106 protein-coding genes, 2 tRNA genes, 1 other RNA gene and 2 pseudogenes (2 of these 111 cut by a window edge) are annotated in these 113028 nt (G+C 64.5%); 47 read left to right on the plus strand and 64 right to left on the minus strand.

The features are described 5' to 3' along the window. Positions 1-2632 carry the 5' portion of a DNA polymerase III subunit gamma and tau gene (locus BLT92_RS04040; protein WP_092103390.1) on the minus strand. Its footprint begins 800 nt before the window's first position, so only the first 2632 of its 3432 coding nucleotides appear in the window; it begins with the start codon at positions 2630-2632; the stop codon falls past the left edge of the window. 164 nt (positions 2633-2796) lie between these two features. On the opposite strand from BLT92_RS04040, the gene BLT92_RS04045 reads away from it, so the two are divergent. The 8 genes from BLT92_RS04045 to BLT92_RS04080 all read left to right on the plus strand — a co-directional run bounded on the left by BLT92_RS04045 (position 2797) and on the right by BLT92_RS04080 (position 8401). After that, on the plus strand, positions 2797-3465 hold the full coding sequence (locus BLT92_RS04045) for a DUF1707 SHOCT-like domain-containing protein (RefSeq protein WP_092103392.1): 669 nt from the start codon (positions 2797-2799) through the stop codon (positions 3463-3465). Next, complete coding sequence (locus tag BLT92_RS04050) at positions 3462-3665, plus strand: hypothetical protein (RefSeq protein WP_092103394.1); 204 nt, start codon at positions 3462-3464, stop codon at positions 3663-3665. Before BLT92_RS04045 ends, BLT92_RS04050 begins: the two co-directional genes overlap by 4 nt. Positions 3666-3732: 67 nt before the next feature. Further along, the gene (locus tag BLT92_RS04055) at positions 3733-4743 is read left to right on the plus strand and encodes a GNAT family N-acetyltransferase (RefSeq protein WP_092103395.1); all 1011 of its coding nucleotides are present in this window, start codon (positions 3733-3735) and stop codon (positions 4741-4743) included. Positions 4744-4781: 38 nt separating this feature from the next. Continuing rightward, complete coding sequence (locus BLT92_RS04060; RefSeq protein ID WP_092108769.1) at positions 4782-5393, plus strand: DUF4178 domain-containing protein; 612 nt, start codon at positions 4782-4784, stop codon at positions 5391-5393. Next, a complete protein-coding gene (locus tag BLT92_RS04065) occupies positions 5393-5956 on the plus strand; it encodes a DUF2617 family protein (RefSeq protein ID WP_092103397.1) in 564 nt (187 codons plus the stop codon). Before BLT92_RS04060 ends, BLT92_RS04065 begins: the two co-directional genes overlap by 1 nt. Beyond that, positions 5953-6324: a hypothetical protein gene (locus tag BLT92_RS04070; RefSeq protein ID WP_092103399.1), complete on the plus strand. Its 372-nt coding sequence runs from the start codon at positions 5953-5955 to the stop codon at positions 6322-6324. The genes BLT92_RS04065 and BLT92_RS04070 overlap by 4 nt, the downstream gene beginning before the upstream one ends. Before the next feature lie 38 nt (positions 6325-6362). Continuing rightward, entirely contained in the window at positions 6363-6788 is a 426-nt protein-coding gene (locus BLT92_RS04075; RefSeq protein WP_092103401.1) for a DUF350 domain-containing protein, read from the plus strand. Next, positions 6785-8401: a polyamine aminopropyltransferase gene (locus BLT92_RS04080; RefSeq protein WP_092103402.1), complete on the plus strand. Its 1617-nt coding sequence runs from the start codon at positions 6785-6787 to the stop codon at positions 8399-8401. Before BLT92_RS04075 ends, BLT92_RS04080 begins: the two co-directional genes overlap by 4 nt. Positions 8402-8422: 21 nt before the next feature. On the opposite strand, the gene BLT92_RS04085 is transcribed toward BLT92_RS04080, so the two are convergent. The 3 genes from BLT92_RS04085 to BLT92_RS04095 all read right to left on the minus strand — a co-directional run bounded on the left by BLT92_RS04085 (position 8423) and on the right by BLT92_RS04095 (position 10464). After that, complete coding sequence (locus tag BLT92_RS04085) at positions 8423-8824, minus strand: DUF4190 domain-containing protein (RefSeq protein WP_092103404.1); 402 nt, start codon at positions 8822-8824, stop codon at positions 8423-8425. 126 nt (positions 8825-8950) lie between these two features. Beyond that, positions 8951-9538 (minus strand): TIGR03085 family metal-binding protein, encoded by a 588-nt coding sequence (locus BLT92_RS04090; protein ID WP_092103406.1) that lies wholly within the window; start codon positions 9536-9538, stop codon positions 8951-8953. Continuing rightward, the gene (locus BLT92_RS04095; protein WP_092103408.1) at positions 9535-10464 is read right to left on the minus strand and encodes a Sir2 family NAD-dependent protein deacetylase; all 930 of its coding nucleotides are present in this window, start codon (positions 10462-10464) and stop codon (positions 9535-9537) included. Before BLT92_RS04095 ends, BLT92_RS04090 begins: the two co-directional genes overlap by 4 nt. A gap of 42 nt (positions 10465-10506) precedes the next feature. Here BLT92_RS04095 and BLT92_RS04100 point away from each other — a divergent pair, with 42 nt between their 5' ends. The 4 genes from BLT92_RS04100 to BLT92_RS04115 all read left to right on the plus strand — a co-directional run bounded on the left by BLT92_RS04100 (position 10507) and on the right by BLT92_RS04115 (position 13374). Then, on the plus strand, positions 10507-10956 hold the full coding sequence (locus BLT92_RS04100) for a flavodoxin family protein (protein WP_092103410.1): 450 nt from the start codon (positions 10507-10509) through the stop codon (positions 10954-10956). Positions 10957-11113: 157 nt separating this feature from the next. Beyond that, positions 11114-11533, plus strand: a complete 420-nt coding sequence (locus BLT92_RS04105) for a hypothetical protein (protein WP_092103412.1) — start codon at positions 11114-11116, stop codon at positions 11531-11533. A 19-nt stretch (positions 11534-11552) separates the two neighbouring features. Then, positions 11553-11894, plus strand: coding sequence for a winged helix-turn-helix domain-containing protein (locus BLT92_RS04110; protein ID WP_092103414.1), 342 nt, complete (start codon positions 11553-11555; stop codon positions 11892-11894). 52 nt (positions 11895-11946) lie between these two features. Further along, on the plus strand, positions 11947-13374 hold the full coding sequence (locus tag BLT92_RS04115) for an amidase (protein ID WP_092103416.1): 1428 nt from the start codon (positions 11947-11949) through the stop codon (positions 13372-13374). A gap of 7 nt (positions 13375-13381) precedes the next feature. Here the strand turns inward: BLT92_RS04115 and BLT92_RS04120 are convergent, their stop codons facing one another. Genes BLT92_RS04120 through BLT92_RS04130 form a run of 3 tightly spaced genes read right to left on the minus strand, consistent with a single transcriptional unit; the run spans position 13382 to position 15638 of the window. After that, positions 13382-14053, minus strand: coding sequence for a DNA alkylation repair protein (locus BLT92_RS04120; protein WP_092103418.1), 672 nt, complete (start codon positions 14051-14053; stop codon positions 13382-13384). Between the two features lie 27 nt (positions 14054-14080). Continuing rightward, positions 14081-15220 (minus strand): RNA polymerase sigma factor, encoded by a 1140-nt coding sequence (locus tag BLT92_RS04125; RefSeq protein WP_092103420.1) that lies wholly within the window; start codon positions 15218-15220, stop codon positions 14081-14083. A gap of 10 nt (positions 15221-15230) precedes the next feature. Further along, positions 15231-15638, minus strand: coding sequence for a YciI family protein (locus BLT92_RS04130; RefSeq protein WP_092103422.1), 408 nt, complete (start codon positions 15636-15638; stop codon positions 15231-15233). Positions 15639-15882: 244 nt separating this feature from the next. Between BLT92_RS04130 and BLT92_RS04135 the strand changes: the two genes are divergently transcribed. The 3 genes from BLT92_RS04135 (at position 15883) to BLT92_RS04145 (ending at position 18259) form a co-directional block, all read left to right on the plus strand. Continuing rightward, positions 15883-16506 (plus strand): hypothetical protein, encoded by a 624-nt coding sequence (locus BLT92_RS04135; protein WP_092103424.1) that lies wholly within the window; start codon positions 15883-15885, stop codon positions 16504-16506. A 123-nt stretch (positions 16507-16629) separates the two neighbouring features. Then, positions 16630-17589, plus strand: a complete 960-nt coding sequence (locus BLT92_RS04140; RefSeq protein ID WP_092103426.1) for an NADP-dependent oxidoreductase — start codon at positions 16630-16632, stop codon at positions 17587-17589. A gap of 136 nt (positions 17590-17725) precedes the next feature. Further along, positions 17726-18259 (plus strand): type 1 glutamine amidotransferase domain-containing protein, encoded by a 534-nt coding sequence (locus BLT92_RS04145; protein ID WP_092103428.1) that lies wholly within the window; start codon positions 17726-17728, stop codon positions 18257-18259. 168 nt (positions 18260-18427) lie between these two features. Here BLT92_RS04145 and BLT92_RS04150 read toward each other — a convergent pair whose 3' ends face one another. The 3 genes from BLT92_RS04150 to BLT92_RS04160 all read right to left on the minus strand — a co-directional run bounded on the left by BLT92_RS04150 (position 18428) and on the right by BLT92_RS04160 (position 20297). After that, entirely contained in the window at positions 18428-19177 is a 750-nt protein-coding gene (locus BLT92_RS04150) for an IS3 family transposase (protein ID WP_157691315.1), read from the minus strand. 140 nt (positions 19178-19317) lie between these two features. Continuing rightward, positions 19318-19614, minus strand: coding sequence for a transposase (locus tag BLT92_RS04155; RefSeq protein ID WP_092103432.1), 297 nt, complete (start codon positions 19612-19614; stop codon positions 19318-19320). A gap of 598 nt (positions 19615-20212) precedes the next feature. Then, positions 20213-20297 (minus strand) — tRNA-Ser (locus BLT92_RS04160). Positions 20298-20548: 251 nt separating this feature from the next. Between BLT92_RS04160 and BLT92_RS04165 the strand changes: the two genes are divergently transcribed. Both BLT92_RS04165 and BLT92_RS21100 read left to right on the plus strand, forming a co-directional pair. Next, the gene (locus tag BLT92_RS04165; protein WP_092103434.1) at positions 20549-20974 is read left to right on the plus strand and encodes a YciI family protein; all 426 of its coding nucleotides are present in this window, start codon (positions 20549-20551) and stop codon (positions 20972-20974) included. Next, a pseudogene (locus BLT92_RS21100) lies at positions 20920-21168 on the plus strand (RNA polymerase subunit sigma-24); the annotation flags it as partial. The gene BLT92_RS04165 and the pseudogene BLT92_RS21100, both read left to right, overlap by 55 nt. Here BLT92_RS21100 and BLT92_RS21105 read toward each other — a convergent pair. Continuing rightward, complete coding sequence (locus BLT92_RS21105; RefSeq protein WP_331712253.1) at positions 21105-21347, minus strand: hypothetical protein; 243 nt, start codon at positions 21345-21347, stop codon at positions 21105-21107. The pseudogene BLT92_RS21100 and the gene BLT92_RS21105 sit on opposite strands and share 64 nt — an antisense overlap. Positions 21348-21464: 117 nt before the next feature. Here BLT92_RS21105 and BLT92_RS21110 point away from each other — a divergent pair, with 117 nt between their 5' ends. From BLT92_RS21110 to BLT92_RS04180, 3 genes are all read left to right on the plus strand, one after another. Then, positions 21465-22241 (plus strand): RNA polymerase sigma factor, encoded by a 777-nt coding sequence (locus BLT92_RS21110; protein WP_331712226.1) that lies wholly within the window; start codon positions 21465-21467, stop codon positions 22239-22241. Between the two features lie 112 nt (positions 22242-22353). Further along, positions 22354-22449, plus strand: an RNA gene (gene ffs, locus BLT92_RS04175) — signal recognition particle sRNA small type. 181 nt (positions 22450-22630) lie between these two features. Next, positions 22631-24163 carry an Ig-like domain-containing protein gene (locus BLT92_RS04180; protein WP_092103436.1) on the plus strand — a complete coding sequence of 511 codons (1533 nt, stop codon included), beginning with the start codon at positions 22631-22633 and terminating at the stop codon, positions 24161-24163. Between the two features lie 27 nt (positions 24164-24190). Here the strand turns inward: BLT92_RS04180 and BLT92_RS04185 are convergent, their stop codons facing one another. Continuing rightward, positions 24191-25216 (minus strand): iron-siderophore ABC transporter substrate-binding protein, encoded by a 1026-nt coding sequence (locus tag BLT92_RS04185; protein ID WP_092103438.1) that lies wholly within the window; start codon positions 25214-25216, stop codon positions 24191-24193. A 209-nt stretch (positions 25217-25425) separates the two neighbouring features. Between BLT92_RS04185 and BLT92_RS04190 the strand changes: the two genes are divergently transcribed. Beyond that, positions 25426-25764 (plus strand): helix-turn-helix domain-containing protein, encoded by a 339-nt coding sequence (locus BLT92_RS04190; RefSeq protein ID WP_092103440.1) that lies wholly within the window; start codon positions 25426-25428, stop codon positions 25762-25764. An 18-nt stretch (positions 25765-25782) separates the two neighbouring features. Here BLT92_RS04190 and BLT92_RS04195 read toward each other — a convergent pair whose 3' ends face one another. The 5 genes from BLT92_RS04195 to BLT92_RS04215 all read right to left on the minus strand — a co-directional run bounded on the left by BLT92_RS04195 (position 25783) and on the right by BLT92_RS04215 (position 29537). Beyond that, positions 25783-26070, minus strand: a complete 288-nt coding sequence (locus tag BLT92_RS04195; protein WP_092103441.1) for an SHOCT domain-containing protein — start codon at positions 26068-26070, stop codon at positions 25783-25785. A 118-nt stretch (positions 26071-26188) separates the two neighbouring features. After that, positions 26189-26863, minus strand: a complete 675-nt coding sequence (locus BLT92_RS04200; protein WP_092103443.1) for a response regulator — start codon at positions 26861-26863, stop codon at positions 26189-26191. Beyond that, positions 26860-28263 carry a sensor histidine kinase gene (locus BLT92_RS04205; protein WP_092103445.1) on the minus strand — a complete coding sequence of 468 codons (1404 nt, stop codon included), beginning with the start codon at positions 28261-28263 and terminating at the stop codon, positions 26860-26862. Before BLT92_RS04205 ends, BLT92_RS04200 begins: the two co-directional genes overlap by 4 nt. A 39-nt stretch (positions 28264-28302) precedes the next feature. Then, on the minus strand, positions 28303-28884 hold the full coding sequence (locus BLT92_RS04210; RefSeq protein WP_092103447.1) for a ClpP family protease: 582 nt from the start codon (positions 28882-28884) through the stop codon (positions 28303-28305). Beyond that, positions 28881-29537: a ClpP family protease gene (locus tag BLT92_RS04215; RefSeq protein ID WP_092103449.1), complete on the minus strand. Its 657-nt coding sequence runs from the start codon at positions 29535-29537 to the stop codon at positions 28881-28883. The genes BLT92_RS04210 and BLT92_RS04215 overlap by 4 nt, the downstream gene beginning before the upstream one ends. Before the next feature lie 146 nt (positions 29538-29683). Between BLT92_RS04215 and BLT92_RS04220 the strand changes: the two genes are divergently transcribed. The 3 genes from BLT92_RS04220 to BLT92_RS04230 all read left to right on the plus strand — a co-directional run bounded on the left by BLT92_RS04220 (position 29684) and on the right by BLT92_RS04230 (position 31706). Continuing rightward, positions 29684-30007 carry a hypothetical protein gene (locus BLT92_RS04220; protein ID WP_231939015.1) on the plus strand — a complete coding sequence of 108 codons (324 nt, stop codon included), beginning with the start codon at positions 29684-29686 and terminating at the stop codon, positions 30005-30007. Between the two features lie 183 nt (positions 30008-30190). Then, positions 30191-31018 (plus strand): YidC/Oxa1 family membrane protein insertase, encoded by an 828-nt coding sequence (locus tag BLT92_RS04225; protein WP_092108771.1) that lies wholly within the window; start codon positions 30191-30193, stop codon positions 31016-31018. Between the two features lie 40 nt (positions 31019-31058). Continuing rightward, complete coding sequence (locus BLT92_RS04230) at positions 31059-31706, plus strand: endonuclease (protein WP_092103453.1); 648 nt, start codon at positions 31059-31061, stop codon at positions 31704-31706. A gap of 106 nt (positions 31707-31812) precedes the next feature. Here the strand turns inward: BLT92_RS04230 and BLT92_RS04235 are convergent, their stop codons facing one another. From BLT92_RS04235 to BLT92_RS04250, 4 genes are all read right to left on the minus strand, one after another. After that, positions 31813-34407 (minus strand): ATP-dependent Clp protease ATP-binding subunit, encoded by a 2595-nt coding sequence (locus tag BLT92_RS04235; RefSeq protein ID WP_092103455.1) that lies wholly within the window; start codon positions 34405-34407, stop codon positions 31813-31815. 90 nt (positions 34408-34497) lie between these two features. Then, positions 34498-35328, minus strand: a complete 831-nt coding sequence (locus tag BLT92_RS04240; RefSeq protein WP_231939016.1) for a DUF3152 domain-containing protein — start codon at positions 35326-35328, stop codon at positions 34498-34500. A gap of 69 nt (positions 35329-35397) precedes the next feature. Next, on the minus strand, positions 35398-36066 hold the full coding sequence (locus BLT92_RS04245) for a VOC family protein (RefSeq protein WP_092103457.1): 669 nt from the start codon (positions 36064-36066) through the stop codon (positions 35398-35400). Then, positions 36054-36722 carry a VOC family protein gene (locus BLT92_RS04250; protein WP_092103459.1) on the minus strand — a complete coding sequence of 223 codons (669 nt, stop codon included), beginning with the start codon at positions 36720-36722 and terminating at the stop codon, positions 36054-36056. Before BLT92_RS04250 ends, BLT92_RS04245 begins: the two co-directional genes overlap by 13 nt. A gap of 82 nt (positions 36723-36804) precedes the next feature. Between BLT92_RS04250 and BLT92_RS21185 the strand changes: the two genes are divergently transcribed. The 7 genes from BLT92_RS21185 (at position 36805) to BLT92_RS04280 (ending at position 44643) form a co-directional block, all read left to right on the plus strand. After that, positions 36805-36861 carry a putative leader peptide gene (locus tag BLT92_RS21185; RefSeq protein ID WP_367618829.1) on the plus strand — a complete coding sequence of 19 codons (57 nt, stop codon included), beginning with the start codon at positions 36805-36807 and terminating at the stop codon, positions 36859-36861. Between the two features lie 73 nt (positions 36862-36934). Beyond that, entirely contained in the window at positions 36935-38644 is a 1710-nt protein-coding gene (locus tag BLT92_RS04255) for a TIGR04028 family ABC transporter substrate-binding protein (protein ID WP_092103461.1), read from the plus strand. Continuing rightward, positions 38641-39696 carry an ABC transporter permease gene (locus BLT92_RS04260; protein WP_092103462.1) on the plus strand — a complete coding sequence of 352 codons (1056 nt, stop codon included), beginning with the start codon at positions 38641-38643 and terminating at the stop codon, positions 39694-39696. Before BLT92_RS04255 ends, BLT92_RS04260 begins: the two co-directional genes overlap by 4 nt. Continuing rightward, complete coding sequence (locus BLT92_RS04265) at positions 39693-40568, plus strand: ABC transporter permease (RefSeq protein WP_092103464.1); 876 nt, start codon at positions 39693-39695, stop codon at positions 40566-40568. The genes BLT92_RS04260 and BLT92_RS04265 overlap by 4 nt, the downstream gene beginning before the upstream one ends. After that, positions 40565-42244 (plus strand): dipeptide ABC transporter ATP-binding protein, encoded by a 1680-nt coding sequence (locus tag BLT92_RS04270; RefSeq protein WP_092103466.1) that lies wholly within the window; start codon positions 40565-40567, stop codon positions 42242-42244. The genes BLT92_RS04265 and BLT92_RS04270 overlap by 4 nt, the downstream gene beginning before the upstream one ends. 10 nt (positions 42245-42254) lie before the next feature. Next, entirely contained in the window at positions 42255-43298 is a 1044-nt protein-coding gene (locus BLT92_RS04275) for a putative FMN-dependent luciferase-like monooxygenase (protein WP_092103467.1), read from the plus strand. Between the two features lies 1 nt (position 43299). After that, the gene (locus BLT92_RS04280; protein WP_092103469.1) at positions 43300-44643 is read left to right on the plus strand and encodes an alkylhydroperoxidase domain protein; all 1344 of its coding nucleotides are present in this window, start codon (positions 43300-43302) and stop codon (positions 44641-44643) included. Between the two features lie 6 nt (positions 44644-44649). On the opposite strand, the gene BLT92_RS04285 is transcribed toward BLT92_RS04280, so the two are convergent. After that, positions 44650-45270 (minus strand): class I SAM-dependent methyltransferase, encoded by a 621-nt coding sequence (locus tag BLT92_RS04285; protein WP_092103471.1) that lies wholly within the window; start codon positions 45268-45270, stop codon positions 44650-44652. Continuing rightward, positions 45270-46241 carry an NAD(P)/FAD-dependent oxidoreductase gene (locus BLT92_RS04290; protein WP_172802549.1) on the minus strand — a complete coding sequence of 324 codons (972 nt, stop codon included), beginning with the start codon at positions 46239-46241 and terminating at the stop codon, positions 45270-45272. The genes BLT92_RS04285 and BLT92_RS04290 overlap by 1 nt, the downstream gene beginning before the upstream one ends. Positions 46242-46355: 114 nt before the next feature. On the opposite strand from BLT92_RS04290, the gene BLT92_RS04295 reads away from it, so the two are divergent. Next, positions 46356-46955: a helix-turn-helix domain-containing protein gene (locus tag BLT92_RS04295; protein ID WP_092103472.1), complete on the plus strand. Its 600-nt coding sequence runs from the start codon at positions 46356-46358 to the stop codon at positions 46953-46955. Positions 46956-46962: 7 nt separating this feature from the next. Here BLT92_RS04295 and BLT92_RS04300 read toward each other — a convergent pair whose 3' ends face one another. Beyond that, on the minus strand, positions 46963-47382 hold the full coding sequence (locus BLT92_RS04300; protein ID WP_009883215.1) for a DUF779 domain-containing protein: 420 nt from the start codon (positions 47380-47382) through the stop codon (positions 46963-46965). Next, positions 47382-48905: an acetaldehyde dehydrogenase ExaC gene (gene exaC / locus BLT92_RS04305; RefSeq protein ID WP_092103474.1), complete on the minus strand. Its 1524-nt coding sequence runs from the start codon at positions 48903-48905 to the stop codon at positions 47382-47384. Before exaC ends, BLT92_RS04300 begins: the two co-directional genes overlap by 1 nt. A 281-nt stretch (positions 48906-49186) precedes the next feature. On the opposite strand from exaC, the gene BLT92_RS04310 reads away from it, so the two are divergent. After that, positions 49187-50209, plus strand: a complete 1023-nt coding sequence (locus BLT92_RS04310) for a BUD32 family EKC/KEOPS complex subunit (protein ID WP_157691316.1) — start codon at positions 49187-49189, stop codon at positions 50207-50209. A gap of 8 nt (positions 50210-50217) precedes the next feature. Here the strand turns inward: BLT92_RS04310 and BLT92_RS04315 are convergent, their stop codons facing one another. The 5 genes from BLT92_RS04315 to BLT92_RS04335 form a co-directional block, all read right to left on the minus strand. Then, complete coding sequence (locus tag BLT92_RS04315; protein ID WP_092103478.1) at positions 50218-50670, minus strand: SRPBCC family protein; 453 nt, start codon at positions 50668-50670, stop codon at positions 50218-50220. A gap of 85 nt (positions 50671-50755) precedes the next feature. Further along, the gene (locus BLT92_RS04320; RefSeq protein WP_331712227.1) at positions 50756-51430 is read right to left on the minus strand and encodes a M23 family metallopeptidase; all 675 of its coding nucleotides are present in this window, start codon (positions 51428-51430) and stop codon (positions 50756-50758) included. Beyond that, positions 51376-51936 carry a GNAT family N-acetyltransferase gene (locus BLT92_RS04325; protein ID WP_092103479.1) on the minus strand — a complete coding sequence of 187 codons (561 nt, stop codon included), beginning with the start codon at positions 51934-51936 and terminating at the stop codon, positions 51376-51378. Before BLT92_RS04325 ends, BLT92_RS04320 begins: the two co-directional genes overlap by 55 nt. Next, a complete protein-coding gene (gene aqpZ / locus BLT92_RS04330) occupies positions 51933-52691 on the minus strand; it encodes an aquaporin Z (protein ID WP_092103481.1) in 759 nt (252 codons plus the stop codon). Before aqpZ ends, BLT92_RS04325 begins: the two co-directional genes overlap by 4 nt. 120 nt (positions 52692-52811) lie before the next feature. Beyond that, positions 52812-53258 carry a GNAT family N-acetyltransferase gene (locus BLT92_RS04335; protein ID WP_231939017.1) on the minus strand — a complete coding sequence of 149 codons (447 nt, stop codon included), beginning with the start codon at positions 53256-53258 and terminating at the stop codon, positions 52812-52814. An 82-nt stretch (positions 53259-53340) separates the two neighbouring features. Between BLT92_RS04335 and BLT92_RS04340 the strand changes: the two genes are divergently transcribed. Continuing rightward, complete coding sequence (locus tag BLT92_RS04340) at positions 53341-53556, plus strand: hypothetical protein (RefSeq protein WP_092103484.1); 216 nt, start codon at positions 53341-53343, stop codon at positions 53554-53556. Positions 53557-53559: 3 nt separating this feature from the next. On the opposite strand, the gene BLT92_RS04345 is transcribed toward BLT92_RS04340, so the two are convergent. Beyond that, the gene (locus BLT92_RS04345) at positions 53560-54630 is read right to left on the minus strand and encodes an AI-2E family transporter (RefSeq protein WP_092103486.1); all 1071 of its coding nucleotides are present in this window, start codon (positions 54628-54630) and stop codon (positions 53560-53562) included. 107 nt (positions 54631-54737) lie between these two features. Here BLT92_RS04345 and BLT92_RS04350 point away from each other — a divergent pair, with 107 nt between their 5' ends. Together BLT92_RS04350 and BLT92_RS04355 are read left to right on the plus strand one after the other, a co-directional pair. Beyond that, a complete protein-coding gene (locus BLT92_RS04350; RefSeq protein WP_092103487.1) occupies positions 54738-57314 on the plus strand; it encodes a M3 family metallopeptidase in 2577 nt (858 codons plus the stop codon). Then, a complete protein-coding gene (locus tag BLT92_RS04355; protein WP_092103489.1) occupies positions 57289-58041 on the plus strand; it encodes a queuosine precursor transporter in 753 nt (250 codons plus the stop codon). Before BLT92_RS04350 ends, BLT92_RS04355 begins: the two co-directional genes overlap by 26 nt. Before the next feature lie 321 nt (positions 58042-58362). Here BLT92_RS04355 and tgt read toward each other — a convergent pair whose 3' ends face one another. After that, entirely contained in the window at positions 58363-59652 is a 1290-nt protein-coding gene (gene tgt, locus BLT92_RS04360) for a tRNA guanosine(34) transglycosylase Tgt (RefSeq protein WP_197679661.1), read from the minus strand. 21 nt (positions 59653-59673) lie between these two features. Between tgt and mmuM the strand changes: the two genes are divergently transcribed. Then, the gene (gene mmuM / locus BLT92_RS04365) at positions 59674-60627 is read left to right on the plus strand and encodes a homocysteine S-methyltransferase (protein WP_092103491.1); all 954 of its coding nucleotides are present in this window, start codon (positions 59674-59676) and stop codon (positions 60625-60627) included. 6 nt (positions 60628-60633) lie between these two features. Here mmuM and BLT92_RS04370 read toward each other — a convergent pair whose 3' ends face one another. Beyond that, positions 60634-62034, minus strand: a complete 1401-nt coding sequence (locus tag BLT92_RS04370) for an FAD-binding oxidoreductase (RefSeq protein WP_092103493.1) — start codon at positions 62032-62034, stop codon at positions 60634-60636. Beyond that, positions 62031-63116, minus strand: a complete 1086-nt coding sequence (locus BLT92_RS04375; protein WP_092103496.1) for a histidinol-phosphate transaminase — start codon at positions 63114-63116, stop codon at positions 62031-62033. Before BLT92_RS04375 ends, BLT92_RS04370 begins: the two co-directional genes overlap by 4 nt. 222 nt (positions 63117-63338) lie before the next feature. On the opposite strand from BLT92_RS04375, the gene BLT92_RS04380 reads away from it, so the two are divergent. Beyond that, a complete protein-coding gene (locus tag BLT92_RS04380; protein WP_092103498.1) occupies positions 63339-64814 on the plus strand; it encodes a malate:quinone oxidoreductase in 1476 nt (491 codons plus the stop codon). A gap of 156 nt (positions 64815-64970) precedes the next feature. Here the strand turns inward: BLT92_RS04380 and BLT92_RS04385 are convergent, their stop codons facing one another. The 3 genes from BLT92_RS04385 to BLT92_RS04395 all read right to left on the minus strand — a co-directional run bounded on the left by BLT92_RS04385 (position 64971) and on the right by BLT92_RS04395 (position 68660). Continuing rightward, complete coding sequence (locus BLT92_RS04385) at positions 64971-65795, minus strand: bifunctional allantoicase/(S)-ureidoglycine aminohydrolase (protein ID WP_092103500.1); 825 nt, start codon at positions 65793-65795, stop codon at positions 64971-64973. 72 nt (positions 65796-65867) lie between these two features. Then, complete coding sequence (locus BLT92_RS04390) at positions 65868-67175, minus strand: DUF6986 family protein (protein ID WP_092103502.1); 1308 nt, start codon at positions 67173-67175, stop codon at positions 65868-65870. Between the two features lie 105 nt (positions 67176-67280). Then, the gene (locus tag BLT92_RS04395) at positions 67281-68660 is read right to left on the minus strand and encodes an NAD-dependent malic enzyme (protein WP_092103504.1); all 1380 of its coding nucleotides are present in this window, start codon (positions 68658-68660) and stop codon (positions 67281-67283) included. Positions 68661-68887: 227 nt separating this feature from the next. Between BLT92_RS04395 and BLT92_RS04400 the strand changes: the two genes are divergently transcribed. Continuing rightward, positions 68888-69673, plus strand: a complete 786-nt coding sequence (locus BLT92_RS04400; protein ID WP_092103506.1) for an IclR family transcriptional regulator — start codon at positions 68888-68890, stop codon at positions 69671-69673. A gap of 774 nt (positions 69674-70447) precedes the next feature. Here BLT92_RS04400 and BLT92_RS04405 read toward each other — a convergent pair. From BLT92_RS04405 to uraD, 5 genes are all read right to left on the minus strand, one after another. Next, positions 70448-71773, minus strand: coding sequence for a dicarboxylate/amino acid:cation symporter (locus tag BLT92_RS04405; RefSeq protein ID WP_092103508.1), 1326 nt, complete (start codon positions 71771-71773; stop codon positions 70448-70450). A 118-nt stretch (positions 71774-71891) separates the two neighbouring features. Next, the gene (aceE, locus tag BLT92_RS04410; RefSeq protein ID WP_092103510.1) at positions 71892-74651 is read right to left on the minus strand and encodes a pyruvate dehydrogenase (acetyl-transferring), homodimeric type; all 2760 of its coding nucleotides are present in this window, start codon (positions 74649-74651) and stop codon (positions 71892-71894) included. 67 nt (positions 74652-74718) lie between these two features. Continuing rightward, positions 74719-75603 carry a factor-independent urate hydroxylase gene (pucL, locus tag BLT92_RS04415; protein WP_092108781.1) on the minus strand — a complete coding sequence of 295 codons (885 nt, stop codon included), beginning with the start codon at positions 75601-75603 and terminating at the stop codon, positions 74719-74721. Between the two features lie 188 nt (positions 75604-75791). Beyond that, a complete protein-coding gene (gene uraH / locus BLT92_RS04420) occupies positions 75792-76115 on the minus strand; it encodes a hydroxyisourate hydrolase (protein ID WP_092103512.1) in 324 nt (107 codons plus the stop codon). Next, positions 76112-76606, minus strand: coding sequence for a 2-oxo-4-hydroxy-4-carboxy-5-ureidoimidazoline decarboxylase (gene uraD, locus BLT92_RS04425; protein WP_092103514.1), 495 nt, complete (start codon positions 76604-76606; stop codon positions 76112-76114). Before uraD ends, uraH begins: the two co-directional genes overlap by 4 nt. 264 nt (positions 76607-76870) lie before the next feature. Between uraD and BLT92_RS04430 the strand changes: the two genes are divergently transcribed. Both BLT92_RS04430 and bcp read left to right on the plus strand, forming a co-directional pair. Continuing rightward, on the plus strand, positions 76871-78043 hold the full coding sequence (locus tag BLT92_RS04430; RefSeq protein WP_092108783.1) for a glycerate kinase: 1173 nt from the start codon (positions 76871-76873) through the stop codon (positions 78041-78043). Positions 78044-78086: 43 nt separating this feature from the next. Then, a complete protein-coding gene (bcp, locus tag BLT92_RS04435) occupies positions 78087-78554 on the plus strand; it encodes a thioredoxin-dependent thiol peroxidase (RefSeq protein ID WP_092103516.1) in 468 nt (155 codons plus the stop codon). Between the two features lie 80 nt (positions 78555-78634). Here bcp and BLT92_RS04440 read toward each other — a convergent pair whose 3' ends face one another. The 13 genes from BLT92_RS04440 to BLT92_RS04500 form a co-directional block, all read right to left on the minus strand. Further along, positions 78635-79636 carry a PDDEXK family nuclease gene (locus BLT92_RS04440; RefSeq protein ID WP_092103518.1) on the minus strand — a complete coding sequence of 334 codons (1002 nt, stop codon included), beginning with the start codon at positions 79634-79636 and terminating at the stop codon, positions 78635-78637. A 184-nt stretch (positions 79637-79820) separates the two neighbouring features. Next, positions 79821-81200 (minus strand): allantoinase AllB, encoded by a 1380-nt coding sequence (allB, locus tag BLT92_RS04445; RefSeq protein WP_092103520.1) that lies wholly within the window; start codon positions 81198-81200, stop codon positions 79821-79823. A gap of 143 nt (positions 81201-81343) precedes the next feature. Then, complete coding sequence (gene gcl / locus BLT92_RS04450; RefSeq protein WP_092103522.1) at positions 81344-83137, minus strand: glyoxylate carboligase; 1794 nt, start codon at positions 83135-83137, stop codon at positions 81344-81346. Between the two features lie 170 nt (positions 83138-83307). Next, complete coding sequence (locus BLT92_RS04455; RefSeq protein ID WP_092103524.1) at positions 83308-84195, minus strand: 2-hydroxy-3-oxopropionate reductase; 888 nt, start codon at positions 84193-84195, stop codon at positions 83308-83310. Positions 84196-84266: 71 nt separating this feature from the next. Next, on the minus strand, positions 84267-85079 hold the full coding sequence (locus tag BLT92_RS04460; RefSeq protein ID WP_092103526.1) for a hydroxypyruvate isomerase family protein: 813 nt from the start codon (positions 85077-85079) through the stop codon (positions 84267-84269). Positions 85080-85342: 263 nt separating this feature from the next. Next, positions 85343-86629: a guanine deaminase gene (gene guaD, locus BLT92_RS04465; RefSeq protein WP_092103527.1), complete on the minus strand. Its 1287-nt coding sequence runs from the start codon at positions 86627-86629 to the stop codon at positions 85343-85345. A gap of 61 nt (positions 86630-86690) precedes the next feature. Continuing rightward, a complete protein-coding gene (gene xdhC / locus BLT92_RS04470; RefSeq protein WP_172802550.1) occupies positions 86691-87479 on the minus strand; it encodes a xanthine dehydrogenase accessory protein XdhC in 789 nt (262 codons plus the stop codon). Continuing rightward, complete coding sequence (gene xdhB / locus BLT92_RS04475) at positions 87476-89908, minus strand: xanthine dehydrogenase molybdopterin binding subunit (RefSeq protein ID WP_092103531.1); 2433 nt, start codon at positions 89906-89908, stop codon at positions 87476-87478. The genes xdhC and xdhB overlap by 4 nt, the downstream gene beginning before the upstream one ends. Next, positions 89905-91365 carry a xanthine dehydrogenase small subunit gene (locus tag BLT92_RS04480; RefSeq protein WP_092103533.1) on the minus strand — a complete coding sequence of 487 codons (1461 nt, stop codon included), beginning with the start codon at positions 91363-91365 and terminating at the stop codon, positions 89905-89907. Before BLT92_RS04480 ends, xdhB begins: the two co-directional genes overlap by 4 nt. Positions 91366-91594: 229 nt before the next feature. Next, positions 91595-93070 (minus strand): NCS2 family permease, encoded by a 1476-nt coding sequence (locus BLT92_RS04485; RefSeq protein ID WP_092103535.1) that lies wholly within the window; start codon positions 93068-93070, stop codon positions 91595-91597. 399 nt (positions 93071-93469) lie between these two features. After that, a tRNA-Ser gene (locus tag BLT92_RS04490) sits at positions 93470-93557 on the minus strand. 89 nt (positions 93558-93646) lie between these two features. Continuing rightward, positions 93647-94093, minus strand: a complete 447-nt coding sequence (locus tag BLT92_RS04495) for a nucleoside deaminase (protein WP_092103538.1) — start codon at positions 94091-94093, stop codon at positions 93647-93649. A 59-nt stretch (positions 94094-94152) separates the two neighbouring features. Then, positions 94153-94704, minus strand: a complete 552-nt coding sequence (locus BLT92_RS04500) for a tRNA adenosine deaminase-associated protein (protein ID WP_092103540.1) — start codon at positions 94702-94704, stop codon at positions 94153-94155. 78 nt (positions 94705-94782) lie between these two features. Here BLT92_RS04500 and upp point away from each other — a divergent pair, with 78 nt between their 5' ends. The 3 genes from upp (at position 94783) to BLT92_RS04515 (ending at position 97563) form a co-directional block, all read left to right on the plus strand. After that, positions 94783-95421: a uracil phosphoribosyltransferase gene (gene upp, locus BLT92_RS04505; protein WP_092103542.1), complete on the plus strand. Its 639-nt coding sequence runs from the start codon at positions 94783-94785 to the stop codon at positions 95419-95421. A 273-nt stretch (positions 95422-95694) separates the two neighbouring features. Continuing rightward, positions 95695-96522 (plus strand): winged helix-turn-helix transcriptional regulator, encoded by an 828-nt coding sequence (locus BLT92_RS04510; protein ID WP_092103544.1) that lies wholly within the window; start codon positions 95695-95697, stop codon positions 96520-96522. A 99-nt stretch (positions 96523-96621) separates the two neighbouring features. Continuing rightward, entirely contained in the window at positions 96622-97563 is a 942-nt protein-coding gene (locus BLT92_RS04515) for an endonuclease/exonuclease/phosphatase family protein (RefSeq protein WP_092103546.1), read from the plus strand. 89 nt (positions 97564-97652) lie between these two features. On the opposite strand, the gene BLT92_RS04520 is transcribed toward BLT92_RS04515, so the two are convergent. Beyond that, entirely contained in the window at positions 97653-98840 is a 1188-nt protein-coding gene (locus BLT92_RS04520; protein WP_172802654.1) for a MarP family serine protease, read from the minus strand. A gap of 8 nt (positions 98841-98848) precedes the next feature. Next, positions 98849-100201, minus strand: coding sequence for a PrsW family intramembrane metalloprotease (locus BLT92_RS04525; RefSeq protein WP_231939141.1), 1353 nt, complete (start codon positions 100199-100201; stop codon positions 98849-98851). A gap of 687 nt (positions 100202-100888) precedes the next feature. Here BLT92_RS04525 and BLT92_RS04530 point away from each other — a divergent pair. Next, entirely contained in the window at positions 100889-102793 is a 1905-nt protein-coding gene (locus BLT92_RS04530; protein ID WP_092103552.1) for an LPXTG cell wall anchor domain-containing protein, read from the plus strand. A gap of 258 nt (positions 102794-103051) precedes the next feature. Here the strand turns inward: BLT92_RS04530 and BLT92_RS04535 are convergent. The 6 genes and pseudogenes from BLT92_RS04535 to BLT92_RS04560 form a co-directional block, all read right to left on the minus strand. Beyond that, positions 103052-103842: pseudogene (locus BLT92_RS04535) on the minus strand (HpcH/HpaI aldolase family protein). Further along, on the minus strand, positions 103827-104612 hold the full coding sequence (locus BLT92_RS04540) for a fumarylacetoacetate hydrolase family protein (protein WP_092103554.1): 786 nt from the start codon (positions 104610-104612) through the stop codon (positions 103827-103829). The pseudogene BLT92_RS04535 and the gene BLT92_RS04540 overlap by 16 nt, the downstream one beginning before the upstream one ends. A gap of 12 nt (positions 104613-104624) precedes the next feature. Continuing rightward, positions 104625-105737, minus strand: a complete 1113-nt coding sequence (hpaD, locus tag BLT92_RS04545; RefSeq protein ID WP_092103556.1) for a 3,4-dihydroxyphenylacetate 2,3-dioxygenase — start codon at positions 105735-105737, stop codon at positions 104625-104627. 11 nt (positions 105738-105748) lie between these two features. Continuing rightward, the gene (gene hpaE / locus BLT92_RS04550; protein WP_092103558.1) at positions 105749-107254 is read right to left on the minus strand and encodes a 5-carboxymethyl-2-hydroxymuconate semialdehyde dehydrogenase; all 1506 of its coding nucleotides are present in this window, start codon (positions 107252-107254) and stop codon (positions 105749-105751) included. Beyond that, complete coding sequence (locus BLT92_RS04555; protein ID WP_092103560.1) at positions 107251-107973, minus strand: GntR family transcriptional regulator; 723 nt, start codon at positions 107971-107973, stop codon at positions 107251-107253. Before BLT92_RS04555 ends, hpaE begins: the two co-directional genes overlap by 4 nt. Continuing rightward, positions 107970-109451 (minus strand): fumarylacetoacetate hydrolase family protein, encoded by a 1482-nt coding sequence (locus BLT92_RS04560; protein ID WP_092103562.1) that lies wholly within the window; start codon positions 109449-109451, stop codon positions 107970-107972. Before BLT92_RS04560 ends, BLT92_RS04555 begins: the two co-directional genes overlap by 4 nt. Before the next feature lie 155 nt (positions 109452-109606). Between BLT92_RS04560 and BLT92_RS04565 the strand changes: the two genes are divergently transcribed. Both BLT92_RS04565 and BLT92_RS04570 read left to right on the plus strand, forming a co-directional pair. Then, entirely contained in the window at positions 109607-110947 is a 1341-nt protein-coding gene (locus BLT92_RS04565; RefSeq protein WP_092103564.1) for an MFS transporter, read from the plus strand. Positions 110948-111026: 79 nt separating this feature from the next. Beyond that, a complete protein-coding gene (locus tag BLT92_RS04570; RefSeq protein ID WP_092103566.1) occupies positions 111027-112928 on the plus strand; it encodes an FAD-binding monooxygenase in 1902 nt (633 codons plus the stop codon). A gap of 80 nt (positions 112929-113008) precedes the next feature. On the opposite strand, the gene BLT92_RS04575 is transcribed toward BLT92_RS04570, so the two are convergent. Then, positions 113009-113028: the end of a hypothetical protein gene (locus tag BLT92_RS04575; RefSeq protein ID WP_157691318.1), read on the minus strand. 964 nt of this gene lie beyond the right edge of the window; only the last 20 of its 984 coding nucleotides appear in the window; the start codon falls outside the window, past its right edge; its stop codon occupies positions 113009-113011.

The raw sequence follows: 113028 nt of genomic DNA on the forward strand, positions 1-113028 counted from the left end.
TGTCCGCGTCAGCCGCGCCATCCTCCACTACCGGCGCTGGAGACGCTGGTGCGTCAACCGCCGGTGCTTCCGACACCGCTGACTCCTCTGCCACGTGCGAATGATCGGCCGACACAGGTGCGAGATCCGGCGCGGGCACGCGATCCGACACGGACTGCGCATTCGGAGCGAACTGCCCTCTCGAGGCAGGATCACTTGCCGGTTCAGTCTGGGTGTTCGGACTGTCGTCGGCGTCGCGGGATGCGTCGTATGATGGCTCGGGTTCAGTCGGTTGCTGTGGCGTTTCGTGTACCGCCGGCTGTTCTCCCTCCTCGTCGTCATCGGACCAGGGGCCCTGGGGAGAGCCACTCGGCTCCCAGAATTTCTCGTGATCGACTTGTGGTTTATCGACCTCGCGAGTCCCGACGACGGCGGCCACTTCCTGTGGACTGGGTCGTCTCTGGGAAGGGGCCGGCCCGCGGCTGCCGGTGGAGTCGTTCATCACCGGCGCCGAGGCGCCCTTGCCGCCGGAAGCACTACCGGAGTTGCCACCGGAATTGCCGCCTATGCGCCCGACATCGCCGATGTCGATGCGTGCCTGAATGCCGAGGACATCATTGATCGCCATCGCCAGCTTGGCCGCGTGGTCTCTCTGCTGGAAGCCCTGGACAGAACCGGCGTTGTTGAATCCGAGGTAGACAACCCCATCGGAGAACGATTGCGGGATCGCATTCGCAGCAATGATCGCCCGGGTCAGGCGGCTGCGTTTCTCGACCGCGGCCAGGATGCTCGGCCACGCCCGTCGAATCGCTTCGATTTCACCGCCGATATTGCCGGCACCTGCCACAGCGTCACCCTCCGGAGCATAATCAGCCTCGGAAGCTGTCTCCTGAGACGGCGCGTTCGCCGGCTCACCGTCATGGACCTGCGGCGCAGCAGTCTGCGGCGAGGGAGTCTGAGCGCCAGGAGCCTGTTGCTCTGGAGGCTGAGCATCTCGAGTCCGGTTATCTGGAGTCCGGACAGTCTGCTCTTGAGGTTCAGGTTCGCTCACTCGCTGTTCACGAGGTGCCGCTCCTGAGGGAGCCGTCGGCCCTGTGTCCTGCACTCCACGACCAGGCGTCTGCTCTCCGGCGGCTGCACTCGCACTCTGCGGAGTGACTGCCGACTGCGACGAGTCTTCCTGAGAACGATTTGCAGGAGCCGAGCGTGGCGGTTCGTTGAGCATGGATTCCGCGGCAACAGCCATTTCGGCCAGGTCATCGAAATCGTCACGGGGTGCCGCACTCGAGGTCTGCGTCACCGGCGCCTGCGCAGGCTGCGTCCGTTCCTGCGTCGGCGACGCGGAATCCGTCTGCGCAGCGCCGCCCTGCCCGCCTCCTTGCTGAGTGCTTCCGCTCGACTGAGTCACCCCGCCCGGCTGAGCGCTTCCGCCTGGGTGGACGGCTCCGTCCTGCTGAGCAGGTGGGATGTTCGCAGCCGTTCCCGATGCGGACATGCCGATTCGGCGTTCCATCCGTTCGACACGACTGAGCACGGCATCGCGACTGCGGCCCGAACCGGGCAGCAGGATACGGGCGCAGATCAGTTCAAGCTGCAGCCTCGGCGAGGTTGCTCCCGACATTTCGGTCAGGCCCTGGTTGAGAAGGTCCGCCGAACGGGAGAGCTCGCCCTGACCGAAGCCTCTGGCCTGCAGAGTCAATCGTTCGAGGCGGTCCGGAGGGACCTCCGGCAGGAAGGCATGGGCCGCCTCTGGTGCGGCGTTGATGACGATGAGGTCGCGCATCCGCTCGAGCAGATCCTCAACGAAGCGGCGCGGGTCCTGCCCGGACTCGATGACGCGTTCGACGGCACGATAGACCCCACCGCCGTCACCGGCCGAGAAAGCATCGACGATGTCGCTGAGCAGGGAGTCTGGCGTGTAGCCCAACAGGGCGATGGCTCCGGCGTAGTCCACACCGTCGGGCCCCGAACCGGCGATGAGTTGGTCGAGGACTGACAGGGTGTCGCGGACCGAGCCGCCGCCGGCGCGCACGACGAGCGGCAGCACTCCCTTGGCGACCTGCACGCCTTCGCGGCTGCACAGATCGTCCATATAGTTGCCCAGAGCCTCGGGCGGGACCAGCCTGAACGGGTAATGATGAGTCCGCGAACGAATCGTGCCGATGACCTTCTCGGGTTCGGTCGTCGCAAAGATGAACTTGATGTGAGGCGGCGGTTCCTCGACGATCTTGAGCAGGGCGTTGAATCCCTGCGAGGTCACCATATGAGCCTCATCGAGGATGAAGACCTTGTAGCGATCACGTGCCGGGGCATAGATCGCGCGCTCACGCAGGTCACGGGCATCGTCGACGCCGTTGTGGCTGGCCGCGTCGATCTCCACGACGTCGAGGGAACCCGGGCCCCCATTGGCCAGGTCCTGGCAACTGGGGCACTCACCGCAGGGCACGGGAGTCGGACCCTGCACACAGTTGAGGCACCTCGCCAGGATCCGTGCCGAGGTGGTCTTGCCGCAGCCCCGAGGGCCGGAGAACAGATAGGCATGGTTGATGCGGCCGCGTTCGATCGCGGCCTTGAGCGGATCGGTCACATGCTCTTGACCGATGACCTCATCGAAGGTCTCTGGGCGGTATCTTCTGTACAGTGCTGTGGACACATCCATAGCCTAATGCCAACGGCTGACACGACACACGCGCCCGCTCCTCGTCACCCGCGTGAGCCGCAGGCCGTCGCGGTCCCTCGTGAGCCACAGTCCGATGCGGCCCCTCGTGAGCCACAGTCCGTTGTGACCTGCAGTGTGAATCGGGCACGATAGAGACCATGAGCCACTCCACCCCCGATTCCCCCGGCAACGACCCCGCAGAGAACGACCCTGCGACGACCTTCCGCATCGGACATAAAGAACGCGATGAAGCAATCGAAGTCCTGCGCGAGGCCGTCGGCGACGGACGAATCACGGTCGAGGAGCTCGACGAGCGAATGGAGCAAGTCCAGGCTGCCCGCTTCCCGATCGACCTCGATGGGGTCCTCTCCGACCTCACCGTCAATCTGCCCTCCGATCGGTTCCGGCCCGGGGCCGCGCTCACAGGCTCGAATCCGGCGGGTCAGGACCTCGCAGGGAGTGAGCCGCTCGTCATCAAGGCCGGGTGGGAAACCGAGGTCCGCCGTGCCAAATGGCAGGTTCCTCCCTACATTCGCTGCGAACCGTCGATGTCGAACATCGAACTGAACTTCCTCGAGGTCGACACCGATCTCGGGGTCATCGATGTCGAAGTCGTCGCGGGCATGGGGTCTGTGGTCGTCGTCGTCCCTGCTGACTGGGCCGTCAACACCGACCGCCTGTCCAAATCCTGGGGTTCGGTGAAGTCGGTGGTCAACGCCGTCCCCGAGGGCCGCAAGCCGACCATCCGAGTCAGCGGCTCGATCGGCATGGGTTCCTTCCGTGCGCGATTCGCGAACTTCCTCGACCGGCGTCGAATGGCGAAATGATGGAACCTGGTCTCGGCGCCGTCATCTTCCTCACCCTGACCATCGTCGTGGTCTTCAGTGCAGGGGCTTTCCTCGTCTACCGGGTGATGAATCGCCCGGGTGCGCACATCGGCTCCCGCCTGCCCAAAACCGATCCCACCGCCGAGGCGGGGCCTGAGGATGACCCCGATCCGACGTCCGGACCGCGGCAGGACGAGTAGACACCGCCAGGACGAAGACACCGCCGGCATCCTTGAAATCCATGTCGGCCCATGGTCGACTCGTGTCATGGTCGATGTCCAGATCACACGGATCGAGCCCGACGATGTCGCTGGGCTTTCGCGGTGGCACGCACTCATGCGTGAGGCCTATACCGCCGACCGCACCGCCGCCTGGTGGCAGAGTCTCGAGTCCACCCTGACTCAGTTCGCCCATCCGCGATCCGACAAGCAGGACATCGCACTTCTGGCCCACCTCGGCGAGGAATGCATCGGCGGCGCCGAAATCAACATCGTCACCGATGCTCCGGCCGATGTCGAGGTGGGGGTTCTGCCGACCCACCGACGCCGAGGACACGGGACGTCGATCGCCGGAGTCGTCGAGGATCTGCTGCGGGGGCAGACCGAGATCGTGCAGACCGAGACCTACTGCCGGGAAGGCGTCGCCTTCGCCGAAGCCCAGGGTCTGAGCATCGGCAACCAGGAGGATCGTCTCCTGCTCGACCTGCCGACCTATCTGCGTGACGATGCGAACCGCTACAAGAGTCCCGACGCGAAGTCGAGGCTGAGCACAGCTCCCGACCCGGCCATGTCGATCACCTCGTGGATCGGCGGCTGCCCGGACGAGGCTGTCGAGGATTGGGCACGGCTGCGCCGGCAGATGGATGAGGACGTCCCCGTCGGCGACCTCACCCGAACTCTCAAGCATGTCGGTGCGAGCGCCATCCGCACCCATGAGGAGCGGATGGCGGATCAGGGCTGGATCCTCGTCAGTTCGATCGCCCACGTCAACGATGTCCCCGCCGGCTACACGGAGATCATGGTCTCCGGCCACGAACCCGACATCATCATCCAGGAGGACACCCTGGTTGAACGCGCATATCGCGGCCGCGGCATCGGGCGCGGACTCAAAGTTGCGAACATGCGCCAGCTCCACGGAATCCCGGACGCCGCCCAAGCCTCGTGGATCCAGACCTACACGGCCAAGAACAACGGTCCCATGTACGCACTCAACCAGGATCTCGGCTACTTCACCGCAGACACGATGACCGCACTCGAAGGACGTTTCGACTACAGTTGACGGTGACAGTTCCGGCTACCGAAGTGAAGCAGGCACCCGTGTCCAACATCCTAATCATCGCCCTGGTGTTCATCGTCGTCGTGCTCATCACGGTGATCATCGTCCGCAGGCGCGCGGCAAAAGCCCGCGAAGCTCAAGAGCACCAGGCTCCCGCCCAACCGCGGGACCCCTTCGCCCCGGAGCGAAACACCGGCGGAGACCCAGAGGCGATCAAGGCCGGGGACCTGCTCGAATTCGGCAATGAGAAATTCTTCGTCCGCGGCACCCTGCGCATCTCCGAGGGCGGCTACGACTGGGCCGAGCACTTCTTCCAGGCCGACCAGTCCGCCACCCGCCTGTGGCTGACCGTCGAAAAGGACCCCGACCTACAGGTCTCGCGCTGGAGTGACCGTCCCGAACTCGACATCGAACCAAAGTCCAAGACCATCACCATCGAGGGCACCGAGTACAAACTCGTCGAACACGGCACCGCCTCCTACCGCGCCGAGGGCACCACCGGTCTGAACGAGAAGGGCGGCGTCGACTACGTCGACTACGAGTCCGATGACGGCAAGTTGCTGGCCTTCGAACGCTTCGACCACGGCCGTTGGGAAGTGAGCACCGGCGAATCGATTCCAGTCGGTTCCTTCACCATCTATTCGGGCAGCTGATGACACTCACTCCCCCATTGACGCAGCCGGTGACAGCCGACGTGGTGTATACCGATACGTCTGCCCAGGAGCTGAGCTTCAGCCTCGACCACGGCCGCATCACCCCTCTGGCCTCGACGATCGTAGATCTGCCGGCACCGAACGGACAGGCTCGTACGTGTCTCGAACTCCACGTCATCGGCTCCTCCCACCAGGTGATCCTGAGCGAGAACGACACTGATGCGTTCATCGAAACCTTCGCCTGCCTCGGCGCGGATGAGCGTCCCGGTTGGGGCACGACCCGCACCACCGACGGAACCTGGCCAAGTTTCACCCGACATCGGTTCCGGTGTGAGCTGACAGACGTCGCGGGCAGCTTCACCGATGCCGCCGCCGAGGTGGTGCGAGCCTCCAGTGCTCATGATCATCATCTCGTCGTCGACTTCCCCGGCGAGCCGGGCGCGCTCACGGCACTGGCGCTGACCCGGAGCGATCCGGAACAGGTCTCCTGGCAGACCTGGCACTGCTATCCGCAGCACCGACAGATCGTGCACAGCCACAGTGAGCTGAGGAGGACTTCATGAGCCACGACCCCAACGTCTCCATGGGCGGAGGCTCCTTCAACTTCGATGCCGAGAACGGGAGAGGCGCCGGCGGAGGGCGCGGCCCCGGTGGCGGAGGGCGCGGTCCCGGTGGCGGCAATGACCCCTCGAACAATGGTCAGGGCTCCCAGAAGAGGGGCTGCGGCTGCGGCACCATCATCGCGCTGGTCGTCATCGTCTTGCTCCTCGGCGGCATCATGAATGGCTGCACGGACGATTCGGACGGCTCCGGCGGCGGGGGCGGCGGGTTCTTCTTCCTGCCCTTCTTCGGCGGCAGCTCCAGCAGCTCGGGCACGAACTACGGCGATGGCTCGGGATTCCGCGGCGGCGGACCCGGCACCGGCAAGTGACAGCACCCACGACACCAACAGCACTCTGAAAGGCAATCATGTTCGCAGACCTCATCCTCGAGATTGGGATCGTCCTCTCCTACGCTGTGAGCGGCCTCGCGCTCATGCTCATCGGCTACTTCGTCGTCGACCTCCTCACCCCCGGAAAGCTCCACGTCATCCTGTGGCAGGAGAAGTCGAAGAATGCCGCGATCCTCGTAGCCTCCGACCTCCTGGGTGTGGCGATCATCGTCATCGCCGCGATTCGGGCCAGCGCGGATGACTTCGTCTTCGGGATCATCTCCACACTCGTCTTCGGCATCGTCGGCATCATCCTCATGGCGCTGAGCTTCCTGCTCATCGACGCCTTCACACCCGGCAAGCTCGGCGACATGATCACACCCGATTCGTTCCACCCCGAAGTCTGGGTCAATGCCTCCGCTCACGTGGGCATCGCGGGCATCATGGCCGCAGCACTCCTTTGAGCCAACAGACCGACCCTGGTGACGCCCGTCCCCGGCCGATCACACTGCCGCTGAAGCCGGGGCCCGCACGGTTCTTCGTGCTCCTGGCCGTCTTCATCTGTGCCAGCTGCGGCATGGTCTACGAGCTCGCGCTCGTTGCGCTCGGCTCCTACCTCCTCGGCGACACGATCGTCCAGGCCTCCATCGTGCTCTCGGTGATGGTCTTCGCAATGGGCGTCGGTTCACTAGCCACGAAGCGCCTGACAAAGTTCGCCGCCGTCGCCTTCGCCCTCATCGAGGCCGCACTGGGCATCATCGGCGGGCTCTCGGTCATCCTGCTCTACCTGGCCTTCGCCTTCGCCGATGTCTACACGATCGCGATGGTCGTCCTCGCCTTCGTCATCGGGGTCCTCATCGGCGCGGAGATCCCTCTGCTCATGGAGCTCGTCCAGCGCATCCGCGCGCAGAAGGCCTCGAGCGCCGTCGCCGATCTCTTCGCCGCAGACTATGTCGGAGGGCTGGTCGGCGGTCTCGCCTTCCCCTTCATCCTGCTCCCCGTCTTCGGCCTGCCCCGCGGTGCCCTGGCAGTGGGCATCACGAACACCGTCGTGGGCATCCTCATCGTCCTCTGGCTCTTCCGCGCCGAGATCGGGACCCGGGCAAAGGTCATCCTGGCAGGACTGTTGGTCGTCATCGTCGGCGGCCTCACCGTGGTCTGGGTCTACACCGACGACATCGAGATGACCACCCGCCAGCGCCTCTACCGGGACCCGATCGTCTATTCTCAGCGCACGGACTATCAGGAGATCGTGCTCACCGAGTCACAGAAGACCGGGGACACGAGGCTCTACCTCAACGGGGACCTGCAGTTCGCCTCGGCGGACGAATACCGCTATCACGAGTCCCTCGTGCACCCGCTCATGAATGGACCGAAGAAGAACGTCCTCGTCCTCGGCGGCGGGGACGGTCTGGCGGTGCGTGAGATCCTCAAGTACCCCGACGTCGAATCGATCACGCTCGTCGACCTCGACCCGCGTGTCCTCGAGCTCGCGAAGAACTCTGAGCACTTCACTGACTTCAACGACGATGCGCTCGACGATCCTCGAGTCACGACTATCGCAGCCGATGCGTTCACCTGGCTGCGGGAGGCGAAGCACACCGCCTATGACGCCGTCATCGCCGACCTGCCCGACCCTGACGATGTGGCCACCTCGAAGCTCTACAGCATCGAGTTCTACGGCCTGATCAAGCAGGTGATGTCTCCCGAGGCCCGCCTCGTCGTTCAGGCCGGTTCCCCGTACTTCGCCCCGGAGGCATACTGGGGCATCGGGGAGGCCGTCGCCGAGGCCGGTCTGTCCACCACGCCCTATCACGTCGATGTCCCCAGCTTCGGTGACTGGGGCTACTTCCTCGCCGATGCCTCCGGACACGGCGGGGCCAGCGGACAGGGTCCGGACGTGACGATCCCTCGGGATGCTCCCGAGGGATTGAAATTCGCCACCGCCGAGGTGCTCGCCGCCTCCACGACTTTTCCTCCCGACCGTGATCGGGCCTCCGTGGGTGACGTCGAGGCCTCTACTCTGCTTCACCCCCGTGTGCTCAATCAGGAGCGCGGAGCCTGGGTCGGCTACTGAGTTCCTCAGCTCTTCTGACCCTCAGGCTCCGAGGAGTCCGGCGAGTCCGGCGAAGCCGGCAATCGACAGGCCGAGCAGGCCGCCGAGTGCCGCCAGCGAGATGAAGACGATGCCGAGGATGAAGCCCCACTTGCCCATCTCATTGTCGGCGAAGCCGGCACCCCGTGAGTTCTTGCGCGCCATGTGGCCGGTGATGATGCCGACGATGGGCCCGATGACGTTGAAGCCGAGGAACGTCGAGAGAGTCGCGACCAGGGAGATGATTCCCAGGACCTTGCCCGGATCCTCCTCGGCCCGCGCACGGTATGACTGCGGCGGCTGGGCTCCGGTGCTGTAACTCTGGTTCGGGTCGTAGTAGCCGGTGTTCGCGGTGTAGCCGTTGTTCGATGTGTATTCGGTGTTGGGTGTGTAGTTCGGGTCCATGATTCTGCCTCTGCTCGTCTCTGTGCTGTTGGTACCAGCCTAGGAACTCTGCGCGGCGGAGTGAATGATATAAACCGTTGCGCTCCTCGGGGGTTTTCCCCCGTTTCGCCTGTTGGAGCAGTCGTTTCACTTCACGTCGACGAGGGCACGCCGCTCGCGACCCATGAGGTAGAGCAGGATCTCCACGGGTTCACCGGTGACGGTGACTGTGCTGCCACTGCCTTGTCCACCCGCGCCGCGTTGTCCGAAACCGGGGCTGTTGATCTCCACACGTCCCTCGACCTTGGCCGCGAAGGGCAGGAGCGCGGTTCGGCACGCTGCCCACACCGCACGATTCTCGGCCTGGGAGAGGCGGCGTGGGATCCACTCGATCTCCGCGCGTCGGATGTCCTCATGGTGGACGAGATATTCGGCGGTGTTCATCACGGATTCGACACCGGGCCACCCACCCGGGGTCCACCTCGGCGGGGATGCCACCAGACCCAGCAGACGCGAATACGGCATCGAGGCATACGCCTGCTCCTGGTCCTCGCGCTTGCCCTCGAACTTCGGCACGAAGATGCCGAGGGCGGCAACCGGGTGACGTTCTCGGATGACGAGGTGCGTGGCCAGGTCACGTGTCGTCCAGCCTTCACACAGAGTCGGGGCATCTTCACCGGCTCTGCGTGCTGCATCGACGAGGCGGAGGCGTTCGGTTCGTGCAAGATTGGTCATGCCTGAAGCTTGTCATCATCGCCTTGGATTCCTCTGAGTGCCCAGTCCTGCACGAAATCGGCAACGCGGGAGATCGAGCGGTAGTCGGCGAGCTCATCGCCCCTGGTGGGACCGTCGGTGACGATGACGACCGGCTTCGACTCCTTCGCGGCCGCCCGGACGAATCGCAGCCCGGAAAGCACCGCGAGTGAGGATCCGAGCACGACGATTCCGCTCGCCTCATCGCAGATGCGATTCGCGTCCTGCAGCCGTGCCGGCGGCACGGAGTCACCGAAGTACACGACGTCTGGCTTGAGCAATCCGCCGCAGCGGGGGCAATCGGTCACGACGAAGTCCGCCGTCTCCTCCAGATCCACGTCACCGTCGGGCGCCGTCTCGACATCGATCGGGTCGATTCCCACGAGTTTCGCGAAGTCGGGGTTGAGCTCACTGAGTCTGGTCTGGACCCAGTCGCGGTCGAACATGTGCCCCTGGTCAAGGCAGATGACGCGATCAAGGCTGCCGTGCAGGTCGATGACCGGGCTGTCGCTGCCCATCTGCCTCGCCGCGGCCTGGTGGAGTCCGTCGACGTTCTGCGTGACGATTCCGGCAACGGGCAGCGCCGCGAGTCCCAGATGGCCCGCGTTCGGACGCGCTGAGCGCATGCGCGGCCAGCCCACCCAGGAGCGCGCCCAGTAGCGGGCCCGCTGATCGGGGTGGGACAGGAAGGTCTGGATCGTCATCGGCTGCCGTGGCACTGCGTCGGGCCCCCGATAGTCGGGAACTCCCGAGTCCGTGCTCATCCCGGCCCCGGTCAGCACCGCCCACCCGGAGGTGTCAACTCCCACGGTCCCGTCAGCGCCGGTGAGCACGTCGATGATCTCCTCATCACTGTGGCTGGCCGCGGGCCGCGTCCGGCCTCGAAGCGGATCAAAGATGACTGCCACGAATCCTCCCTCGTCGAACTGCTGCAGGGTTAGTCTGGTCCCATGGTCAGCATATTGCTCGTTCATCATTCTCCTTCACAGGCAACGACTGAAATCGCCGAGGCGGCGCTGTCCGGGCTGCGCATGCCGGAGCTGGGCGCCGTCGACGTGACGGTCCGTCCCGCGCTGGAGGCGACGTCCGCGGACGTGCTCGCCGCCGATGGATTCGTTCTCGGCACGACCGCGAACTTCGGCTACATCTCCGGTGCCCTCAAGCACTTCTTCGACACCACATACGACGAGGTCAGGGAGCCGACCGCCGGCCGCCCGTTCTCCTATTGGATTCACGGAGGCTATGACACCACCGGGGCGGAGACCGCGATGAAGCAGATCACCACGGGCCTCGGCTGGAAGCTCGCCTTCGACCCTCTCATCGTCACCGGTGAGGTCACCGAGGACCACCTCGCCAGTGCGACCGAACTCGCGGCCACCGTGGCGGCTGCGGCCATGTGAGCGCCGGGCACCACCGGCAGTCTCCGAGGTGCGCACGACGCTCATTGAGATGAACTTCGCGAAAGTACTTTCCAACATGGAAAGTACTTGCTAGTCTGTAATCACTTCCACTCGGAGGACACCGCATCTCGGTGAAGACAGCAACGAAGGAGTTGTCATGAGCACGCCCACTCCGCAGCAGGCAGAGGACCTTCTTTCGCAGGTCGAGTCACACCAGACTCGGGCCCGATCCGGCGATGCCTGGCCGCTGGTCACGATGCTCTTCGTCTACAGCGCAGCCGTCTCCGTGGGAATCCTCGCCGTGGGGATCATCGAGGACAATACGACTCAGCTGATCCTCCTCGGCGCAGGAGGCGCCTGGTTGGTGCCGGCCATCATCGTCTATGTCGTCAAAGCTCTGAGCTGGAGTCGTCGTTCGACCGTCCTCCTCTGCACCTGGCTGCCGCTGATCTTCGTCGCCTTCTTCATAGCGATCATCGTCGACTCGTTCACCCCCACTTCCTGGGTGCCGTTCGCTGCCGCCGGCTTCCTCTGGGTCCTCTCCCCCATCATGGCCCTCTTCGGTCTGCGCCGCTGAGAAGGGACGAGGCACCAGAATGAAGAACGAATCACACGAGACGATCCCCAACCTCGGCGGCTCCCTGGCTCGGATCGAATCAGATCTGGGCAATCCCACGCGACTCGGAATCGTGGCGAGCCTGAAGAATCGGGACAGGGCCGAATTCAAACTCCTGCGCGATTCTCTCGGAGTCTCAGACTCCGTGCTCTCCCGACATATCTCCGCTCTCGAGAAGGCAGGCATGATCGAGGTCAGCAAGGGCTACGTCGGCAAGCGGCCCCGCACCTGGGTGTCCATCACCTCAGGAGGCCGCGATCGTCTCGACGCTCACGTCCAAGCCCTGCGGGAACTCGCCGGTGGTGGATCTGACCAGCAGTGACCTTCCGGACTTTCCCCGATAGCATGAGGAAAACCGATGCAAGGAGGCGTCCATGGCCAGCAGCAGCACAACCTCGGCGAACAGCGGGCTCGAGTTCCGCGAACTGCACGAAGTATCGGAACTCATCAGGTCCGGGCGACTGAGCTCCAGAGACGCCACGCAGGCCATGTTCGATCGGATCGCCGAGCTCGACTCCCACCTTCTGTCCTTCGTCACCCTGATGCGGGAATCGGCACTGGCCGAGGCCGATGCCCTCGATGCGCGTCTGGCTCGCGGGGACTGGCTGGGACCGCTGCACGGCGTGCCGCTGGCGATCAAGGACCTGGCCTACACCCACGACGCGCCGACGGGCGCGGGCACCACGATCCACGCCGACTTCCAACCCGACTACGATGCCACCGTCGTCGCTCGCCTGCGGGCGGCCGGGGCGGTGATCCTCGGGAAGCTGCGTCTGACAGAGGGCGCCTTCACCGGGCATCATCCCGATCTGCCGACCCCGGTCAACCCCTGGGAGCCGAACACCTGGTCCGGGGTCTCCTCGAGCGGCTCGGGCGTCGCCACCGCCGCGGGCCTCTGCTACGGATCGCTGGGCTCGGACACGGGCGGATCGATCCGGCTGCCCTCCTCGGCGAATGGCGTCACCGGACTCAAACCCACCTGGGGCCGGGTCTCGCGCAACGGCATCTTTCCGCTCGCGCCGAGCCTCGACCACATCGGGCCGATGACGCGCAGCGCACGCGACGCCGCCATCATCCTCGAGGCCATTGCCGGCCATGACCCCAACGATCCGACCACGGCGCTCGAACCCGTCCCCAGCTACAGCCAGCAGCTCAGGCTCGAGCGCACACCGGTCGTCGGCTTCGACCGCGACCTGGCCGCCGAACATTTCGATGACGACACCAATGAGATGCTCGAATCCACCATTGAGGTGCTCGTCGACCTCGGCTGGCGCGTCCTCGACGTACGCACCCCCGGGTTTCCCGAGGCGGCGCAGGAATGGACTGCCCTGTGCGGGATCGAAACCGCCGGCGTTCACACGGAGAACTATCCGTCGAGGTCGGCCGAGTACGGACCCGACCTCGCTGGCCTCATCGAGGTGGGACGCGGACTGTCGGCCGTCGACTACCACGAGCTGCTCGAATCCAGGCGGGCATTCACCGGTCGCATGCGCGCACTCATGGCCGACATCGATCTGCTGCTGCTCCCGGGCATCGGAGCCGCCTCACCGACGATCACGCAGATGGAGAACCTCGGCTCGGACGCCGAGTTGTTTGCCGCGGTGACGGTCCCCACGGCGCCGATCGACAACTGCGGCATGCCCTCGATCACTCTGCCTGCGGGATTCTCCGATCGCGGCACCCCGCTGGCCGCTCAGTTCGTCGCCGGAGACTTCCAGGAGGGCTTGCTGCTGGCCGCAGGGCATACGTTCCAGCAGGCCACCGATTTCCACCGGCAGCACCCTCACATCGTGGCGGTCTAGGTCGGACTCATCCCGCTTGCTTGCGGTCCACGATCTCCGTGATCCAGGTCGGAGCGAAGGGCGAGGTGCAGTTCGGCGAGGTCGGATAGTCCTCGAGGACGCCGAGGCGGTTGCCGATGTCGATGGCACGTGGCCGCAGCTCTTCGTTCTCGATGCCGATATACGACAGGGTTTCGTTCATCGCCCACTGCAGGCTCTCTTCGGCGCCGAGCATCTGCGCTTCGATGATGTCGAGGAGACCTGGCTGGTCGAGGCCCTCGGGCGACTTGTTTACGCGTTCGCTGGTCAGCGCCCACCCGGCGGAGGCGATGACTGGGTCGGGGTCGTCCATCCAGGTCAGGCGCAGTGCCTCGGCATGCTTCGACTTCTTGACGATGTAGGTGACCAACCAGGCGTGGACCTTGGGTACGCGGGCCTCTCTCAACATGGCATCGAGCTGTGACGCATCGTAGCTGCGGGGACGCATGATGAGGATCGCGACGAGGCGGGCGGCGGTATCGCCGGTGTTCCACAACTCGAGTGCGAGCTCGTCGTTCCTCTTCAGTTCCTTGGTCACGGACCGCAGCTTCGTCAGATTCACCCCGTGATCGTCCCCGTGCCTCTCATTGATCGCACGAGCCTTGGGATCGTCCATCGCCGCCAATGTCTCCATGACGCTGTCCACGTTCGCTTCAACCATGGACTCAGATTACCGCGTGTGCAGTGGTCAGTGCTCGGAGTTCAGCCTGGCCGCCTGACGCACGAGGTGGTCACGTTCGGCCAGGTTGCTCGCCTTGGCCGCGGCCTTGGCGTAGAGCTTCGCCGCCACATCGTCGTCTCCTGCCCGTTCTCGCAGGTGCGCTTCGACCGCGAAGTACCGGGGCAGGGAGTCATCGAGCCTGCGCAGTTCGGCCAGTCCGGCCGCCGGCCCGTCGGCTTCCCCGATCGCGACGGCACGGTTGAGGGACGCGATCGGGCTGTCGTGCAGCCTGAGCAGTTCGTCATACCATTCGACGATCTGGGGCCAGTCGGTGTCCTCGACTCGCTGTGCATCGGCGTGCAGAGCAGCAATGGCCGCCTGGACCTGGAATTCGTCGAGTTCCTCGCGGGCGAGCGCGGTCTGCAGAATGCCGATGCCCTCGGCGATCAGGTGAGAGTCCCACCGGGACCGGTCCTGCTCGCCCAGGGTGATCAGTCCACCATCGGCGCTGAATCGGGCTTCGCGGCGGGCATGGTGGATGAGCATGAGCGCCAGCAGACCGGAGACCTCGGGATGGTCGATCGATGCTGCGAGTACCCGAGTGAGGCGGATGGCCTCTGCCGCGAGGTCGACATCTCCCGAGTAGCCCTCGTTGAAGACGAGATAGAGGACCGTGAGGACGGCGGAGATGTTTCCCGGCCGGTTGAGCCGGCGCCCGGCCAGCGTGCGCTTGGCCCGGGAGATGCGCTGAGCCATCGTCGCCTCGGGCACCAGGTAGGCCTCGGCGATCTGACGGGTCGTCAGCCCGCCGACGGCCCGCAGGGTCAGCGCCACCGCCGAGGCTGGGCTGAGGTCAGGATGGGCGCACAGGAAGTAAAGGTCGACCGTGTCATCCGCCGAGGTGGTCGCTGCGTCGGTGGTCAATGCGAAGGAATGCTCCTCCCGCGCTGACCGAGAGGACTCCGCCCGGACTCGGTCGAGGAACTTGCGCCAGGCGACTGTGATCAGCCAGCCCTGCATATCGCGGGGTTCGTTGACCGGCCACGTGCGAAACGCCTCGATCAGGGCATCCTGGACGGCATCCTCGGCGGTGGAGAAGTCTGCTCCCCTCCGCTCGAGGATGCCGATCACGATGGGAACGGCGTTGCGCAGCTCATCGTCGTTCATGGTCACTCGTTCAGTCCGTCGTGTTCGGTGTGACTCCCATGAAGGGACGAAGTTCGAGCCATTCGCGGATCGGTTCGCCTCCGGCGCCCGGTGCCGCCGAGAGTTCGCCCGCCAGTTCGAGTGCACGGTCATAGGACTCGACGTCGATGATCATTCCTCCGGCGATGAGGTCCTTGGTCTCCGCGAATGGACCATCGGTGACCGGCGGCTTTCCCTCTCCGTCGTACCGGACGAACGTGCCCTCTGGGGACAGTGCCTCCGAGCCGATGTATTCGCCCGTCTCCTTCAGCCTGTCGACGAAAGCGTTCATGTAGTTCATGTGCGCGTCGACTTCGTCCGGCGTCCACTCCTCCATCGGGGTGTACTGCATGTACTCGGGGGCCATTGTGTAGTGCTTGAGCATCAGGTACTTGGCCATGATTGTCTCCTCTGATCAATTGCTCGTCGCGAACTTCGCTGACATCCCTGGGACGAAGCCACATGCGCATTCTCGACATCGGCGGCGAGATATCTTTCGATTCTTCCACGAATGGGCGGCAGATATGCGATGTAACCGACCTGGAACACGAGTCCCCGAATGCGAACACAGGAGGGCCCACCTCGGCGAATTCCGTTGACAGAGTTGTCGTATACACACCACCTCACGTCATCAGGAGTCCACCATGAAGACCACGAAGATCATTCGGTCCATCACCGTCGCCGGCGCCTTCGCCACAGCCCTGTCTCTTTCGGCCTGCGATATGAACATCTCCTTCGGTCCTCCCGATCAGGATCAGACCCAAGCGCAGCAGGGAGAGGACGGTTCGGCCGATCCTGATGATTCGCGAACAGACGAGACGCGAACCGAGCAGGCTCCCGATTCCTCCTCGAGTCAAGGCTCGAACGACGGCACGAGCTCTGGCTACGGCACCTCGTCCTCCGATTCTGGATCGTCGACCTCAACGGGCTCCTCGTCCTCGGGAACGTCCACCTCGGCGGGACAGGGATCATCGAGTTCAAGCGGTGAGAACACCGGCGCCGGCGAACCCGGGTTCGAAATCGACGAACACGGCAATGGTGAGATTCCCGCCGCCATGCTCGAGGAGGACATCCGGGATGCGTACTCGAAGCAGGGGACGACGGTCGACGAGGTCGAATGCCTCAACGACCTGATGATCATTTCGGAGCAGGGCTCCGCCTCGTGCAATGTCACCGCATACGGCGAGAAGCGCTACGGCACGGTCAAGGTTACATCGGTCACGGGCGCGAACGTCCGCTACAAACTCGACTTTCCGAGCTTCAGCTGAGCGACCGCGCCGACTCGACACCGGGTCGATACCGGGGAACATCTCGCGTCCGCCCAGCGTTATGGCAGGTAAACCCCTTCACCCGTCGTGCATCTGCCAAAGAGATCAGCGAGGAGCATTCCCATGACGCGCAGAGTCCAGTACACACAGAACGGCGATATCGACCAGCTTCATATCGCCGAGGCGGAATCCCCTGCCGTTGGCCCCGGTCAGGTCCGCATCGCAGTCCGCTATGCCGGACTCAACCCGGTCGATCTCGCCGTCGTCGGCGGTGCCTTCGGGGAAGCCACCGGCCCCAAAGGCAACGGTGCCGACTTCTCGGGCGTCGTCGACAGCGTCGGTGACGGTGTCACAGACTTCTCCCCCGGAGACCTGGTCTTCGGGGGACGGCCGCATCGCACGCAGACGACGCACCTGCTCATCCGGGACCCGGACGAACGCCTCGACACGATTCCTCCAGGCCTCAGCACCGAGGTCGCCGGAGGCCTGTACATCACAGGGCGCACCGCGGTCGCCGGCATTCGCGCCCTGTCCATCACCGAAGGTGAAACCGTCCTCGTCACCGGAGCCTCTGGCGGAGTCGGGATCATCGCCGCCCAGCTGGCAGCCAACCTCGGCGCGCGAGTCATCGGCACAGCCAGTGAGGCCAACCATGCCCTGCTGCGCAGTCTGGGCATCGAATCCATCACCTACGGAGAGGGTCTGGAAGCCCGCCTGCGCGAGGTCGCCCCAGAGGGCATCGATGCCGCGTTCACGACCCAGGGCGAAGACGAGCTCGCCCGCCTCCTGAACTTCGACATTCCGGCCGAGCGCATCAATTCGATCGGCGCGGGCCCGCAGGTCGCCGACACATACGGGGTACGCATCGACGGTGAAGCGGCAGCCGGCCGCGGTGACCTCGCCTGGCTGGCCAAAGCGATCGCCTACGGCCATGTGCATGTGCCCGTCGCACGGGTCTTTGCGCTCGACGAAGTCCAGAACGCCTACCGGTTCCTCCGAGACTCGCACCCTGCCGGCAAGGTCGTCCTCCGCCTCGACGCTGCTCCCCTCAACGAGGAGCAGCGCAGGTTCCTCGGCCACTGAGCCTCAGGAATATCGGGGCCGGGCGACGGGCGGTCAGGAATATCGGGACCGGGCTGATGCGTTCTCCGTTATGACACCGATGAACAGCACTCCGTGCTGACGAGTCGGATCCGACAACTGCTAAGGAGCAAGCATCATGGCTATTTCAGACAAGAGGGTCGCATTCCTCCTCACTCGCGGAGTCGAACAGGTCGAACTCACCAGCCCTCGCGGAGCACTCGATGAGGCCGGTGCCACGACGGTCATCGTCTCGCCATCCGAGGGAACGCTGCAGGCGATGAACGGCGACTGGGAACATGCCGACGAATTCACCGTCGACGTTCCCGTCTCGCAGGCCAAGGTCGAGGACTTCGATGCACTCGTGCTTCCAGGCGGAACGCTGAATGCGGACGCGCTGCGCCTCAATGAGGACGCGGTCGCACTCGTGAAGGCGTTCTTCGCCGCCGAGAAGCCGGTGGCCGCGATCTGCCACGCACCGTGGATCCTCGCCGAGTCTGGTGTGGCCAAGGGCCGAAAACTGACCTCGTTCGTCTCAACGAAGACGGACCTCGTCAATGCAGGGGCGTCGTGGGAGGATTCCGAGGTCGTCGTCGACGGCAATCTCATCACCTCACGCAACCCGGGAGACCTCAAGGCGTTCAACTCGGCCATCGCGAACGCGCTGGGCTGATGCGCCACTGAGAGTCCTGGCGTCCACCCAGCCATCGGGCGCCATCGGGACGAATGAAGCCGACGTCAAGCAGGTGGCGGTCACGAGGTCTCCAACGAGGTCTCGTGGCCGGACCGTGACCGTGTCTGCGCTCGTCAAGTTTTTGAGACAGTTTGTTGATTGTTTCTCTTACGCGGCCAGGTCGGCCGTGTCGGAATCGCGGTGCTCGCCCAGAGCCTGTACCGGAGTGAGGTGCCCAGCCCTGGCATTCGGGCGCGCCCGGTTGTACCAAGACTCGATGTAATCCATCACCGCAGTCCTGGCCGCCAGCCTCGTAGCGAAGCTGTGATGGTGATAGAACTCCGTCTTCAGATGCGAGAAGAAATTTTCCGCGACCGAGTTGTCCCAACACACCCCAACCGCACCCATCGACTGGGTGACATTATTAGCCGCACACCACTGCTGGAACTGGACAGACGTATACTGGGCGGATTCAATCGGTGGTTGCAACACCTTGAGAGAAAGGACGACTATGGGACGATCAGCAGGGTGGCTGAAGGGGCTGACAGGCAGGAACCCGATGATCATCCCGGTGCACAAATCGATGACCGTGGCCAGATACAACCAGCCCTCACCGGTCTTCAAATAGGTGATGTCGCCGCAGAGTCGGGTCCCGGGCACCGATGCAGAGAAGTCTCGATTGCCGTCGGCATCGAGCATGTGATTGACGATATGAGCAGTCCTGGCCTGCGGGTCCTGCACCGTCGTTGTCTTCCACGCGCGGACCCTGACCGCGCGCAGCCGGGTTTCACGCATGATCGCCCCGACCGTGGATTCCGACACGGCGATGCCGTCGGCACGCAGCATCCGTGTGAGCTGGTCGCGACCGGCCCGACCAGCACACTCGTCGTACTTCGTTGTGATTGCCTCAACGAGCATCGCGTGACGGCGCGCCCGCGGTGATGGCCCCGATGGCATCCGCCACCGGTAGAACGAGGCCCTCGAGACCTTGAGGACCCGACACATCATGGCAATGGAATAGGTGGCCTTCTTCGCTTCGATGAACTCGTAGACGTCGTCTACTGTTGCTTCGCGGCAAAGAAGGCGCTGACTTTTCCCAAAAACTCGATCTCGTGCTTGAGCTTCGCGTTCTCGGCCACGACCCTCTGATGCTCAGCCACGGACACCGTCTCCTGCTGCCCGGTATCGAACTTCTCTGGGTTGTCTTCTCGGTACTTCTTGATCCAGTTGCCCAGAGTCCCGGCCTTCACGCCGACGTTCGACGCGACGTGAGTGATCGGCAGATCAGAGGCGAGGAAGAGCTCGACGGCCTCGTCCTTGAACTTCTGGGTGTACTTCTTCCTGGTGGTGGCCATGTTTGTGAGTGCTCCTTAAAACCTGTCTCACAAAACCATACGGCCGCAAGTCCGAATCAGCAGTGGTGGTACACACACATCCGAACCCGCAGAGCATGGAAACTCCTCGCCAATCTCATCCGCGATGACGAACTCTTCACCTGGCTGAAACTCGCCGAAGACGGTGTGATCATCTCCCGCACGACGAACCCGCTGGAAGGTGGGCCGAACAAGGCGATCAAGGACTTCCTTCGGGCTCACAGAGGCCTGAGCGCGCCCCACGCCGTCACGGCGATCACGTGGTTGCTCTATCACCGCACCGAACATCCCAAAGACGCCTGGCAGTTCGTGAAGCCAGTTGATTGGGCTGAACCGAATAAACGTCGAATCCCGCCGAGGACAGATACTGGAAGGTCGGAGACGAATGCGCTTTACGGGACGTCATTCAGCGTCGAGGACGGGACTGGAATCCGGAAAGGGTGGGGCGGACGATCATGGTGAAATCCAGATCCAACACGCCGGCCCCATACACACATTCTTGCCGCTAACCCAGAACTGATGCCACTGACGAAGAAGGCTCCCACCCCGGTGATCCCGGGTGGGAGCCTTCTTCTCTCTGCGGAGGATAGGGGATTCGAACCCCTGAGGGCGTTAACCCAACCCGCGTTCCAGGCGAGCGCCATAGGCCACTAGGCGAATCCTCCGCGAGCCAGCCTATCCGAGTCGTGTCGACAATGCGAAATCAAGACGGCCGAGTGTGAACCATCACACTAAGTGCAGGTGAAAGTCCCGCCGTCTGCCCGCCTCGCCGCGTTCGTGCGGACACGGACCTGAGCGTGGGCCTGCTGGCGAAAACTCTTTCTCAGCTGTGTCGATCCGACATAAACTTGTTCGACGTAGTGCATGAGAGGGTCTTGACCGAGACCTTCCGAAATCAGTTGACAGAGGAGTCATCATGAAATTCATGCTCATCATGCGCGCAGTCGACCAGGCTGCCGTGGACGCGTTCGACAACACCGACTTCGACGAAATCATCGCCGCCATGGGCGCATACAACGAATCGATGATCAACGCCGGAGTCATGGCAGATGGCGCCGGCCTGTCCGACGCCGACGAAGGAGCAGTCGTCGACTTCAGCGACGAGGACCCCGTCGTCACAGACGGCCCCTACGGAGAACTCCGCGAGCTGTTCAACGGATTCTGGATGCTCGAGGTCTCGTCCAAAGAGGAGGCGATCGAATGGGCGAAGCGCGCCCCGTTGGGGGCCGGATCTCAGATCGAGGTCCGCCGGGTGACCGGTCCTGAGGACTTTCCCCAGGACAACGAATGGGTCCAGAAGGAACAGGATTGGATCGCCGAAGGGAAGCTGGCCGGCAGTTGATCGCCGTCTCCGCGAATGACGCTGAGACAGTTCGCCGGGCCCTCGAAGCGACGTGGCGGATCGAGGCAGCGAAGATCATCGCGACCTTGAGCCGCTACGTCGGCGGCTTCGGCCATGCCGAGGATCTCGCTCAGAAGGCAATGGCCGAAGCGCTGACCCAGTGGCCGGACTCCGGAGTCCCCGCCAATCCGGCAGCGTGGCTGACCACGGTCGCCAAACGGCGAGCCATCGACTCGTGGCGAAGACGGGAACGCTTCGACGAACGGATGGTGAAGCTCGCCGGCGAGATCGAGCGCAACGAGCACGAGAGCAGCGACACCCTGCCCTGGGATCCGGATTCGATCGACGATGATGTTCTGCGCCTGGTCTTCATCTCCTGCCATCCCGTGCTCGGTCGACGATCTCAGCTCGCTCTCACTCTGCGAGTCGCAGGTGGGCTCTCGACGCCCGAGCTTTCCTCATTCCCGTCGCGACGGTCCAGCAGCGCATCGTGCGTGCGAAGAAGACTCTGGCGGACGCGAACGTCCCTTTCGAACTACCTCCCGCGAACGAACGCCCGGAGCGGCTCAAAGCTGTGCTCGGGGTTCTGTTTCTCATGTTCTCCGAAGGGCATGTGGCGACCTCCGGCCCGGACTGGATGCGCCCCGAACTGGCGATGGAGGCACTGCGCCTGACTCGCGTGACCGCCGGGCTGCTGCCGAAGGATCCGGAGGTCCACGGCCTTGTGGCGCTCATGGCGTTCACCGCAGCCAGGTTCCCGTCCCGAATCAACGCGAACGGGGAACCGATACTGCTGGCTGATCAGGATCGGTCCGCATGGGACCGATCCCTCATCCGACTCGGCTCTCGCAGGCTGCAGACCGCCTGCTCTCTCCGCGAAGCTCGTGGCCCCTACACCCTGCAGGCCATGATCGCAGAGCGTCATACCGCAGCGAAGAGCGTTGCGACCACTGATTGGAAGCGAATCGCGCAACTGTACGGCGACCTCAACCGGGCGCTTCCCTCTCCCATCTCGGAGCTCAACCGGGCCATCGCGATCGCCGAGGCCGAGGGTCCAGCTCAGGGGCTCGCACTCGTGGACCAGCTCGCGTCGGCCGGGACACTCGCGAAGTTCCATCTCATCCCCAGTGTCCGCGGTGAGCTCCTGTCCCGTCTCGGCAGAACCCAGGAGGCACTGGCCGAATACGAGCGTGCGGTTGCGTTGGCCACGAACGACCGAGAGCGCGAGGTTCTCCGCGCCAAGGCTCGCAGGATCGAGGACGGTTAGGCCGAGGACACCGCCGACGAGGCGCAACCTATTGAACACCATTGACGAAGCGTCCGCTGAGATCATCCGAGGCTCGTTTTGTGCGCCGAGGACGCTCTCGACTAGACTGATCGACGGCTCCCCGTGCGGCGTCATCTTGTGAACTCCCCCAGGGCCGGAAGGCAGCAAGGGTAAGCGAGCTCTGGCGGGTGCACGGGGAGTCCTTCGTTTCTCAACGTTACAATTTCACAACTCCCCCTCCCCTATGTCAGTCCAGGTCAGAACCCGTATCAACGGCGAGAAATGGTCGTTTCACGACGATTTCAGTCCTTGCTTTAATACTTTCGTGATTTGGCTTCACTACCATGGTCTGCAGCTCTCATCCCTTTGCTCGAACGAGGATCCCTGTTTTGTCACCCACCAAGATTCACGGGGCGGTTGCTGCCCTATCGGCTATCGCTCTGCTCACGGCCTGCACACCCTCGGGCCCTGACCCCGATGCCACTCCAAATGATGCGAAGTCGGCCGAGGCCGCCGCCGAGCCCGTGTTCCGGGTCGGATCCGTCTCAGATGCCCAGGCGACCAAGTCGTCTGCACAGGAATCGTCATCGCGGGCCACCGACTCCACCGAATCGGCCGAGCCGACCAGCACCACAGCATCGACTCCCGAGCAGAGCGGCGAGGTCGTCGAAACCGGGACGGAGACCGAGGTCGAACCAGGTGAGCGCATCAGCCTCAGCGTCGAGAACGCGGTGCTCAGCGACATCTCGATCACCGAGTCCGACCATCCCCGTATCGATTCCGACCCAGGAGTCTTCTTCGACACCGCTGGTACCGCGCTCGAGGCAGCAGACCAGAGCAAGAAATCGGCAGATGAGACGTCTGCAGAGCCGACAGATGAGAGCACCGAAGACGCGAAGGCGGGCTCGTCGACGCCGAGCGAAAGCGCTTCGGCCGACGCCGCCGAGCCCACAGCGAAAAAGGACTCTGCCAAGGAAAAGCACGTCGTCACGGCTCCCGACGACGCTGCGGCGTGGGTCTCGGCCTACGACCTCGTCGCAGACAGCACCTACGACCTCTCGGCCACAGCCACCTCGGCGGATGGAGAGGAACACGACTTCACCTCCACTGTCACCGTCGCAGCCACCGACGCATCGCCGATGTCCGTGCGCACGGTTCTCGCCGATGACCAGACCGTGGGCGTCGGCGCTCCGATCGTGCTCAACTTCGACTCCACCGTGGCGAAGCAGTACCGTGACGACGTCGAACACCGTCTGTCCGTCAAAGTCACGGACAAGGACGGCAAAAAGCGCACGGTCGAAGGCTCCTGGGCGTGGCTGCCCGACAACCCGCAGTCGCGTCTGCATTTCCGCCCCAAGGAATTCTGGCCCGCGCACTCGAAGGTGTCCGTCGACGCTCCCCTGAAGAACGTCCCCACCACCGATGACACGGTTGGCCAGAACGATCTCACGCTCGATTTCGAGATCGGACGCAAGCAGATCGTCAAGGCCGACGCCAAGTCTCACCGCATGGTCGTCACCCGCGACGGCAAAGAGGTCATGGACTTCCCCGCCTCACTGGGTGCTGCGAAGTCTCCGTCCTACAACGGAACCCACGTGGTCATGTCGAAGGCGGCGGACTACACGATGACGTCCGAACAGTGGGACTACGAAACCGACGTGCGCTGGGCGGTGCGCATCCACAACAACGGAGAGTTCATCCATGCCGCACCCTGGTCGACCGGGGTGCAGGGATCGGCAAACGTCTCCCACGGCTGCATCAACCTGTCCACCGCGCGGGCCAAGCAGTACTACGACTCGGCGCTCTACGGCGATCCTGTCGAGATCACCGGTTCGAATGTCAGCCTGTCCACCTCGGCCAGCGACATCTCCGACTGGGTCTACGACTGGGATGAGTGGACGAAGCTGAGCGCACTCGACTGATCACATCCAGTGCGCCTACGTCTGCTGCTACTTGACGTTTTCGGCAGCCTTGTCGATCATCGGGACGTAGCGCTCCAAGGTCCACGGGACGGTGAGCGGGTTGATGATCGATGATGCGGTGACGAAGGGCTTGTCCTCGGGTGCCACGACCGCGCCGGCCTTGATCGCTGGGATGTTCGAGTACACGCTCTGTGACGTGATCTCCTTTTTGCTCTTCTCATCGGAGTAGAACGTGAAGATGAGATCGGAGTCGTCGAGTTTGTCGGCGTTCTCGAGGCCGATGAGAGCCGAGTCCGTGCCCGGCGCGTCATAGTCTTTCCTGAGTTCGTCGATGACGGGATCGGGGGTCAGGCCCAGCGCCGAGACCATCGCCACTCTCTGCTCATTCGGGTAGAAGACACCGAGAGTGCCCGGTCCGGAGTTGTAGATATAGGAGAATGTGAGTCCTTCGTATTCCGGCCGCTTCGCCTCGGAAAGTTGCGTCTTGATGTCCTCGACGAGCCCCTCGGACTCCTTCTCCTGGCCCAGTGCCTTGCCGATGGTCGTGATCTGCTCGTCCCATTCGATCGTCCACGGCTGCTCGGGGTAGGCGACTGTCGGAGCAATGGCGTCGAGCTGCTTGTACTGCTCGGCGGTGACGCCGGACCAGGGCGCGAGGATGACATCGGGTTCGAGCTCGGCGACGGCCTCGACATCGAGCTCGGTATCTCCCTGGAACTGTTCGGGCAGCTTCTCGCCCTTCTCCTTCACCGCCTCGTAGATCCACGGCATATAGCCGGTGTCATCGCTGCCCCAGGCGTATTCCTCCATGCCGACGGGAGTCTTCCCCAACGCGATGGCAGTCTCGGTCGAGCCCTGTCCGAGCGTGACAACACGCTTGGGCTCGGCCTCGATGACGGCCTTGCCCAGTGCGTGTTCGATCGTGACGGTCTGGAAGTCGCTTGAGGCTGACTTCGCAGACTCCGCCGAGTCCTGACTGCAGGCGCTCGCACTGAAGGCGAGTGTGACGATGGTGCCTATGGCCATGGCCCGGCGAGAGAGTTGAGCTGACATTCCTGCCCTTTCGACTGGTGACGGTCGTGGTCGGCTCGATTGCGAACACGACCCCGAGGTTAACATAGGACAGCCTAACTTAACCTTGCGGTGCTGGTGCAACCTGACCGGGTCTCGGTGCGGCCCGACTGGGTCTCGGTGCAGCTGCTATCCGTCTGCTCAGAGCAGAAATTCGCGCCATCGGCGGCGAATCCTCCTAGGATCGCCTCATGGAATCACTTCACGTCACGGGCGGACATGGCGATCGGGCCCCGGCGCTGCTGTGGCGCGAGATGCTCGGGCAGGTGCTGAGACTGCGCCGCACCGAGCTGGGGCTGACCCTGGCTCAGGTGTCTCGCCGTTCTGGAGTCTCGACCCAATACCTGTCCGAGGTCGAGCGCGGGCTCAAAGATCCATCATCGGAGGTCATCGAGGCGATCGCTGTTGTTCTCGGCCTCGCACTCCCCCAGGTGCTCGTCCTCGCCGCAGCCTCGACGCCGACCGCTGCGCCCGCGACGGCGCCCGCGTTCGGGCTCACCGGTCGGGCGCAGCTGTCGCTCGTGGCCTAGTCGCAGCGGCCAGGCGACTCAGCTCGTCCCGGAATCGAGCCGGTTGGCTCGCAGCACCTCGAGTCGGCCACGATACTCGGCCTCGTCGATGTCACCTTGGGCGAAGCGCTCGGACAGAGTCGCCTCCGCGCTCTTCGTCGACCCGAACCGGCCCTGACCATCTGCCCAGGGCGGTCCGCCGGCCTGACGCCAGCGTCGCCGGTTGAGCGTGATGATGAGGGTGACGACCAATCCGATGATGAGCACCCAGAAGATGGGGATGAGGAAGAAGAGCGGCCAGGCCGCGGGTCCGTGTTCCATGTGCATGATGCCTCCTTGTCAGAAATCCACGTCGATCGTGGACATGACATCCATCCTTCGCCGGCGTCCGCCTCGGCGAATCCCCCACCGGGAGTCACTTCGGGTACTCGCTGCGGACGATCCCCTACTGCCCGTGCAGCCAACCTGGGGAGACAAGCCCGGACTCATAGGCGAGCACGACGAGGTGGACTCTGTCGCGAGCGGCGACCTTGCTCATGATGCGCGAGACATGAGTCTTGGCCGTCAGCGGGGAGAGCACCAGCTTGGCTGCGATCTCATCGTTCGACAGCCCCTGACCGACGAGGGCGAGCACCTCACGCTCACGTTGCGTCAGCACGTCGAGGTGCGTCGCCGGCTCGGCCCGCAGCCCCAGAGACATCCTCGCCAACAGGTACTTGGTCACCCCGGGCGAGAGCAGCGCCTCCCCTTCGGCGACGACGCGCACCGCTCGGATCAGGTCGACCGGTTCGGTGTCCTTGAGGAGGAATCCGCTGGCGCCTGCCCTGACCGCGCGCACGATGTATTCGTCGAGGCCGAAGGTCGTCACCAGCACGACGCGCACGTTGTCGAGGCTGGAATCGGCGGCGATCTGCTCGGTGGCCCACAGTCCGTCACCGTCGGGCATCCTGATGTCCATGAGGACGACGTCGACCGGCGTCGCCGCCAGCTTCTCCAGCAGCTCTTCCCCGCCGGATGCCTGCACCCGCACGCCGATGTCCGGTTCCGCGTCGAGCAGCGAGGCGAAGCCGGCGCGGACAAGTTGGTGGTCATCGGCGATCGCCACCGAGATCTCGGTCATGTCTGCGCCTCCGTGCCTGGTCGTCCATCGTTGCCTGCCCAGGGCAGCCTGACGCTGATGTGTGTGCCTTCTCCGCTCGCCGAGGTGATCGCGAAGGTTCCGTCGAGAAGTTTCGCTCTCTCCCGCATCCCGATGATGCCTGAGCCTTCGTCTCGCCCGTGCATCGCGTCCTCGGTTCCCTGGCCGTCGTCGCTGATCTCGATGCGCACGAATCCGTTCTCGCGGAAGATTGCGACCATCGCCGAGGCGGCGTGGGCGTGGCGGACCACGTTCGTCAGTGCCTCCTGCACGATCCGGTAGGCGGCCGCATCGGCGGCACTGCCGGGAGTCGCTCGGGTACCGTCGGCTCGGAGTTCGCGCCGATCATCGAGGTCGAGGGCAGGTCGTGAAGGCATCGCGGCGATGAGAGCCGCCAGGTCATCGAGGCCCGGCACGGGAGCCAACGGTTCGGCTGTGCCGTCGACGGCGTCGGAGCGCATCGTGTGGAGCACTGAGCGGACCTCGTTGAGCCCGGTTCGGCTCAGCTCCTTGATGGCGGCGAGCGCGAGTCTGGCCTGTTCGGGGTCACGGTCGATGAGGTGTTCGCCCATGCCGGCCTGCACATTGATCTGGGACAGGGAATGGCCCAGCACGTCGTGGAGGTCGCGGGCGATGCGCAGCCGCTCGGCCGCGATCATCTCGAGATGTCGGGCCTGCGCCTCCTCCTCCGCGATCCTCCTGCCCTCGCGTCTGCTTCTCACGAAGGCGCCGATGCCCAGAGTGATGAGCAAACCGATCGTCGCCGAGGCCACGCGCCCCACCGACCATTCGACTCCGAGGAAAGGACCGAGCAGCAGGGCGCCCAACCAGACACCCGCCGCCGAGGCGATGGCCCAGATCTGGCGACCGCGGACCATGGCCACGACGAGAGCGAAGAGGAACGCCGCGTAGAACGGTGTCATCTCAGGCCCGGTGAGATCCTGCGCCCACATCCCACCCGGACCCTCCCCTGACCAGGGACGATTGCTTGGACCGTGGGCCCACGCAGCGGAAAGGCTGGATCTCGCCAGAGCGGCCCAGAAGACGATGTCGACCAACGTCAGTCCGGCGATGATCGCAACTCTCGGGCCCGGCCACCGCGCACACACCAGGAAGATCACCGGGGAGAGCAGAGCCACGGCAATGCGCACACCACCGACCAGGGCATCGGCACCATCGTGAGTGGCCATGAACACGGCGAAGGGCAGCTGCAGCAGCAGTGCCAGAACACTTAGGGCAATCAGGCGCAGTCGCAGTTGATGCGGGACACGACGATCGGGGTCGGTCGCCTCGGCGGGGTCACGCCTGGATCGGCTCATCCTCTGATCGTAGTCACCGGCCGAGGATTCGGCGTCGTACCACGGCAGTATTCGGCCAGACATCCTCCGGAGTACGGCGGCCCTGGAGTACCTCAGATCAGCTCAGAGGATCTGGTCGACGAGGCCGAAGTCTCGGGCCGCATTTGCATCCAGGACGAGGTCTCGGTCGAGGTCCGCATGGATCTGCTCCATGCTGCGCCCGGTTCCCTGCGCGAGCATCGCCTCGACCTCACGGCGCTGCCGGGCGATCTCGTCGGCGGCGACGATGAGGTCAGGGATGGCCCCGCGTGCGCCCTCGGCATGGGGTTGGCGCAGAACCGCTCGAGCGTGTTCGAGCATCGAGCGCTGACCGGGTTCCCCTGCTGCCAGGAGCACCGCAGCATCAGCTGCCGCCTGTCCCACGCAGATGGTCGCCACGGGTGCGCCGATATGGCGCATCGCGTCGTAGATGGCGGTCATGGCCGTCAGCGACCCGCCCGGTGAGTTGATGTACATCTGGATCGGGAGTTCGCGACTGCTGGCTTCGAGGTGGAGCAGCTGCGCAATGACCGTGTTGGCAACCCCGTCGTCGATCGGCACACCCAGGTAGATGATGCGATTGCCCAGCAGGTGCGAATACACATCGACGATCTTCTCGTTGCTGCCCGAGCGGTCGACGACATTCGGAATCGTGTACTGGCTCATGGCGCCCCGATCCCGCCGCGCAGATCTGCCGGTGAGTCGACGATGCGATCGATGAGCCCGTAGTCCAGGGCCTGCTCGACCGTGAACCACCGATCGCGCAGGGAATCGCCGAATATTCGCTCATAGGTCTTCCCTGTCGCCTCGGCGATGCGGTGCAGGACCGAGTCCCTGACGCTGCGCAGGTCCCCTGACTGCAGCTCGATGTCGGCGGCGGCTCCCCCGATGCCCGATGACCCCTGGTGGAGGAGGATCCGGGCGTGGGGCAGGGCGAGCCGTTTGCCCGGCGTGCCCATCATGAGCACGAACTGCCCCGCCGAGGCGGCCCACCCGAACGCCACCGTGACCACATCGTTGGGCAGAGTCTCGATCGTGTCGGCGATCGCGTGCATCATCGGCACCGATCCGCCCGGTGAGTTGATCCAGAGGTGGATGTCGCTGTGCGGATCCTCGGCGGAGAGGAGGATGAGTCGGGAGATGATCTCCATGCCGTTCTCGTCGCGCAGCTCCCCGTTGAAGACGACCGAACGGTAGGCGTAGAGCATTCTCTGGGATTCGGGGATGGGGGTCGTCGGGGCGTCCTCGTTCTCGCCCCACCTCGGCGGGGGTGAGGTTGGCTGGCTGTGGGTACTGTGGGGTGCGAATCGTGTGTTCATGCCTCCACTGTGTCGCTCACCTCACCGCCCGGGAAGGTGTTTCCGCCCTGAGCGGGAGGGTGCCGCTGTGAGCGGACGACGAACCTGTACCCACGGTGCCGTGGCCCCGCCGTGATAAAATCGGGCGAGGACTTGAGACTATTTCAATGAAGGGCCGAGACGGAATGCTGCTGAACCTGTGGATGACAGTTCAGTTCATCGTGGTGCTGCTCAGCCCCGATGCCGATACGGTCATTCCTCAGTCGTCCATGCATCTGATCGTCCTCGTGCTGCTGGGTGCGGCGCTGCTGTCGCCGGTGGCACCCTGGGCGGCAAAGGCTCTCGTCAGGGTTCTGTCCCTGGCTCCCCACGGTCCCTGGGTGCGACGCGAACGAACCGTGGTTCGCGAGTTCCACATGCCCGAGGAACCCGGCACTCCGGGCACCGCTCAAGCCAGAGCCCCCTCTTTCGTCGTTCGCTCCTTCGCCTGAACGACGACCTCTCCGTGCCCTGAAGCACGATCACTGACGCCACTCCTGTCTGATTCTTTTGTGGAGCCTGCCTGTGGTGTCGTCCTGCGTCGTTGAGTCACTGAACACCCATGACGACATCACCACTGCTGCCCATCGATGCATGGCCGAGTTGCCTGCATCGGCAGCACCCAGGAGGGCACCATGAACATCTACGAATTTCCACCCATCGAACTGCTCGTCAACGCCGCCTATTGGGTCGTCACCTGGCTGACGGCTCTGCTCGAACCGGTGGCCGGCAGCGCAAGTGCCGCACTGGCCATCGTGGTGCTGACGATCATTGTCCGCGCCGTCCTCATCCCCGTCGGCCTGTCCCAGGTCAGAGCCGGAATCACCCGCAAACGACTGGCTCCGAAGATCACCGAGCTGCAGACCCGGCACAAAAAGAATCCTGAACTCATGCAGCAGAAGATCATGGAACTCTACAAGGAGGAGAAGGCCTCCCCGATGGCCGGCTGCCTGCCCGTCCTGGCACAGATGCCGGTGCTCATGGCCGTCTACGGGATCTTCATCCAATCCACGATCGGCGGGCATGCCAACGACCTGCTCAATCATTCTCTGCTGGGCATCCCCCTCAACGCCGGTTTCGTCGGTCTCCTGACCGGCGGGAACCTGAGCGTGGTCTCGGCCGCGGTCTTCGCCGTCATCGTGATCATCATCGCCGTCGTCGCCGCCCTGTCGCGGCATCTGCTCACACCCGATATGCCGCAGACGCCGCCTGCCCCGACGTCCGGCAGCCAGAGCTCCGGCAGCGACAAACCCGCTATGCCGGACCTGACAGCTGTGACCAAGGTCTTAAGCTTCATGCCATTCATGACCGCCGTCATCGCACTGTTCGTGCCATTGGCGGCCACGCTCTACCTGATGACGACGACGGCCTGGACCTTGGGAGAGCGCCTCGTGCTCAATCGTGCTCTCAAGGTCAATGTGAAGGACGACGATCAGCGGGAGCGACAGGGCTCTGCTGCCTGAAGGCTGTGGGCGTTGAGCATCATGGCCTAACATCGCAGTCATGAACGCACGAAGCCCCAGCGCCGAGCAACGCGAACTCGCACGTCGCCTGGTCAGCGAGCACGGTCGCACCTTCGCGGCCGAGGCTTCGATCACGCTGCGGGACATACCCGCACCTCTGTGGCAGCTCCTCGTCCTCAGCCTGCTGCTGTCGACGCGGATCAGCTCCGATATTGCCCTCGACACCGCCCGGGAGCTCTTCTCCACGGGGTGGAGGACACCGCAGCGTCTGCGCCAGAGCACGTGGCAGCAGCGGGTCGATACTCTGGGACGCGGTGGTTACCGCCGCTATGACGAGAGCACGGCGACCCGCCTGGATGAGGCCGCCGCACTGCTCAGCACACGGTGGAAGGGCGACATGCGCAAACTGCGCGACGAAGCCGATGGCGACCCGGATCGAATCTCGAAGCTCCTGCAGGAGTTCACCGGGATCGGCCCCACCGGAGCCGACATCTTCCTGCGTGAGGCGCAGCAGGTGTGGCCCGAGGTCCGCCCGTTCACCGACAAGCTCGTCCTCAAGGGCGCTGGAGCCGCAGGCCTGCCCGAGGACGCGAAGGAGTTGGGCGAACTCGTCGCATGCAACGATATCGCGAACCTGGCCGCGGCACTCGTGAGAGTGGCCCGAGACCCCGGCATTATCACCGACTGAGTCCGGCTGTTCGAGGCGTGGCTCGCCGTCAGGCGCTCGCGCGACAGAAGGGCCCGGGTCAGAGGAAACAATCTCTGACCCGGGCCCTTCTGTGCAGGTGGTCGCCTCAGGCTGCCACGGGCACCTCGGGAGTTCCCGCGATCACACGCAGCATTCCATCAACGACGGTGGCACTGACGGATCCGCCCTCGGACACGGCCTCATTGACGAGGAGGTCCGAGATGCGGTCGTCGAGCTCACGCTGGATCACGCGTCGCAGCGGACGGGCACCGAACTCCGGTTCGTACCCGGCGTCGGAGAGGAATTCCACGGCGTCCTCGGACACGCTCAGGCCGATGCCCTGGTGCGCCAGACGCTGCACCGACTCTTCCAGCTGGAGGCGCACGATGACACGCAGCTGCTCACGGTCGAGCCGCGAGAACATCACGGTCTCGTCGATCCGGTTGAGGAACTCGGGACGCATGACCTCCTTGAGCTTGCCCATCACCTTCGCGCTCAGGTCCTTCTCGGTGACCTTCGCGTCGGTGGAGCTGAAGCCCAACGGAGTGCTGCCAGCCATGAATTCGGATCCGAGGTTGCTCGTCATGATGATGACGGTGTTCCGGAAGTCCACGGTCCTGCCCTGTCCGTCGGTCAGGCGACCGTCGTCGAGGACCTGGAGCAGCAGGTTGAATGCGTCAGGGTGGGCCTTCTCGACCTCGTCGAGAAGGATCACCGAGTACGGCCGCCGCCGGACCTGCTCGGTGAGCTGGCCGGCTTCGTCGTAGCCGACGTAGCCGGGAGGCGAACCCACCAGACGGGACACGGTGTGACGCTCGCCGAATTCGCTCATGTCGAACCGGATCATCGCCGACTCGTCATCGAACAGGGTCGCAGCCAGAGACTTGGCCAACTCAGTCTTGCCCACGCCCGTGGGGCCGAGGAAGAGGAAGCTGCCGATGGGACGATTCGGATCTCCCATTCCCATCTGCGACCGGCGCACGGCCTTCGACACTGCGCCCACCGCATCGTCCTGGCCGATGACTCGACCGTGGAGGACCTCTTCGAGCCTGGCCAGCTTGGCCTTCTGGCCCTGAGTCATGCTCGCCGCCGGGATTCCGGTGGCACGGGACACGACCTGTGCGATCTGATCGGCATCGACGACGCTGGACACAGCGTCCTTACCCTGACCGACACTGTTCTGACCGTTGCCGTTCGGACCGGCGCTGTGGTCAATCGCGGTCTCGTCCGGGTTCTCAGCCGCCTGTAGCTTCTCGCCCAGGTCCATGACCTCGTCGCGGAGCTGACCGGCACGCTCATAGTTCTCTTCGCTGATGGCGGTCGACTTCTCGGTTTCGAGCCGTTCGATCTCCGCCCGCAGAGCTTGGGGATTGACCTTGGGCCCACGACGCAAAGACAGACGGGCACCCGCCTGGTCGATGAGGTCGATCGCCTTGTCCGGCAGGAACCTGTCGTTGATGTAGCGATCCGAGAGCTCGACCGAGGCGCGTATCGCCTCCGGCGTGAAGGTCACGTTGTGGTGCTCGGCGTAGCGGTCCTTGAGTCCGTCGAGGATCGCCACAGCATCCTCGATGTTCGGTTCCCCGACGCGCACCGGCTGGAACCGACGTTCGAGGGCTGAATCCTTCTCGATCGTGCGGTATTCCTTCAGGGTGGTCGCGCCGAGCAGGTGGAGGTCTCCCCGAGCCAGCCTGGGCTTGAGGATGTTGCCGGCGTCCATCGAGTTGGATTCGCCGTTGCCGCCCGCACCGACGAGGGTGTGGAGCTCATCGACGAAGACGATCATCTCGCCGTCCTCGGCGATCTCGTCGAGTGCTCCGGTCAGGCGCTCCTCGAAGTCACCGCGGTAGCGTGTGCCCGCAAGCATTCCCGGCAGGTCGAGTGCGATGACTCGTTTGCCGGACAGCTGCGCCGGGATCTCGCCGGTGTGGATGGCCTGAGCCAAGCCTTCGGCGATCGCGGTCTTGCCGACGCCTGCCTCGCCGAGGAGCACCGGGTTGTTCTTGGTGCGGCGGGCGAGGATCTCGATGGTCTCCTCGATCTCCTGCCCACGTCCGATCACCGGATCGAGTTCGCCGTCGGCTGCCAGTGCCGTGAGGTCCGTGGAGAACCTCTCGAGCATGGTCTCCTCCGACTGGCCCGCTCCGTGGCCCCCCTGGGCTTCGCCGGCTTCAGCGGCTTCCGCACCGGCCTGCAGCCGCTCCTGCGTGACGCCCGCTTGGGCGAGGATGCGGCCGGCAGGCATCTCATGGTTGAGCACGAACGCGAAGAACAGGTGCTCCGGGTCGACGTAGGTCGAGCCGAATGCCCGCGCCACCTGGTAGGCGTCGAGGAGCGCACGCTGTCCGGATCCGGTCAGCGTCAGTGCCCCTTCGGGCTTCGTGCTCGAGGATGCGGGCAGGCGCTCTTCAACGGCGTGTGCGACCTGCTCCGGGTCCGCGCCCGCCTGGCGGATCGCGGAAACTCCGGGTTCGGTCTCTGCCATGGTGCGCAGGATGTGCAGGGCGTCGACCTCCGACTGACCGTGCTCTCTGGCATAGTCGGCGGCGTTGTCGATGACCTCGTGACTGCGCTTGCTCAGCAGCTTGTTGATGTCGACGCTGCGCCCCTGTCGGGCGCCCTGCTGTCCCTGCAGAAAACGGGCAAGGAATTCGTCGAATGAATCTCCGCCAGAACCGGCGGATCCGTAGAACGTAGCCAATCTGATCTCCTGTCGAAAGTTGAGCCTATACGACTCAATCAACGACGAAGGCGGTGGTCTTATTCCCGAGGGAACCTCTCGACTTCCCGATCAGCCCTGCGAGGGCCAGCCGTTGGGTTCACAGCCCTGCAGCCCCTTGGTCTGCTGCTGCATGAGCGGGGCCGTCTCACCCGGGCCCGGGCACGTTTCGTGGCCGTGGCCCAGAGCGTGGCCGACCTCATGATTGATGAGGTAATGGCGGTACAGAGTGATGTCGTCGAACTCGTCGGTGGCAGAGACCCAGCGCTTCGCGTTGAGGATGACATCGTTTCCGTTGCGGCAGGAGAGCTTTCCCAGGGTGCGCAGCGGCAGGCACATCTCATCCACGGTGTCGGGGCTGGCGATGGAGATCATCGCGTCTTCCCCCTCGTCGACCATTTCGATCGACACGTCGTCGATGGTCTGCCAGCCGCGCTCGTCCTGCAGGGTGGCGATGATGAAGGCCGCGGCCTCATCGACGTCGATCGGGAGGTTGTCCTCGACGCGCAGCGCGACCGTGAATGTCTCGCCTTCGTCCCGATTCGGGCCGGTCTCCTCCTTCGGACGCTCCCACTCGCCGCTGCCGTGCATATCGATGTCGCCTTCGCTGACACCAGCGGCACCGGCCGACTCCACGTCGGGCTCAGCGGACTCAGATTCCTTCGGCCCGGCGGACTCGCCCGGCGAGGCGCTGTCCGTCGGTTCGCTCGATTCACTCGGAGTGGAGGTCTCGCCCACGCCGATCGTCTCCGCCGCGTGCGGGGTCGGTCGCGTCTCCGCCTCGGGCCCGGGCGCGCAGGCGCTGAGCCCGATGAGCAGGGACGCAGAAACCGCCGCCGAGCCGGTGAGCAGTCGACGTGATGAGCGCAGGGTGCGCGATGCAGGGCGGGGAGATCTCGACACCCTCTAGAGTCTAGCCTTTCAGCGCCGTTCCTCCGGTGGCTATCGACCTCAGAACTCTGCTGTCGAGCCTCAGAACTCGAGGAGCCCGCCGGGACCGCGCAGGCGCGCATGCAACCGGTGTTCGCTGCCGTCGACAACCTGAGTATCTGCGGCACCGAGCACATCGAGGGCACGGCGGGTCGCCTCGGCGTCCGGGGATTCGATGGAGAACTCGAGCAGTTCCACCGCCGGCAGCCCAGCCTCGGCGGGATGGGTCGACTCTCCCCAGTCGATGAGGAAGGGCTGCGCGCCCTTGTCCGGCAGCGGGGACCGCGAGGTCAGGCGCCATTCGAGCAGCTCCCCCTCGGCGGTCTCCCGGGACATGTCGCGCACCTCGCCGAAGTCGATTCCTTCGGTGTTGGCCCCCGCCACCTTCGCGAGGAAGGCGTGCGGGTGGATTGCCCAGGTCTGCAGGGTCAGGGCCTGAGCCAAATGTGCATCCAATGGCAGGGTGCCGTCGGCCGACGCCGTCTGCTGCGGGTCGGGGCCGAGGATCTCCAGATAGGTGTGGGCACCTGCGGGCCAGCCGGCCGGGGTGAGTCCGACCAGGTAGTTCGCGGTTCCGCGGCCCGGGTGTCGCCCGCCGGAGACAGCCCGGACTCCGGTGAGGCGTTCAAATTCGGCGACCCCGGCTTCGAGCTCGGGCACCGTGATGATGAGGTGGTCAAGATTGGCGGGAATCGTACTCAGATCGTCCATGATCCACCGGGACCTTTCACTGTGGCGTGCAGGGATTCTGTGTCACCTGCCTCAACCTCGATGGTAGCCCCCAAGGATCGCAGAACTCTGGATGTTGTGTCCACATCCGGGCTCGTGGCCCAGAACCGCTCGAGTTCGACGGTGGGCATCGTCTGCCGCGCGGGGTGCGGTGAGTCCTTCCAATCGATGAGGAAGGGCTGGATTCCTCCCAGTGCCAGGGGTGTCCGCCTCGTCAGTCTCCATTCGAGAAGCGTGCCGTCAGGGGTGCGTCGCGTCATGTCGTGAACCTCGCCGAGGTCGATGTGCGCTTCGATGGATCGTTCGGCTGAGGTGACGAGTCCATCGAAGTCAACCGGGTGGATCGCCCACCGCTGCACGGTGGCTTGGGTGATCCCGGCCAGGCGCGAAGCCGCGAGGGCCGGGTCCTGTTCGGGGTCGGGCCCGAGGATCTCCAGATAGATATCGCGGTGCTGATCGTCAGCCTCGCCGTGCCCGTCGTCCACCGCGAGTCCGAGCAGGGCATTGGCCGTCCCCAGCCCCGAATGGGCTCCGCCGGGAAGGGGTTCCACGCCGAGAATGTTGTGACATTGCTCAACACTTTCAGCGAGATTCGGCACGGCAATGACGAGATGATCGAAATTCGGAGGCAGCAACATGACTCAATGTTAAGCGATCGGATTGACTGTCAGTGTGCCGATGCGCTTAACTCAAAGCATGCAGACACAACCGGAGACGCGAATGCTGTGGCGCCGGCTCCACATCGATCTCAAGAGGCTCACCAGCTCCAATTGTTGAGCTAAATCAGCGACTGATTGAGCAACTGATCCACCCCCGACCCCGGTTTCATCTGCACAAAGGACCACATTCCATGACGGACCTCCGTCCCTCCACCTCGGCGAGCCCCAGGCGTTCCTACGGCCGACGCAATTTCCTCAGCCTCGGGCTGGGACTGGGCACCATCATCACGCTCAGCGCGTGCACGCCCTCGGACACCGAGCCGCTGCCCGAGGGCGGCGACCCTGTGCAGGGCGGGGTGCTCACGTACTTCGAGCCCCAGACGTGGACGCTGCTCTACCCGCCCTCGGTCGGTTTCTATCCCAATGGCGGCATCATGAACAACATCTCCGCTCGTCTGCTGTGGCAGGACCCGGAGACCCTCGAACTCCACCCCTGGCTGGCCACGACGCTGCCCGAGATCAACGAGAACGCCACGCAGTACACGTTCACGATCCGCGACGGTGTCACCTACTCCGACGGCTCGCCGCTGACGGCGGAGAACGTGGCGGCGAACTTCGACCTCTTCGGACGAGGCGACGAGGCGCGCACACTTCCGGTCTCCGAGCAGATCTCGAACTATGAGAGCAGCGAGGTCCTCGACGAGAACCGAGTCCGCTTCCACTTCAGCGCCCCCTCCCCCGGCTTCGCCCAAGCGACGTCGACGATGAACGCGGGCCTGCTCGCCGACTCGACCCTGGGACTTGATGCCGAGGGGTTCGGCCCCGGCGGCGCCACCGGGATCCACACCTGCGGTCCCTTCCACATCACCGAGGAGACCATCGGAACGAAACTGTCGGTGCGTGTCCGCGAAGACTACGACTGGGCGCCACCGCACTTGGAGCACCAGGGCAGGGCCCACCTCGACGGCATCGACTATCTGGCCAACAACGAGTACTCGGTGCGCATCGGAGCCGTCCTCTCCGGGCAGGCCGACGGCGTCCGCGACGTCGAAGCCCCCGACGAGGCGCGGGTGAGCGAGCAGGGGCTGCGCCTCTACGCCAAGGCCACGAACGGCATCAACAACAGCATCAACTTCCGCTTCCGGCACGAACTGCTGGCCGACCTCAGGGTCAGGCAGGCCATCATCGCCGCGGTTGACCGGCAGGAGATCGTCGACAAGCTCTTCACCCCCAACTACCCGCTGGCCACCGGGCTGTTGGCCAAGGGCGCCATGGGCTATAAGGACCAGTCGGGGTCCTGGGTCCACGACCCCGAGGAGGCCAACCGACTCCTCGACGAGGCGGGCTGGTCCGAACGCAACGCCGCCGGGTTCCGCACCAAGGATGGCCAGATCCTGGAGCTGACCGTCAACATCGCCTTGCCGCAGCCCCGCTCGAACGAGGTGCAGACCCTCATCCAGCAGCAGCTGCGTCACGTCGGCGTGCGTCTGTCCATCAACCCCGGTGACCAGTCCAAGCAGACGCTTGATGCCCGCGATCTCGACACTGTCCAGATCTACCATTCGATGGTCGCCCGAGCCGACTTCGACAATCTGCGCTCGAACTATTCCTCGGTCAACCGCGACGTCTTCCTCAACGGCAAGGACCGCGACGACGCCGCCGATGAGAGCATCGACCCCGAGATCGACCGGCTGCTGGATGAACTCGCCTCGGAACCCGTCACCGCGAAGCGGCAGACGGCCGCCGAGAAGGTCCAGGACTACCTCGTCGCCAACGCCTATGTGCTGCCGTTCTTCGAGGAGCCGCAGGTCTTCTCCTTCCGCCGCCGCGTCCACGGGTTCGCGACTGAACCGGTGGGCCGCCCCGACTTCTACAGCACATGGTTGACAGGTGGACAATGATCCTCGACATCCGTTACCTCTTCCTTCGCCTCGGCCAGGCGGTTCTCGTTCTGCTCCTGGCCTTCACCGCGGCGTTCATCCTGCTCAGCCTCATCCCCGGCGACGGTGTCACCGCCAGGTTCGCTGACCCTGCACTGGGACTCTCCGCCGACCAGATCGCTGCGATCCGGAGCGAGACCGGGGCCGATGAGTCCTGGATCAGCCGTTACTTCATCAGCCTCGGCGGGTTCCTCACCGGTGACTTCGGCTTCTCCGTCCAGACCGGTGCTGCAGTGTCGACGATCATCGCCGCGGCGCTGCCCTCGACCGCGGTGCTCGCCCTCTCCGGATTCGTCTCCGCCCTGGTCCTGGCCGTTCTCATCGCGGTGCTGGCAACCTACGGACCTTATCGCTGGCTGCGCAAGCTCCTCGACTCGGTGCCCAGCCTCTTCATCTCGATTCCCGTCTTCTGGTTGGGGATCCTGCTCATCCAGTTCTTCTCCTTCCGGCTCGGGTTCGTCTCCGTCGTCTCCCCCGGCCCCGCCGAGGCGCTCGTCCTCCCGACCCTGACCGTGGCGGTGCCGCTCTCGGCCCCGATCGCGCAGGTCCTCATCCGCTCCATCACCGACGTCAGGGCCTCCGGGTTCGTCAAGGTCACCTCGGCGAAGGGCGCGAGTGAACTGTGGATCCTCGTCCACGCCGTCGCCCGCAATGCCGTCCTGCCGGGACTGACGATCATCGGCCTGGTCTTCGGTGAACTGGTCGCCGGTGCCGTGGTCACCGAGACCGTGTTCGGGCGCAACGGCATCGGCCAGATCACCGCCCAGGCCGTGACCCACCGCGACAACCCGATCCTCCTGACCGTCGTCGTCATCGCGACCCTGGCCTATGTGACCATCAACCTCATCGTCGACCTCCTTTACCCCGTCATCGACGTCCGCCTGCGAACTGCGCCCGGGGCCACCTCGGCGGGGAAGAAGCCTGCCGACGAACCCACCCGCCGGGCGCTGTCGACAACCGCCGCGAGCGTCGGGGTCGACCTCGCCTGGGACGAGAAGGACACTCACTCATGAGCCTCATCGACTCCTTCGCCCGCACCTCGGGCACCGGCGCACCGCGCCCGGCGGCGAAACGGCGCAGCCGCACCCGGGCGAGCATCGGGCCCGCCACCATCATCTCCGGGTTGGTCCTGCTCATCGCCGTTGCGTGGGCACTCTTCCCGGGGCTGTTCACCCACCATGATCCCAATGACGGCGGAACCACTCCCGCGCTGCTGGCCCCGAGCCTCGACCATTGGTTCGGCACCGACCAGACCGGGCGTGATGCCTTCACCCGCGTCGTCTACGGCGCATCTCAGTCCCTGCTGGCCGCGCTCGTGGCAGTGGGAGTCGGCCTTGTCGTGGGAACGGCGATCGGACTCATCGCCGGCACCCGCCGCGGCTGGGTCGACGATGTGCTCATGCGCTTGGTCGACGTGCTGCTCTCGATCCCCGCGATCCTGCTCAGCCTCTCGATCGTCGTCGTCCTGGGCTTCGGCACCATCAACGCGGCCATCGCCGTCGGCGTCACGGCCATCGCCCAGTTCGCACGCCTGTCGAGGTCAGAGGCGGTGCGCATCAACACCAGCGACTTCGTGGCGGCCGCCTACGGATCCGGCGGAACCTTCTTCTCCGTCCTCTTCCGCCACATCCTGCCCAACTCGACCTCCCCGGTTCTGTCCCTGGCCGTCCTCCAGATCGGGTCCGCGATCCTTCAGATCTCGACGCTGGGCTTCCTGGGCTACGGCACTCCCCCGCCGACACCGGAATGGGGTCTCATCATCGCCGAGGGCCGCAACTTCGTGGCCACCGCCTGGTGGCTGACCGTGTTGCCCGGCTTCGTCGTCATGGCCATCGTCCTGGCCACCCACCAGATCGGCAACACCCTGCGAAAGGCGACATCATGACCGAGTCCGCACCACTGCTGTCCGTCGAAGATCTCAGTGTCGCCTACTCCCAGTCCTCGGCCCCAGCCGTCGACGGCGTCTCGTTCGCCGTTGCTGCCGGGTCGATGACCGCGGTCGTCGGCGAATCCGGGTCCGGGAAGTCGACGACCGCGAACGCGGTCATCGGTCTGCTCCCGGAATCCGCGCAGATCACTGGTGGGCACATCCGATTAGGCGAGGTCGATCTCGGTGCGCTGGGCGCCAGCACCTGGCGGGGAGTCCGCGGCAGTCAGATCGGCTATGTTCCCCAGGACCCCGGCAGTTCCCTCAACCCCCTGCAGACCATCGGGAAATCCGTCGCCGAGGCGCTGCGGATCCACAAGCGTGCCGACCGGAAGTCCGCCCGCGCCCAGGTCATCGACCTGCTGGCCAAGGTCGGCATCGATCGTCCGCAGATGCGTGCCGATCAGTTCCCGCACGAGCTCTCCGGAGGCATGCGTCAGCGGGTGCTCATCGCTTCGGCCATCGCACTGCGTCCGCGTCTGCTCATCGCCGATGAGCCGACCTCGGCGCTTGATGTGACCGTGCAGAAGCAGGTCCTCGATCTCCTCGATGGGCTGCGGGCCGAGACCGGGATGGGCGTCCTCTTCATCACTCACGATCTGGCTGTCGCCGGTGAACGCGCCGATGATGTCGTCGTTATGCAGTCTGGGAAGGTCGTCGAGGCCGGTCCGGCAGCTCGGATCTTCTCCCGCCCTGCGACCGACTACACCGCCCGACTGCTCGCCGATGCTCCGGCGTTGAAGACGAAGGCGCGCCACACCGCGACCGCCGAGGACTCGCAGGCAGACTCATCCTCAGCAGCCTTCGTCTCCGTCGAGGGACTGACTCAGGTCTATGCCCGCAACGAGGATCAGGTCATCGGCGTCGACGATGTCTCGCTGAGCGTTCAACGCGGGACCACACACGGCATCGTGGGCGAATCCGGGTCCGGCAAGACCACAACCGGCAAGGCCCTGGCAGGGTTCCTCACCCCGCAGTCCGGGCGCATTCGCATCGGCGATTTCGACACCGCCGATTCCGTGAAGGGCAATGCCGCGCGCGTCCGCCGTCGGGACTTCCGACGCAGAGTCCAACTGGTGCACCAGAACCCGTATTCGGCATTGGACCCGAAGCACTCGATTCGGCAGATCCTGACCGAACCCCTGCGCAATTTCCGCATCGGGACCAGGGCTTCGCGTGCCGGACTCGTCGCCGAGGCTCTTGACCGGGTGTCGCTGCCGACAGAGTTCCTCGACCGGCGGCCGCAGGAGCTCTCCGGCGGTCAGCTGCAGCGAGTGGCGATCGCCCGGGCGCTCATCGCCGGTCCGGAACTCGTCGTCTTCGATGAAGCGGTCTCCGCCCTCGACGTCACCGTGCAGGCCCAGATTCTGGACCTCCTCGATGAGCTCCAAGTGGAGCTTGGTCTGACATATGTCTTCATCTCCCACGATCTTGCTGTCGTGCGTCAGATCGCTGATACGGTGTCGGTGATGTCGCAGGGACGCCTGATGGAGAACGGACCGACGGAGGACCTCTTCGCTCGCCCGCAGACACACTACACACGCACCCTCCTCGACGCGATCCCCCGCCCCGTGATGCTCCACGGCGGCGAGGACGCGAAGAATCCGACACCGCTCGCAGCCGCAGAAAGATGAGACCACCACGATGACGAACAGCTCCCCCGGACCCCGGCTCGGATTCTTCACACGCCTGCTCGAGGACGCTCCGGCCGACCAGCGCTACCGGTTCGCGCGCGAACAGATCCAGGCGGCCGAGACCCACGGCTTCGATTCGGCCTGGGTCGCCCAGCACCACTTCTCCGCGGCCGAGGGTGGTCTTCCCTCCCCGCTCGTGTTCCTCGCCCATGCGGCGGCGCAGACGTCTCGGATTCGACTGGGCACAGCGATCATCACCCTGCCGATGGAGAACGGTGTGCGTGTGGCCGAAGACGTCGCAGTCACCGATGTGCTCTCCGGCGGACGCCTTGAGATCGGACTCGGTTCGGGCGGAAACCCCAAGTCGTTCCCGGCCTTCGGCACCAGTTTCGATGTCCGCCGCGAAGTCTTCGCCGACAACCTCGCCGCGCTGAAGACTCTGCTGGCAGGGAGATCATTGGACACCGGACACACCCTCTACCCGCAGGCCTCCTGCCTGTCTGACGGTCGCGGACTCTCCGAACGACTCTGGCAGGCCACCTTCTCCTCCGGCGGTGCCGGAGCGGCCGGTGCCGCGGGTGATGGCCTCATGCTCTCTCGCACGCAGCCCCGTGCACAGGACAACCCAGGGGCACCCCTCGACGAGGTGCAGCTGCCGGTCATCGACACCTATCTGTCGAACCTGCCGGCGGGGATCGAGCCCCGCATCCTCGCCTCCCGCACGGCCGTCGTCGCCGAGGCCAAGGATCTGCCGGCGCTGCGTGCGCTGACGGAACCGGCGCTGCGGTCCGAGGCAGACCGCCTCGTCGGCTACGACACCTCGGGCCTGAGCCTTGATGAGCTGCTCGTCGCCACGGATACGTTCCTGGGCACCTCCGAGCAGATCGTCGAACGCCTCTCGACAGACCGTGTCCTCTCACGGGCCACCGACGTCAGCTTCCAGGTGCACTCGGTGCCCGCGACGAATGAGACCACCCTGCGGTCCATCGAGTTGTTGGCCACCGAGGTGGCACCGGCTCTGGGACTGACATTGACGACAGAACAGGCGGCCTGACATGACCGACATCATCAACACCCTGGCGGGAATCGCCGCGCAGGACCCGCTCGATGCTCTCCGCGATCACCGTGCACAGGCCAAGGAGAATGCGCAGCTCAGCTTCGAAGCTCTCTTGGAACCTGCCGAGGCCGAGGAGTTCTCCCAGCGAGATCGCTACGCCGTCGCCGCCTTCACCGCCGGGCTGCTGGGATCTCCTGCCGCCGAGGAGTTCTACCGCGACCTCCTTCGCGACGAGGACGAGGTCGCGTCCTGGGCAATCGCCGAACTCCTCGACGAGGCTCTGCCCGAACTCGACTCCCGGGCATCCGGGCACGGTCCCTATGGAATCTTCGAATCCGCTGCACTCGCTGACGAGAACGTCATCGGACCATGGTTGTCAGTGGAGAAGAAGTCCATCGAAGTCCTCGGTCCGCAGCTGGCCGCCGGGCTCGAGTTCGCTCATCTTCTGGTCCTGCATCCGCGAGATTCTCGACCCGAACATATGGCACTGCTGCTCGATGCCGGATGGGACGAGGATTCGATCGTCACGCTCGCGCAGCTTGTCTCGTTCCTCAACTTCCAGATCCGCATCAGCACCGGGCTGACGGCACTGGTCCACGCACCGGCCGCGGCCCTGGCCCCCGTCGCAGACGAGCCACCGGAAGCGGTCGACGATGACGGCGAGGCCACCTCGGCGAGGGAATCCGCTGCCTCTTCGAAAGGCAGCGAAGCTCTGTCCCGGGTGGGCGATCGTGTCAGCTCCTACTCCGATCTCAAACGGCCCTCATTGTTCCAGCAGTCCGGATTGGGGTGGGTGCCCTGGATCGCACCCGTCGCCGAGGCGGAGCTGACCGATGTCCAGCGCGAGGCTCTGATCGAGGCGGGGCGGGCGAAGAACCCCTACTTCCGTCTGTTGGCCAGAGATCCTGCGGCTCTGCGGGCCCGGACGCTGACCGATCTCGACATCTTCTTCAACACCACCGACGGACTCGGCCGGGCCGAACGCGAGCTTGCCGCGACCGTGGCCTCACGTCTCAACGGGTGCCTGTTCTGCGCCTCGATCCACTCGGACCGGGCCACTGAGGAATCCGGGCGCCGCGACCTGGTGCAGTCGCTGCTCGACTCTGGCATTCACACACCGCCGAACCTCGGCGACGCGGTCTGGGATGCTGTCGTCGACGCCTCCGCGGCGCTCACGCTCACGCCCCAGGCGTTCGGCCCGGCGCATGTGACTGCACTGCGCGAGGCCGGTCTCGAAGACGCGGACATCGTCGACGTCCTCAACTGCGCGGCCTTCTTCAACTGGGCCAATCGGCTCATGCTCTCCCTGGGAGAACCGGAGGTGCTGGCACCCGGAAAGTGACCAGGCTCAGCGATCGCGCCGTGCCCTGACCATGACGTCGTCGATGGTGATTGTGCGGCCTCCAGGTCCGACCATCGTCCGCTGGGACTCTTCGGCGGTGACGAGGGTCCAGACCGCTGGACCGAGACGGTCCGTGATGGAGTCGGCGGTGGCTGAGGCTTCTGCAGGTGGGTGAGATTCGCCATGGCCGTGGTGGTGGAGGTGGCCGACGATGAGCAGGGTTCCGCCGGGTGCCACCCAGGCGGCGATGCGGGCGTAGAAGTCCAGCTGCCCCATCGCAGGATGCGCATAGTGGGTGGTGACCAGGTCAAACTGCGTCTCCGGTTCCCATACGGACAGGTCAGCCTGGACCCATGCGATTCGTCCGGCCTTCCCGGCAGCGGCCGCACGATCCTCGGCATAGTTCAGCGCAGTGTCGGCGACGTCAGCGCCGGTGACGTCCCACCCCTTGTCCGCCAGCCAGATGGCTTCTGCTCCGGCACCGCAGCCGGCATCGAGGGCAGTCCCGGGTTCGAGCTCACCGATCTCGTGGACCAGGTGGGGGTTCGGATCGCCTGAGCTCATCATGGGGGCTCGTTCGCCGTCCCAGGTCTCGTCCCAGTAGTTCTTATCGAATGAGTGAGTCATCAGCTTGCCTTCCCGGCCTGCTCGTCGTTCAATTCTGCCGCTGCACGATCGAGGTCTTTGAAGATGAGATCGGTGTTGATGTGCTGGGCGGCGAGCGCTCCGGCTGCCGCCGCACCGCTGACCTGTGCTCCGATGTCTGTGGCGTTGCCTGCGACCCAGACACCCGGGACCGAGGTCAGTCCGAAGGATTCGGTTTCGATGAAAGCTCCTGCTGGATGTGCCGTGGGTTCGAGACCGATGCCTGCGAACAGTTCGGTCCGCGCGACCATCGGCGTTGCCACGACCGCGGCGTCCACAGCGACGACCCGCCCATCGTCCAGACGTACACCGGTGAGTGTGTCGTCGATGATCTCGAGGCTGGCGATCCCGCCTTCGATCACTGGGATGTCGAGTGCCTGCAGCTTGATCTGCTCGTCCTCGCTGAGCTCGTGGTCTCCGGCGAAGAGCATCACCTGGTCACTCCACTGGCGGAACAGGAATGCCTTGTGGACGGCCATCGGGGTGGTGACGAGGACTCCGATGCGGCCATCCCGAACTTCCCACCCATGGCAGTACGGGCAATGGAGCACGCCATGGCCCCACTGTTCGCGGACACCCGGGATCTCGGGCAGCTCATCGACCAAACCGGTGGCCATGAGCAGGCGCCTGCCTTCGACCGCATTCCCACTGCGCAAGCTGAGCGTGAATCCGTCCTCGGCGCCGCTGACGGCGACGACTTCATCGTCGATGAGCTCCCCTCCGTAGCCGAGCACCTCTTCTCGTCCTCGCGTCAGCAGCTCCTGAGGACTGATGCCTTCGTGGCCCAACAGCCCGTGCACTCCGTCCGCGGGTGCGTTGCGCGGTTGGCCCGCGTCGATCACGGTCACGCTCCGGCGTGCGCGGGCCAGGGTCAGGCCCGCACTGAGGCCGGCCGCTCCCGCTCCTACTATCACGACGTCTCTGATTGCGCTCTTCTTCTCTGCCACGCTCATGCCTCTCGTCCTCCCAAGAAATCAGGAACTGCCTCTGCAACGTTCCAATACTTCGATGGTGACAAGCACGACGCGCCATTGCAAATGAGTTTGCCGAATGGCAAAATAGTGAGCATGGATGAACTCATGGACCGCACCCTCGATGCTGTCGGACCGCGCCTGAAGCAGCTGCGACAGCGCCGCGACATCACTCTCACCGATCTTTCCGAAGAGACCGGCATCTCGATCAGCACACTGTCCCGACTCGAAGCCGGTCACCGCCGCCCCAGCCTCGAGCAGCTTCTGCCCTTGGCACGCGCATTCGGAGCCACTCTCGACGAACTCGTCGACGCGCCCCCGACCGGGGATCCGCGCATCAATCTGCGGCCCCTGCCCACTCGCGACGGCCGGACGATCCTGCCGCTGACCCGTCGGGCAGGGGGCATCCAGGCCTATAAATTCGTGCTGCCGACAGGCTCGGATGAGGCCACGCCAGAGCTGCGCAGCCACGAGGGCTACGACTGGGTCTTCGTCCTCAACGGCAACCTTCGCCTCGTCCTCGGCGAGCACGATCTCATCATGGAACCCGGCGAGGCAGCCGAGTTCGACACCCGCACCCCGCACTGGTTCGGCGCCACCAGTGCAGGGCCCGTCGAGTTCCTCAGCCTCGTCGGCAAGCAGGGCGAGAGAGCCCACGTCCGTGCGGCACCGAAGCGCCACCTCGGCGAGGGTTAGCGGTATCTCAGCCGACGTCCATGAGGGTGGACCGGATGATGAAGCGGTTGCCTGTCGGGGACTCGACGCTGAAGCCGCTGCCACGTCCAGGAACCACATCGATCGTGAGATGGGTGTGCTTCCAGTACTCGAACTGCTCGACCGACATCCAGAAGTCGAGGCCCGCCTTCTCTGCGTCATCGACGGGCAGTTCGAAGTGGCCGAGGAGAACGTCGGCCTCCGAGGTCAGGAAGTCGCCTTCGGGGAAGCACATCGGCGAGGACCCGTCGCAGCAGCCACCCGACTGGTGGAACATCAGTTGGCCGTGCTTGGCGACCAGATCGCCGAGGAGGTCGACAGCGGCCTGTGTCATGGCCACCCTCGACTTCTCCTCCCCGTCGATGGTCGGCGCTGATTCCAGCGCCGCGGTCTGTGTAGATTCACTCATCAGAAAAATCCTTTCGCGTTCTCCGAGTAGCTGACCAGCAGGTTCTTCGTCTGCTGGTAGTGGTCGAGCATCATCAGGTGGTTCTCTCGGCCGATTCCCGATGACTTGTATCCGCCGAAGGCAGCGTGTGCCGGATAGGCGTGGTAATTGTTGACCCAGACGCGACCGGCCTGGATGTCTCGGCCTGCCCGGTAGGCGGTGTTGCCGGTCCGGGCCCAGACGCCGGCGCCGAGTCCGTAGAGCGTGTCATTGGCCGTGGTGATGGCGTCGTCGTAGTCCTTGAACGAGGTCAGGGCGACGACGGGGCCGAAGATCTCCTCCTGGAAGATCCGCATATTGTTCGAGCCCTTGAAGATGGTGGGCTGGACGTAGAAGCCTCCGGAGAGGTCGCCCTCGAGTTCGGCCTTGTCACCGCCGATGAGCACCTCGGCGCCTTCGTCCTTGCCGATCTTCAGGTAGGACATGATCTTCTCGTACTGATCGTTCGAGGCCTGCGCGCCGACCTGGGTGTCGGTGTCGAGCGGGTTGCCCTGCTTGATCGAGCGGACACGTTCGACTCCGGCAGCGACGAAGTCATCGAAGATCGACTCCTGGACGAGTGCACGCGATGGGCAGGTGCAGACCTCGCCCTGATTGAGAGCGAACATTGCGAAGCCCTCGAGTGCCTTGTCGCGGTAGCTGTCATCAGCGGCGAGCACGTCTTCGAAGAAGATGTTCGGCGACTTGCCGCCGAGTTCCAGAGTCACCGGGATGATGTTCTGCGAGGCGTACTGCATGATGAGTCGGCCGGTCGTCGTCTCGCCGGTGAAGGCGATCTTCTTGATCCGCTTGTTCGAGGCCAGGGGCTTGCCCGCTTCGACTCCGAAGCCGTTGACGATGTTGAGCACACCGGCTGGCAGCAGATCGCCGACGAGTTCGGCGAGGATGAGGATCGATGCCGGGGTCTGCTCGGCGGGTTTGAGGACGACGCAGTTGCCTGCCGCCAGTGCCGGTGCCAGCTTCCACGTGGCCATGAGAATGGGGAAGTTCCACGGAATGATCTGTCCGACGACGCCGAGCGGTTCGTGGAAGTGATAGGCGACGGTATCGTCGTCGATCTGGGACAGGCCGCCTTCTTGGGCCCGGATCGCTGCGCCGAAATAGCGGAAGTGGTCGATGGCCAGTGGGATGTCGGCGGCCAGTGGTTCGCGGATGCCCTTGCCGTTGTCCCAGGTCTCTGCGACCGCGAGCATCTCAAGATTGGCCTCCATGCGATCAGCGATCTTGAGGAGGATGTTCGAACGCTCGGTCACCGAGGTCTTCCCCCAGGCGGGTGCTGCTGCCCAAGCCGCATCGAGGGCGGTTTCGATGTCCTCGGCGGTGGAGCTGGGGATCTCTGTGAATGCCTGTCCGGTGACGGGAGTGATGTTGTCGAAGTAGTCGCCGTTCTTCGGCGGCACCCACTCGCCTCCGATGTAGTTCTCGTAGCGCGACTTGAACGTGACGAGCGAACCTTCGGTACCGGGTGCTGAGTAGACTGCCATGACACTCCTTCGCGTGAGTCCATCCGCTCGCATCGCACGCATAGTTTCGCGTGCAGTGCATGGTCGTGGTCGACTGCGCGGAGCGGATGTGTCCGTGTCCTCTCACCTTAGGGTGGAGAGAGTCTGCGAACAATAGCCTGCACGATTTCGAGGTGAAGTTGAGAGAATGACTCCATGCATGTCCGACCGTTCTCTCCTGCTGATTGCGAATCGCTCTCTGCTCTCTTCACAAGAGCAGGCGAGAGATCACCCGGAAACATAATCTGCCTCAGCGTAATGTCATGACTGCGCGCGTGGAAAGTGCCCGTAGAATCTCTGCCGAGATCCACAGACTCGATGATTCACAGGTATGTGCGCTCGTCGACGCCGCCGAGAAAGTAGGGGTCGGCATCGGTGGAACCACGAGAACTGCTGAGATCGATGGAACTCCTGTCTTCATCAAGCAGCTTCCACTCACACACAGCGAAGCGTCGGATCCGACCGCCACCCGCAATCACGCTGGACTGCCGTTCGTCAGCCACTATGGGATCGGGAGCCCGGCGCATGGTGTCGGGCGCGAGCTGGCAGCACACACGCTCACCTCCGATTGGGTCCGCTCCGGGGAGGCAGACTTCTTTCCGCTTCTGCTCGGGTGGAGAGTCGTCGATCTTCCGTGCGAATCCGACCTCAGCGAATTCGACGGAGACGGACCGAAACACCGATGGGGCACCTCGTGGCCGCACGTTGAGACGAAGCTCGCCGAGATGTCGTCCGCGCCCACAAGTGTGGTGCTCTTCCTTGAACATGTGCCTGTGACCTTGGGGTCGTGGGTGCGCCGAAGCGTGGCCGAAGGCAGCGGATCGACAGTGTTTGCTGAGGCCGTGGGCCAGATCATCGATGCCACGGCGTGGATGGAGAAGCAGGGATTCCACCACTTCGACGTTCATCCGGGAAACATCCTCGTCCATGACGGCAGACCGATCTTCACGGATTTCGGACTCTCGCTCCACCGCGATTTCGAGCTCACCGCGGACGAAGAGTCATCGCTGTCCACTCATCAGGGCTTCGACCGCGACACCGGCCTCATGCACCTGTTCCACTGGACGCTGTTCGAACTCGGATACACCTCCAGGTCCAGACGTTTGGAGCTGCTGCGTGCCGCAGCAGCTGATCCGGCAGCCTCAGCGCTGAATCCGGTTCGCGCAGCTCTCGGTAAAAAGGGTGCCGACCTGATCGCTGAGCATGCGAGCGTCGCTGTCCGCATGACGGAGATGTTCGCCGTTCTCATGCGGGATGCGTTCGGCGCCAAGTACGACAGACGATAGCGCTGGTTCTAGTCGGTTCTGAGTATATTTCGCCGGAGGAGTTCGAGGCTGAAGTCCCACCCGTCGGCGAAGAAGTCGCGCGCTTCGCCTCGGCGTTCGATTGGAATGTCGTCAAAGCGATGCACGATGACCACCTTCGTATCCTCCCCGTGTGGTTGCAGGGTGATCTCGACTCTGTCGGATCGGCCGAAGCGCCCATTCGTCCGCCGAAGGATCGCGATGCAGCACCGCTCGTCGAAGACGGTGATCTCACCAGTGAGCACGTACTCGTGGGAGTCGTCTCTGTAGTGCTCCTCGTAGGGGCTGCCGACTCGTGGTTCGAAGTCGATCTGCACTGTCGGCGGCGGACACCACCATCTGCTCAATCGAATCGGGTCTGCCACGTGCGGCCAGACCTGGGCAGCCGGCGCTTTGATCACCAGCGATCTGTCGAAGCCCCAATCCGGATTCTTGTCGGCCATGGGCACATTCTTCAGTGCCCGGCATCAAGCCACAAGGATGATTCCGATCAGCCGGTCGTACTAGGCGAGTTCTCATTCGAGCGCACTACCGCGAGACAACCGAACCATTCGACGGCAATGCGCCTCTGAACGCAATGCGCGTAGCCACAGCGTGCTCAATGTCGACGCGGTCGATCGCTTGGACATGCAGGTGCGGTTCCGTGCTGTTGCCGGAGTTTCCGCACCGGCCGATCTCTTCGCCGATCTCAATGTGCTGTCCCGCCCGAACTCGTGTGCTGAGATGCTGGAGATGGCAGAGCGAGACTATACCGCCGTCGCACCGGATCATGACGTGATTGCCGGCGAGCGCACGCCAGCCCTCGCCGACACGCCGGGCCTGTGTCAGGGAGTATCCGATCGACGGGACACCGCGGTACGAGAAATGATCACGCTCAGTGTCATGAGAAGCCACGACAGTTCCTGCGACCGGAGAGAGCACCGGGCGGCCGAAGCCGACAAAGCTCTCCGGAGGTTCCGGACGGAGGAGGGAGCCGAAGGTGAAGGGCGCCGATCTCCCAGAGCCATCGACCGGCACGAAGTCGATTGCGTATGAGGTCGCGAAGAGTGTCGTGCCGTGGCTCGGCACCCGGTCGGCGGGACTGTTTTGAACCAGCCATCGGCCGGTGAAGGGGTAGTCCATATCGAGCAAGTCGGCCATGGGGTTCATCACCTCCTGGAGTGGCCCCGTCGTACCGAGGAATACAGGATCATGTCGCGACATTCGCCGCCGACCAGCTGATGGCTGACCAGGAGTTCCTCGCGAACATAGCCTGCGCGTTCGGCGGTGCGAATCGATGCGATGTTCCACGGTTCGATGAATAGGGCGATCCGCTGTACTCCCGGTACAGTCCACCCGAACTCGGTCAGGGCCGCGAGTGCCTCGGCCGCATAGCCGCGCCCACGCTCGGACGGTGCAACGGCATATCCGGCGCTCGCCTGCCCCTCGTCGAGATCCTTCAGCCAGAGACCGCAGTGACCGATCGCGAACTCTTCGGTTCGCCGCGCAATCGTGAACGAGAAGCCGGTTCCCTCTGCATGACGACCCTGCTGGCGTTCGACCCAGTCGCTGGCCTCCTGCATGGTGGCGTTTCCTGGCAGTGAACTCGTCTGCGGCACATAGGGATCGGTCGACAGCTGCTGAGCCATTGCGGCGTCCCGCGCCTCCACTGCTCGCAGCAGAACCTGCCCACAAGCCGGTGGCTCCGCGGGCCAGGGTGGCAGTGTCATCCGCCCTCGGTGATGGGAACTTCGACAGCCTTCGGGAACAGAAGGTTATAGGTGAGTCCGGCGACGGCGGCACCGGCGAGCGGTGCGAGGAAGAACACCCACACCTGACCGAGCGCGTCTCCACCGGCGAATACCGCGACACCGAAGGAACGCGCCGGATTGACCGAAGTGTTCGACACCGGAATGGCGACGAGGTGGATGAGTGTGAGTGAGAGGCCGATCGCCAGAGGTGCCATTCCGACCGGGGACCTGTCGTCGGTCGTCCCGAGGATGACGTAGAGGAAGATGGCGGTGAGGACGAACTCGGCGATGAGCACGCTGACCATGGAGAATCCGTTCGGGGAGAATTCTCCATAGCCGTTCGTCGCCAGACCGTCCTTCGCAAGCGAATAGTCGGGATTGCCCGAGGCGATGAGGAGCACGACTCCACCGGCGACGATGCCGGCGACCAGCTGTGTGATCCAGTAGGGAACGGCGTCCTTGACCGGTGTCCTGCCCGCAAGTACACAGCCCAGCGTCACCGCGGGATTGAAGTGTCCACCGGAGATATGTCCGACGGCGTAGGCCATGACGACGACGGTGAGACCGAAGGCCAGCGCGACGCCGAGGAATCCGATGCCCATGTTGATGCCGTCGTCACCGACGACCTTTGCTGCGAATACGGCCGCGCCGCAGCCGCCGAAGACGAGGACGAAGGTACCGAGGAATTCGGCGAAGATCTTCGAGACCAGGGAGGGTTTCTGCAGGAGCACCATGATGATTCATCCCATCTGTGATGTGTGACACATATCATGCCGTTTCCTATACTGCAGTCACGTCTCAGCAGATGAACCCATGTCGCTCTGTCGTCTCCTCTGACCGGGAACGACGCGGGCTCATACCAACGGCATGACCATGATCAGGCAGGGCGTCTGCTCATCCCACAGGTCGATCTCCTCGAGCGGGAAGAATCCCACCTTCTGGTAGAAGTGTCGTGTTCGGTCGTAGTTGGGATCGGGGTTCGAAGCCCCCAACGTCTTCACCTGCAGCAGCGTGGCGCCCCGTCTGCGCACATCGACTGCAATCGCTCGCATCATTGCTGTGCCGGCCCCTGTCCCATGTTCCGATCGGTCGACAACCGTGAAATGGACTTCGGCAGAGTGATCGAAATGCCACGACACCAGGGTGACCCCGACGACCTCGCCAGCCTCGTTTCGCACCGTCCAGGTCTCCATGGTTCGTGCATCATCGACGTACTCGGCGTTGGATTCCGGCCTGCCGAACCACTCCGGAACAGTCAGCAGAAGACGATCCACATCGTCGGGCACCTGATCATCTCTCACTGCACTCCATCGTGTCTGTGCCATACCCTCAACCCTAGCGCCCACCTCGGCGAGCGGACCGGCACTTGGTACGCTGACGAACATGAGCGATGTCGACAGCCCGGTTCTCCGCCTGATTCCCTATCTCGCGGCATTCACGGTCGCGGTGTTCCTCGGCCTGCCCGCGATGGGCAACGGAGATCTGCTGGCGGCCGTCGTCGTCGCCGCCGTCGCCTACTTCGTGACCTACTACCTGGTCAGGTACATCATCGGACTCATCGTCCGCAACCGCCGCAACAGCACCGACGACCAGGACTAGCAGCTACCTCTCGTCCTGCGCAGGCACGACGACTTTGCGGATGATGATCATTCCCGAGGCGGCCACGGGCACAGCGACCACGGCCCCGAGGACTCCGCCCAGGGTGCCGCCGGCGATGGCCGCGATGATGACGAGCGCACCGGGCACATTGACCGCGGTCTTCATGATGCGGGGGCTGAGCAGGTACGCCTCCACCTGCATGTACACGAGGTAGTAGATGCCGACGGCGATCCCCAGCCCCGGAGAGACCATGAGGCAGGATCCGGTGATGATGATCGCACCGGTGATCGGGCCGACGAGTGGGATGAGTGAGGCGAGGAACGCGATGAACGCCAACAGCGCCGGCAGCGGGGCACCGATGATGGTGAGGAAGATCGCCGAGCACACGCCGTTGACGATGCCCAAGGACACCTGACCCAGAACGTAGCGTCCGATGGATCGGGTGACTTCCTCGGTGACGGATTCGACGGTCGGTCGGGAGCTCGCAGCGACGAGGGAGAGCATGGCCGACTTGATCGTCGGCATCGTCACGGCGAAGTAGATGGTGAGGATGACGACGATGACGACGCCGGCGAGGAAGCTGATAATGCCGGCTCCGATGGACACGACCCCGCCGCCCAGCGACACCACGTTCTTCGGGTCGGATGCCCACTCGCCGAGGTTGGCGAAGATCTTGTCGAGATCGACCGCTCCGGTGAATCTCTGTTCGAGGTCGGCGACCCACCCTGTGGCCGCCAGGCTCGCGACGATGTCCGGAAGATCACCGATGAACTGCTGGATCTGGCTGATGACGGCAGGGGCGATGAGCAGCACAGCACCCGCGACGATGGCGAGGAAGGCCAGAACGACGAGGACGACCGACAGGGACCGGGGCAGCCTGCGCTCGACCAGCCACAGCACGATCGGTTCGAGTCCGAGCGCGAGGAACAGGGCCAGACCGATGTAGATGATGACGGTCGCCACGGACTGCAGGGCCGTGATCAGCCCGAATGCGAGTCCCACACCGAGCGTTCCGGTGAAGCCGACCCGGAATGCGCTGTTGAGAGTCAGCGATTTTCCCTGCCCTTTGCCCATGGTGACAAGTGTAACCAGCGACCATGCGCTTCAGCGTGTTCACGCGTTAGGATCGAGGGCGAGACCTGGCACAATCCTTCAACCGTGTAGAAAGTGGTACGTCGACGATGAGCTCCGATCCGAACAGCATCGATGTCTGGGAGGCCTTCCTCGACCCACAGGGCGACTTCTCACTGCCCGATTTCTCCGCGGTCACTCCGGCATCACTGATCGCTGCGGTCAGGGCGGCCACCGACTTCGCGCGATCCGAGGTCGAAGACATCATCGGTGATGAGAACGAGCCGACGTTCGTGTCGACAACCGTGCGCTTCGAATCCGCGACCATTCCCATGGCCCGCATCTCGGCCGTGGTGAGCGCCGTGGAGTCGAATCATCTCCGTCCCGAACTCGCCGATGCCGTCGCCGAGGTGTGGGATCGTCTGTCCGCGGCACGGACCCGGATCTTCCTCGACGTCGATCTCTTCCACCGCATCGAACAGGTCCCTTCCAGCGATCTCAACCCCGAGGACAAACGTCAGCAGGAGCTCACGGTCGAGGAATTCGTGCGTGCGGGAGCCCGCCTCGGCGAAGAAGAACGCGAGCAGATGTCCACGATCGCGGCCGAACTCACGACCCTGGCGACCTCCTTCTCCCGGGCACTGCAGAAAGACACCCGGGATCTCGCAGTCCACCTCCGCGACGCGCAGCAGCTGGCCGGGATGAGCGAGGACCAGGTCGCCGCCGCCGCGAACCGGGCCGCCGAACGTGGCACGGACGGGTATCTGCTGCCACTGAACAACTTCACTCAGCAGCTCGTCCTCGAATCCCTGGAATCCGCCGAGACCCGCAGACTGGTGCTCGACAATTCGACCTCGCGCGGGGCTCGAGGCGGCGAAGGCGACACCCGTACCCAGGTGGCCGACACCACGGCGCTGCGAGCGCTGCAGGCGAAACTGCTGGGATACCCCTCGTACTCATCATTCGCAGTCGACAACCAGACCGCCGGCGGACCGGATGCAGCCGCGGACATCGTCTCCTCACTCATCGCCCCGGCCAACGCTCAGCTGTCGACGGAGCTGGCGCAGGTCAAGGACCGCTACGGCCTGAATGATGTCGCCCCCGAGGATGTCAAGCACCAGCTCGCGCGATACCGGGCGGATGAGTTCGGCATCGATGCCGACGAGGTGGCCAAGTACTTCGAGTTCGACACTGTCCTCAATGAGGGCGTCTTCCGCGCCGCAACGGGCCTCTACGGAATCACCTTCGCCCCGCGTGAGTCAGTCATCGGCTGGCACGAAGATGTTCGCTCCTTCGAGGTCACGGACACCAACGAACGCACCCTGGGACTCATCCTCCTCGACCCGTATTCCCGGGACACGAAGCGCGGCGGTGCCTGGATGGGCGAGTTGGTCACGAGTTCACGACTGACCGGGCACCTGCCCGTCGTCACCCTCTCACTCAACCTGGCCAAACCCGGCGAGGGCCGACCGACGCTGCTCAACCCCACCGAGCTCAACACCTTCTTCCACGAATTCGGCCACGTCCTCCACGGCCTGTTCGCCAACTCGACCTACCCGTCGACCGCCGGCACCGCCGTTCCACGCGACTACGTGGAGTTCCCATCCCAGCTCAATGAGATGTGGCGCTTCCACCCGCAGGTCCTCCCCCACTACGCCAAACACGTCGACACAGGCGAGCCGATGCCAGAGTCGCTGGTCACAGCCCTTATCGAGAGCGAGAAGTTCGGGCAGGGATTCGACACGACCGAATACCTGGCTGCGGCCATGCTCGACCTGTCGTGGCATTCCCTTGAAGCCGGTGAACACATCACCGACGTCCTCTCCTTCGAATCCGAGGTCCTCGCCGCTGCCGGGTTCACCACTCTCGTTCCGCCCCGCTATCGCACCACCTACTTCGGCCACATCTTCGCCTCAGGCTATGCCGCCGGCTACTACTCCTACCTCTATTCGGAGGTCATTGCAGCCTGGGTCAGCGAATGGTTCGAAGCTCAAGGCGGACTCAACCGTGAGGCCGGCGATGCCTTCCGCGAAGCGATACTGGCCCCCGGCTTCTCCATCGATCCGATGAGCGCGATCGAACGCTTCTTCGGCACACGCCCCGATGTGGCGCCGCTGCTGCGCCGCCGCGGACTGGCGGAGCCGGTGGAGGAATCGGTCGAAGCCGTCGAAGAGCCCACCGAGGCCGAAGCCGTCGAACCGCAGGAACACCGCAACCATGCTGAGGTCGCCAAGGTCCTCGAGGCGAATGGAATCGAGCCGCAGATCAGACTGTTCACCGATGCCACGCCCACGGCAGCCTCGGCGGCGGAGAAGGTCGGTGTCGAGGTCGGCGCGATCGCCAACAGCCTGATCTTCTCCGCTGAGGGCGAACCGGTGCTCATCATGACCTCCGGTCGCCACCGCGTGGACACGGACTTCGTGGCCGGACTCATCGGGCTGAGCTCCCTCGATCGGGCCGATAAGGATCTGGTGCGCACCGCGACGGGGCAGATCATCGGCGGGGTCGCCCCATGCGGGCATCCGCAGCCGATCCCCACGTATGTCGACGTGGCGCTGAAGGACTATCCTGTTCTCTGGGCTGCGGCCGGCACACCGAACTCGATGATGCCGCTGACGTATGAGCAGCTGCTGGCGATCACCGGAGGGAAGGAAATCACTGTTGTCGAAGAAGGTGCCGAAACCTGAGGGCTCGGACGAGCCGAGCACTGGAGGCCCGGAGGCGCTGAGCGCTGCGGGCAGATTGGCGGCCTTCGCCTCCTCCCGAGGACGCTACTATGCGGTGATTCTGGCCGTGTTCTCTGCGGTGCTCATCATCTCCAACATCTCCGCGACGAAGGTCATCGGCTTCGGACCCATCGTCACCGACGGCGGTGCATTCCTGTTTCCCATCGCCTACATCCTCGGCGATGTGATCAGCGAGGTCTACGGTTTCAAAGCCGCCCGCAAGGCCGTCATCACCGGTTTCGGACTCCAGATCCTGGCGACTCTCGTGTTCTGGCTCGTCCTCATCTCACCCCCGGGACCCGGCTATGAGAACCAGGACGCCTTCGCCGCCGTCCTCGGCTTCTACCCGCGCATCGTCGCCGCGTCCTTAGTCGGCTACTTCTTCGGCCAGCTGCTGAACTCGTATGTGCTCGTGGCTGTGAAGAAGCGCATGGGCGAACAGAAGCTGTGGGTCCGCCTGCTCACCTCTACCGGGGTCGGAGAGTTCGTCGACACTCTGCTGTTCTGCGTCATCGCCTTCGCCGGGGTCATCCCCGGACTCGATTTCATCAACTACATCGTCTTCGGCTTCGTCTACAAGGTCGCCGTCGAAGTCATCCTCATGCCCGTCACCTACCGGGTGATCAAGCTGGTGAAGAAGCACGAACCCAGCTACGAGCTGCCCGGTAGCGGCGCGGAGACGCACTGACCGCAACGGCGCTGGTTACGGGGCGAAGTGACCGCAGTCTCCCGCGAAAACAGGGTCGGCGGGGGACCGTCGCAGGGCGCGGAGTTTTGCAGAGCAGGTCTCGCTCGGTCAACGCTCAGGTCGAGTATGTCGTCACCGGCGACGACATACTCAGCGTTCCCGACGATCGAGGCGGTCGCTCACGCGTGACTGCGCGCGACCGATCACGTCTAGTGCACTCCCCGATCACGTTTAGTGCAGTGAGCCTGTTTGCGAACTGCTCTACTGCGCTAAAAGTGATCAGGATGAGACCCGATCGGGGCGGCGCGATCGTTGCTGCGCTCAACGCTGCTTCGCGTAGTAGCGGCCCAGCACCTCTGCTTCGAGTTCGGCGAAGCGGCCGTCGATCATCGCCTGCCGGATCTCGGCGACGAGGTTGACGACGAAGTACTCATTGTGGACGGTGCACAGGGTGGAGAAGAGCATCTCCTTGGCCTTGTACAGGTGCCGCAGGTAGGCCCGCGAGTAGTTCTGACACGTGTAGCAGGCACAGTCGGGATCGAGGGGCCCGAAGTCCCGGCGATACTTCGCGCCGGTGAGGTTGTAGCGGCCGTCGCGGGTGTAGATGGCCGCATTGCGGGCAACGCGCGAGGGTGAGACGCAGTCGAAGGTGTCGGCGCCGGTCTTGATCGACTCGAACAGGTCATCAGGCTCCGAGATTCCCAGCAGGTGGCGCGGTTTGCTCTCCGGCAGCTCCTCGCACACCCACCGGATGATCGTGCCGAGGTTCTCCTTCTCCAACGCGCCTCCGATGCCGAAGCCGTCGAAGTCCATCGCGCCCAGGTCGTGGGCTGCCTTGCGGCGCAGGTCCTCGTACTGAGCGCCCTGGAGCACACCGAACAGCGCCTGGTAGGGCCGGTGCGAGCGCGCAGCCGTCAGTCGCTGGTGCTCCTCGATGCAGCGCAGAGCCCACTGACGAGTGCGCTCCAAGGACAGCACCTGGTAGCCGCGGGTGTTGACCAGCGTCGTCAGCTCGTCGAAGGCGAACATGATGTCCGCACCCAGTTCGTGCTGGACCCGCATGGAGACCTCGGGGGTGAAGCGGTGCATGCTGCCGTCGAGGTGGGATTTGAAGGTCACCCCGTCGTCATCAACGTTCGACATGCGTTCCTTGCCGACGGCAACGAGATCATCGTTCTGCTCACCCGTCGACTCCATCGAAATGACCTTCTTGAAACCCGAACCCAGGCTCATGACCTGGAATCCGCCCGAGTCGGTGAACGTCGGGCCGGGCCAGTTCATGAACTTCCCCAACCCGCCGGCCTCATCGACGAGATCGGACCCGGGCTGCAGGTAGAGGTGGTAGGCATTGGAGAGCACCGCCTGACCGCCGAGTTCTTCTACCTCATCGGGACGCACAGCCTTGACCGTGGCCTTCGTACCGACGGGAATGAAGGCGGGAGTCGCGATGTCGCCGTGCGGGGTGTGGATGACGCCGGTGCGCCCGCCGGTCTCGAGGCGGGTGCCGACCTCGAACCCGAACCGGGAACGGTCGTTGATGGCGGGGGCGTCGGCGCCGCCGTCGGTTGAGGAGGCTGTCTCAGATTCTGCGGAGGATTCGATTCGGGTCACCCGACAAGTTTAACTGGGAGCATGTCGACAACCTTCATCCAGATGCTCCAGGCCGCTGTGCGCTCGGGCCAGCCCATCATCATCGACGGCGGTTTGGGCACCGCGCTCGAATCCCGCGGCATCGATCTGCGCCACGAACTGTGGTCCGCATCCCTGCTGCGCGATGCTCCGGATACGCTGGCCGAGGTGCACGCCGACTTCATCCGCTCCGGTGCCCGAATCGTCACGACCGCCAGTTACCAGGCGACTCCGCTGGGCTTCGAGCGGACATCGATATCCGCCGAGGAGGGCCGACGCCTCATCGAGCGCAGCGTTGAGGTCGCGGCCGAGGCTGCCGCCGCGGTCGCTGCCGAACCAACCGACGTGGAGTCTGTGGACACCGCGCTCGTGGCCGGGTCCGTCGGCCCCTATGGGGCTGCGTTGGGCGATGGCTCCGAATACACGGGCGACTATCACCTCGGCGAAGAGGAGTTCGCGAACTTCCACCGTCCTCGCATCGAAGCCCTGGTCAGCGCCGGTGCCGATCTGCTGGCCATCGAGACGCAGCCCAGCCTGGCAGAAATCAAAGTGCTCGCCGGCCTTGCCGAAGAGTTCGACGTTCCCGCGTGGCTGAGTGTGACTCTCTCGGACACTCACCATCTGGCCGATGGCTCCTCCCTCGCCGAAGTCGTCGAGGCTATCGCCGGCACCACGATGATCCGCGCGATCGGCGTCAACTGCGTTCGCCCATCTTTGGTCGAAGGGGCACTGCGGACCTTCGCCCAGCACACCGATCTGCCGCTGATCGCCTATCCCAATTCGGGCGAGAGCTACGACGCGACAGCGATGGAATGGCAGTCTGGCCCGCACTTCGATGCGAGCCCGGTGACCATCGCCGCCTGGAGAAATGCCGGTGCCCGCATCATCGGCGGCTGCTGCCGGACGACACCCGAGGACATCGCCGGACTCGCAGCAGCGGTGACCGCCTCAGCGTGACCGGGCTCAGCCGAACATCTTCCCCGGGTTGAGGATCCCCAAGGGATCGAGAGCTTCCTTGATCTTCTGGTGCATCAGCGTCGCGCCGGCGTCGAGCTCGTGCCCGAGCCACTCGCGTTTGAGGAAGCCGACACCGTGCTCGCCCGTGATCGTGCCGCCGAGGTCGAGGCCCAACTGCATGATCGCCGCGAAAGCCTCCTGCGCCTGCGCCACCTGGGATTCGTCGCCGGCGTCGAAGATCACGGAGGGGTGCATGTTCCCGTCACCGGCATGACCGGCGGTGGCGATCTCGACGTCGAATTCGGTCGCGATGGCGCGCAGCTTCTCGAAGAAGTCTCCGAGCGCCGAGCGCGGCACGCAGACGTCGTCGACGAGCTCTCCGCCCCCGCGCTCATTGGCGTACTTCTCCATCGCCGGGGCCACGGCACGACGGGCCGCAACGAGCAGTTCGGAGTCGGCCGGGTCATCGGAGACGAAGACCTCGGTGCCGCCATTGGCCTCGGCGATGCGTTGAAAGGCTTCGAGCTCTTCTACTGCTCCGGCGCCCGACGCATTCGACTGCACCAGCAGCAGGGCACCGACATCGTCGGGCAGGCCGAAATCACCGTAGGCATTGATCATCGCCACGCTCGGCCCGTCGATGAGTTCGAGCAGCGACGGGGCGGCTCCGGATCCCATGTACTCGGTGACCGTGCGTCCGGCCGAGGCCGTGTCGGGGAAGATCCCGACGGCGGTGATCGGCGGGGGCAGTGCCGGTTTGAGGGCCAGCGTCACCTCGACGATGGTGCCCAGAGTGCCCTCGGAGCCGACGAGGAGGGCCGCCAGGTCGAGTCCCGCGACGCCTTTCGCGGTGGCTGTGCCCAGCTTCGTCACGGTGCCGTCGGCGAGCACCACGGTCATGGCGCGCACGTAGTCCTTGGTCACTCCGTACTTCACGCAGCACATTCCGCCCGCGTTCGTGGCGACATTGCCGCCGATCGTCGAGATCGCGACCGAGCCGGGGTCGGGAGGGTAGGACAGTGCGTGCTCGGCCAATGCCGCCTTGAGGTCCTGGTTGATGACTCCGGGCTGGACTCGGCACGTCTGGTTGACGGGGTCGATGGCGACGATCTCGTCCATCGCAGCGACGTTGAGCAGCAGACAGCCGTCGATCGCATTCGCCGCTCCGGACAGCCCGGTCCGCGCACCCTGCGTGACGACGGGGACGCGGTGTTCGGTGGCGAAGGCCATGACGGCCACGACGTCGTCGACCGATCGTGCTCTGACCAGGGCGAGCGCTTGCCCGGCGGGGCAGAACAGGGCCTTATCGGAGGCGTAGGCGTCGATGACGTCCCGGTCCGTGACCAAAGATCCGGCGCTCAGCTGCGCTTCGAGATCCTGCGTCGGAGCCTGCACCGTCGTGCTCATGCGGTCCTGGACTCCATGAACGCCGTCGCCACCTCGCGCACCCGATCAAGCGCCTCATCGGGCCCGACGCTGATGCGCACGCCCCCACTCAGACGCCTGATGGCCACGGCCTGCGCGGCGCAGGCCTCCTCGAAGGCCTGCGCGTCTTCGTCGCCGAGGCTGACCCACACATAGTTGCCCTGCGAATCGGAGACGGTCAGGCCCGCATCGCGCAGGTCCTGTTCGAACTGGTCACGGGTCGATGCGACTTCCTTGGCACGGACGAGGACTTCATCGTTGCGCGACAGCGATTCCACGGCCGCGACCTGGGCCGCCGAGGTGACGCTGAACGGTGCGATCACCTGGCGCAGTGCGGTTGCAATGGTCGGATCGGCGACGCCGAAGCCCACGCGCAATCCGGCCAGACCGTGTGCTTTGGAGAAGGTCCGTGCCAGCACCAGATTCGGGAACTTCCGGTACGCCGCCATCCCATCGACCACCTCGGCGTCGGTGGCGAATTCGAAATATGCTTCGTCGAGGACGACGATGACCTCGGCCGGGACCTCTGCCATGAAGCCGTCGAGCTCCACCGTCGAGACCGACGGTCCGGTCGGATTGTTCGGCGAACACAGCAGGATGAGACGAGTCGTATCGTCGATGGCGGCAACCAGACCCTGGAAGTCATGGCGGCCGTCTTCGAGCAGCGGCACGGGACGCTTCTGCGCACCACGCGCCGAGGCGAGGATCGGGTACATCTCGAACGAAGGCCACGGGTAGACGACGGAGGTTCCGGCCTCGAGGGTGATGTTCGTCAGTGCGGACAGGATCTCCGAGGCACCGGCACCGGGCACGATCTCGGAGGCATCGACATCGAGGTGGGCCGCGAGGTCGGCAACCAGCTTCGTCGACTTCGGGTCGGGATAGTTCGCGGGCACCTGCCCGGCCTCTGCGATCGCGTCGACCACACCCGGCAGCGGCGCCAGGTGGTTCTCGTTCGAGGACAGTTTGTAGGGTTTCAGACCCGGCGCGGTGGTCGGGGGCTTGCCCGGTACGTAGGGCGGGAACTCGGCCAGGGCATCACGAAGAAGGAAGCGATTCGACATGTGCCCATATTTGCACACCCTGTGGCCGACGACACAAGGTGTCCACCGGCTAAACGTCCGAATGGTCGGAAAATGCGCCTGACTGCGGACGAACATCCGCTGTGAGAATCATCGCACGGCCATTCCGGGCCCCCTCCCGGGTTACTGGTTCGCCTGACGTGGAGAGTAGTCTGAGAGTCGAATACGTAGTCGCTTAGTCATTGACGAGGAATGAGAGTTGAAATGCCCTCAACGCAGGAAAAGGTTGACGTTGTCTTGATCGGCGGCGGCATCATGAGCGCCACTCTGGGCGCCATGTTGACCGAGCTTCAGCCCGAATGGGACATCCGGGTCTACGAGAAGCTCGACTATGTCGCCGAGGAGAGCTCCGATCCGTGGAACAACGCCGGCACCGGCCACGCCGCCCTGTGCGAGCTCAACTACACTCCCGAGGACGAGAACGGCCACATCGATCTGGCGAAGGCCTCGCAGATCAACGAGCAGTTCCACCACTCCCGTCAGTACTGGTCACACCTCGTCGACAACGGCGTCCTGCCGGACCCGAAGTCCTTCATCAACCAGGTCCCCCACATCAGCTACGGCCGTGGCCAGAAGGGACGCGACTACATCAAGAACCGTCACGAGCAGATGGTGCGCAACCCGCTGTTCTCCGAGATGGAGTACACCGACGACCCCGACACCCAGGCCGAGTGGCTGCCGCTGATGTTCGAGGGCCGCGGGCCCGGACAGATCAACGGCATCTCACGGACGAAGATCGGCACAGACGTCAACTTCGGATCGCTGTCCAGCCAGCTGCTGCGCTACGTCGGCGACAAGGGTACCACCGTTCGCACCAGTCACCAGGTCACCGAGCTCGAACGATCCTCCGACGGGTGGGTCGTCACCGTCAAGGACCTGCTCTCGCACGAGACCCACAAGGTCAACGCGAAGTTCGTCTTCGTCGGCGCCGGCGGCGGTGCTCTGCCGCTGCTGCAGAAGTCGGGCATCCCCGAAGGCCGCGGCTACGGCGGATTCCCCGTGTCGGGAATCTTCCTGCGGACCTCGAACCCCGACCTCGTCGCCCGCCACCAGGCCAAGGTCTACGGCCAGGCGTCCTTCGGCGCCCCGGCGATGTCCGTGCCTCACCTCGACACCCGAGTCGTCGACGGCAAGGACCACCTGCTGTTCGGACCCTACGCCGGCTTCTCGCCGAAGTTCCTCAAGGGCGGCAGCTTCACCGACCTGCCCTTCTCGGTGCGTGGGAACAACCTGGCCACGATGCTCAATGTCGCCAAGGACAACACCGACCTCGTCACCTACCTCGTCTCCGAACTGGCTTCGTCGAAGAAGGCCCGCTTCGAGTCGATGCGCGAGTTCATTCCGAACATCGACCCTGACGACTGGGAGTTCATCCAGGCCGGTCAGCGTGTGCAGGTGATGAAGAAGGACTCGAAGAAGGGCGGAGTGCTGAGCTTCGGCACCGAACTCATCTCCTCGGCCGACGGGTCGATCGCCGCTCTCCTCGGCGCCTCCCCCGGCGCCTCGACCGCAGTATCGATCATGATCAACCTGCTCAAGACCTGCTTTCCGCGCCAATACAGCGGCTGGGAGCCTGCGCTCAAGGACATGGTGCCGTCGCTGGGCCATAGCCTCGCCGAGGACGAGACCCTGCTCAAGGAACTCTCCGAGTACACGGCTCGCACGCTGCAGCTGATCTGAGCAGCTGACGGACAACCGCTCGGCGCAGGTACCGCTCAGCCAGTAACCGCTTGGCGAAAGTGTGTAGGCACATCATGTGTGCGCTACGCTCACACTTTCGCCGAGCGGTTGTTGCATTCACCCCCGCGGCGTGCGCGCCACTGCGGCTGGCGGCTGCTAGAGCTCGACCTGGCGGTTGACGTCTTTGTAGAGCAGGTAGCGGAAGCGGCCCGGTCCACCGGCGTAGCAGGCCTGGGGGCAGAAGGCTCGCATCGAGATGAAGTCACCCTCCTGCACTTCTACCCAGTCGCCGTTGAGGCGGTAGACGGCCTTGCCTTCGAGGACGTAGAGGCCGTGCTCCATCTCGTGGGTCTCGGCGAAGGGAATCACGGCACCGGGTTCGAAGGTCACGATATTGACGTGCATATCGTAGGCCAGGTTCTCCGGATCGAGAGGCCGGGTCGTCCGCCACCTGTTGTCGGTGCCCGGCATCGACGCCGGCTCGACGTCTGACTCCTCGCCGAACTTGGCTTCAGGATTCAGCCCGGCCACAGGCTGGTAGCGCTTGCGCACCCAATGGAAACGGGCCGCCTCGGCGCCGGTGGATTTCGCACTCCAGGTCGAACCCGCGGGCAGGAACCCAAAGCCGCCTGGCGTCAGGGTGTGGGCCTGGCCCTCGTGGGTGATCTCGAGCTGACCGGCCATGACGAAGATGAATCCCTCGACCTCGGCCTGCGGTTCGGGCTTGTCCGAGCCGCCGCCCGGGGCGACCTCGAGGATGGACTGTGAGAAGGTCACCGCTCCCCCGGCCACCGGTTTGCTCAGCACCCAGGAGCGGGTCCTGGTCCACTCGGGCAGGTTCGAGGTCACGATGTCGCGCATGACTCCGCGCGGAATGACCGTGTACGCCTCGGTCACGATCGCACGGTCGGTGAGCAGGTCCGACTGCGGCGGATGCCCGCCGGTGGGTGCCCAATAGGTGTAGGGGTCGGTCGTTGTCATGTGTGCGTATTCTCCTTCGGATCGGTGCTGGTCAGCACCAGCTGGTGGTGTGTCGCCGAGGCGGTCGGCAGGTCACTCGGCCGCGCCGGTGGCGGCGATGCGGTTGAGGGTCTGAACCGACATCTTCGTCCGGTCGGTCACGAACGCCTCGGTGTGGGCGCCACAGGAGAGGCCGCGGCCCAGGTAGCGGGCCAGCGCTTTGGCGGTCGCGGGCTCGTCGAGAACGGCGGAGTCCTCCTGGAACACATAGTTGCGCAGTCGGGTGGCAGCTCGCTCGGCGCTTTCGCGGTAGAAGCGGAATGTCGCAAGGAAACGCGTGGGAAGCTGGTGCGGGTGCATGTCCCAGCCCTGGTAGATTCCGCGCTTGAGGTGCCTGCGGACCAGCCCGGAATGCAGGGTCCAGGCACGTTGGACCTCCTCGGGCTCCCCGAGCGGCATGATGTTCGTCGAACCGTCGGAGAGGTGGACGCCCGTGCCGGCGACCGCGAGCATCATCTGGTTCTTCGCGAAGTCGGCCACCGGGTGGTCCATGGCCTGGTAGGCGGCGGCGACGCCCATCGACGCCGAATAGTCGTAGGTGCCGTAGTGCAAGGAAGTGATGCGCCCAGCGCCGGCGTCGAGGACCGGTGCCAGCGGCACGGATCCGTCGGCGCCGAGGATGAGCTGCGGGGTCTCAACCTGAACCTCGAAGGTGATCGACCCCTCTGCCAGGCTGTGCTGGGCCTCGAGCGCACGGCAGGCGATGACCATGGCCTCGACCTGGTCGACCGTGCTGACCTTGGGCAGCGTGAGCACCAGCTGTTTGGGCAGGGATCCGTGGGCGGCGATCACCTCGGCGAGGAAGAGATCCAGGGTGCGCAGACCGCGGGCACGGGTATCGGCCTCCATGCATTTGAAGCGAATGCCGAAGAATGCCGAGGCACCGGGCTCGTCCAGTCCGGCGACCGCGTTGCGCGCGGCCTGGCGGACACAGCCGTCCTCGGTGTCGTCTCCACGGTTGCCGAACCCGTCCTCGAAGTCCAACCTGAGGTCCTCGATCGGTTCGGTGGACAGTTTCCGGGTGACCGCCTCGGCGAGCATCTCTGCCTCCCGAGCAACCTGGTGCAGATTCGGCATGGTCTGGCTGTCGGGGGCCAGGGTCTCCTTGCGGGAGGCGACGATGACGCGTTCGGCAAGCTGAACCATGCCGCCGTTGGCCTCGACGCATTCGAGCGCCTGCTCACCCCATTCACGGGGCAGGGCCGGGGTCGAGAGGTGCCCGGGGACGTAGACGGTGTGCACGGGCTGTCGGACATCACGCTCGCCGGGGTACCGCGAGTTCAGCAGTTCGTCCGTGTCCGCGAGGAGTGTGTCGATGTCGGCCAACGTTGAGTGATCCAATTTCACATTCTCTTTCGTAGCATCATTGCGCGGGAGGGCTGGTCTCCCAACATTGTCTCTCATAAAACAGCGACCGGCCCCCTGTATGAGGAGACCGGTCGAGGTTCAGGACGAGACGGCCGCGACGGCTTCGGCCACCTTCTTCGCCACGTCGGGGTCGAAGACCGAGGGCACCACGTAGCCGGGATGGAGTTCCTCGGCCGGAATGCACGAGGCGATCGCATCTGCGGCGGCAACCATGATGTTCTCGTCGATGTCGGTCGCTTCGGCATCGAGGAGCCCGCGGAAGATGCCCGGGAACGCCAGAACGTTGTTGATCTGGTTCGGGTAGTCGCTGCGTCCCGTGGCGACGACGGCCGCATGTTTGAGCGCCTCGGCGGGGTCGACCTCCGGATCGGGGTTGGCCATCGCGAAGACGAGGGCATCCTTGTTCATCGCCTGGATGTCGCTGCCGTCGAGCACGTTCGGGGCCGAGACTCCGATGAAGACGTCCGATCCGACGACGGCTTCCTTCAGGGTGCCGTCGAAGCCTTCGGGGTTCGTGTTCTGCTGCAGCCACACCTTGTGCTCAGTGTCGACGGTGGATTTGGGTCCGATCGCGCCGTCGCGGCCGCAGGCGATGATGTTCGTCGCACCGGCGACCTGGAGGAGGCGGATGATCGCGTTGCCCGCAGCACCGACGCCGGAGACGACGATGCGCTGGTCTTCGAGCTTGCGGCCCACGACCTTGAGGGCGTTCTTCAGCGCGGCAAGGGTCACGATGCCGGTGCCGTGCTGGTCGTCGTGGAAGACGGGGATGTCGAGCTCTGCGCGGAGCCTGGCCTCGATTTCGAAGCACCGCGGGGCGGAGATATCCTCGAGGTTGATGCCGCCGTAGGCCGGGGCGATGGCTTTGCAGATGGAGATGATCTCCTCGGTGTCCTTCGTATCGAGGGCCACCGGCCAGGCGTCGACGCCGGCGAACTGCTTGAACAGAACCGCCTTGCCCTCCATCACCGGCATCGCGGCCTCGGGGCCGATGTCGCCGAGGCCGAGGACCGCGGTGCCGTCGGTGACGACCGCGACAGTGTTGCGCTTGATCGTCAGACGGCGGGCATCAGCCTTGTTCTCTGCGATGGCCGTGCACACGCGGGCCACGCCCGGCGTGTAGGCGCGGGAGAGGTCATCGCGGTTGCGCAGAGGTACCTTGGGGGCAGATTCGAGTTTGCCGCCGAGGTGGAGCAGGAAGGTGCGGTCGGAGACCTTGTGGACCTCGACGCCATCAAGCTCGCCGAGTGCGGCTGCGACCTCGTCGGCATGTGCGACGTCGCGTGTATCGGCGCTGACGTCGATCATCACCGTGCGCGGGGTGGATTCCACAACGTCGAGAGCGGTGATCGCCGCACCTGTTGCTGCGGCAGCGGCCACGAGGTCGGACGTCGAAGTCTGACCGACCGCGGTCTCCACTCGAAGAGTGATTGAGTATCCGGGACTGGGAGCAGCCATGGAAGTTATCCTCTCTGATAAGTCTTTTCCGTAGTACGGATATTATCTTCTGTATAGTGGAAAATCTAGCCAGAATGCTCGTGAACGGAAACTTTCTTCCATTTCAGGACTAGACTGAGTGGAGTTTCGCTGAACGATCCTGGTTGTCACGTCGGTGGCACTCAATGTCGAGCCTGCCACGCATGTCAACGAACACGAATCTCAATGGACGAGGAAGAGGAAATGGGATGACCAGCAATGATACTAAGCCCCCCGCGATCCGCCAGACAAAGGGCGGCGTCCAATCCGTCGAACGCGCCTTCGGGCTCCTCGAGTGCATCGCAAATTCCTCGGGCTCTGCGACGCTCAGCCATATCGCTGCCGAGGTGAGCCTACCGCTGCCGACGATTCACCGCCTGCTCAACACTCTGGTCAACCTCGGCGTGGTGCGTCAACTGCCCAACCGCGGCTATGCGCTGGGCCCGGGCCTCATCCGCCTGGGCAACCTCGCCGGGTCCCAATTGGGCGCGATCGCCCGCCCCTACCTGCGCACACTCGTGGATGAGCTGGGCGAGTCCGCGAACGTCGCGACCATCGACGGCGACATGGTCGTCTACGTCGATCAGGTTGCCTCACAGCACCAGATGCGGATGTTCACCGAGGTGGGCCGCCGCGCCCATATGCATGACACCGGAGTCGGCAAGGCGATGCTCGCCTGGCTCGACCCTGAACAGGTCCGCCACATCGTGACGACCGCCGGGATGCCGACACCGACGGAATACAGCATCGGCACCCTCGAGGACCTCGAGGCCGAGCTCGTGCGCATCCGCGACCGCGGCTACTCGATCGATGAGCAGGAGCAGGAGCTGGGCGTGCGGTGCTTCGCAATGTCGATCCCGGATGCGCCGGCTCCCCTGGCGATCTCCGTCTCCGGCCCCGTCAGCCGCGTCGACCGGGCCTTCGCCGACCGGGCGATCCCGCTGCTGCGCTCGGCCGCCGGAGCGATCTCGGAGGACATGCGCGGCGGAGTCTGAGCGGCTCGGGCGCATCTCCTTTGCCGGCGAGTTCGTGACTGACACGCTCAGTCGCGATGACCGGCGGTCGACGACACCGCGTGTTCACCGATGACCAACGGGCTCACATCGATCCGTTTCTGCCCTCGACCGAGTCCGCCCATTTGAGAGCGAGCGCCGCATCGTCGACGGCAGCCGGGCGCAGGGCGAGGGCTTCGAGAAACTGGCCATAGCGCTCACACAGGAGCGTTCGCACCGCACGGTGCCGCAATGGTTCTCCGGGCTCCGACGTCGGAGAGTCCGCAGGTATCCGGCATTGAGATCGCATGTTCCCAGTTCGAACGTGACGAGAGGCTGTCGTACGGACGGATCGAGATCTCGCAGTCGGCGACCTTCCACGCAGAATCATGAGTGTCGAACGCGATCGTGTGCCGATCGTAGGGTTCGGTGGCGGAGTGCTTGGTCGATGGAACATGGATTCTGTGTTCGTCGCGTCGTTGACAGAAGAGTCGGGCAGTTGCCCGCCATCGTTCAGTCAATGCGCTCAGTCAGGCCCGAGCTGCCCGGCTTTTCCGGCCTCATAATACTGTTCGGTCTCTTCCTCGGTCGGGTCATTCTCGAATGTAGAGAACTCGAAAGCTCCTGCTTCCACGGCGATGAATCTGTCAAGATCCCGGCTGCATGAGCGGACAGCACCCCGTGCGTCCACTTCCGCAGAGCTACCGTGGCCAGTCCGAGGTCGCTGGTGCTCGTCACCGGCACACGCCAATCGCTATCCGCCGACGGGCCGAGCCTCTAGCGGCGACTGCGACTTCGTTTCCGCACCCGAGACGGTTCTTCGACCTGCCCCTCGGTCTGGGCGACGATGCGGGTGACGACCAGGTCACCCGTGACGTTGCACATGGTCCGGGCCATGTCGAGAAGGGCATCGACCCCAGCGACCAGCGCCACTGCGGCGAACGGCAGGCCAGCCTGTGAAATCACCAGCGACAGCATGATCAGCCCGGCTCCAGGAACGCCGGCCGTGCCGATCGACGCCAGCACTCCGACCGCAACGGCCTCGAGCAATTGAACGAAGCTGAGGTCGACTCCGGACACATTGGCCACGAAAAGCGTGGACGCACCCACGTAGAGAGCGGTTCCGTCCATATTGATAGTCGCGCCCAAGGGCAGGCTGAAACCGTAGGTTCCTTCCCGGATCCCCAGCTTCTCCGCGGCCCGCATGGTCACCGGCAGGGTCCCACTGGATGAGCGGGTCACGTAGGCGGTCAGCATGGGGTCCTTGGCGGCACCGAAGAATCGGGCGATGTTGACTTTGAATGCCAGAAGCAACAGCGAGTACGCCACGATCATCAACGCGATGCCGAGGTAGACGGTGCCGGTGAGATTGAGCATGGGCAGCAAGGAGTCGGTGCCCGTCTCGCCCACGACGACTGCGATCAGGGCGAACACGCCGATCGGTCCGTATTCCAGAACACCGCGCACGATCTTGAACATGACCTCGCAGCCGGCGTCGGCCAGCTTCTTCACCGGTTCGGCGAGCTCTCGCAGCCTTGCGTCCTCGCTGTAGGCCATCGTCCCCACAGCAAAGCCTATGATCACGGCGACGAAGATGACTGCCAGAACGTTGCCTTCGGCCAGCGCCTGGAAGATGTTCTCCGGGAAGATGTTCAAGAACGTCTCGATCAGGGGCGGAGCCTTTTCGGGGTCCTCGCCTGTGCTGGGCATGTCCAGGCCGGTGCCGGGTCCGATGAGCAGACCGAGCCCGAGTCCGAGGCTGATGGCGACGACCGAGGTGAGCAGATAGAAGCCGAATACTTTGCCTCCGACACGGCCCAGGCTCGACGGCGCAGCCGATGCGGCACCGGAGATCAGCGTCACCAGCACCAATGGGATCACCAACATCTGCAGCAACCGGAGGAACAGATCGCCCAACGGTTCGATGGTCGCGATCGGCGGGCCCACGATCAGCCCGGCGATCACTCCCAGGACCAGAGCTATTCCGAATTTCCAGATCAGAGGGAAGCCGATGTAGCGCTGCCACCACGTCTTCTCTGTCCGATCCGTTCGCGATGAGTCCGGTTCCGGTTGGGTCGAGCCCGGGTCGGATGTCTGTTCCACGAAGATGAACCTGCCCTTCTGCTTGCGTTCTCCATTGATCAGCAGATGACCGACTGTCGATCCTGCGGCGTCAGGTCATCACGCTATCCCCTTGTGGCTCACGCTTCAATGGTCGAACCTAGGAGTCACCTCCGGCAGCGCCCGAGGTTCCCGCGTTGACGTCGTCCAGTCGGTACCTCTTCGCCGCCTCGACCGGCACCGAACGCTCGATCTCGCCCCGGTCGGCCAGCAGCTGCAGGGTACGGACGACCATCGAGTGGGCGTCGATCTTGAAGTGACGCCTGGCAGCGGCGCGGGTGTCGGAGAATCCGAAGCCGTCGGCACCCAGGGTCGCGAAGTCCTGGCTGAGGAAGGGTCGGATGAGGTCCGGCTGGGTGGAGTCGAAGTCGCTCGTGGCCACGATCGGCCCCGCTTGCGAGCCCAACCGCTCGCGCACATAGGGCACGCGCGGTTCGGCCTCGAAGTTCTCGAGCTTCTCGGCCTCGCACTTCAGACCGTCGCGGCGCAGCTCGGCCCACGAGGTGACCGACCAGACAGCCGCATCCACTCCCCACTCCTGGGCCAGCAGACCACGAGCCTCAAGAGCCCACGGGACGGCAACCCCCGATGCGAGCAGCTGAGCCTGCGGACGATCGCCGGCATCCGCCTCGGTGCCGGTGCCCACTCCTGCTTCGGCCACCCGATGGATCCCACGCAGGATCCCATCGACGTCGACGTTCTCCGGCTCTGCCGGCTGGAGCATCGGCTCGTTGTACACGGTCAGGTAGTACATGACGTTGCGGGCGTCGTCGCCGAGGTCGTGCTCGCCGTACATGCGGTGCAGACCATCGCGCATGATGTGCCCGATCTCGTACCCGTAGGCCGGGTCGTAGATCCGCACGGCCGGGTTGGTCGCGGCCAGCACAGGCGAGTGACCATCAGCGTGCTGGAGGCCCTCACCGGTCAGCGTCGTGCGTCCGGCGGTGGCGCCGATGATGAACCCGCGGGTCATCTGGTCACCGGCGGCCCAGAAGGCGTCGCCGGTGCGCTGGAACCCGAACATCGAGTAGAAGACGTAGATCGGGATCATCGGCTCGCCGTGCGTCGAGTACGAGGTTCCGGCGGCGGTGAATCCGGCTGCGGCACCGGCCTCGTTGATGCCCACGTGGAGCAGCTGTCCCGAGGTCGCCTCCTTGTAGGACAGGAACAGTTCGCGGTCGACTGCCAGGTAGTTCTGCCCGTTCGGGTTGTAGATCTTCGCGGTCGGGAAGAACGCGTCGATGCCGAACGTGCGTGCCTCGTCAGGGATGATGGGCACGATCCGGTTGCCGACCCCCTTCTCCCGCATGAGGTCCTTGAGCAGTCGCACGAATGCCATCGTGGTCGCCGCCTGCTGCTGGCCCGAGCCCTTCTTCGTCTGCGAGAACGCCTTGTCGGACACCGCAGGCAGGGTCTTCTTGCTGTTCTCGAGCTTGCGGTTGGGCAGGAACCCGCCGAGTGACTTCCGCTTCTCCAGCATGTACTGGACTTCTTCGGCGTCGTTGCCCGGATGGTAGTAGGGCACCGCGTAGGGGTCGTCGTCGATGACCTTGTCGGTGATCGGAATGTCCATCCGGTCGCGGAAGGCCTTGACGTCGGCGGCGGTGAACTTCTTCATCTGGTGGGTGGCGTTGCGCGACTCGAAGGTCGTGCCCAGGCCGTAGCCCTTGACCGTCTGAACGAGGATCACGGTCGGCTTGCCGGTGGTGTTCACGGCCTGCTGGTAGGCGGCGAAGACCTTGTGGTAGTCGTGGCCGCCGCGTTTGAGGTTCCAGATGTCGTCATCGGACAGGTGCTCGACGAGGCCCTTCGTCTCCGGCGAGCGGCCGAAGAAGTTGTCGCGGATGAATCCGCCGGACTCGGCCTTGAAGGTCTGATAGTCGCCGTCGAGGGTCTCGTTCATGATCCGGACCAGATCACCGGTATGGTCGGCGTCGAGCAGAGAGTCCCATTCGCGGCCCCAGAGGACCTTGATGACGTTCCAGCCGGCACCGGTGAAGACCGCTTCGAGCTCCTGGACGATCTTGCCGTTGCCGCGCACCGGCCCGTCGAGGCGCTGCAGGTTGCAGTTGATGACGTAGGTGAGGTTGTCCAGCCCCTCGTTCGCGGCCAGTTGAAGTGCCCCGCGTGATTCGGGCTCGTCCATCTCTCCGTCACCGAGGAATGCCCAGACGCGCTGGTCGGAGGTGTCCTTGATGCCGCGGTTGTGCAGGTAGCGGTTCATCTGCGCCTGGTAGATCGAGTTGATCGGGCCCAGACCCATCGACACGGTCGGGAACTGCCAGAAGTCGGGCATGAGGCGGGGGTGAGGATAGGAGCTCAAGCCGTTGGGGGCCTTCGAGGCCTCCTGCCGGAAGCCGTCGAGCTGCTTGTCGCTCAGCCGGTTCTCGAGGTATGCCCTGGCGTACATGCCGGGTGAGGCGTGGCCCTGGAAGAAGACCTGATCGCCGCCGCCGGGATGGTTCTGGCCGCGGAAGAAGTTGTTGAACCCGATCTCGTACAGCGTCGCGGCTCCCGCATAGGTCGAGATGTGACCGCCGACCGAGATCTCCGGTCGCTGGGCTCGGTGGACGAGCATCGCGGCATTCCAGCGCAGCCATTTGCGGTACTTGCGCTCGAGGCGCTCGTCACCGGGGTAGGCCGGTTCCTGGTCCGCCGGAATGGTGTTGACGTAGTCCGTGGTCGTGACCTTGGGCTGGGCGACGGAGTTCGAGGCGGCACGCTGACGCAGCGCCTCCATGATCTCGCTGGCACGCAGGGTTCCACGCTGACTGACGAGTCCCTCCCAGGACTCGAGCCATTCGTCGACCTCTTCGTCACCTGTTCCCCTCGGGATCGCCGAGGTTGTGTTCTGGGTCATAGTTGCCCCTCTCAAACACGTCGGGTCCACGGGGAGGTGTTCCCCGTGGACCCGACTGCGGTATTTATCAGCAGAAGCCGGCGATCTGCGCCCAGGCTTCCTTGGATTCCTCCACCCCGTCGCGGGTGAAGGTGGCCTCGATCAGCCCGTAGGGGCGATCTGCGACGATGAGCACTTCGTTCGGGTTCTCCAGGCCGAAGCGCTCGATGTCGTAGAGGAAGTGGTGTTTGTTCGGGCAGGAGAAGCGGATCTCGTCGATCTCCGGCACGGCGTCGATGACCTTCTCACCCATCTGGTACAGGGTGTGCTGCAGGGCATGCGAGTAGTGGTCGGTGAACGAATCGAGGATGATCTCCTTGACACGCGTGTACACGCCCTCGAAGTCGAGCTCCGTGGTGTTGTAGATCCAACGGGTCGCGATGTCGGTGGCCAGAATCCGGTCGTCGGTCTCCGGCAGGGTCGTGTACTTGTCCTTCGGGTAGCCCACGAAACCCGATTCCGTTGTCTTGAGCACGGTGAGTCCGTAGAAACCGGAGATCAGCGTGGTCGCGTCACCGTCGCGGGTCAGCACTGCGGTGCGAGTCTCGGGCGCAGACTTGTAGAACGAGTGGTTGTGGTCGTTGATGCGCGACCAGCCGTATTCCTCTGCCGCCCAACGTCCGCCGGTGACCCAGTCGAAGCTCGAGGCGAAGTGATCGCCGAGGCCCAGGAGGAACTGCTCGGGTGAGCTCACGCCGAGTTCCTTGGCCTTGGCGAAGACCGTGTTCTTCTGGGTGTCGGTGGCGACGACGTGCTCGTTGTTGCCCTCGGTGTGGGCGGTCTCGAAGTCGCCCCACAGCTGGGAGGTGACGTTGAGGTCGCGGATCTCGTGACGTTCGGAGTCACGGTAGACCCTCATCAGACGGTTCTCCGCCTTGCCGTACTGATTCGTTGTCAGTTTCACCTTGCTCATCTTCTTGCTCCTGTTGCTGAAACCAGCGACCGCGACACACTCGTCGCCGAGCCTGTCCTGGCCGCTGCGACCAATTGATTTGCGAGGTTGCCGGACGACTCGCCCGGCGAACTTCGGCGGTTTGTTGAGGATCATGATCCTGTAAGGGGGCCTGCTTCCCCTGATGTCGTGTGGGTGGTGCCGTCCGCTCAGCTTCCCCGGTAGGTGCTGTAGGCGAACGGACTCAGCAACAATGGTATGTGATAGTGCGCCTCGCCCGCCTTGACCGTGAAGTCGATCGTCACCTGAGGGTGGAAATGATCCTGCCCCTGGGCCTCGAAGTAGGCACCGGTACCGAATACGATCCGATAATCACCGGCGCCGAGGTGGTCCGGTCCGAATTCCGAGACACGACCGTTGCCGTCGGTGCGGGCGTTGGCGAGCACCTCGGTGCCGGAGTAGAGCGTGACCTCGAGGTCGGCGGCGGGAGTGCCGAGCGTGGAGTCGAGTGCGTGGGCGGAGATGAAGCTCATGCGAGGATTCCTTCGAGTCTTAACGTGGCGATCTGGATCAGCTGCTCGCCCACCTCGGCGAGTTCAGCGGTGTCGGTGTTGGTCATGCGGCGTTCGAGTTCGGCGAGGATCTCTTCGGGGTCGCGTCCTGCAGCACGGATGAGGAAGACGCGGTCGAAGCGCTCCTCGTAGGCGGCGTTGCCTGCGGCGAGACGGTCCTGGACACTGCCGTCGAGGGCACCCAGGCCCGCCTGCTCACGGGAAGAATGGGCCGCCTCGGCGGACGAGCCTTTGGCCTTCTCACCGATCCGGGGATGGTGGGACATGGCCTGATTGATCTCGTCATCGGTCAGTGGCGCGGCGCTGGTGCGGGCTGCCTCGAGGGCGGCTTCGACGCTGGAGAACGGCCGCGCGGCGACAACCCCGTCGATCCACCGGTCGACGTCCAGGCACGGGCGCAGGCTCGCGCGGGCATCATCGCTCGACAGCTGATTGAACTCGCCTAGGTCCACATTGACCTCCTGAGAAAATCGAGATGCTCAAGCACTGAGATTGTGTTTCACATCACGGAAGATTATTTCCATTTAACTGCTTCGAGTTTGACCCCAGGTCCGCGCTAAGTCAAATTTCACGGTCGATTCCGGTGGCGCCGTCTGTCCGGATTTGGAAAAGTTATTCCACAAAGCGGATAATGGTGGCAGAGTCCCTCGCGCAGTCCGCGTTCTGGGCACTTGGCCATCGTTTTCTCGACAATGAGGTTGAATGACGTCATGAGCATGGAAGCACCCACGATCGTCTGCGTGCCCGATTCCTTCAAGGGTTCGGCCGGCGCCCCCGCCGCTGCCGCCGCCCTCGCCCGCGGTGCCCGCCAAGTGTTCCCCGACTCGCAGATCACCGATCTGCCCTTCGCCGACGGCGGTGAGGGAACCCTCGACGCCCTGTTGGCCGTGTGGGACACCCCGGCCCGTTCGGTCGAGGTCGTCGATGCCCTGGGCCGGCCGACGACGGCCCTGTTCGGCATCTCCGCCGACGGGAAGACCGCGGTCATCGAAGCGGCTCAGGCCAACGGTCTCCCCCAGGTCTCCGACGTCGCCCTCGCGCCCGAGCGCGCCGATACCTATGGGGTAGGACTGATCGCCCGCCACGTCCTGGACCAGGGAGTCGAAGAGATCCTGCTGTGCATCGGCGGCTCGGCGAGCACCGATGGCGGCGTCGGCATCGCCTCGGCCCTGGGCGCGGCCTTCACCGACCCCTCCGGTGCGCCCATCGCCCCCGGTGGCGGCGGACTGTCGGCCCTGGCCAACGTCGATGATTCCGCGCTGGACCCACGTGCCCGCGAGGTCCGCTGGCGCATCGCCGTCGACGTCGATAATCCGCTCACCGGCCCCCGTGGCGCCGCCGCGGTCTTCGGCCCTCAGAAGGGCGCCGACGCCGCATCCGTTGCGGTCCTCGACTCCGGACTGGCCCACCTCGCCGAGGTGCTCGCCGCCTCGGCCTCTGAAGCGTCGTCAGTTGCGGCAACGCCGGGCTTCGGTGCCGCCGGCGGAATCCCTCTGGCTCTGACGAGTCTGCTGGGCGCCGAGGTGGTGCCCGGGTCGACGATGGTCGCCGAGGCGGTGGGCCTGACCGAGGCCCTGGCCGCCGCCGACATCGTACTCACGGGCGAAGGCTCCCTCGATACCCAGTCCTTGGGCGGCAAGGTCGTCGCGGCCGTACGCGACTACGCCCCCGCCTCGGCGAGGATCATCGTCATCGCCGGCCGCGTCGCGCTCAGCCCCGCCGAATGCCGCGCCGCCGGCATCACGGCCGCGCTGTCGATCGCGCCTGGCCCGGCCGATCTCGCCGAACTCTCCGAGCGCGCCGAGGAGCTCATCGAAGCCACCGCCGCTCACGCGTGCGCGCTCGTGGACGCGGGCGCGGGCGCGGGCGCGGGCGCGCATCAGAACTGACCACCACCAGCACAAGCAGTCACCTACGAAAGGATGCATCATCATGAGCACACAACTCGAAGTCGGACAGAGCGCACCGGATTTCTCCCTGGCCGATGCCAGCGGACAGACCTACTCGAAGGCGGACTTCGCCGGAAAGAAGGTTATCCTCTATTTCTACCCGAAGGCCGCAACACCCGGCTGCACGACCGAGGCCTGCGACTTCCGCGACAACCTCTCGTCCCTGGCCGCAGCCGGATTCCAGGTCATCGGCGTCTCCCCCGATGATGCCGAGGCGCTGCAGGCGTTCACGGATGATCAGCAGCTGACCTTCCCGCTGCTCTCCGATCCGGGTGCGGAACTGGCAAAGGCCTACGGGTCATTCGGCGAGAAGACGATCAACGGCAACACCTTCGAGGGCACCCTGCGCTCAACCTTCGTCATCGACGAAGACGGCGCTCTCTCCGACGTCGAGTACAACGTCGACGCCGAGGGTCACGTCGCCCGCCTCCGCGAGAAGCTCGGCGCCTGAGGTCTCACACCCTCCCCTCAGCCACCCCGACGTCACTAATTGCGCCCGGCGCCGCCCGCATATAGTGACGTCGGGGAGCCTTAGCGTGCAATGGCTCGTTCTGCGACGACACGTTTGATGTCTTCAAACGGCCCCACGGAGAACAACTGGCGCCAGGTCAGGTGGATCACCCGATAGCCTTGTGCCATCAATCGAGCGTCACGATTCTTCTCAGCTTCGAGAGCCTGCCGTGGTGTCCTGGTCCCCATCGAATACTTCCCGAGTCCATCGACCTCGATGATCACTTTTGACCCTCGGTGGCAGAAGTCGACCCGGGCCCACACGCGACCGAAATCATCTTTGAACTCTACCTGAGGTTCGAACCCTCCGATTCCCGACTCGAAGAGCCTCACCGCGGCTATCGTTTCCGCCGGCGATTCCCGCCGATCGTCCGCCAGGTCAAAAGCGCTCCGCGCCCTGAGCTGGGCACGAGCTTGACCACACTCTGCAAAGATCCGTTCGATCGAATCGACGTCGGTCACGCAGTTGTGAAGAACGTCATCGATCATCGTCACCGCGGTTGCCAAATCATAGGTCAACGCGACGTCGACCAATGTCCTCTCAACAGTGGTCACGCGGTAGATACCCACCGCGGTCACGTGCGCTGACGGCAAAGCGGCATTCCGCACCCGAAGATGACGATGCTTACGGGCAGCACCAGGCCGCAGAATCTCAACTCGCGGATCTGGAATGCCAGCAAGCGGGAGTCCGTGTATCAGAGCAGCGGAGAGGTGCGAGAACGTCTCTCGAACGGCACCGGCCGGATCAGAGGAATACTCCTCGTTGACCTTCTCTGCCCGTGCACGGATGAGTGCCTTGAGATTCTGCTCGGAATCGCGGCGATCGTTGAATGTCTCAAACTGCTCAGCACTCCCCTCACTCACTGCTGCCCAGATGGTCGCGTGCTCGGGTGCGCGACACGTGCGCTCAACAGCGTACCGACCTCGAGCTATCCTCTGGACACAACACTTTTCAGCCCGCGCCAGCTCGCGCTTGGTGAATCCCGAGCGAAGCAATCGCGCCGTCGTCATGATCGAATACATACAACAGATAATGGCAACAAACAGCATCATTCGCCATGGTGTCGACAAAACTGTGGATAACCCTGTGGATGAAGCCGCCGCTGAATTTCTTCGAGCAGACACTAAATCTCCCCGACGTCACTAATCGCGGGCGGCGCCGGGCACAATTAGTGACGTCGGGGAGATTTTAGGGTGCCAGCGCACCTCAGCGAGCGCGCAGCAGGCGGCCCTGGGGCTCGTCGAAGTTCACGGGGGCGCCGCGGAGAATGGTCTCCGTGACGCGGCCGCGGACGGCACGGGCGTCGTAGGCGCTGATCTGGTTGCGGTGATACAGGTCGGCGGCGGCGACCGTCCACTCCTCATCTGGGGCGAAGACTGCGAAATCCGCGTCGTTGCCGAGGGCGATCGCGCCCTTGTCCGCCACTCCGGCGACTGCGGCGGGGGCCGAGGACATCCAGGCCACCACCTCGGCGAGGTCGATGCCCCGCTTCGCGGCCTCGGTCCACATCAGTGAGAGGCCCAGCTGCAGGGAGGAGATGCCACCCCACGCGGCGCCGAAATCACCGGTGTCGATGAGCTTGAGTTCGGCCGTCGAGGGCGAGTGATCGGAGACGACGCAGTCGATCGTGCCGTCGACGAGCCCCTGCCACAGTGCCTCCCGATTGGATTCTTCGCGGATCGGCGGGCAGCACTTGTGCGTGGTCGCCCCGTCCGGAATCTCCTCGGCAGTGAACACGAGATAGTGCGGGCAGGTCTCGACAGTGAGCTTCACACCCTCGGCCTTGGCCTCCGCGATCTGCGGGAGCGCATCGGCCGATGACAGATGGAGAATGTGCGCACGGGCACCGGTCTCCCGGGCGGCGTCGATGACGCGGGCGATCGCGACATTCTCCGCCTCACGGGGGCGGGAGGCGAGGAAGTCGCTGAACTTGCGGCCCGAGTTCTTCGGCGCCTCCGCCATCACCGAATGATCCTCGGCGTGGACGATGAGCAGACCGTCGTATTTCGCCAGCTCGGCCATATCGGTGCGCAGCTCCTCGGGCTCCAAGGGTGGGAACTCCTCCACACCCGAGTCCTCGAGGAAGCACTTGAAGCCATAGACTCCGGCGTCGAAGAGGGGCTTGAGGTCCGTGGTGTTGCCGGGGATCGCGCCGCCCCAGAAGCCGACATCGACGAAGGCTTTGGGCTCTGCGACTTCGCGCTTGATGTCCAACGATTCGACGTTGACCGTGGGCGGCAGGGAGTTCAGCGGCATGTCGACGATCGTCGTCACGCCTCCGGCAGCTGCGGCTCGGGTGGCGCTGGAGAAGCCCTCCCATTCGCTGCGACCGGGATCGTTGACGTGGACATGCGAATCGACGAGACCGGGCAGCAGCACCTGATTCTCGTCGACATCGACGACCTTCGCGTTCGCCGAGGTGGTCCCGTTCAGTGTTGCCCCCGCGGTGGCGATCTCGACGATCGTGCCGTCGCGCACACCGACCTCGGCCGCGCCCACGCCATCGGGCAGAACTGCCCGCTGGGCTCGGATGACCAGGTCAAAGCCCTGGTCGGTGGCCTGTGCTCCGCCGCCATCGACGTTCATACATCCTCCTCATTCGCTCCGACGCATCTCGCCGAGCATGTCATAGAAGCCCCCGAGGGGATCGGATTCGTGTGTCCGACACCCTCGGGGCCATGGTATACCAATTGTGACGTGGCCGACATCGGACCCGGTCGGCCGGACGTCTACTTCGCTGCGGCGAGCTCGCTCATCGGGGTCAGCGCGGTGGGCGCGTCGGCCGGGGTCTGAGCGAGGACGTCGAACTCGTTGATCGCATCCAGCGAGGCACCCATCGAGATGTTCGTGATGCGCTCGAGGATGATCTCGACGACGACGGGGACCTGATGCTCATCCATGAGCTCCTTGCCCACCCGCAGTCCCTCACCGATGAGTTCGGGATCTTCGACGCGCAGCGCTTTGCATCCCAGTCCCTGCGCAACGGCCACATGGTCTACGCCGTAGCCCGCAGCTCCGCCCGAGGAGTTGATGTTGTCGAAGGCCAGCGACACCTCGTAGTCCATGTCGAAGCCTCGCTGCGACTGCCGAATCAGACCCAGGTAGGAGTTGTTGACGACGACGTGCAGGTACGGGATCTGATGCTGGGCACCGACGGCCAGCTCCTCGAGCATGAACTGGAAGTCGTAGTCACCGGACAGGGCGACCACGGTCTCCTCCGACTTGGCCTTCGCCACGCCCAACGCAGCCGGTCCGGTCCAGCCCAGGGGACCCGCCTGACCAGCGTTGATCCAGTGGCGGGGCTTATATACGTGGAGCATCTGGGCACCGGCGATCTGACTCAGGCCGATCGTCGACACATAGGTCACGTCGTCACCGAACGTGGAGTTCATCTCCTGGTAGACCCGCTGCGGCTTGATCGGCATGTCCGTGTAGTTGGTCTTGCGGTGCTCGGTGGACTTGCGCTGCGTGCATTCGCCGGCCCAGCCGGTGAAGTCGGGCAGGCTCGCGCCGCCGCGACCGCGAGCAGCGACCAGCAGCGCGTCGAGGGCGGCACCGGCGTCGGAGACGACGCCGTAGTCGGGTGAGAACACACGTCCGATCTGCGTGGGTTCGATGTCGATGTGGACGAACTTCCGTCCCTCGCGGTAGACGCCCAGGTCACCGGTGTGGCGGTTGGCCCAGCGGTTGCCGATGCCGATGACCAGGTCGGATTCGAGGAACGAGGCATTGCCGTAGCGCACATGGGTCTGGATGCCGACCATGCCCGCCTGCAGCGGATGGTTGTCCGGAATCGTGCCCCAGCCCATCAGGGTCGGTGAGACCGGGATCGAGGTCGCCTCGGCGAATTCGACGAGCTTGTCCGCCGCATCGGCATTGAGGATGCCGCCGCCGGCGATGATCAGCGGGTGCGACGCGGCGGCGATGAGGTCGAGGATCTTCTCCGCCTGCGCCGAGGTGGCCGCAGGCTTCGATGGCACCAACGGTTCGTAGGTGTCGATGTCGAAGTCGATTTCGGTCTGCTGGACGTCGATCGGCAGATCGATGAGGACCGGACCCGGCCGGGCCGAGCGCATCAGCTGGAAGGCCGACTGGAAGACGCCGGGAACCTGTCCGGCCTCGAGGACGGTCTTGGCCATCTTGGTCACCGGCTTCGCGATCGAGGCGATGTCCACGGCCTGGAAGTCCTCCTTGTCGAGGACTGCGACGGGGGCCTGTCCGGTGATGCACAGGATGGGCTGCGAGTCCGCGGCGGCGGCGTAGAGCCCGGTGATCATGTCGGTGCCGGCAGGCCCCGACGTGCCGAGGCAGACGCCGATGTTCCCGGCCTTCGCTCGCGTGTATCCGTCGGCCATGTGCGAGGCGCCTTCGACGTGGCGGGCCAGTGTGTGGCGGATTCCGCCGTGGGCCCTCATCGCCGAGTACAGCGGGTTGATGGCCGCACCCGGCAAGCCGAATGTTTCTGTGGCGCCTTCCTTTTCGAGGATGAGCACCACCGCGTCAACTGCGCGCATACGTGTCATTGTTCTTCCTTCGTGTCAGCGAGTCCGCATCGGAGCGGACCGAGTTCAGTGGCCCGCGAGCGGACTGAGGCGGGTGGGCCGGCGACGACGTTGTCGCCGGCCCGGTTCGTGGTGGGAGAAGGCCCTCGGTGTCGCAATGCCGAGGGCCCCGCCCTGTTTGTGGGTTGGCTTCAGCTCTGATTCTTGCCCGAGAGCTGCTCGACGACGGTGAAGAGCCCCGAGTGGTCGAGTCCTCCGTTGCCCTGTTGGACTGTCGAGGCGACAAGCTGCGCGACGGCCGATCCGAGTGGGATCGAGACACCGGCCTCGCGGGCGGCGGCGGTGACGATGCCCATGTCCTTGTGGTGCAGCTCCAGGCGGAAGCCGGGGTCGAAGGAACGGTCGAGCATCTTCTGCCCCTTCTGGTCGAGCACCTTCGAACCAGCCAGTCCCCCGCCGAGGACCTGCAGCGCCGAGTCGGTCTCGACGCCGTAGGCCTCGAGGAAGACGACGGCCTCGGCCAGGAGTTCGATGTTGCCGGCGACGATGAGCTGATTCGCGGCCTTGACGGTCTGCCCCGAGCCCGCAGGTCCGACGAGGACGATGGTCTTGCCGACCGCATCGAAGACATCGCTCACGGCATCGAAGTCGCCCCTGTCGCCTCCGACCATGATCGACAGCGCGCCGTTGATCGCTCCGGCCTCGCCGCCGGAGACGGGTGCGTCGAGGGGCTTGAGTCCCTTCTGGGCGGCCTGGGCGGAGAGGTTCTTTGCGACGTCGGGACGGATCGTCGAGTTGTCGATCCAGTAGGCACCGGATTTCGCGTGGGCGAGGATGCCCTCCTCGCCGGTCAGCACGTCTTCGACGTCCGGGGAGTCCGGGACCATGGTGATGATGACATCGGCACCGTCGACCGCCTCGGCGATGGTGCCTGCGGCCTGGCCGCCGGCCTTCTCGAGTTCCGCAGCTTTCGCGGGTGTCCGGTTGAAGCCGCGGACGGTGAAGCCGGCGGTGACGAGGTTCTTGGCCATCGGCAGACCCATGATTCCGAGTCCGATGAATGCGATTGTCCTGCTCATGTTCATATCCTTTGCAGATGTGTGGTCGTGGGCGGTCTGCGCTCGTGCGCCGCCTGGAACGTGTTGGGGCTTCAGTTCGCGAGCCACTCGAATGCGGTGGCGCGATCCTGCTTGTATTCGAGGGCGATCTGGCCGGTGTAGCCGAGTTCGTAGGAGCGGTTGATCCAGTCCTGCAGGGGCAGCTCTCCGGTGCCGGGGGCTCCGCGGCCGGCGGCGTCAGCGATCTGGATGTGTCCGAACCTCGCTGCGTCGGCCTCGATGACCGCGGCGACGTCGTCACCGTTGATCGACATGTGGAAGAAGTCGGCGAGGACTGCGATGTTGGTCACGCCCTGGGCGCGAGCCTTCTCGACCACGCCTGCGGCGTCGGACGCTGTCTTGAGCGGGTAGGCCTCGGCGCCGGAGACGGGCTCGACGAGGACTGTGCCGTCGATGGCGCCGACGGCGTCCGACGCGAGCTTGAGGTTCTCGATCGCGACCTCGTCCTGCTCCTCGGGGGTTTGTCCCTCGGTGCGCAGGCCGTAGAGGGCGTTGAAGGCGCGGCAGCCGGTGCGGCGGCCGATCTCGACGACGATATCGACGTTGGCCGCGAAGTCGGCCTCTGCGCCCTTGATCGAGACCATGCCGCGGTCTCCGCCGGCCATGTTGCCGGCCCAGAAGTTCAGTCCCTTGAGCTCGACGCCGGCCTTGTCGAGCGAGGCGATGAATTCGTCGACCTCCGCCGAGGTGGGGGTCGGGTTGCCGTCGAAGGGCCACCAGAATTCGACCTGGCTGAAGCCGGCATCCTTGGCCGCCTGGGCCCGGTCCATGACGGGCAGCTCGGTGAGCAGGGTGGAGCAGTTGAGGATGTAGCTGTCGGCATTGGTGAAATCGAATGTCGTCATGGGATTCTCCTTCGCGTCTCTGCGAGTCCGGGTTTCCATTGTTTTCGTATCGTGGAATTGTATTTCCGTTTGATGAAATCAAGCATAAGCAGGCTCGCGAGCCGGAGTCAACCCCCGCCGCAAAGTTCTCCGCACACTGCCCGCACCGCACGACGACGAAAGCAACCCTTCGGTCGCTGAGCACCCCGTAGCGAGGTTGCTCAGCGACCGAAGGGTTGCTGAGATTCATAAAGGCGGCGCGGGCGGAGCCCAGCGCGCCTGCGTCAGCCTTTGACGAGGCCTCCATCGACCCACACGCGGGTGATGTCGGCCGGTGTCCCCATGGCGAAGATCTTCGCCAGTGCGTCCTCGTCGCTGCTGGCGTGTTCGAGCCCCACCGCCAGGGGCTGGCCCGCGGCGGGTGAGATATAGGCGGCGTCGAAGCGTTTGCCCACGGACAGGTCGCCCACATCGTCGCTGAGATCGAGCGCCTCGGCGCCGGCGGCTGTGGCCAGGTGCAGCAGGTGCGCTGAGCTCAGCGGCAGGCCTCCCGAGGGGTCGAGCTGCTGCATGAAGTAGGCCTGGACGCCCTCCTTGAGCAGGGAGAACCCTGTTCCCGCGCCCACGTCGGAGCCGAGCGCGACGCGCACCCCAGCTTCGATGTGCCGACGCAGCGGGAAGAATCCGCTCGCCAGGTTCGAATTCGAGGTCGGACAGTGCGCCGAGGCGGCCCCGACCTCGGCCATTCGAGCCAGTTCACGGTCGCTGGGGTGGACATTGTGGGCCATGATCGTGCGCCGGCCCAGCAGACCGGCCCGGTCGTAGGTGTCGAGATAGTCGCGTGCTTCGGGAAACATCTCGGCCACACCGGCGATCTCGTCATGGTTCTCGTTGAGGTGAGAGGTGACCCAGATACCCGGGTTATCAGCCACCACCTGCCCACCGGCGGCCAACAGCTCCTGCCCGGCGGAGAAGGAGAAGCGCGGGGTGAGCGCATACCGGAGGTGGCCTTTGCCGTGCCAGCGGTCGATGAGGCCCTGACTCTCGGACACCGACCGCTCCACGCTCGTCAGCAGTTCTTCCGGGAGGATCCGGTCACTGGTGACCAGGCCCGACGTGATCCGCAGACCCGCCTCGGCGGCTTGGGAGAACAGCGCGTCGACGGCAGTGGCGAAATGCGAACCGAAGACCATCGCCGAGGTGGTCCCTGCCGACGTCAGTCCGGTGAGGAATTCGCCGGCCAGGGTCTGCGCATAGGCCTCGTCGCCGAGCTTGGCCTCCTCGGGCAGGGCGCAGTGGTCGAGCCATTCGAGCAGGGGTTTGCCGAGGTAGCCGATGGCGCGGATCTGCGGGTAGTGGACGTGGGTGTCGACGAGGCCGGGGATGAGCACTCCGGAGCGCAAGTCGATCACCTCGGCGTCGGGATGGGCTGCCACCGCGCTCGGATAGTCGGTGCGGGCGATGATGAGGCCGTCGTCGACGACGAGCGCGAGGTCCGCATCGGAGCGCAGCTCACCTCCGGCGAAGGGGTCGGTGGGTGTGTCGAAGACTCGGGCACGGTAGATGAACATAGTGGTGGTGCTTCCTGTGAAGTGACAAACAGTGGTGTCTGGTTCGGTGTGACGCGTCGGGTCAGCCCATGCGGGTCAGCAGGTCGGCGGCGACGCTGAGAGCGATCGTCGCCGGCTGCTTTCCGGGCAGATCGGACAGACCGATGGGGCAGTCGATGGTGTCGACGGTTTCGGGAGTGTGGCCTTCGGCGATGAGGTTCTTTCTGAACCGCTGCCATTTGGCGCTCGAGCCGATGAGCCCGATGGAGCCCAGGTCGCCGCGGGTCAGCGCCGCATCGCAGAGGTGCAGATCCTCGGCGTGGTCGTGCGTCATGATGAGGACGTGCGTGCCCGCCGGCAGGACGGTCAGCACCTCCTCGCCGACGACGGCGAACTCACGATGAATCGCCGCCACCGGCGGCTCCAGACGGTCGAGCTCCTCGAGATGCTCGGGACGGGAGTCGCTGACGTGGACGTCGATGTCGTGACGGGCCAGGATCCGGGTCAGTTCGAGACCGATGTTGCCGATCCCGAAGATCGCCACCGAGGCGGGCACGGGCAGCGGCTCGAGCAGCACGTTAACCTCCCCGCCGCAGCATTGGCGCCCGTATTTGGCCGGTGCCTTGTCGTTGAGCCGCAGCGTGAGCATCTCGGGTGCGGACGACGACTCGGATGCGAGGATCTCGCGGGCGCGGGTGACGGCCGTCATCTCCAGATTGCCGCCGCCGATGGTCCCATGTAGGTCATCGGCGGTGACGATCAGCTTCGCTCCGGCCTCACGCGGGGCGTGCCCGCGGACCGCGGCGAGAGTGACGAGGACGGCCGGGACTCGAGAAGCACGAAGCTCGGCCGCTGTGTCCATCCAAGTCATGACGGGACACTGACGCCTTCCTGGTCCCCCGGAACAGCGTCTGCCTGCACTGCGCTGCCCGGGGCGACAGCATCGCCGGTGGGCTGCGAACGCACCGATTCGATGGCCCAGAACACGGCCTCTGGTGTCGCCGGTGAGGCCAACTCGACCGACGGGCCTGCCTCACCGGCCGCCGAACCCGTGCCGAAGGCGGCCACGGCATCCCGCAGGGCCTCGCGGACGGAGAATGCGAGCATCAGCGGGGGTTCGCCCACGGCCTTGGAACCGTAGACGGCGCCCTCTTCGTGCGCCTTGTCCAGCAGCGAGACGTTGAAGACCTCCGGGGCTTCGGAGAAGCTGGGGATCTTGTACGTGCTCGCGGCCTGGGTGGCCAAGCGACCTCGGCTGGGCTTGTCGGAGGCATCCCAGCGCAGGTCCTCAAGGGTGAGCCATCCGGCACCCTGGACGAATCCGCCTTCGACCTGCCCGAGGTCGATCAGCGGTGACAGCGAATCGCCGACGTCGTGGACGATGTCGACGCGACGCAGCTCGTAGGAGCCGTCGAAGCGGTTGACCTCGACCTCGCTCACGGCGGCGCCGTAGGCGAAGTACTTGAAGGGCTCCCCGGTCATGATCGACAGGTCCCAGTGCAGTCCCTCGGTCCGGTAGAACCCCGATGCTGAGAGCTGGATCCGCTGGAAGTAGGCGGCGTTGATGAGCTCCTCCCAGGTCACCGTCTTCTTCGATGACAACGCGCTGACGATGCCGCGGCTGACGGTGACTTCGTGGGCGGGCGCTCCGAGGATTCCCGCGGCCACCTGCGTCAGGCGGCCCAGGATCTGCTCGCAGGCGTCCTTGACCGCACCGCCGTTGAGATCGGTGCCGGAGCTCGCCGCCGTCGCCGAGGTGTTGGGGACCTTGTCCGTTCTCGTGGGCGCGAGGCGGACCGTGGACAGGGGCACCCCGAGGGTGGTGGCCGCGACCTGCAGCATCTTCATGTGCAGGCCCTGCCCCATTTCGGTGCCGCCGTGGGTGACGAGGACGGAGCCGTCCTTGTACACGAGCACGAGGGCACCGCCCTGGTTGAAGGCCGTGAGGTTGAACGAGATCCCGAACTTCACCGGGGTCAGTGCGAGGCCGCGTTTGACGTGTGGGCTCCGAGCGTTGAACTCAGCGATCTCTGCCTCCCGAGCCTCCACCTCGGCACTGGTCACGACCTGGTCCCAGGCGGCCTCCATCCTCTCGGGGTGGCGCACGGGCTGGTAGTACGGGGTATCCTGGCCGGCCTGGTAGAAGTTGCGGCGGCGCAGTTCACGGGCGCTCAGTCCCAACTTCGGGGCGACTCGACCGAGGATGTCCTCCATCACCAGCATGCCCTGGGGGCCGCCGAATCCGCGGAAGGCGGTCTGCGAGGTCTTGTTGCACTTCGCAATCCGCCCGGCGACGCGGATGTTGGGCACCCAATAGCTGTTGTCGATATGGCACATGGCCCTGGTCAGCACGGGCTCGGACAGGTCGAGACTCCACCCGCCGTCGGCGGTCAGCGTCGCGTCGAGGGCCAATATCTTGCCCTCTTCGGTGAAGCCGATCTTCCAGGACGAGTGGAAGCCGTGGCGCTTGCCGGTCATCGTGATGTCGAGCGTGCGGTTGAGCCTCAACCGCACGGGGCGACCGGTGAGCTTGGCGCCGAGGGCCGCGAGCGCGGCGTAGCCGTGGGGCTGCATCTCCTTGCCGCCGAAGCCGCCGCCCATGCGCAGGCATTGGACGGTCACCTCGTGGGCGGGGACCCCGAGGACGTGGGAGACGATGTCCTGCGTCTCGGTGGGATGCTGCGTCGAGCACTGGACGAAGATCTGCCCGCTCTCATCGACATGGGCCAGGGAGGCCTGGGTCTCGAGGTAGAAGTGCTCCTGGCCGGCGAGCTCGAATTCGCCTTCGAACACATGCGCGGCATCGGCGAAGGCTCCGGTGGCGTCGCCCTTGTCGATGACGGGCTGGACGCCGTGGAAGCTGTTGGCCTCGATCGCCTCGGTGACGGTGACGAGTGAGGGCAAGGTCTCGTAGTCCACGGCCACGGCCGCGGCCCCGGCCTTCGCGGCTTCGAGATCGTTGCCGAGGACCCAGGCGACGGGCTGACCGTAGAACATCACCTCGTCGACGGGCAGCATCGGCTCGTCGTGTTTGACGCCCTGATCATTGACGCCGGGGATGTCGGCGGCGGTGATCACGCGCACGACCCCTGGCACCTGGTAGGCGCCGTCGATGTCGACGCTCTTCAGCTTCGCATGCGCCTGAGTCGACTGCACCGGGTAGGCGTGGAGAACCCCCGCGAGACGTCCGACGAGGTCATCGGTGTAGAGGGCCGCTCCGGTGACGTGACCGAAGGCGCTTTCGTGGTGGTGGGACTCACCGACGATGGGGTCGGTGGGCCGCTGTGACAGCTGGCTCATCGTCCTGCCTCCTGTTCGGCAAAGAAACGTTCCAACGAGGACCGCAGCATCGCGGTCCGGTACTTCGCACTCGCCCGGTGATCATCCATCGGGGTGCCTTCGGCGGCCAACGTCTCGGCCGCACCGTGCACGGTCTCCAAAGTCCAGGGTGACCCTTCCAGCAGAGCCTCGGTGGCTGTGGCCCGCAAGGGGGTGGCAGCCACGCCGCCCAGACCGATCCGAGCTTTGGTCACGACCTGGTCCTCGACGTTCACGGCATAGCCGATCGCGACCGAGGAGATGTCGTCGAAGCGGCGCTTCGCGATCTTCTGGAACGAGGTCATCGGCGACAGCGGCAGCGGGATGCGAACTGCGGTGATGAGTTCGTCCGCGCTGCGCACGGTCTGCCGGTAGCCGGTGAAGTACTCGGCCAGATCCACGACCCGTGACCCCCTCGCCGAGGTGAGCACGAGCTGTGCGTCCAAGGCCAGGAGTGCCGGCGGGGTGTCACCGATGGGTGATCCCGTGCCGAGGTTTCCGCCGATGGTGGCGGCGTTGCGGATGAGGCGGGAGGCGAACTGCGGGATCAGTTTGCCCAGCAGCGGGATCGAGCCGGCGAGTTCGCGTTCGAGTTCACTCAGGGTCTGAGCAGCACCGAGTTCGATGTACTCGTCGGTGCGGGCGATGGTGCGCAGTTCGGGCAGGCGGTCGATGGCGAGCATCGATTTGGCGCGTGCGCCCTTGATGTTGACCTCGACGCCCCAGTCGGTGGCGCCGGCGACGACGAGAACCTCGGGTTCGCCCGCCAGGATGTCGAGCGCCTCGGCGATGGTGGACGGGCGACGATAGCGTCCCGGTTCACCGGTGGCCGTATCGGCTCGGTGGATGTCCGTGTTCGCCGAGGCGGGTGCCGGCTGCTCGCGTCGCGCCGCGACCCGGTCGCCGGGTTCGGGCTGGCCGAGCGCGTAGGCGGCGTCGCGGATGGGGCGGTAGCCGGTGCAGCGGCAGAGGTTGCCGGACAGGGAGTGGATGTCGAAGCCGTTGGGACCGCAGTGATGGTCGGCGGCGTCGGCGGCACGTTCGGGCCGATAATATTCGGCGGCCATGGAGCAGATGAAGCCGGGGGTGCAGTATCCGCATTGGGATCCGCCGCGCACGGCCATCTCTTCCTGGACCGGGTGGACGCTCTCGCCCTCGGCGAGGCCCTCGGCCGTGATGGCCTCTTGGCCATCGAGTGCGGCGGCGGGCAGCAGGCACGAGTTGATCGAGGTCCAGCGGGTTGACCCATCGGCGTCGGGGCGGGCGACCATGATCGCGCAGGCCCCGCATTCGCCTTCGGCGCAGCCTTCCTTGGCTGCGGTGAGGCCGACTCCGCGGAGAAAGTCCAGGGCATTGGTATGTGGGGGCCCGTCGAATTCGTGAGCTGTCGAGTTCACCGAAATCTGGGCGGTGGAACGTTGTGTTGCCGGGGCAGACATCGCACTTACCTCCTGCGCCTCGTCTCTGCGGCGCACAGTGCATGGTTGGAACAATTGCTTCGTTCTTCGAAACTTCTGGTTATCCATGCGAACAGCAGCGAAGAACGTGGTGTCGAGGTGACGGGGTGGCCCAGTTGGCTGGGTGACCCGTCAGTGCAGCGACTGACGGGCTCTCAATCGCCGTGTGCGATCTGGCCCTTTCCCCAAGCAAGATGTCCAATCATTTCACTCATCCACCCAACATAGCCGATATCGGTCCGCGAACGAAGTACAGCACGAATCCTGCCGACACGACCCAGAGGAGCCAGTGCACGTCCCGGCCGCGCTTGCTCATCGCGTGGATGAGGGCCCAGGAGATGAATCCGACGCCGATTCCGTTGGCGATCGAGTAGGTCAGCGGCATCGTGACCATGGTCAGGAACACCGGCAGCGAGGTGCGGAAGTCGCTCATGTCGATCTCGCGGATCTGCGTGACCATCATGGCGCCGACGACGACGAGCGCTGCGGCTCCGGCCTCCATCGGAATGACTCCGATGAGTGGTGCGAAGAACATCGAGACCAGGAACAGCCCGCCGGTGACGCAGGCGGCGAGTCCGGTGCGCGCGCCTTCGGCGATGCCGGCCGCTGCGTCGACGAACACGGTGTTCGACGAGGCGGAGGCTCCACCACCTGCGACGGCACCGAGGCCCTCGACGACGAATGCGCCGCGGATGCGGGGGAACATTCCATCAGAGGTCTGCAGTCCGGCGCTGCGAGCCAGGCCGGTCATCGTGCCCATGGCGTCGAAGAAGTTCGTGAACACCAGGGTGAAGACCAGCATCGTGGCCGCGAGCACGCCGATGCGCTCAAAGGATCCGACGAGATCGAAGGCTCCGATGAGGGAGAAGTCCGGCAGAGCGAGGATCTGGCTGGGGATCTCGGGGGCGGAGAGGTTCCAGCCCACGGGGTCCGGGTTGACCGGGTCACCCACGGTGCCCAGCTTCGCGAAGGCCTGGATGACCATCGCGACGATCGTGGCCACGACCATGCCGATGAGGATTCCGCCCGGCACCTTGCGCGCGACGAGGATGCCGATGAGGATCAGGGCGAACAGGAACACCGCCGTGGGCAGGGACGCGATCGACCCGTTCTGGCCCAGCTGGACCGGTGGTCCTTCCGGAGTGCGGGTGACGAACCCGGAGTTGACAAAGCCGATGAACGCGATGAACAGGCCGATGCCGACCGTGATCGCGACCTTGAGGGCATGGGGCACGGCGTTGAAGATCGCTGTGCGGATACCGGTGGCTCCGAGCACGACGATGATGACGCCGTTGATGACCACGAGCCCCATGGCCTCGGCCCAGGTGACCTCCTGGACCACCGAGACGGCTAGGAAGCTGTTCATGCCCAGTCCCGCGGCGAGAGCGAACGGGAGCTTCGCGACGACTCCGAACAGGATCGTGATGACGCCGGCGATGAGGCCGGTGACCGCGGTCAACTGGGCGAAGTCGAGCGACCCGCCCGCGACGTCCTGAGATCCGCCCAGGATGAGCGGGTTGAGGACGACGATGTAGGCCATCGCAACGAAGGCGACGATGCCTCCGCGAATCTCCTGCTTGATCGAGGAGCCACGCGATGTGATTTCGAAGAATCTGTCGAGCAAGCCCGGACTCCCGGTGCTTTCGGGGGCGGTTGTCGTATCCCGCCCTTGGTCGTTGTCAGCCATTTTCATGGACCACCTCTAGTTGTTCGATTTGATCAGCCGCCGGCATCATCGTCGACGGCCATGCGCCTTGAACATGCGCAGAGGAACAGAAACCACTCCATAATAGAATCTTCTTTTCACATCATGGAAGAACACTTCCGTTCCGACTGACCAGTTAAGTCTGTTTTGCATAATGTGTCAACGATCACAGCTTGATCACACTGATTGACAACGGCCAGCTCGCCCCCTCTCGGCCACACGCCATCATCGCAAATGCCGAGCCGACGCCCACCATCGGGGGCAGAGAGGGCCTCGCGGCGGCAGACAAGGCGGAACGTCAAGCCAGAGGCCGGCGATGGTGAAATGGCAAAGGCCCCGAACATCCTGTTTGACCAGGGCGTTCGGGGCCTTGCACAGCGGCGGTGGCGGTGGGATTTGAACCCACGGTAGGGGGATGCCCTACACGACATTTCGAGTGTCGCACCTTCGGCCGCTCGGACACGCCACCGCGGACAACATTACAGTTATGCCCGGGTGGCGTCCAAATCGAGAGGCAGTGACCTGAGCCACTGTTCTGATGTCACCTCGCAGCCTCGCTCAACCAGCGGGGCTCCCCCGCTTCGCGGCAAAGAAATCACTGAGCAGCGCACTGCACTTACTCGCCGCGACTCCGGAGTAGACCTCGGGGTGATGCAGGGCCGCACGGTCTCGCAGCAGATCCCAGACGGACCCTGCAGCGCCGGCCTTCTCATCGAATGCACCGTAGACGACCCGAGCAATCCGCGATCCGACCACAGCGCCGGCGCACATCACACAGGGCTCCAGGGTGGCCACAAGGGTGCAGCCGTCGAGGCGCCAGCGCCCGGTCGCCTCGGCGGCGTTGCGCAGCGCCATGAGCTCGGCATGCCCGAGCGGATCCTGATCGACCTCGCGTCGATTGTGACCGCGCCCGATCACCGAACCGTCGCCGTCGAGGACCACGGCCCCGACGGGAACGTCGTCATGCTCGCCGGCCAGGGCCGCCTCGGCGAGGGCGAGTGCCATCCAGCCCTGGAAATGCGCGTGAGCGCCGAAGCCGAGTTCCGCACTCTCCTCCGGTGAGCTCAGCGGGCGGCCTCGAGCTGGTCGGCGAACCCGACGGTCTCGCCGACGTGGGCGACGACGCGGGCAGGATCGGAGCGGTACTTCTCCACCTGCTCGATGAGATCAGCGGCGAGGACCCCACGGTCGGCATAGATCTCGGCATCGCCTGCCCATTCGGCGTCGGCGTCGAACTCGAGCATTGCGACGTCCTCATCGTCGTCGTCATCGTCATCTGCAGTCTCGTCTTCTTCGAGGCCGAACTCCTCTTCTGGCTCCGCCTCATAGGCGTCGGGCTGCGCATCGAGGAAATCGGCGAAGATCTCTGCGAAGGGGCTGAGCTCGACGGCACGAAGGTCGGACAGGAAGACCTTGACCTCGTTGTTGTCGCAGACTCGCACGAGCCCGAACCATTCGTCCTCGTGTTCGATGACCGCGACCGATTCGCCGTCTTCCGCCCCGGCGGCTTGCATCATGTCGACGAGGCTGTCGAGGTCGGAGGCATCCCGAACATCGACATCGAGCGCACGAAAACCATCGCTTGATTCGGCAAGGATCTCAGTGAAGTAGGACATGCCTCCATTGTGACGGCTTCGGAGTCCTTTCACCACAGCCCGACGCGCGAAGATGAAAAGTTCCGTACCATTTCTCTTATGCGCCTTCATGTAGCCGATCATCTGCTCATCGCCCACAAACTCAGCGTCCTGCGTGACCGGAGCACCGATTCCGCTCGGTTCCGTCAGCTCACCGAAGAGCTCGTGATGCTTCTCGCCTACGAGGCTACGCGGTCGGTGGCCGTCGAGGACAAGGAGATCACGACCCCCGTCACGACGTTCACCGGCACGCGCCTGGCCGAGCCCCGACCTGTCGTCGTCCCGATTCTGCGCGCGGGCCTGGGCATGCTCGACGGCATGCTGCGCATCCTCCCCACCGCCGAAGTCGGCTTCCTGGGGATGGTCCGCGATGAGGAGACCTTCGAGCCCAGCGCCTACGCGGATCGTCTGCCCGATGATCTCAGCGGGCGGCAGATCTTCGTCGTCGATCCCATGCTGGCGACGGGTGGAACCTTGGCCATGGCCATCGACTTCCTCCTCGCCCGAGGCGCCAGGGACGTCACCGCGGTCTGCCTCGTCAGCGCCCCGGAGGGTGTCGAACGGATCGAGAAGGATTACGCGGAGTCCGCGAACGTCGAGATCTACACGGCCGCGCTCGACGAGAGGCTCAATGAGAAGGGCTACATCGTCCCGGGCCTCGGTGACGCCGGTGACCGGATGTACGGAATCGTCGACTGAGCTGAGCCGGAGATCGTGACGATTTCTTGTCATATTTCGTCACACTCGTCTCATTTTCGGGCTTTCCTTTGCAACTTGCGAGTTTTATGACAAATAATGAAGCCATGACTTCCACGACGCACCAGACGCGAATGCGCCCCGCAGGCATGTGTATGCCCTGCGTTCGTTGTCGGTAACCGTCCCTCCGCTGTCCGGCCTCGAACGAGTACACGCACCCTCCGCAGCGGACTCATTCAGTCACAACGGCCTTTCAGGTCGAAGCAAAGGACAGCCATGTCGAATCCAGAACCAGCGTACGCACATCCACGCAGCGCAGCTGCCGTCCGTCGTGCAGGAGCCAGGTTGAGTGCAGTAGACCCGCAGAACCCGCCCCACACCTTCGGCCCCGCCGGTGTCGTGGCCTCGCCGAAGGCAGCGCGCGGAATCATCGTCTACATCGGCCTCGACGAGTCCAAAGCGGCCGCCGATGGGACCAATCTGTCCGCCATCGCAGGCGAGCTGCAGGCCTACGCGAAGGAATTGGCCTCCCAGGCAGAGACCCAGGCGGTCATCGCTCTGGCGCCGGAAGGTCGCGGCAACGACATCGATGCCGTGCGCGCTGTGGCCAACGGCTCCCCCGCTGCCACGGGCACCCCGGCAGGAACGCACGGCCCGGTCCGCTCGCGCATCCCCAGCCGCATCCATCCGCCGGCTCTGCGCCGTGAGGCCGATCAGGGCATCGGCGAAGCCGCGCCCACGGGAGGCTTCGGATCCCGTTTCGATGGGAATTTCCAGAACGGAACCGCCGAGCGCCTGCGCATCGACATCCCCCGCCGCGAGGTTCGCATCGACGGCGATCTCATCGATGTCACGACCAAGGAGTTCGATCTTCTTGCGACTCTCGTTTCGCATGCCGATTCGACTCTGCCTCGTGAAGATCTCATCACTGCCGTCTGGTCGGGCGGCGAAGTTCCTGATGAGAGGACTGTTGACGTGCATATCAGGCGCCTGCGCAGGCGCCTGGGAGAGTACTCTTCGGTGATTCGCACGATGAGGGGCTCGGGTTACCGCTATGACACTCATCCCGATGTCACAGTGTGGTCCGCGACTGCTCACCGGTGACTGATTCTCACTGGTGGCCGATCCCCTTGGACGCGTGTAAGGCACATCGCATGACACACCCAGCTTGAAGACATATTCAGCGGTTAAGATTCTTAATCGATGAACCAGGAATCTCCTCAACCCCGAAAGACGCATAACCCGACCAAGGGGATCACTGCGCTGATCTTCGGCTTGGCCTATGCGGCGTTTCTCCTGCTCCACAACCTGCTGCCTGCCAGGATGGGAATTGCTCTGCTCATCGAGAGCATTCTGCCCTGGACGGGAGTCTTCCTGGCCCTTGTGCTGCTCATGTTCCTCATCCGCTTCTCCCTCCTGTCAGCGATCGGCATTCTGGTACCGACAGTGGTCTGGGCCTCGATGTTCGGCTCCGCACTGATTCCAACTAACGACCAGGGCATACCGGACCTCACCGTCGCCACACACAATGTGGGTGCCAGGTTGCCCGAGCCCACAGCGGCGGCGAAGAGTCTCGTGTCCGCCGACCCGGATATCGTCACGATCCAGGAACTGGAATCTCTGTCGGGCAAGATCATCCACAAGGAACTCGATTCTTCGTTCGAGCATTCGCGGGTCGTCGACACCATCGGCGTGTGGTCGAAATGGCCGATGTCCGCGCCCGAAGAGATCAGCCTGGGGCTGCAGTGGCCGCGGGCCTTCGCCACCACCATTTCGACAGACCACGGCGACATCAGGTTCTACTCCGTGCACATGCCCTCGGTGCGCCCCGGCCAAGAGGCCATGCGCAATGCGGCGATCCGCAGATTGGCCACAGAGGTCGAGACCGATGAGGCCGAGCACGTCATCGTCGCCGGTGATTTCAACACCGCCACGACAGACACCAACTTCTCGACCCTGTCTCCTCCCCTGGAGGATTCGCGAGTCGAAGCGGGCGGCGGGTTCGGGTTCACCTGGCCGGCTCGTTTCCCGGTGACCCGCCTCGACCACGTCCTCTATCGCGGGTTCGAGGCCACCTCCGACGAGGTTCTCGGCCGCGGATCGAGTGACCACCGCGCCGTCGTCGCCGGCCTGAACCTCCAATAGTCGTCGGTTCGTCGGATCGTCGGTCGGTGCGTCGAAGCGTCGGAGGGCGCGAGGCTCATTGTGTCTACTGCCTCAGCTTGTGCGCTGCCTCAGCTCGTACACTGTCCTGTCCGCTGCGGGGTCCGGTTCTGTGCTCCGGCCTGCAGCTCGTCGCTGATCTCCGATCGCGTGAGGGCGTATCCCGTTTCTTCATCGGTGGCAGACCGGGCGAAAACCATCCCCACCACGTCACCGTTCGCGTCGAGCAGCGGGCCGCCCGAGTTTCCTTCGCGGACGATGCCGCGGAGCGAGTACACCTCGCGCACCACCGAATTCGAATCGTAGATGTCGAGGCCCCGCGCGTCGATCGTCTCGCGCACTCGTGACGGTGAGATCGTGTAGGGCCCGTTCTGTGGGAATCCGGCGACCACGGAGTCGTCTCCGGGATCCAGTGCATTGCCGAAGTCGAGAGCGGGAGCCTCGAGCTCGGGAACTCGCAGGACGGCCACGTCGGCTGCGGAATCGAATTCCACCACCTCGGCGGGGTAGGGCCTGCCCTTGCCACCGACCTGAACAGCGAGGTCCGTTGAGCCCGCAACGACGTGGGCGTTGGTGGCGACGAGTCCGTCACCATAGACGAACCCCGATCCTTCGGAACCCGTCGGACAGGTGGTGGCAGTGGTCGTGATCTTGACGACCGATTCCTCGACGCCACGGCCGACGTCGACCATCGCCGAGTCGGGTTCGCCGACGCCGCGAATCTGCTCCGTCTGACCAGCGAACACCTGCGGGAACCCGGTGGCCTTGAGACCCTTGGAGATGTCACCCAGCGCGATCTGCGAGGAATACGGGATCGTCCGGTCCACGGCCGCAATCACCGATGAGTCGGCGACCCACCGGTTGGGTTCGACCCAGGGTGTGGTCCGGATGAAGCCTGCGGCCAGCCAGATGACGAGGACATAGACGACTCCGGCGGTGACAGTGCCGCCGATCGAGTCGATTCCCTGCCCCAGCTCCGAGTCCATGGATCGTTTGATCCACGCGCCGACTCCGTTGCCGGCGAAGGCGAGCAGGACGCTGAGGACAAGCGGCATCGACGCGAGGAGGATGACGACACCGGGGCTCTCCATCGCCTGGGTGCCTTCGCTCAGGCTTTCGACCAAGGGTGAGAGCACTCGGCCGAGGATCCAGCCGACCACGAAGCCGACGGCGGTGCCGAGGCCGATGATGAATCCCTGGCGGAACCCGGAGAAGAGCGCAGCGATCCCCAGGACGATGATGACGACGTCGACGAGCATCACGGCAGTCAGCGGATCACGCTTCTCGACGCGGCGAGAAGGCGATCGCGGGCGGAGGAGAACTTCTTCAGCTGGAAGCTCTCGATGTCGCGTTCCTTCTGACCGCCGACTCCGGCCAGGAGCCGCATGCGGGTCGTCGAGAGATCCCCGGAGGTCCGGATCATGGTGCGCATCTCCTCCTTGCCGCCGGGGAAGGAATTCGCCCACTGCCTGCCGAACTTGCGCCCCTTCCAAGTTCCGAGCATGTCCACCTCGGCGTGAGTGAACCACCCTGTGTTCGCATAGTCACCGAGCATGTTCAGGGTATGGAGTCGCTCGCTGCGGCGCAGGAGGATTCCGAGCACAACCCAACAGGTGGTGAGGATGAAGCTGAGCACGATGAGCCCGATGATCTGCGGGATCGTTCCGAGCAACGAAAGACCAGTCATGGTGCCGTTCCAGATGCCGTGCAGGATCATGCCGACGAAAAGGCCTGGCAACCACATGAGGATGATCGCCCACCACTGCCATTTGCGGGCGGCGAAGCCGATCGTCACACCAGCGCAGGTGCAGAAGACGGTGTGCAGCAGAGGCGAGAACAGGCAGCGAAGTACGAAGGTCTGCCACAGTCCGGCTGCGGCTGCTTCCTCCCATGCGCCGCCGAGGTAGAGCACGTTCTCCGTGAAGGCGAAACCGGCACCGATGAGGGCACCGTAGACGAGTCCGTCGAGGGGCCCTTCGAAGTGACGCCGGGCCGCGAGGACGATGACGACGAGCAACACGGTCTTCGTCGTCTCTTCGACGATGGGCGCCTGAATGACGGCTCCGACAGCATCGGGCATGGCCCCGACGCCGGCGAAGTAGAGAGCGACCTGGCTGACGAGGGAGAAGACGAGGGTGAGGATGACCGCGGCCACACCGCCCCAGAGGAGGCAGAGCCCGAGGACGATCTTCGGCTGCGGTTTCCACCGGTCGAGCCAGAGCACATAGGCGATGATGCCGATGAGCGGTATCGCCGACAGCGCGATCAAGGCGAAGAGTCTGACGCCGAAGCTCAGACTTCCGACCAGAGCGAGAACAGCCAGCCCGATTGTCAGTCCGACCACGGCCACGATGGCGATGGCGAGACGGATGATATTGGCCGTCGAACCTGGTTCTTCCACAGGCTGGGACTGTCGCACGGCTCCGGTCCACGGAGTGTCGGAGACCCTCTGCTGCGGTGCCTGCATGCGGGCGCGGACCCGCATCTCCTGGGTCACTGTCGGTGCGAATCGCGCCTGTTCGTAGACGCGCTGCTGCATAGGCGGTTGCCCCTGCATCTGGTGTTGACTCATCGGACCGCCGAGGTGGGGGTTGCCCTGGCCCTGCGACGCCGGGTTCATCCCCGGTTGAGGGATCTGACGAGGTGGCGGCTGAGGGCCCGGGCCCTGCGAGCCAGGACCGGGCTGCTGCGGGCGAGGACGAAACCGGTCATTGTTCGGGCGCTGTGGTGGAGGTCCCTGCATCGGCGGTCCCTGCTGCGGCGGTGGAGGACCCTGCTGCGGCGGTGCTCCTTGCTGGGGCGGCACATTCGGGTTCCGGGGGTCGGCGGCCCGAGGCGGTTGCGCGCGAGGAGGCACGGGGTTTCCCGCGCGTGCATGCTGCTGCGAGTCGGGGCCGTTTCCGGGTCCCGTCTGATCCGACATATATCATCCTTCTTCGTGTGGAGTTCACCGCTCTGCCAAGTTTACGGTCCCAGGCTGACGTCGGGCCCAGAATGCTGTTGCCGAACGGCAACAGTTCCTGACAAATGTCGGTCCACTCAAGCTCGCTGCTATGTGGACGAACCTCCATTCTCGGGGCCACCTCGGCGAGGGACAGCAATGAACAAATCGGCTGGTGCCCGTACTCTCTCACCGGTGACCGTCTTGACCTGGAGCGATACTTGGAGATGGGTGGACCCTTCTGTGCACACCCGCATCGGCTTCGAAGCTGACTCATGTTCGTTTTCCTGTGGATGCCACCGGGTGAATTCACAGGCAGATTTTCTGCCCTGGTCAGGATCGACACGTCCATCGTCGAATCGGGGTATGAATACTCGCAGACGCTTCACACTCCGCTCCTCTCTCTTCCTGCTGGTCCTGGCTCTGGCCTCTCTCATCGGTCTCGGGCCGGCCATGGCCCAAGGGCCGCCCGCATCGCTCGGCGAAGTGCCGATGCTCAAGGCCAGTGAGGCCTACGGACCGGGCATCTGGCATCATGCTCCGCAGGGCAAGACCTGGTACGGCGCCTACACAACGTTCACGGACACGCATGCCTACTGCATTGATGCCGGCAAACAGTCGCCTCTGCCCAAATACTTCAAAGGTTCGCAATCGGAGAAGATCACCACCGCGCAGACCGCATGGGCGCTGCACGAGTATTCTGAGTCCGAGTCGGCCGATGTGCAGGCGGCGTTGAGCGCGCTGGCACGACTGGACGAGACGATCGCGCATGATCACAAGATTCCGCCGCAGGAGCCAGGCGATCTGGATAAAAAGTTCACGGGTGCTGCGAAGCAGTTCTCCAAGATCAAGGCCGAGGCGGAGAAGTTCGCGGGCCCGTATACGCTCGATGTCTCCCTGACCCCGGTCCTGGATATGCCGGTCCTCGAACCATATGGCAAGCAGGGCCCAAACGACGGTGATTTCAAACGAGTCGAGAACGGCAACGATGATGACAAGAAGGTCCAGCTCCCCACAACGAATAAGGTCACACTCTCGGTGTCCCTGACCAGTGCCTCGGGCACCGCTGTCCCGGGCATCCCCATCGCTCTCGACACCACCGGGGCCGCGGACGCTCCGGAGTCCCTGACCAGCGAAGAGAAACCCGTCGTCATCACCCTCACGCTCGACGCACCGGGCACGGTCACGGCCAAGGCTTCGGCGAGCCTCGCACCGGAGTCTGTCCTGCTGTACGAACCGCAGACGACCAACCGGGTGCAGCGCGTCATCACCCCGGACGAACCCGTCACGGTCTCCGCTCAGGCGAAGGTCGACATGACCTCACAGCCTCGCGTGTCCACCGAGATCTCCGATCAGACCCCGCAACCCGGCGATGCGATCACCGACAAGTTCACCGTCGCCGGCCTGGTCGGCGACCACACCGTCACCGTCGAGCATGAACTGTGGCAGACCCAATCGGTGCCCGAGCCCGGGAAGAAGAACGATGACGCCGAGGTGATCGCACAGGTGACGTCGAAGGACGTCGGCAACGGCACGCACCGGACCGAAGCGATCACAGTCCCCCAGGACTTCCGCGGGTGGATGTATTTCACCGAGACCATCGCCGGTGACAAATCCACAGAAGAATGGAGGGGCATCCACGGTCAGCCGCGGGAAAGAGGCTTTGTTCCCTGGGCCCCGAGCGCCGAAACCGAAGCGGTTCTCGAGGTCAACCAAGTCCACGACGAAGTCACAGTGAGCGGGCTGCGCCCCGGCGGCGAAGCAGTGATCACGATGACCGCATACCACTCCGAGACCAAGCCGAAGCAGTCGAAGGAGGCCGACGGGAAAGAACTCCAGTCCCAGGACATCACCGTGGTCGGAGACCAAGACGGCACGGCGACGGTGAGCTCCGAAGCCATCGAGATGCCCGTCGGATGGGTGACCTATGTGACCACGATTCACGGCAACGACGTGCACCAGGAGTGGAGGAGCGACTGGGGCATCCCGGACGAAACAGTGCACCGGCCGCCGGAAGAGACCCCGACAGAACCGCCTGAAGAGCCCTCGACGCCACCGCCCCCGCCGGAAGAACCGGAATCACCTGAAGCGCCGCCGGCCGAGCCCGTGACAGAACCGGTTGCTGACGAACCTGCAGCACCCGCCCCGCCGGCTCAACTGCCGCGGACGGGCACCACGGGCAATGGAATGCTCATCGGCGCCGGAATCTTCCTCATCGGCCTCGGAGCCACGGCCCTCCTCATCACCGGAAGTCGCCGAAATAGAGAGTAGGAGGAGCAGGATCAGCGGTGGTCCGTGTCGATGAGATCGACGAGGACGCTTCCGGCCCGGAACAGGGCCAGCGTCCGCCGGGCCACCGCTTCCCGCCGTTCATCGAGTGCCGTCAGCGACCGGCTCGGCCACGCGCATGCAGACGCAGAACGGCGCTGGCATCGAATCAGATAGGTGCCAGCGCCGATCAGTCGCCGAGTCGCTGTCAGTCGTGAGTCGCAGTCAGTCGTGAGTCGCAGTCAGTCGCTCAGAACCCGATCATTCCTGAACCCAGGTCTCGGCCCATGCCCGGGCGCCGTTCATCATCAGCCCGACGTCGGCGCCGACGAGGACGAAGGAGGCACCGGCGGCAAGGTACTTTCTCGCCTGCTCAGGGTCGAAGGCGTTGACGCCGACAAGCTTGCCGGCCGCCTTGACCGCCTCGAAGGTCCGCAGCACCGCATCGGTGACATCCGGGTGCGTCTGCTGCCCGAGGAGACCCATCGATGCAGCCAGGTCCGAGGGGCCGACGAAGACTGCGTCGATCCCGTCGATCGTAGCGATCTCGGCGGCGTTGTCCACCGCCGTCGCGGATTCGATCTGCACGGTCAGGGACACGAGCTCCTCGGCCCGAGCGAGATAATTCGGCACCGCGTTCCAGCGGGAGGCTCGTGCCAGCGCCGATCCCACTCCGCGCACACCGCGAGGTGGGTAGTACACACGGAACGCACGGCCGCCTCGGCGTCGGAAGGAGTATCGATCATCGGCACGAGCAGGTTCTGCGCGCCGAGGTCGAGGTACTGCTTGATGAGGACCTGATCGTTCACGGGCACCCGCACGACGGGGGTCGCGGGGTATCCGTTCATGGCCTGGAGCAGGCTGGTGGTGATCTGCAGGTCGATGGGCGAATGCTCGGCGTCGATGAGCACCCACTGCATCCCCGAGGCTGCAGCGATCTCCGCGGCCACGGGAGAGCCGGAGCAGACCCACATTCCTGCCAGGTGCTCCCCCTCGCCCAACTTCGCCACACGCTGGGTGAAGGTCTGCGGCAATTCTACTTGAAACGGCATGTGATGACTCCCAAGTCTCCATAGTCGGCATGGACGGTGTCACCAGGGCTGACCCACATGGGGCGGGTGAAGGACCCTGCCAGAACGGTCTCGCCGACCTGGAGGACGTCACCGTGCTCGGCCAGTTTGTTCGCCAACCACACGATTCCGCGCCCCGGGTGGTCGAGGACGGCGGCGGCAAGGCCGGAGTCCTCGACCGACTCATTGCGGTAGAGCAGCGCACCGACCCGACGCAGGTCGACCGCGTCCACGGCCACCGGATTGCCGCCGAGGACCATGGCGCCCAGGGCTGCATTGTCGGAGATCGTGTCGACGATGGTGCGGCCCTCCATCTCGATCCGCGAGGACAGCACCTCGAGTGCGGGCACCACGTATTCGGTGGCGCGCAGCACGTCGATGAGGCCGATGTCCGGTCCACGCAGTTCGTCCTTGAGCACGAAGGCGAGTTCGACTTCGACGCGCACACCCGAGTACAGGGAGTGGTCGATGACCGACCCGGTGTCATAGACCTGATCGGCGAAGATCGCCCCGTAATCGGGTTCGGTGATCCCTGTCGCCTGCTGCATGGGCTTCGAGGTCAGGCCGATCTTATGACCGATCAGCCTGCGCCCTGAGGCCTCACCTCGGCGGCGCCATTCGTTCTGCACGGCGTAGGAATCCTCGACGGTCATGTCAGGGTACTGAGCCGTGAGCAGACCGATCTTCGTCCGGTTCTTCTCCGCATTCGCCAGATCGTCGGCGATGGCCGCGATCGTTGTTTCATCGAGCATGTGCGCGTCTCCTCAGAGCTGGTGGCCCAATTTGAATCCGGCTTCTCCGTCATCGGCACCCGAGTGCTCACCGAAGTCGGATTCCGCGTCCTCACGTCTGGTGTAGGAGAACCCGTCGGCGCCGATCGTGACCTCCATTTCGGAGTCATCGGTGCGCTTCGTCACCGGCACCGGGTTGCCCTCGAGGTCGAGGACCGTTGAGGCATCGGTGTACCAGGATGGGACGACCGGGTTGCCCCACCAGTCGCGACGCTGGTTGTCGTGAACGTCCCAGGTCACGCGCGGGTTGTCGGGGTCGCCCGTGTAGTAGTCCTGGGTGTAGATCTCGACCCGGTGACCGTCGGGGTCGCGCAGGTAGAGATAGAACGCGTTCGAGACGCCGTGGCGGCCAGGGCCGCGTTCGATGGCGTCGGAGAGCCGCAGCGCTCCGAGCTTGTCGCAGATGGCGAGGATGTTGTGCTTCTCGTGGGTGGCGAAGGCGACGTGGTGCATGCGCGGACCGTCACCACCGGTCATCGCGGTGTCGTGCACGGTCGGCTTACGGCGCATCCAGGCCGCGTAGACGGCGCCCTCGGCGTCCTGGATGTCCTCGGTGACGCGGAAGCCCAGATTCTCCATGTAGTCAACGGCCTTCGGCACGTCCGGGGTGACCTGGTTGAAGTGGTCGATGCGGACGAGCGCTCCCGGGGAGTACAGGTCGTAGCGCCAGGCCAGACGTTCGACGTGGTCGACCTCGTAGAAGAATTCGTACGGGAAGCCCAACGGATCCTGGACGCGCACCGAGTCGCCGATGCCATTGACGAAGCCGTCCTTCTTCCGCACAACCGGGCAGCCGAGATCACGGTAGTACGCCTCGGCGGCGTCGACGTCTTCGGGGGTCCGCACCCGGTAGGAGAACGCTGCAACAGCGGCAACGGGTCCCTGCCGGAGGATCAAGTTGTGGTGGATGAACTCCTCCATCGACCGCAGGTAGACGGTGTTCTCGTCTTCCTCGGTGACCTGCAGATCAAGCACATCGACGTAGAAGTCGCGCGACTTCTTCAGATCCGTGACGACGAGCTCCATGTAGGCACAGCGCAGAACGTCCGGCGCCGGAACTGTTGGAACGGGAATTGTGTGGGACATGGAGTTACCTTTCACTGCTTCCCGAAGACGGGATTGTGGACCTCGCCGAGGTTGATGTGCACGGACTGCTGTTCCGTGTAGAAGTCGATCGACCTGTAGCCGCCCTCGTGGCCGAGGCCCGAGGCCTTGACACCACCGAAGGGGGTGCGCAGGTCGCGGACGTTGTTCGAGTTCAGCCACACCATGCCGGATTCGACGGCCTGCGAGAAGTTGTGAGCCCGCTTGAGGTCAGACGTCCAGATGTAGGCGGCCAGGCCGTACTTCGTGTTGTTGGCCAGCTGGAGTGCTTCTTCATCGGACTTGAACGGGGTGATCGCGACGACGGGGCCGAAGATCTCCTCCTGGAAGATCCGCGCATCGGGGGTGACGTCGGCGAACACGGTCGGTTCGACGAAGTTGCCGGTGTCGAACCCTTCGGGGCGGCCGCCGCCGGCGACGAGGCGAGCCTCTTCCTTGCCGATTTCGACGTAGGACATGACCTTCTCGTAGTGCTCGGGGTGGACCAGTGCGGCCACCTCGGTGGTGGGATCCGAGGGCAGACCCACCTTCACACGCTTGGCCTGCGCAGCGTAGCGCTCGACGAACTCCTCGTAGACCGATTCCTCGACGAGGAGGCGCGAGCCGGCGGTGCAGCGTTCGCCGTTGAGGGAGAAGACGCCGAAGACCGTGGCGTTGATCGCCGTGTCGAGGTCAGCATCGGCGAAGACGACAGCAGGCGACTTTCCGCCGAGCTCCATCGACAGGCCCTTGAGCCAGGGAGCGGCGTTGGCGAAGATCGTCTGACCCGTGCTCGACTCACCGGTGAAGGAGATGAGGGGAACGTCGGGGTGCTTGACCAGGGAGTCTCCGGCGAAGCCCTCTTCACCGTAGCCGTTGACCATGTTGAACACGCCCGTGGGCAGTCCGGCCTCTTCGAAGATGCCCGGCCACAGCGACGCTGAGAGTGGGGTGAACTCGGCGGGCTTGAGCACCACCGAGTTGCCGGTCGCGATCGCGGGAGCCAGCTTCCATGACTCGAGCATGAACGGCGTATTCCACGGCGTGATGAGGCCGGCGACGCCGATGGGCTTGCGATTGACGTAGTTGGCCTGACGGCCGGGAACCTTGAAGGCGTCATCGACCTGGGCGACGATGAGATCGGCGAAGAAGCGGAAGTTCTCCGCGGCACGGTTGGCCTGGCCCTTCGCCTGGGTGATCGGCAGACCGGAGTCGAAGGACTCCATCTCGGCCAATTCCTGGCTGCGGGTCTCGGAGATGTCGGCGATCTTGTTGAGGACGCGGGCGCGCTCACGTGGGAGCATCGACGGCCAAGGTCCTTCGTCGAAGGCCTGCTTCGCCGAGGCGACCGCTGCGTCGATGTCGGCTTTCTTGCCCGAGGCGGCCTTGATGTAGGGCTCGTTGGTCACCGGGTTGATGACGTCGAATTCCTCACCATCGATCGAATCGACGAATTCGCCGTTGATGTAGTGACGGATCTTCTCCGGCAGGTTCGCTGGAGCTGGCGTGGACGCGGTCATGACTTGTCCTCTTCTCTGTCGATGGTTCCTGTGGGGTCTGTGGTTTTGGCCTGGGCTTCCTGGTAGCTGGCCAGGGTCGTCGAGCGGTGGTTGCGCACCACCCGTTCGATCTCCTCCGCCGAGGCGGCCGCCCGGATGAGTGCGACGATCCTGGCATGCTCATCGACCGACCCCCGTGCCCGCTCGGGCACGAAGGAGAAGGTCGAGTTCCGCAGGTGGGCCAGGCGGTCCCATTCGACGGCCACCAAGCTGTGCAGGCGTTCGTTGGGGCAGCGGCGGAACAGTGCCGCGTGGAATTCGTGGTTGAGGCGGGTGAATTCGGTGGGGTCGAAGTCGGCGAGCAGGTCACGCATGCGTTCATTGATCGCATCCGCCTCGGCGAGGTCGCTCTCGTTCAGGAACTCCAGTGCCTGCGCGGTCGCGGCACCCTCGAGGATCGCCACGGCCTCCATCGACTGGGCGTAGGAGTTCTGGTCGACCATGGCAACGCGGGCCCCGACATTGCGTTCGAAGGTGACGAGGCCGTCGGCTTCGAGGCGGCGGATGGCCTCCCTGACCGGAACGACGGAGGTGTCGAGTTCGAGTGCGATCTGAGCCAGCACCAGCTTGTGACCCGGGTCGAAGGTCTGATCCGCGATGCGCTCACGGATCCAGCGATATGCCGTCTCCGCTTTGCTCAGAGAGCTCGGCTCCGCTTCGACGGTTCCAGCGGTGCTCATTGTGAGGCTTTCCAGGCGTCGAATTTCTCTTTCCATTCGCCCTTCGGTGGGAACAGAGACTCAATCGGGTTGCCGGCGGCGACCTGCTCGGCCACCCATCCGTCCTCGATCTCCTTGGCCAGTGCCGCATCGACGACCTCTTCGACGAGGCTGCTCGGAATCACGATGACCCCGTCGTCGTCTCCGACGATCACGTCACCGGGCAGGACGGTGGCGTTTCCGCAGGCCACGGCCACGTCGGATTCCCAGGGCACGTGCTTGCGTCCGAGCACGGCGGGGTTCTTCGCCGTCGCGAACACGGGAAGGATTCCGGCCACCTCGGCGGAGTCGCGGACTCCCCCGTCGGTGATGACACCGGTCGCACCCTGGGCCTTGGCCCGCAGCGCGAGCACGTCCCCGAGTGTGCCGGAGCCGGGTTCGCCGCGTGCTTCGATGACGACGACCTCGCCGCTCTTGAGGGAGTCGAAGGCTCGCTTCTGGGCGTTGTATCCGCCGCCGTGGGATTTGAACAGGTCCTCGCGGTTGGGCACGAAGCGCAGCGTCTTTGCGGTGCCCACGATCTTGGACCCTGGGACGAGTGGCGAGACGCCCTCGATGACGACGTTGTTCAGTCCGCGTGCGCGCAGCTGAGCCGACAGTCCGGCGGTCGGCGCTTCAGTCAGCTTGGCCCGCAGATCGTCACTCAACGGGCCGGTGGCAGATTCATCCGGCGCCAGACCGGCTTCCTCCCGCGATCCCCAGGCATCGGCCTGCAGTGCTTCGGTCACGGCCGGTGCGCTCCCCAGCTTCGGATCGAATTCGCCCGAACCCTCGACGACGTTCGTGGCGAGTCGTCCCGAACTGAGCTCGGACCCGGTGCTCGCCGAGGTGGCCGTGACCTCGACTTCGACCGTGTCCCCGGGTGCGACGACGCTCGAGCCTGCAGGGGTGCCGGTGAGGATGACGTCACCGGGTTCGAGGGTCATGTGCTGGCTGAGATCAGCGACGATCTGGGTCAGGGGGAAGATCAGCTGCTCAGCACTCGTGCCGTCGTCCTGCTTGACCTCGCCGTTGACCCAGGTGCGGATGCGCAGGGACTGGGGGTCAGCCTCGGCGGCGGGAATGATGTTGGGACCCAGCGGTGTGTAGCCGTCGCGGCTCTTCGAGCGCAGGTTCGAACCCTTGTCGGGCGCCTTGATGTCGTAGAGGCCGAAATCATTGGACGCGGTCACACCCTCGACGTAGGTCCACGCATCGTCAATGCTGACGGAGCGGGCCGCGGTGCCGATGACGATGGCGATCTCGCCTTCGAAGGCGAGCAGCGAGGTTCCGACAGGACGCTCGATCGCATCACCCGATGCGGCCAGGGAACTTGTGGCCTTGAGGAAATAGGACGGCTGGGAGGGCCGTTTGCCGCGCTGGGCGGAACGTGACTCGTACGCCACGTGGACGGCAATGATTTTGCCCGGTCGGACTGGAACACCCGCTGGAGTCGACATCGATCTCGCACCTCATTTCGATTGGCTTTCACCCAGATCGTATATGATACGGTTCCGGAGGACAAGTAGTCCGCGTCACATCATCGAGGTCGGATCTGCGACCTCATATGCGTGCGGCGACACTAACCCAGCAGTCTCAAAGCGACGCAGGAGTCATGGTGAGTAAAAAGCACACCCAAGGTCGGGTGGCATTCGCGACCGTCGTCGGCACCAGCATCGAGTGGTACGACTATTTCCTCTATGCGGCGGCCTCGGGGCTGATCTTCAATCAACTCTTCTTCGGCCCGCTGGGCTCGACCCTGTCGACCATGGTCGCCTTCGCCACCGTAGGCATCAGCTTCCTGTTCCGCCCACTGGGCGCATTCCTCGCCGGGCACTACGGTGACAAGCTGGGGCGCCGGGTCGTCCTCATCATCACACTCATCGCGATGGGTGCCGCCACAGCCCTGATCGGCTTCCTCCCGACCTACGAGTCGATCGGCATCGCAGCACCGATCCTCCTCATCGTCCTGCGCATCATCCAGGGCATCTCCGCCGGCGGCGAATGGGGCGGAGCCGTCCTCCTGGCCGTCGAGCACGCCGAGGTCAAACATCGTGGTCTGCGCGGCTCCTTCCCACAGATCGGTGTGTCCATCGGCCTCATCCTGTCCTCCGGCGTGCTCGCGCTGATGACTGTGATCGCGCCCGGCGAGGCCTTCCTCGAATGGGGCTGGCGCGTGCCGTTCTTCCTCTCGATCCTGCTCGTCGCCGTTGGCTACTGGATCCGCCGAGGCGTCGAGGAGTCCCCCGTCTTCCACGAGATCGCCGAGCGCAAGGAACAGGTCACCAACCCGCTGGGCAAGCTGCTCAAGAACCACTGGCTCCTCGTCATCCTGGCCTCGCTGGTCTTCGTCGGCAACAATGCGGCCGGCTACATGACGACCGGCGGCTACATCCAGAACTACGCCACGGACTCGGCTGGGTCGGTCGGGCTCGAACGCGGCCCTGTGCTCTGGGCAGTCTCCGCCTCGGCGGTGTCGTGGTTGATCTTCACCATCGTGGCCGGCTCCGTCTCGGACAAGATCGGGCGGAAGAACACCTACCTATTGGGCTGGGCGCTTCTCCTGATCGGCATCTTCTCCCTCTTCCCGCTGGTCAACACCGGAAGCATCTGGATGCTGTTCCTGGGACTGGTCATCCTCACCGTCGGGCTCGGCTTCACCTACGGGCAGCAGCCGGCGATGTACGCCGAGATCTTCCCCTCCAGCGTCAGGTTCTCAGGTGTCTCGGTCTCCTATGCGATCGGATCAATCCTCGGCGGAGCGTTCGCCCCGACCATCGCAAAAGCACTGGTCTCGGCCACAGGCACGACCACCTCGGTGGCCTTCTATCTGGCGATCATGACGGTGATCGCACTCATCGCCACACTGCTCCTGCGGGACCGCTCGGGCATGCCCCTGGGGCCCGACCACGAGGAGGAGCAGTCCGTGAGCCCGATCATAGGTGTGCGCTCATGATGACCTGAGTAACATACGATCGTATATGAACTGCTAATATTGGAAAGTCACGAAGACGTGTGATGAACCGGAGGTTGACATGCATTTTCACCAGCACGGCTATGTGTCCGCAGACCCGCGGATCGAAGCTGCAGCAGGCTATGGAATCGATCGCCCAGAGGACCTGCCTGATGAGGTCGATGTCCTCATCGTCGGCAGCGGCCCGGCGGGGATGGTCGCGGCAGCGCAGCTCTCTCAGTATCCGGAGGTCAACACCCGGATGATTGAGAAGCGCGACTCGCGGCTGGTCATCGGTCAGGCCGATGGCATTCAGGCACGCTCGGTCGAGACCTTCCAGGCGTTCGGCTTCGCTGAAGAGATCATGCGCGAGGGTTATCACATCATCGATATGGCCTTCTGGAATCCGGACCCGCAGAACCCCGAGCACATCATCCGCACCGGACGGCCGAAAGATGATGAGACCGGGATCAGCGAATTCCCCCACCTCATCGTCAACCAGGCCCGTGTGCTCGACTACTTCGCGCAGTTCGCCAAACAGTCCCCTGGCCGAATCGTCCCGGACTACGGCATCGAGTTCGTGGATCTGAAGGTCGATGACGATTCTGCGTCGAAGCACCCGGTCACTGTCACGGTTCGCTACATCGCAGGCGAGCGTGCAGGCGAAGAACGCACCATCCGTGCCGGCTATGTCGTCGGCTGCGACGGAGCCCGGTCGGGGGTGCGCAAGTCCATCGGTCGTACGATGATCGGCGACCAGGCCAACCATGCCTGGGGTGTCATGGATGTGCTCGCGAACTCCGACTTCCCCGACATTCGGACCAAGTGCGCTATCTCCTCGAAGCACGGCAACATCCTCCACATCCCCCGCGAGGGCGGGCATCTCTTCCGCATGTACGTCGACCTCGGTGAAGTTCCCGAAGACGATGCGCGCAAGGTGCGGCAGACGAGCGTCGACGAGATCATCGATCGCGCCAACGCCATCATCAGCCCGTACAGCATCGATGTGAAGGATGTCGCATGGCACAGCGTCTACGAGGTCGGACACCGTCTCACTGATGCCTTCGACGACACCGACGAGACTGCAGTCGGCTCACCGAGCCCACGCGTGTTCATCACCGGTGATGCCTGCCATACCCACTCGGCGAAGGCCGGTCAGGGCATGAACGTCTCAGTGCAGGACGGGTTCAACATCTCGTGGAAACTCGGCCAGGTGATCTCCGGGCGGTCCTCGCAGGAACTGCTGCGGACCTATTCCGACGAACGCCAGGTGACCGCGAAGAACCTCATCGACTTCGACAAGGAATGGTCGACCCTGATGGCGACTCCGCAGGAGGATCTGCCGGACGAGACCTACCTGCAGGACTTCTACGTCAAGACCGCCGAGTTCCCCGCCGGCTTCATGACCGAATACACGGAATCGATGATCACAGCCTCGACCGAGCATCAGGAGCTGGCCACCGGCTTCCCCGTGGGCAAAAGGTTCAAGTCGGCCCAGGTTCAGCGCAGCTGCGACTCCAACTTCATCCACCTGGGGCACAGGGCCCGGGCTGATGGTCGCTGGCGCGTCTATGTCTTCGCGGATGCTCCGGCACCTACCGATGCCACCTCGTCAAAGGTCACCGAGCTGGCCGACTGGCTCAATGCCGATCCGGCCTCGCCGTTGGTCAAGTACCGCCGAGCAGGTGAGGACCTCGACAGTCTCCTCGAGCTCAGCGTCATCTACCAGCAGGGTCACACCGAGTTCTCCTTCCCCGATGTGCCGACAGTCTTCCGTCCGCACGTGGGCGAGTTCGACCTCGAGTATGTGGAGAAGATCTACGCAACTCTCGAAGGTGAGGACATCTTCGAGGAGCGCGGCATCAGCCGTGACGGCGCCGTAGTGGTAGTCCGCCCGGATCAGTATGTCTCAGGTATCTTCCCCTTGGATGCCCATGACGAGATCGGCAACTTCTTTGACGGAGTGTTCGTCTCCGAACAGTGACTCGTACGATCGAGTGACGAGTCGGTTCTAGTCCCGAGTCGGATCCACTGACGCCGACGTCTCAACAGTGTGGGAATGCCTCACCTGAAGAGACGTCGGC

This window comes from Brevibacterium picturae (assembly GCF_900105045.1).
In the GTDB taxonomy this organism is placed as follows: Bacteria; Actinomycetota; Actinomycetes; order Actinomycetales; family Brevibacteriaceae; genus Brevibacterium; species Brevibacterium picturae.

What these genes read in the sequence shown, in the direction of transcription:
- BLT92_RS04045 (WP_092103392.1), top strand. Translation starts at nt 2,797, where the DNA reads ATGAGCCACTCCACCCCCGATTCCCCCGGCAACGACCCCGCAGAGAAC.
- BLT92_RS04050 (WP_092103394.1), top strand. Translation starts at nt 3,462, where the DNA reads ATGATGGAACCTGGTCTCGGCGCCGTCATCTTCCTCACCCTGACCATC.
- BLT92_RS04055 (WP_092103395.1), top strand. Translation starts at nt 3,733, where the DNA reads ATGGTCGATGTCCAGATCACACGGATCGAGCCCGACGATGTCGCTGGG.
- BLT92_RS04065 (WP_092103397.1), top strand. Translation starts at nt 5,393, where the DNA reads ATGACACTCACTCCCCCATTGACGCAGCCGGTGACAGCCGACGTGGTG.
- BLT92_RS04070 (WP_092103399.1), top strand. Translation starts at nt 5,953, where the DNA reads ATGAGCCACGACCCCAACGTCTCCATGGGCGGAGGCTCCTTCAACTTC.
- BLT92_RS04075 (WP_092103401.1), top strand. Translation starts at nt 6,363, where the DNA reads ATGTTCGCAGACCTCATCCTCGAGATTGGGATCGTCCTCTCCTACGCT.
- BLT92_RS04085 (WP_092103404.1), bottom strand. Translation starts at nt 8,824, where the DNA reads ATGGACCCGAACTACACACCCAACACCGAATACACATCGAACAACGGC.
- BLT92_RS04090 (WP_092103406.1), bottom strand. Translation starts at nt 9,538, where the DNA reads ATGACCAATCTTGCACGAACCGAACGCCTCCGCCTCGTCGATGCAGCA.
- BLT92_RS04100 (WP_092103410.1), top strand. Translation starts at nt 10,507, where the DNA reads ATGGTCAGCATATTGCTCGTTCATCATTCTCCTTCACAGGCAACGACT.
- BLT92_RS04105 (WP_092103412.1), top strand. Translation starts at nt 11,114, where the DNA reads ATGAGCACGCCCACTCCGCAGCAGGCAGAGGACCTTCTTTCGCAGGTC.
- BLT92_RS04110 (WP_092103414.1), top strand. Translation starts at nt 11,553, where the DNA reads ATGAAGAACGAATCACACGAGACGATCCCCAACCTCGGCGGCTCCCTG.
- BLT92_RS04115 (WP_092103416.1), top strand. Translation starts at nt 11,947, where the DNA reads ATGGCCAGCAGCAGCACAACCTCGGCGAACAGCGGGCTCGAGTTCCGC.
- BLT92_RS04120 (WP_092103418.1), bottom strand. Translation starts at nt 14,053, where the DNA reads ATGGTTGAAGCGAACGTGGACAGCGTCATGGAGACATTGGCGGCGATG.
- BLT92_RS04125 (WP_092103420.1), bottom strand. Translation starts at nt 15,220, where the DNA reads ATGAACGACGATGAGCTGCGCAACGCCGTTCCCATCGTGATCGGCATC.
- BLT92_RS04130 (WP_092103422.1), bottom strand. Translation starts at nt 15,638, where the DNA reads ATGGCCAAGTACCTGATGCTCAAGCACTACACAATGGCCCCCGAGTAC.
- BLT92_RS04135 (WP_092103424.1), top strand. Translation starts at nt 15,883, where the DNA reads ATGAAGACCACGAAGATCATTCGGTCCATCACCGTCGCCGGCGCCTTC.
- BLT92_RS04140 (WP_092103426.1), top strand. Translation starts at nt 16,630, where the DNA reads ATGACGCGCAGAGTCCAGTACACACAGAACGGCGATATCGACCAGCTT.
- BLT92_RS04145 (WP_092103428.1), top strand. Translation starts at nt 17,726, where the DNA reads ATGGCTATTTCAGACAAGAGGGTCGCATTCCTCCTCACTCGCGGAGTC.
- BLT92_RS04150 (WP_157691315.1), bottom strand. Translation starts at nt 19,177, where the DNA reads ATGCTCGTTGAGGCAATCACAACGAAGTACGACGAGTGTGCTGGTCGG.
- BLT92_RS04155 (WP_092103432.1), bottom strand. Translation starts at nt 19,614, where the DNA reads ATGGCCACCACCAGGAAGAAGTACACCCAGAAGTTCAAGGACGAGGCC.
- BLT92_RS04165 (WP_092103434.1), top strand. Translation starts at nt 20,549, where the DNA reads ATGAAATTCATGCTCATCATGCGCGCAGTCGACCAGGCTGCCGTGGAC.
- BLT92_RS21105 (WP_331712253.1), bottom strand. Translation starts at nt 21,347, where the DNA reads ATGAAGACCAGGCGCAGAACATCATCGTCGATCGAATCCGGATCCCAG.
- BLT92_RS04185 (WP_092103438.1), bottom strand. Translation starts at nt 25,216, where the DNA reads ATGTCAGCTCAACTCTCTCGCCGGGCCATGGCCATAGGCACCATCGTC.
- BLT92_RS04190 (WP_092103440.1), top strand. Translation starts at nt 25,426, where the DNA reads ATGGAATCACTTCACGTCACGGGCGGACATGGCGATCGGGCCCCGGCG.
- BLT92_RS04195 (WP_092103441.1), bottom strand. Translation starts at nt 26,070, where the DNA reads ATGCACATGGAACACGGACCCGCGGCCTGGCCGCTCTTCTTCCTCATC.
- BLT92_RS04200 (WP_092103443.1), bottom strand. Translation starts at nt 26,863, where the DNA reads ATGACCGAGATCTCGGTGGCGATCGCCGATGACCACCAACTTGTCCGC.
- BLT92_RS04205 (WP_092103445.1), bottom strand. Translation starts at nt 28,263, where the DNA reads ATGTCTGGCCGAATACTGCCGTGGTACGACGCCGAATCCTCGGCCGGT.
- BLT92_RS04210 (WP_092103447.1), bottom strand. Translation starts at nt 28,884, where the DNA reads ATGAGCCAGTACACGATTCCGAATGTCGTCGACCGCTCGGGCAGCAAC.
- BLT92_RS04215 (WP_092103449.1), bottom strand. Translation starts at nt 29,537, where the DNA reads ATGAACACACGATTCGCACCCCACAGTACCCACAGCCAGCCAACCTCA.
- BLT92_RS04220 (WP_231939015.1), top strand. Translation starts at nt 29,684, where the DNA reads ATGAAGGGCCGAGACGGAATGCTGCTGAACCTGTGGATGACAGTTCAG.
- BLT92_RS04225 (WP_092108771.1), top strand. Translation starts at nt 30,191, where the DNA reads ATGAACATCTACGAATTTCCACCCATCGAACTGCTCGTCAACGCCGCC.
- BLT92_RS04230 (WP_092103453.1), top strand. Translation starts at nt 31,059, where the DNA reads ATGAACGCACGAAGCCCCAGCGCCGAGCAACGCGAACTCGCACGTCGC.
- BLT92_RS04245 (WP_092103457.1), bottom strand. Translation starts at nt 36,066, where the DNA reads ATGGACGATCTGAGTACGATTCCCGCCAATCTTGACCACCTCATCATC.
- BLT92_RS04250 (WP_092103459.1), bottom strand. Translation starts at nt 36,722, where the DNA reads ATGTTGCTGCCTCCGAATTTCGATCATCTCGTCATTGCCGTGCCGAAT.
- BLT92_RS04255 (WP_092103461.1), top strand. Translation starts at nt 36,935, where the DNA reads ATGACGGACCTCCGTCCCTCCACCTCGGCGAGCCCCAGGCGTTCCTAC.
- BLT92_RS04260 (WP_092103462.1), top strand. Translation starts at nt 38,641, where the DNA reads ATGATCCTCGACATCCGTTACCTCTTCCTTCGCCTCGGCCAGGCGGTT.
- BLT92_RS04265 (WP_092103464.1), top strand. Translation starts at nt 39,693, where the DNA reads ATGAGCCTCATCGACTCCTTCGCCCGCACCTCGGGCACCGGCGCACCG.
- BLT92_RS04270 (WP_092103466.1), top strand. Translation starts at nt 40,565, where the DNA reads ATGACCGAGTCCGCACCACTGCTGTCCGTCGAAGATCTCAGTGTCGCC.
- BLT92_RS04275 (WP_092103467.1), top strand. Translation starts at nt 42,255, where the DNA reads ATGACGAACAGCTCCCCCGGACCCCGGCTCGGATTCTTCACACGCCTG.
- BLT92_RS04280 (WP_092103469.1), top strand. Translation starts at nt 43,300, where the DNA reads ATGACCGACATCATCAACACCCTGGCGGGAATCGCCGCGCAGGACCCG.
- BLT92_RS04285 (WP_092103471.1), bottom strand. Translation starts at nt 45,270, where the DNA reads ATGACTCACTCATTCGATAAGAACTACTGGGACGAGACCTGGGACGGC.
- BLT92_RS04290 (WP_172802549.1), bottom strand. Translation starts at nt 46,241, where the DNA reads ATGAGCGTGGCAGAGAAGAAGAGCGCAATCAGAGACGTCGTGATAGTA.
- BLT92_RS04295 (WP_092103472.1), top strand. Translation starts at nt 46,356, where the DNA reads ATGGATGAACTCATGGACCGCACCCTCGATGCTGTCGGACCGCGCCTG.
- BLT92_RS04300 (WP_009883215.1), bottom strand. Translation starts at nt 47,382, where the DNA reads ATGAGTGAATCTACACAGACCGCGGCGCTGGAATCAGCGCCGACCATC.
- exaC (WP_092103474.1), bottom strand. Translation starts at nt 48,905, where the DNA reads ATGGCAGTCTACTCAGCACCCGGTACCGAAGGTTCGCTCGTCACGTTC.
- BLT92_RS04310 (WP_157691316.1), top strand. Translation starts at nt 49,187, where the DNA reads ATGACTGCGCGCGTGGAAAGTGCCCGTAGAATCTCTGCCGAGATCCAC.
- BLT92_RS04315 (WP_092103478.1), bottom strand. Translation starts at nt 50,670, where the DNA reads ATGGCCGACAAGAATCCGGATTGGGGCTTCGACAGATCGCTGGTGATC.
- BLT92_RS04320 (WP_331712227.1), bottom strand. Translation starts at nt 51,430, where the DNA reads ATGTCGCGACATGATCCTGTATTCCTCGGTACGACGGGGCCACTCCAG.
- BLT92_RS04325 (WP_092103479.1), bottom strand. Translation starts at nt 51,936, where the DNA reads ATGACACTGCCACCCTGGCCCGCGGAGCCACCGGCTTGTGGGCAGGTT.
- aqpZ (WP_092103481.1), bottom strand. Translation starts at nt 52,691, where the DNA reads ATGGTGCTCCTGCAGAAACCCTCCCTGGTCTCGAAGATCTTCGCCGAA.
- BLT92_RS04340 (WP_092103484.1), top strand. Translation starts at nt 53,341, where the DNA reads ATGAGCGATGTCGACAGCCCGGTTCTCCGCCTGATTCCCTATCTCGCG.
- BLT92_RS04345 (WP_092103486.1), bottom strand. Translation starts at nt 54,630, where the DNA reads ATGGGCAAAGGGCAGGGAAAATCGCTGACTCTCAACAGCGCATTCCGG.
- BLT92_RS04350 (WP_092103487.1), top strand. Translation starts at nt 54,738, where the DNA reads ATGAGCTCCGATCCGAACAGCATCGATGTCTGGGAGGCCTTCCTCGAC.
- mmuM (WP_092103491.1), top strand. Translation starts at nt 59,674, where the DNA reads ATGTCGACAACCTTCATCCAGATGCTCCAGGCCGCTGTGCGCTCGGGC.
- BLT92_RS04370 (WP_092103493.1), bottom strand. Translation starts at nt 62,034, where the DNA reads ATGAGCACGACGGTGCAGGCTCCGACGCAGGATCTCGAAGCGCAGCTG.
- BLT92_RS04375 (WP_092103496.1), bottom strand. Translation starts at nt 63,116, where the DNA reads ATGTCGAATCGCTTCCTTCTTCGTGATGCCCTGGCCGAGTTCCCGCCC.
- BLT92_RS04380 (WP_092103498.1), top strand. Translation starts at nt 63,339, where the DNA reads ATGCCCTCAACGCAGGAAAAGGTTGACGTTGTCTTGATCGGCGGCGGC.
- BLT92_RS04385 (WP_092103500.1), bottom strand. Translation starts at nt 65,795, where the DNA reads ATGACAACGACCGACCCCTACACCTATTGGGCACCCACCGGCGGGCAT.
- BLT92_RS04395 (WP_092103504.1), bottom strand. Translation starts at nt 68,660, where the DNA reads ATGGCTGCTCCCAGTCCCGGATACTCAATCACTCTTCGAGTGGAGACC.
- BLT92_RS04400 (WP_092103506.1), top strand. Translation starts at nt 68,888, where the DNA reads ATGACCAGCAATGATACTAAGCCCCCCGCGATCCGCCAGACAAAGGGC.
- aceE (WP_092103510.1), bottom strand. Translation starts at nt 74,651, where the DNA reads ATGACCCAGAACACAACCTCGGCGATCCCGAGGGGAACAGGTGACGAA.
- pucL (WP_092108781.1), bottom strand. Translation starts at nt 75,603, where the DNA reads ATGAGCAAGGTGAAACTGACAACGAATCAGTACGGCAAGGCGGAGAAC.
- uraH (WP_092103512.1), bottom strand. Translation starts at nt 76,115, where the DNA reads ATGAGCTTCATCTCCGCCCACGCACTCGACTCCACGCTCGGCACTCCC.
- BLT92_RS04430 (WP_092108783.1), top strand. Translation starts at nt 76,871, where the DNA reads ATGGAAGCACCCACGATCGTCTGCGTGCCCGATTCCTTCAAGGGTTCG.
- bcp (WP_092103516.1), top strand. Translation starts at nt 78,087, where the DNA reads ATGAGCACACAACTCGAAGTCGGACAGAGCGCACCGGATTTCTCCCTG.
- BLT92_RS04440 (WP_092103518.1), bottom strand. Translation starts at nt 79,636, where the DNA reads ATGTATTCGATCATGACGACGGCGCGATTGCTTCGCTCGGGATTCACC.
- allB (WP_092103520.1), bottom strand. Translation starts at nt 81,200, where the DNA reads ATGAACGTCGATGGCGGCGGAGCACAGGCCACCGACCAGGGCTTTGAC.
- gcl (WP_092103522.1), bottom strand. Translation starts at nt 83,137, where the DNA reads ATGACACGTATGCGCGCAGTTGACGCGGTGGTGCTCATCCTCGAAAAG.
- BLT92_RS04455 (WP_092103524.1), bottom strand. Translation starts at nt 84,195, where the DNA reads ATGAGCAGGACAATCGCATTCATCGGACTCGGAATCATGGGTCTGCCG.
- BLT92_RS04460 (WP_092103526.1), bottom strand. Translation starts at nt 85,079, where the DNA reads ATGACGACATTCGATTTCACCAATGCCGACAGCTACATCCTCAACTGC.
- guaD (WP_092103527.1), bottom strand. Translation starts at nt 86,629, where the DNA reads ATGTTCATCTACCGTGCCCGAGTCTTCGACACACCCACCGACCCCTTC.
- xdhC (WP_172802550.1), bottom strand. Translation starts at nt 87,479, where the DNA reads ATGACTTGGATGGACACAGCGGCCGAGCTTCGTGCTTCTCGAGTCCCG.
- xdhB (WP_092103531.1), bottom strand. Translation starts at nt 89,908, where the DNA reads ATGAGCCAGCTGTCACAGCGGCCCACCGACCCCATCGTCGGTGAGTCC.
- BLT92_RS04480 (WP_092103533.1), bottom strand. Translation starts at nt 91,365, where the DNA reads ATGTCTGCCCCGGCAACACAACGTTCCACCGCCCAGATTTCGGTGAAC.
- BLT92_RS04485 (WP_092103535.1), bottom strand. Translation starts at nt 93,070, where the DNA reads ATGGCTGACAACGACCAAGGGCGGGATACGACAACCGCCCCCGAAAGC.
- BLT92_RS04495 (WP_092103538.1), bottom strand. Translation starts at nt 94,093, where the DNA reads ATGGCACTCGCCCTCGCCGAGGCGGCCCTGGCCGGCGAGCATGACGAC.
- BLT92_RS04500 (WP_092103540.1), bottom strand. Translation starts at nt 94,704, where the DNA reads ATGTCCTACTTCACTGAGATCCTTGCCGAATCAAGCGATGGTTTTCGT.
- upp (WP_092103542.1), top strand. Translation starts at nt 94,783, where the DNA reads ATGCGCCTTCATGTAGCCGATCATCTGCTCATCGCCCACAAACTCAGC.
- BLT92_RS04510 (WP_092103544.1), top strand. Translation starts at nt 95,695, where the DNA reads ATGTCGAATCCAGAACCAGCGTACGCACATCCACGCAGCGCAGCTGCC.
- BLT92_RS04515 (WP_092103546.1), top strand. Translation starts at nt 96,622, where the DNA reads ATGAACCAGGAATCTCCTCAACCCCGAAAGACGCATAACCCGACCAAG.
- BLT92_RS04520 (WP_172802654.1), bottom strand. Translation starts at nt 98,840, where the DNA reads ATGCTCGTCGACGTCGTCATCATCGTCCTGGGGATCGCTGCGCTCTTC.
- BLT92_RS04525 (WP_231939141.1), bottom strand. Translation starts at nt 100,201, where the DNA reads ATGAACCCGGCGTCGCAGGGCCAGGGCAACCCCCACCTCGGCGGTCCG.
- BLT92_RS04530 (WP_092103552.1), top strand. Translation starts at nt 100,889, where the DNA reads ATGAATACTCGCAGACGCTTCACACTCCGCTCCTCTCTCTTCCTGCTG.
- BLT92_RS04540 (WP_092103554.1), bottom strand. Translation starts at nt 104,612, where the DNA reads ATGCTCGATGAAACAACGATCGCGGCCATCGCCGACGATCTGGCGAAT.
- hpaD (WP_092103556.1), bottom strand. Translation starts at nt 105,737, where the DNA reads ATGTCCCACACAATTCCCGTTCCAACAGTTCCGGCGCCGGACGTTCTG.
- hpaE (WP_092103558.1), bottom strand. Translation starts at nt 107,254, where the DNA reads ATGACCGCGTCCACGCCAGCTCCAGCGAACCTGCCGGAGAAGATCCGT.
- BLT92_RS04555 (WP_092103560.1), bottom strand. Translation starts at nt 107,973, where the DNA reads ATGAGCACCGCTGGAACCGTCGAAGCGGAGCCGAGCTCTCTGAGCAAA.
- BLT92_RS04560 (WP_092103562.1), bottom strand. Translation starts at nt 109,451, where the DNA reads ATGTCGACTCCAGCGGGTGTTCCAGTCCGACCGGGCAAAATCATTGCC.
- BLT92_RS04565 (WP_092103564.1), top strand. Translation starts at nt 109,607, where the DNA reads ATGGTGAGTAAAAAGCACACCCAAGGTCGGGTGGCATTCGCGACCGTC.
- BLT92_RS04570 (WP_092103566.1), top strand. Translation starts at nt 111,027, where the DNA reads ATGCATTTTCACCAGCACGGCTATGTGTCCGCAGACCCGCGGATCGAA.